This is a genomic window from Mesorhizobium sp. M7A.F.Ce.TU.012.03.2.1, from assembly GCF_004006095.1.
Taxonomy (GTDB): Bacteria; Pseudomonadota; Alphaproteobacteria; order Rhizobiales; family Rhizobiaceae; genus Mesorhizobium.
On record NZ_CP034779.1, the window covers coordinates 2565882 to 2681224 of the forward strand.

The window sequence follows — 115343 nt, forward strand, 5'->3', positions numbered from 1 at the left end:
TCGGCCAGCAGGGCCTTGGCCTTTCCGACGTCTCGGGCAATGACTGGCAGCGATTTGTCGAAGAAATCGAGCGTCGGGCTCATGATGGAACTGGCCGGCGTGCCGAGACCCAGCGTCACCGCGGCATTGATGGCCGTTCGGTCGATGCCATAGCTGACGGCCTGGCGGAATTTGAGGTCGTTGAAGGGTTCTGCCGAATGGTTGATCAGCATGTCATAAGTGGTGCTCGAAGGTTCAGGGTCGGCGCGGAAGCCGGCGGCCTTCAACTCGGCCATGCGCGGGGCCGGAACTCCCAGGCAGACATCGAGCTCGCCCGCCTGCAACATCGAGACCCTGGTGTTGTCGTCCGGGACATAGCGGAATTCGACGCCGTCGATCTTGGGCTCGCCTTGGCGGTAATAGTGCTCGTTGCGGCCAAGGACCACGCGGTCTCCCGGCTTCAATTCGACGAATTTGAACGGCCCTGATGTGACCGGCGCCTTGGCGAAAGCGTCGTCGCCCATTTTCTCGACCGCTGCCTTCGGCACAATGCCGGTATTCCAGATTTCGGTCAGCGTCAGGAAGGGCGTGAATTTGCGATCGAGCGTCATCACCACTGTCCTGGCGTCCTTTGCCTCGATCTTGGTCAGGGGCTGGAACGGCGCCGCATAGGCGGAATCCTTCTGGAAGCGCATGCGGTTCCAGCTGAACGCCACGTCCTCGGCCGTGATCGGCGACCCATCGGAAAATTTGGCCTCGCGCAGGTGGAAGGTATAGGTCTTGCCGTCATCCGCGATGTCCCAGCTCTCGGCAAGGCCCGGGCCGACTTCAGTGCGATCGGCATTGGCATGCAGCAGGCGTGCATACATCATGCCCTGGATGAGGATATCGGCTCCGTAAGTGGTTTTGATCGGGTCCAGGGTGAGAACCTCGGCTCCATAGGCCATACGCAGTATCTTGCTGCCGTCAGCATTGGCTCGAAGCAATGTGGCCGGCAACGTCGCGATGCTGAAGCCGGCAAACGCCGCACTTTTGAGGAATACTCTGCGGTCCATGACAATCTCCCATTTTCGTTGATGATGTTCCCGGGGCGGTTCCATGCTTGTTGGTTCAAGCAGTCCTTGTTGGTTCAAGCAGTCTTGGTGATGTGGGTAGGTGGTTTGCGCTGGTGCCAGGCGTAGTCGGCTTCAAGCACCGCACCCAACCGCAGCAGCAGATCGTCGCGTCCGAACGCGGCGACAAACTGCACTCCGATCGGCAGGCCGTTTTGCGTCCAGCCGAGCGGCAGGGATATCGCCGGCGATCCGGTGCCGTTGAAGAGCGCGCTGAACGTCTCCTTCGGCGCCAGATCGGCGAACACCGTGTCGATGTCGCGGCCAGGACGATCCGGGTTGTGCGTGCCGAGCAACTCCGGCGAGATCGCGCAAGTCGGCGTCACCAGCACGTCATGGACGGCCAGGAATTCGCCAACCGTCCGCGTGATCCGGTCATACACCGCGAGAGCCGCGATCAGGCTTGCCGCATCGAGCGTTCGGCCATGGCGGTAGACGGCAAGTGTCGTCTGCTGCAGGCTGGCTTCATCGATCGGCCGCCGCAGCAGGCCCGCCAACTCGTCGAGCGACTGCGCCGTAGAAGCTGCCCAGATCACTTTCTGTGCCGCCAGATAGCGCTCATAATCGAACACAGGCCCGGCTTCGACGACCTTGTGGCCCAGTTGCTCCAGCCTCTTGCCCACTTCGAGAACTGCCGTCTTCACCTCGGCGTCGAGCGGATAGCCGGACCAGGACGTTGTGCACAGGGCAATGCGCAAAGCCTTGGGTGGCGTCTTGATCGCCTGGGCATAGCTGGTGGTCGGAGGGACGATCTCATAGCTGTCGCCGGGAAGCGCACCAGACCCCAGATCAAGCAAAGCCGCCGTGTCGCGGATCGAGCGTGTCAGCATGAATGAAATGGCGAGACCCAGCATTGGCGCATTCGATTCCGGCGCGCCGCTGATCCGGCCACGGGACGGCTTCAGGCCGACGACCCCGCAAAAGGCGGCGGGGGTGCGAATGGAGCCGCCACCGTCGGCGCCTTGCGCGAAGGGAACGATGCCGGCGGCAACGGCCGCGGCTGCGCCGCCGCTCGATCCCGAAACACCCCTGCTGGTATCCCAGGGATTGCGTGTCGCACCATAGAGAGAGGATTCGGTTGCCGCAGCTATACCGAATTCCGACGTGGTGGTACGCCCGATATTGGCAAGGCCGCCGGATCGCATTTTCACCCAGAAGGCGTGATCGTCGCCGCAAATGAAACCCTTGGCGAGAACGCTGCCGAACTCTCCCGGCCGGCCGGCTTCGATAGGGAAATCCTTGGTCAATGTCGGCATGCCGTGGAAAGGTGCGGGTCCGGGAACATCGCCCAGCCCCTCGATCGCATCGGCATAGGTTTCGATCACGGCATTGAGCTGCGGATTGACCGCGGCGATCCCTGAAAGGATGCAGTTACCCAGTTCGCGTGGCGTGATTTCCCGATTGCGCAGGAGCTCGGCCAGACCGACGCCGTCATAGGCGGCGTATTCCGTCAACTTCATGCGCCTGCCCTGACTGTCCACGGTTTCAGCAACGGGTGATGCATCGTCATTCTTCGCCCTCTTCCTCTTTGATGTGCCGTGCGACGCGCCGTGGCGGTTTGTGAAAGGTCCGCAGGATTCCGGCGATATCCTCCAGCTCATTCATCCGCGTCTCAGCCGATTTGCCGAGTTTCTCGGCAACGGAATGCGTGAGGAGGTTCAGAACCGAACTTATCGCGGCCGTCGAATCCCAGTACAGGTCGACGCGCGTCGATACTTCGAGCGCCAGTTTTGTGTATTCAGATGCCCAATGGCTGTATTTGTCGGTAACGATGATCAGAGGAATCTTTCGGCGCTTGATCTGGGCGCACAGCCGAAAGCTCATCGCTGCGTATTCCGCCGTGTCGATCAGCAGGACGCAAGAATTTTCGCCGCTATCGGTGAGGATTTCTGAGAACGTGCCGCCCAAACCTTCGGCAAAGCGGACACCGCTCCGCACCCAGCGCAGACGTGTCGCGAAATCGAGCCCCAGTCCCTTCACCGCCTGGAAGCTGACGCAGTTCACGCGGTCGCAGGTGCTCAGCAGATGAACGATTTCGGACCACATCTCGCCCTGGGCAAGGCCATAGGCCGCGGCCAAGGCCTGCTGCTCCATCTCCAGGCTGCGAGCCAACCGCTCCTGCTTCTCGCCGCCGATGCGAAAACGCAACTCAGCACTGTCCAGGCCTGGGCTTGTGACTTTCGGCGCGGAGCGCAGGCCACGCTTCATTTCCTTGAGGTCGGTGTAGCCGAGACGCCGCACGAAACGGGTAACGCTTGCCTCGCTTACGCCGGCGCCGGCGGCAATGGTGGCGCCAGTTTCAAAGGGGATGTCATGGATGTTGGCGAGCAGGTATCGCGCGATTGCCTGCTCGGTCCGGGCGAACTCCAGCCAGCCCTCACGCAACCTGGCTTCCAGCGCGCTGGCCACCTCGGTCTCACCGGAAACAGTCTTCTCGCCAGGCGTTTTCATCTTCATCGGCCGCAACGTCCCTTGGCAGACCTATTTGGAACAGACCGGAAAAGGCCACCCCAGGAAGCGCACTTCATTCCAGTTCATGACGCGACGCTAGCACGCGAGGACACGCTGTGAAAGATAAATTTTACAATCTAATATTTCGGTACTTTTATTTCACGACCGGCCGTAATCGCAAAAAAGCGTGCCGCGCTGGCTGCGCGCCTGCGAGCGAACCTGTCTTCGCGCGTCGCGCGGTTCCCGGCTTCGTTTCGTCCATGGTTCGGGTTGCGGGGAAGTGGTTTTAAGCACGAGAATCTGGACATTAGTCTTGACAGAAATACAGATGTTCAATACCCGTCAGGCAATCGAACAAGCCTGCATTATGGGAGGAACGAGCGGTATGGCTTCCAATGTTTCGTTGACGGGCCTTGCCCGCGATCTCGAGGAACGCGCCAAGTCGGGCAAGCCTATCCGCATCGGCCTGATCGGCTCGGGCGAGATGGGAACCGACATCGTCACTCGTGTCGCCCATATGTCGGGCATCGAGATCGGCGCCATTTCCGAACTGAACCTGCCTGCCGCCAGCAAGGCCGTCGATATCGCCTTCCAGGAAACCGGGCATGCGCGCGAGGTGTCGAACGCGTCGGCGATGACGGCGGCGATGGAAGCCGGCAAGGTGGCGGTCACCAACGATGCCAGCCTTGTCATCAACAATGATCTGATCGACGTCGTCATCGACGCCACCGGGGTTCCCGCCGTCGGCGCCGAGATCGGGCTGCGCGCCATGGAACATGGCAAGCATCTGGTGATGATGAATGTCGAGGCCGACGTCACCATCGGCGCCTATCTGAAGAGCGAGGCCGACCGGCTCGGCGTCACCTATTCGCTGGGCGCCGGCGATGAGCCGTCCTCCTGCATGGAGCTGATCGAGTTCGTTTCGGCCATGGGGCATCCGATCGTTGCCGCCGGCAAGGGCAAGAACAACCCGCTCAACATCGACGCCATTCCCCCAGACTATGAGGAGGAAGCCAAGCGCCGGCACATGAATGTGCGGATGCTGGTCGAATTCGTCGACGGCTCCAAGACCATGGTCGAGATGGCGGCGATCGCCAATGCCACCGGCCTGGTTCCAGACAAGGCCGGCATGCATGGCCCGGCGGCGACGCTTGGCGAACTGTCCAAGGTGCTGGTGCCGCAGAAGGATGGCGGCGTGCTGTCGAGGGTCGGCGTCGTCGACTATTCGATCGGCAAGGGTGTCGCGCCCGGCGTCTTCGTCGTTGCCGATATGTCGCATCCGCGCATCTCCGAGCGTATGGAAGATTTGAAGATGGGCAAAGGCCCGTATTTCACTTTCCATCGTCCCTATCACCTGACCTCGCTCGAAGTGCCGCTGACCTGCGCGCGCGTCGTGCTCTACGGCAAGGCCGACATGGTGCCGCTGGCCAAACCGGTGGCCGAAGTCGCCGCCGTGGCCAAGAAGGACATGAAGCCCGGCGAGAAGCTCGATGCGATCGGCGAATATTGCTATCGTGCCTGGATCATGACGACGCCTGAGGCGCGCGCCGCCAAGGCCATTCCCTGCGGCCTGCTGCAGGGCGGCTCGGTCACCGCGCCGATCAAGAAGGGCGAGCTCATAACCTACGCGAATGCAGCGCCCGCGGCGGGCTCCAAGATCGCCGAACTGCGCGCCCGCCAGGACAAGCTCGTCTATGGGTCCGTGGGAGCGTGATCATGGCCACAGCCAGCAAAGCCGTCACTGACAGTCGCGCCAATCTGCCCTTCGTCTACCGCCACTACAGCGCCGAGCAGCTCAGGGAGGTGCTCCACAAGATGTACCTGATCCGCCGCTTCGAAGAGGGCGCGGAGGAGTGCTACACGCGCGGTCTCATCCACGGCACCATGCATTTGTCGATCGGCCAGGAAGCCAGCGCCATGGGCATCTGCATGCCGCTTGCCGAGGATGACCAGATCACCTCGACGCATCGCGGTCATGGCCACTGCATTGCCAAGGGTGCCGAGGTCAAGCGCATGTTCGCCGAGTTCTTCGGCAAGACCACAGGCTATTGCAAGGGCCGTGGCGGCTCGATGCACATCGCCGATGTCGGCAAGGGCAATCTCGGCGCCAATGGCATCGTCGGCGGCGGCATCCCGATCGCCGTCGGGGCGGCATTGTCCTCCAAGATGATGAAGACCGGCAAGGTCGTGGTCTCGTTCTTCGGCGATGGCGCCAACAATGAAGGCGCTTTCCACGAGGCGCTCAACATGGCGGCGGTCTGGAAGCTGCCCGTCATTTTCGTCTGCGAGAACAATGGCTACGGCATGTCCACATCGACAGCCCGCTCGACCGCGGTCAAGAACATCGCCGAGCGCGCCGCCGCCTATTCGATGCCGGGCGTCATCGTCAACGGCAACATCTTCTCCGAGGTCGCCGAGGCGTCTCATCAGGCTATCGCCCGAGCCCGCGCCGGCGAGGGGCCGACGCTGATCGAGTCCAAGACCTACCGCCATCGCGGCCATTCCAAGAGCGACCGCAACCGCTATCGCACCAAGGAAGAGATCGAGGACTGGATGTCGAACCGCGATCCGATCACCCTGTTCGAAAGCGAGCTCAGGGAATTCGGCTTCATCGACGACAAGGGCATCGAGGCCATTCGCGATGCCGTGGCGCAAGAGATCGCCGAGGGCATCGAGTTCGCCAAGGCGAGCCCATCGCCCGATATCAGCGAGACCGGAAATTACGTGTATACGGAGCAGGCGTGATGGACGCGATGGTGCGTGAACTGAGCTACGCCCAGGCGATCCAGGAAGCCATGGCGATCGCCATGGACATGGACGAACGCGTTTTCCTGATGGGCGAGGATATCGGTGTCTATGGCGGCGCCTTCCAGGTCACCGGCGACCTGGTCGAACGTTACGGCGCTGACCGCGTCATCGACACGCCGATTTCGGAATTGGGCGGCGCGGGCGTCGCGGTGGGCGCTGCCCTCACGGGCATGCGGCCGATCTTCGAGTTCCAGTTTTCCGACTTCGCCACGCTTGCCATGGAGCAGATCGTCAACCAGGCGGCCAAGATGCGCTTCATGTTGGGCGGCGAGGTTTCGGTTCCCGTGGTGATGCGCTTTCCCGCCGGTTCCGGCACCGGTGCGGCGGCTCAGCACAGCCAGAGCCTGGAAGCCTGGCTCGGCCATGTGCCGGGTCTGAAAGTCATCCAGCCGGCGACCCCCTATGATGCCAAGGGTATGCTGTTGGCGGCGGTCGCCGATCCCGATCCGGTCATGATCTTCGAGCATAAGCTGCTCTACAAGATGAAGGGACCGGTGCCCGAAGGCTATTACACCGTGCCGATCGGCAAGGCCGATATCCGCCGCGAGGGCCGGGATCTCACCATCGTCGCCACCTCGATCATGGTGCAGAAGGCGCTCGACGCGGCTGCCGCACTGGAGAGCGAAGGCATCGACGTCGAAGTCGTCGATCTCCGCACCATCCGGCCGATGGACAAGCAGACCGTCATCGACAGCGTCAAGAAGACGTCGCGGCTGCTATGCGTCTACGAAGCGGTCAAGACGCTGGGCATCGGCGCCGAGGTCAGCGCCATGATCGCCGAGAGCGAGGCGTTCGATTATCTCGATGCGCCGATCGTGCGGCTGGGCGGCGCCGAAACGCCGATCCCCTATAATCCGGAGCTCGAGAAGGCGACGGTGCCGCAAATTCCCGACATCATCACCGCTGCGCGCGACCTCGTGAAAGGGGTTCGCTGAGAAATGCCGACCGAAGTCATTCTTCCCAAGGTCGACATGGACATGGCGACCGGACAGATCTCGCGTTGGTTCGCCGAGGAAGGCGCGCACGTCAAGAAGGGCGATGTGCTGTTCGAGATCGAGACCGACAAGGCGGCGATGGAGATCGACGCGCCGGCCAGCGGCGTGTTGCGCGACGTCACCGGCAAGGAAGGTGTCGATATTGCGGTCGGTGCAGCTGTTGCATGGATTTATGCCGACGATGAAAGCTATGCGCCAATCTCCCCCCTCGAGGGGGAGATGTCGACGAAGTCGAGAGAGGGGGTTGCCTCAGGAGGCACCCCTGTACCGTCGAGCCCAGTCGAACCGACCCCACCCGACCGGCCTGCGGCCGGCCACCCTCCCCTCGAGGGGGAGGGGAAAGCCCGCGCGACACCTTTGGCCCGACGCCTGGCCCGCGAGGCTGGCCTGAACCTCTCAACCGTATCCGGCACAGGCCCATACGGCCGTGTTGTAAAAGCCGATATCGACGCCGCACTTTCCTCTCTCCTCGAGGGGGAGGTGTCCGCGAAGCGGACGGAGGGGGTCGCCTCAGGAGGCGCCGCCCAATTCAGCACCGCCCTGGCGCCGACACCGGTCGAAGCGACCCCACCCGACCGGCCTGTGGCCGGCCACCCTCCCCTCAAGGGGGAGGGGGATGTGCTGCGTCTGTTCGAACAGGGCTCCTACGACCTCGTCCCGCATGACAATATGCGCAAGACCATTGCGCGGCGGCTGGTCGAGGCCAAGACCACCATCCCGCATTTCTACCTGACGCTCGACTGCGAGCTCGATGCGCTGCTGGCGCTGCGCACGCAGATCAATGCGGCTGCCCCGGTGAAGAAGACCGATAGGGGCGAGGCGCCGGCCTACAAGCTGTCGGTCAACGACATGGTGATCAAGGCGATGGCCATGGCGCTGAAGGCGGTGCCGGATGCCAATGCCTCATGGACCGAAAGCGCCATGGTCAAGCACAAGCATGCCGATGTCGGCGTTGCCGTGTCGATCCCCGGTGGCCTGATCACGCCGATTATCCGCAAGGCCGACGAAAAGACGCTGTCCACCATTTCCAACGAGATGAAGGACCTGGCCAGCCGGGCGCGCAGCCGCAAGCCTGTCTCTTATACACNAAGCACAAGCATGCCGATGTCGGCGTTGCCGTGTCGATCCCCGGTGGCCTGATCACGCCGATTATCCGCAAGGCCGACGAAAAGACGCTGTCCACCATTTCCAACGAGATGAAGGACCTGGCCAGCCGGGCGCGCAGCCGCAAGCTGAAGCCGGAAGAGTATCAGGGCGGCACCACGGCGGTGTCCAACCTCGGCATGTTCGGCATCAAGGATTTTGCTGCCGTCATCAACCCGCCGCATGCGACCATCCTGGCGGTCGGCGCCGGCGAGGAGCGGGCGGTGGTCAAGAACGGCGAGATCAAGATCGCCACGGTGATGTCGGTGACGCTGTCGACCGATCACCGCGCCGTCGACGGCGCGCTTGGGGCTGAACTGCTGGTCGCCTTCAAGAACCTCCTTGAAAATCCGATGGGCCTGCTGGTCTGATCCATCAAGCAGAAGCCGGCGCCGAATGATGCGCCGGCTTACGACAGAAACGACTTGTCAGGCGCCGACCCTTGACCCATGTTCTATCTGGATTGCGATCCAGGGAGGCCAAAATATGCCTGCATTCGACCCGTCTGACGTCAAAACCCTGTTCGGCAAGGTCATGGGCGCGTCGCCATCCGACATCAAGCTGGTGGCGCAGCGACTGCACGACCACGCCTTCGAGCCGCGCATGTCGGCGGACGAGACCAGGCAGCTCGTCGCCAGCCTCGGCTATGACAGCCTGGACGCGTTCTGCGCCGACATCGGCTTGCCCACGCACATCGCCGAGCGGTGGAGCCGTTTCGGCGTTTCCGGCGAGATGAAGCAGGTGTTCACGCTGTTGGCGGCGCAGCGCAAGCGGGTGGCCGAGGCGGTCGCCGAATTCGAATCCATGACCCATGTCGGTGTCGAGGATTTTTTGCGCGAGCGCGGGCTCATTTAGCGGGAAACACGGGAGCCAGTCGGATCGGCTCAGCCGCCCTTGGCAAGCAGCGCCGTGGCGGTATCGCTGTCGGTGATCAGCACGTTGGTGTCTACGGCTTTCAGCGCGGCGAGGATCGCCGCGACCTTGCGCTTGCCGCCCGCGGCGAGGACGACATTAGGCACGTTGCTGACCACATCGAGATCGATGGCCATGACGCGGCTGTTGACCTCGTGGTCGACCAGCCCGCCGGCGGCATCGACGAAATAGCACAGCATGTTGGCGACCGCGCCCTTCGCTTTCAGCGGAGCGATCAGCGATGACGGCACGATGCCATGCCGGAAGATGGTGGCGTCCGGCGACATGTCGCCGACGGTGAGCAGCGCGATGTCGGCGGCGGCCGCGCGTTGGCGCACATCCTGCAGGGTCGGCTGCGCCCAGAGGAGATCGCGCAGCGAGGAATTGTCGACCGTCACCGGCGCGGTGATCTGGTAGCTGTCGACCTCGAAGACGTCTGCGACCTTGGCTGCGACAATCGATGGATTGATCCATTGCGAGTGCGGCAGGCTGCCGACGAGCGCCACCACGCAGGCACGCTTCAGCTGCCGGCGGGCAAGGAAGCCGAGGCTGGCATGCAGGGTCGCGCCGCCACCGATCGCCAGCGTCATGCCGTCCTGCATCTGCTCGCCGAGATAGGCCGCGACGGCATGGCCGATGGCCTTCTCCAGATGGTCATGCCCCGACGGCGTCGGGATGACGACGGCGGCGTTCAGACCCCAGCGCTTTTCCAGTTCCCGCTCGAGCGCCACCTGTCCGGCGGTCGGCGCGTTGATCATGGTGACGACAATGCCCTCGGCGGTGCAGGAGGCCAGCGTACGCATGACCTTCACCCTGGAGACATCGAGCTTTTCGGCGATCTGTTCCTGGGTGAAACCTTCGACATAGTAGAGCCATGCCGTCTTGACGTTAAGGTCCGACGAGACCATCGGCAGGCGAGCCTGTCTGGGTTTTTCTGTGGTCATCGGTTCCTGTCCCTCATGAGCCGTGGCCTGCCCGGTGCTCATCAAGGAAACACCGGCCGGATGTCAACTGATGCCGGATCTTCGGCGTGTCGATTGTCGCACATTTCTGTTCATTTGTAATTGACATCGTACATATGAACATATTTTGTGGGTTTCACGCGCTGTGTCATCCACCAGTCATATGCGCCGTGCAGGGAGGAAGAGACGGGGAGCCGGCCAGAGCCGGACCGGTCATGCACAGACAAGACAGGAGGTCTCATTGAAGACGCACTTCATCAAGCTGCTGGCCAGCCAGCTGGCACTCGCGGCAACTTTGTTTGCCGGCGTGGCAAACGCCGAAACACTGACGCTCTACACGTCCCAGCCGGAAGCCGACGCGGCCAAGACCGTGGATGCCTTCAAGAAGGCACAGCCGGGTATCGATGTGAATATCTATCGCTCGGGAACGAGCGATATCCTGACTAAGATGGCGGCCGAGTTTGCCGCCGGCAGCCCGCAGCCCGACGTGCTTCTGATCGCCGATGCGGTCTCGATGGAGCTGTTGAAGAAGGACGACCGGCTGCTGCCCTATCCCGAGGCAAAGCTCGAAGGCATCGAAGCGGATGCCTATGATGCCGGCAAGACCTATTTCGGCAGCAAGCTGATCACCACCGGCATCGTCTACAACACCGCGGCGACCGAGAAGCCGCAGCATTGGGCAGATCTCGCCAAGCCGGCCTATGCAGATGGCCTGGTCATGCCGAGCCCGCTCTATTCGGGTGCGGCCGCCTACCTGCTTTCGGGCTTCGTCGGCGATACCAATTATGGCTGGGATTTCTTCCAGAAGCTGAAGACCAACAACACCGTCAGCGTGCGCGGCAATGGTGCGGTGCTGAAGTCGGTGGCATCGGGCGAGAAGCCCTATGGCATCCTCGTCGACTTCATGGCGATGAACGCCAAGAAGAAGGGTTCCCCGGTCGAGTTCGTGTTCCCCTCGGAAGGTGTGCCGGCAGTGACCGAACCGGTCGCCATCATGAAGACCGCCAGGAATGTCGATGGCGCCAAGAAGTTCGTCGACTTCATTCTTTCCGATGACGGCCAGAAGCTTGCGCTTTCGATGGGCTATCTGCCGGCGCGCGCCTCGGTCGGCCGCCCCGAATGGCTGCCGGAAGGCGTCAAGGTCAAGGTGATGTCGTTCGACACCAAGGCAATCGTCGCCAAGACCGACGCCGACAAGGCGAAGTTCTCGGAACTGTTCGGCGGCTGAGCCGGCAATCCAGTCGGCATGCCCCCCTAGCGGCATGCCGACTGCGAAACCCGAGCGCATCGGCTGATCGATCCCAGGAAAAGCAATCATGTCAACACGGATCAGGGAAAGCCGGGGCCAGGAAATGGTCCTGACGGCGGCGGTGGCCATCGTCATCGTCCTGCTTTCGCTGCTGCCGATGCTGCGCCTGATCAAGGAGATCGTGGCACCCGGCGGCACGCTGTCGGCCGTCGCGATAAAGGCGGGGCTCGCCAGTCCGGCGACCTGGGTCGCCACCTGGCACACACTGGTCGTCGGTATCGGCGGCACCCTGCTTGCGGTGCTGTCGGGAACGCTGGTGGCCGTCCTCGTCACTCTGACCGATATCCGCGCTCGCAGCGCCATGGTGCTCTGTTACGTCATGCCCTTGATGATCGCGCCGCAGGTGACGGCGCTGGCCTGGCTGCAATTGTTCGGCCCGGCAAGCCCGTTCCTCAAGCTGTTCGGGGCGGCACCGCCGCTCGGTACCAGGAATCCGCTCTATTCGACATCGGGCATCATCCTGCTGCTCGGCGTGCAGTATGGGCCGCTGGTTTTCCTGCTGGTGCGCGCCGGCCTGCGCAAGCTGCCGCGCGAACTGATCGAAGCGGCGCGAGCGGGCGGTGCCGGCTGGTTCACCGTGCTGGTCACCATCGTGCTGCCGTTGATGACGCCCTCGATCATGGCCGCCGCCGCACTTGCCTTCGTCTCCTGCGTCGGCAATTTCGGCATTCCGGCCTTTCTGGGCATTCCCGCCAACTATCTCGTGCTGCCGACCCTGATCTATCAGAAGCTGGCCGGCGGCGGTCCTGCCGTGCTCGGCGAAACCGCGTTCCTGTCGGTGCTGATCGGCATCATCGCCATGGCCGGTATCCTTGCCCAGGAGATCATGAGCCGCCGCCGCGACTATCGCATCAGCTCCACATCGCTTTCGGCCGAGCCCTACGAACTCGGCCGCTGGCGGCCCGCCGTGCAGGCCGGCATGTGGCTGCTGATCATCGTGGTGCTGTTCCTGCCGCTGTTCGGGCTGGTTCTGACATCGCTGGTGCCGGGTTACGGCATCGCGCTCACCGCCAAGACGGCAACCTTCGACAATTATCGCTTCGTGCTGTTCGAGCACGACGCGGCCGGCCGCGCCTTCTTCAACAGCTTCTGGCTGTCGATCGCGGCGGCCTTCTTCGCGGTCCTGGTTGCCGTGCCGATTGGCTATCTGATCGCCTGGGGCAAGCAGCGCTGGGTGCGGCTGCTCAATCTGTCGGTCGAGCTCCCCTACGCTTTGCCCGGCGTGGTGCTGGCGATCGCCTCGCTGCTCATGTTCCTGCGGCCGATCCCGCTCACCGGCATCCAGCTCTACAACACCGTCTGGATCATCCTCTACGCCTATCTTGCCCGCTTCCTGGTGCTGGCGCTGCGGCCAACCATCAGCGGCTACCACCAGATCGACCGGGCGCTGGAGGAGGCTGCGCAAGTGGCCGGCGCCGGGCTGTTCACGCGCATGCGCACGATCATCTTTCCCTTGGTGGCACCGGCGGCGATCGCCGGCGGCCTGCTGATCTTCATGACGGCGCTGAGCGAACTCACCGTTTCGGCGCTGCTGTGGTCGTCGGGCTCGGAAACCATCGGCGTGGTGATGTTCTCCTTCGAGCAGGGCGGCGATTCCAACTATGCGGCGGCGATGTCCGTCATCACCGTGGCGGTCACCTTCGTGCTGATGCTGGTCACCAATCTGCTTGCCCCCTACCTTCCGACCGGAGTGCTGCCATGGCGCGATTGAGCCTGGACAATGTGACCAAGAGCTTTGCCAATTTCGATGCCGTCAAGGACGTGTCGATCGACGTCGCCGACGGCGAGTTCCTGGCAGTGCTCGGCCCTTCCGGCTGCGGCAAGACGACGTTGCTGAGGCTGGTGGCCGGATTCGAGAAAGTGACTTCGGGCGAAATCCGCATCGGCAGCGAGGTCGTGTCGGGCAAGGGCGGCAGCGTCGCGCCGGAAAAGCGGCGCGTCGGCATCGTCTTCCAGAACTATGCGCTGTGGCCGCATATGACGGTGGCCGAGAACATCGGCTATTCGCTGAAGGTGGCGAAGCTCGACAAGGCCGTCGCCCGCCGGAAGGTTGAAGACGCACTGGCCCTGGTCAATCTGCAAGGGCTGGGCGATCGCCGGCCGGCCAATCTTTCCGGCGGCCAGCGCCAGCGCGTGGCGCTGGCGCGCTGCCTTGTCGCCGCGCCCTCGCTAGTGCTGTTCGATGAGCCGCTGGCCAATCTCGACGTGCATCTGAGGGCATCGATGGAGGACGAGTTCGCATCCTTCCACAAGCGCACCGGCACCACCATCGTCTACATCACCCATGATCAGGCCGAGGCGATGGCATTGGCCGACCGCATCGCGGTGATGGATGGCGGGTGCCTTGCCCAGCTGGCGACGCCGCGCGAGCTCTATCATGAGCCGGCAAATGAGATGGTCGCATCCTTCATTTCGCAAGGCATTTTGCTGCCCGCGGATGTGTTGAGCGCGGAAGAAAGAGGCCACTGCAAGGTCCGGGTTCTCGGCGCTGAACTGGTTGTCCGCTGCCGGCCAGGCCAGCGGCCGCGCGCTGGCGCCAAGATCTGCTGCCGGTCGGCCGATCTCGACGTGTCGCCGGATGGCCCCGGCTTTGATGGCCTGATCAAGCGGGTGATCTACCAGGGTGGCTCGGCGCGCATCGAATTTACACCTTCGACCTGCCCCGATCTCACCTTGCATTTCGAACAGCCCGACCCGGTTGTGCTGGAGAGCGGAGCCCAGGCGCGTCTGCGGATACGGTCCGGCTGGCTGATCCCGGCGGCGGGGGCGGCATCGTGATGATGCTCGACCTGCTCGGCGGCTTTGGCGAAAAGGGCCGTACCAGCCTTGCTGTCAGCAGCGGCAAGGATCGCATCCTGCTCGACGTCGGCATCAAGGTCGGCGCCTCGGGCGCGGACTACTATCCGGTGCTGGACGGGTCGGTCGCCGACATCGACGCGCTGTTCGTCTCGCATGCCCATGAGGATCATGTCGGCGCACTGAGCTGGCTGCTGTCGCGCGGCTATGCCGGCCGGATTTTCATGACAGCCGAGACCCGCAATGAGGCGCCCGCCACGCTCGCGGGCTATGCTGAGCCCGAGGATTTCAGGCGGTTCCCTTTTCCCGAAGACCGCATCGAATTGTTCGAACCCGGCGATACGCTGAAGAGCGGAAATCTCACGATCCGGACGGGACGTTCCGGGCATGTCGTGGGCGGCGTCTGGTTTGCCGTCGACGATGGCGAGAGCCGCGTCGCCTATTCGGCCGATGTGGTGCCGGACAGCAATGTCTTCGTCATGGACACGATCCCGCACTGCGACCTGCTTGTTCTCGATGCGTCCTACGGCGCCGATCCGGTGCCGGGGACGGCGCGTGCGCGCGAAATCTCGCAGTGGGTTGCGAGGCATTGGGACGGGTGTCTTTTGCCGACGCCGCTCTCGGGTCGGTCGCTGGAGCTGATCGCGGCCTTGCCTGGGCCGTTCGCCATCCATGCCGGCATGCGTTCGTCCCTGGAAGCGCAGATCGGCGCCACGGCAGCCTTGTTGCCGGGCGTTTCAGCGTTGCTGCGCCGCCGCTTGCAGGAAGCAGCCGACTGGACCGATGCTGATCCCCTGCCGTCCACGCCGTTGCTGGCGGATGACGGTATGGGTGAAGCCGGCCCGTCATCGCGCCTCTTGCCGCGTGCCGACCATTCCGGTTTTCCGGTGCTGCTTACCGGCCATCTGCCGTCAGGCTCGCCGGGCGATCTGTTGCACAAGGCCGGCCGAGCGGACTGGGTGCGCATGCCGACCCATCCGACGCTGTCGGGCAATGTCGACATCTGGGAGAAGGCCGGGCGTCCCGCAGCACTCGGTCATTCCTGCACGCCGGACCTTCTCGGCGATCTGCAAACCCACATCCCGTCGTTGCGCACGCAATGCCGCACCGGCCAGCGCATAGTGGTGTCGGAGGCGAAAAAACGATGAGAATTCTGATCTGCAACGACGACGGCATCGAAGCGCCGGGGCTTGCCCGTCTGGTCAATGCGGCCGGCGGGTTGAGCGACGATGTCTGGGTGGTCGCGCCCGACGGCAAGCGCACCGCTGCCGGCTCGTCATTGACGATTGCCAGGCCGTTGACCATGCGGCGCGTCAAACCGAACTGGTACTCCTGTTCCGGAACCCCGGCCGATTGTGTGGTAAGCGCTATGACCTGGCTGTTTGCCGATTCCGAGAAACCGGGCCTTGTGCTGTCCGGCGTCAACGATGGCCGCAACGTTGCCGAGGATCTTGCCTATTCCGGCACGCTCGGCATTGCGCGGGAGGCGACTTTCTGGGGCGTTCCAGCCATCGGCTTCTCACGCGTGAAGAATCCTGATTTCACCGATGGCGACGACCAACGGCTTGGCGCGCTGATCGCTTCATTGTGGCAATCGCGCGCCGACTGGGCCGCTGAGGGGCATTGGCTGAGCATCAACCTGCCGACCTCGCTGCCGGCCGAAATCCGGCAGCCGCGCATCGGCCGCGACAAGATCGCCCGCAAGGCCGAGATCATGGAAAGCGACGGCGAACGCACGGTCATCACCGTGCCGCGCGGGCGCGCTCATGCAAGTGAGCCGGGTGACGAAAACGAGGCGATCGATGCCGGCTTCATCAGCATCAACCGGCTGAACTGGTTTGGCGAGACACGGCTGGACGAACGGTTTCTGGACGGGATCCCGCGCCAGCGGCAAACTGGCTGACCTGGGGTCTGCGCGTCGTCATCCGATCACCAACCTGTCAGCGGTTAAATCAAGCCAATCCACCACCTATGCTTGAAGCCGCCGCTATTTCATTCCACATCGGTGAGGATGAAGGGCGAGACAGGAGAACGGCGGCGGCATCTGCTGTGGGCTTTGCCCGCATCGCTGATCCTGCATGCGCTCATCGCGGCGTTTCTGGTCTATGGCCTGCCGAGACCCGAGCAGCAGCCGGTTCAGCAGGAACAGCCCGTCAATGTCGCGATCGTGCCGCCACCCGAGAAGCCCAAGCCGAAACCTGCTCCAAAGCCACCGGAACCAACACCTGAAAAGAAGGCTGAAAAGCCGCCTGAACAAAAGCCGCCTCCGGAACCGCCGAAACCGCCAGACGACCAGGTTCTGAAGCGCGTTTTCCAGTACGGCCAGAAAGATACCGGGCCGGAGAAATCGCTCGACGGAAGCAGCGCCAAGCCCAACACGCCGTCGCCGGCCAAGGATGAGGCGGCGAAGCCGCCTGTAGCACCGACACCCACGCCGACCCAGCCCGCCCCGGCTGCAACGCCACAGCAGAAGGCGGAGCCCAGCAAGCCTGACGAGAAGCCGGCCACCGCTGCGCCGGACGAAAAGCCCGCGCAAAGCGAGGAGAAGCAGGCGACCGAGGAAACCGACAAACAGCAGCCGGACAAACAGGAACCCGCACCGCAACCCGCCGAAAAGCAAGCCGTCGTGACGCCAAAGCCATTGGCGGCTGAGATCGGCGACAAGCCGGCGCCTCCAGCCTCGACTGGAAAGGCAAAGCCCAAAGCCAAACCTGCCAAGACAATGACGTTCAAGCCCGCAAGAGCTTTCAAAGCGCCGATCGGGAATGCTGGAAGGTCAAATCCCACCAACGACGACGTTGCAGGATCACCGATCTATTCCGGCCTTCCGGGCGTCAGAAAGCTTTACTCGCAAGGGGCAACCGGCAATGCGTTCGCTACAAGCTCCATGGAGAATGTTCCGCGCGGTCAACGCGTGGCCACCCTTTGCGGCAACGTTCTGAGCCGGGAACTGCAAACTGCCGACTATACGGTCAAATGGGTGCCAACCATTACGCTGGACAAAGGCAATGTTCTCAATCCTCCGCAGGCCGCCTTCAGCACCAGAAACGCCTGGTACAACCTAAATTTCCGATGCGAAGTCGACGCCGATGCGACGAGGGTCCTGTCCTTCAACTTCCGTGTGGGCTCATTGGTACCGCCTGGCGAATGGCCCAGCCGTGGATTCACAAAGTATCGTCTAAACTAGGCCGGCACACCAAACCTAGCCAATTGCCGGCTAACTTCTTGCCAGTCGGCGCAGACGAAATCGGCACCGGCAGCTGTCAGCCGCGCGGCGTGCTCGGCATAGGCATGGCCGCCACCGGTGTAGCCGATCGCCGTCATGCCTGCGGCGACCGCGCCCTGAATGCCGAAGGGCGAGTCCTCGATGACGATGCAGTCGGCCGCATTGGCGTCCATCCTGGTGGCGGCGAACTGGCTGATCCCAGGTCATGATGGGCCGGATCGTGGGCCGCCGCTTGTTGCGTCGCCCAGCACCTTGGTCGGGCTACCGCAGGGTATAATGATCCAAATCGACAAGCTGTCAGAGGCTAGATTGCGCAAATCCAATGCCTATGCTTGAAGCCGCCGCTATTTCATTCCACATCGGTCAGGATGAAGAGCGAGACAGGAGAACGGCGGCATCTGTTGTGGGCTTTGCCCGCATCGCTGATCCTGCATGCGCTCATCGCTGCGTTCCTGGTCTACAAATTCCCGGCGCCTCCCCAACAGCAGCAGCAGGAACAGGCGGTAAACGTCGCACTCGTGCCTGCGCCCGATCAGCCAAAGCCGAGACCCGCGCCGGCGCCGCCCCCAAAGGAGCCCAAGGCCGAAAAGCCGCAGGAAACGAAGGTTGAAAAACCGCCCGAGCAGAAAGTCGAAAAACCACGTCCGCCGGAAAAGCGACCTCAGAAGCCCTCGCCAGTTGAGGTTTTGAAGCCGGTTTTTCAGTTCGGCGACAAGGATACCGGCCCCAGGAAATCCCTGGATGGGGGCAGCGCTCTAGACAACTCGCCGTCACCGGCCAAGGATGATTCGAAGCCGCCTGTCGTGCCGAAGCAGGCGGAGAACCAATCCGCCACTCCGGTAGACTCCGAGGGCCGGCCAGATTCAACCAAGGCCGACGAGAAGCCGGCAACCGCGGCGAAGGACGCCGAGCCCACACAGGAGACGCAGGCAGCTTCAACCGAGGAGATAGATAAATCACAAGCAGCCAAACAGGAGGCGGAGAAGCAGGCGGCGCTCGATGCCGCCAAGCAACGGGGCGCGGCACCAGCGCCTTTGGCTGCCGATGGCGGCGGCAGCGAGATCGACCTTCCCACATCAGCCGATGCGCCGAAGCCCAAACCCACAAACGCGCCGAAGCCCAGCCCCTCAAAGCCCTCGAAGTCTGCATCTCGGAACGCTTCGGGCCTCCCAGGCGTCCGCAAGCTCTATTCACAGGGCGCTACCGGCGATGCGGTGGCCACGACCTCGAAGGGCGGCGTGCCTCGCGGCCAGCGTGCCGCCAAACTTTGCGCCAGCGCGTTGCAGCAGCAACTGCTGGACGCCTCGTATTTCCCCGAGTTGATCCCAAGTGTTCCGCTGAAGGTCGGTAATATCCTCGACGCCCCGGATGTCGCCTTCCGCACGACAACCACATGGTACCATCTGGGCTTCCGGTGCGAGGTCGACACCGGTGCGACGAGGGTCTTGTCCTTCAATTTCCGTGTCGGGCCAGTGATCCCGGCCGACGAATCGGTCCGCCTTGGACTGCCTGTTCGCTGACAGATTAGGCCGGCACACCGAGCCCGGCCAATTGCCGGCTAACTTCTTGCCAGTCGGCGCAGACGAAATCGGCACCGGCAGCTGTCAGCCGCGCGGCGTGCTCGGCATAGGTATGGCCGCCGCCGGTGTAGCCGATCGCCGTCATGCCGGCGGCGACAGCGCCCTGGATGCCGAAGGGCGAGTCCTCGATGACGATGCAGTCGGCCGCATTGGCGCCGATCTTATCCGCTGCGAAGAGGAAGATGTCCGGCGCGGGCTTGCCGTTCTTGACCATCGAGGAACTGTAGATCGCATCGCCGAAGAAACGCGCCAGCCCGGTCACGGCAAGGCTGTGGTTTATGCGCTCGACGGAGGAGGACGAGGCAACGCAGCGGTCGCCCGCAAGCGTCTCGAGGAACGCAGCGATTCCCGGTGTCGGCTTCAATTCCTGCGAGAACAGCACCTTGGTCTCGGCCCAGATGTCGCCGTCCGCCGCCGCCGGAAACTGGTGGCCGGTCAAATCCCTGATCCTGGCGATGATATCGGACTGCTTCATGCCGATGCATTGGGCGATGATGCTGGTGTTGACACCGGGCATGCCGTGCTTTTCGTAGACGCGCTCATAAGCGCGGGCGGCCAGCGGCTCGCTGTCAACAAGGACGCCGTCGCAATCGAAAATAATAGGCCTTGGTGGCGCCACGCGTTTCCCTCTCGAGTCAATTTTCGCACATCGCTATCGCCAAAAAGTCAAATGTTCAATAGCGCGTGCGTTTTTGGGGGCGCGAAGAGCGGCTCAAAGCTGGCGCAACGCATCGCTCGCACGGGAAGACCCGAGCGCCCGTTGCATGGCTTGCCGGGACTGTGCGCGATCCGGGGTGATCCAGTTCGGTTCGGCGCCGAGAAAGCGGTCGAGGAAAGCCACCGCATAGGCCGGCATCTCGGTCACATTCTCGCGATAGGACCACCATGTGCGCAAATCGTCGGCGCATTTGTCGATGCCGGGTGCGGTGCCGAATTCCTGCTCGTGGATCGCCGAAATCACCGAGACGCAGTAGTTGGTGTAGAGGAAACCCTCCGGCCAGAAGCGGACGATTTCCAGCGTGCCGGCGTTCGTTTCCGTCTCGATCAGCTGCGTGAGGCTGGAGATTTCCCTGGCCGGCGCCTGTTTTATCAACTCGCGCAGCACGAGGCCGGCGGCAAAGACGATGAAGTCGGCGCGGTCGATCGCGGCGAAGCGCTTCTGCGGCTCCATGATCTCGACCCAGTCGAGAAAGGCCCTGGTGAGCTTTGCCTCGTCGATCTCGAAGCGCACGCCGAACGTGTCCGAGACCACCTTCGCGCTGCCGCGAAAAGTGGCGCGGAACCAGCGCAGCTGCCGCAGCCGATGGCGAAGATCGGGCATCAAGGCCAGTTCGTCCCTGAAGGGCAGATCCATATTCCTCGTATCCTGTTTCCCAGTCAGCCTAGCACAACGGTGGCACGGCCGAAATCGGTCAGCGCCCTTGTGGATGACCGCAGCCGAGGCCAATATCATACATATTGACATTCTCGGAAACAAATGTTCTCACTTTGCTGTTGTCACGCGCCGGTCCAAGGTGCGGTTCAACTGAGGCTTCGGGAGGAGAACCGAATGGCGATTTGGCAGTGGGGACTGCTTCTGCTGGTTATTGTGTGGGCGCTGCAGTCGCTCGGCGTCTGGCTGCAGATGCGGCACTATTCGGATGTCTTCAGGGGCGTCACCGACCAGTACAAGGAGGGCTTCGTCGGAGCCGGCAATTTTCGCGGCCGGTTGGCCAAGGGCACCATCGCGCTCGTCGTGGTGACGCCCGATCTGATCGTGCGCCGCCTGATGGTGATGAGCGGCCGTTCCGTCTTCACCAAGTTCAAGAGACATGAAGAATTCGAGGGTGTTCCCCTCGATAGACTCCGGTCCAACCCTGCAATCATGGGGGAGGGGGAACCCGGTGTGGCCGAGGCCGTGAAACGGGCGATCGAACAGATCGACAAGACACGGTCGGAGCCGGGGAAGAAGCCGGGCCTGTCCGGCTTGAACATAGCAAGGGCTTAGGGCCGGAGAATTTCGGGCTCTAAATCAAAGGGATAGAGGACGCCGCGCACCGACTGGGATCAACCGGCGGGTGGCATAAGGAGGAGAAATGTCTGTATTTTCGTTGTTGGCGCAGCATGCCGACATGGCCGTGCACAATCTGCATGTCGCAGGTGCCATGGTCTCGGATGCCGCATTGCATGGCAAGCTCGCCGTCGAGCATGCCTCCGACCATCTCGTTGTCCTCGCACAAGCGGACAGCGGACCGATCACCGTCGATCAGTTCAAGGAAAAGCTGAAGGACGTCCAGCAGGAAGAGCAGCTCGGCTGGCTGACCGCCATCGGCAAGTACTTCATCGGCATCTTCCAGAAGGGCGGCGAGGTCTTCGCCGGCTTCGTCACCGGCATCATTCCGACGCTGGTGGTGCTGATGACGGCCTTCTACGCCGTCACCGAACTGGTCGGTGAAGAGCGCGTGCATGGTCTGGCGCGCGGCGCCGGCCGGATCGCGCTGACGCGCTACACGCTGTTGCCGCTGCTGGCGGTGTTCTTCCTCACCAATCCGATGGCCTATACGTTCGGATCGTTCCTGGAAGAAAAGCACAAGCCGGCCTTCTATGACGCGGCAGTATCCTATGTGCACCCGCCGCTCGGCCTGTTCCCGCACATCAATCCCGGCGAGTATTTCGTCTGGGGCGGCATTCTCGTCGCGCTGCTGGAGCTGGAAAAGAAGGGCGTCGTCGTCGCCGGCTACCACGTCAAGGTGGCGATCTGGTACGCCATCGTCGGCCTCGTCGTCATCCTGCTCAAGGGCATGCTGACCGAACGCATCACCGCCATCATGGCACGCCGCCAGGGCGTCGAGCTGTAAGGGCAGGGAGGACATCATGGCCAAGACATACAAAGCCGTAAGGATCACCCAGGGCAAAACCGGCTGGGGTGGCCCGCTCGTGATCGAGCCGACCGAACAGCGCAGCAAGATCGTTTCCGTCACCGGTGGTGGCATTCACCCGGTGGCGCAGCTTATCGCCGACATGACCGGTGGCGAGGCCGTCGACGGCTTCAGGGCGCCACCGATCGAAAGCGAGATGGCGGTGGTCGTCGTCGACTGCGGCGGCACCGCACGATGCGGCGTCTATCCGCGCAAGCGCATCCCGACCGTCAATCTGACGCCGGTCGGTCAATCCGGGCCGCTGGCCCAGTTCATCACCGAGGACATCTACGTTTCGGGCGTGAAGCCGGCCAACATCACAATGGCGGACGGATCCGAAACGATCACGACTGCAGGGGGAGCAGCAGCGATGAGTTCAAGCAACAATGCGGCCGCGGCACCACAGCCGCTGCCGAGCGAAGGTGGGCTGATCGGCCTCATCAGCACGATCGGCCGCGTCATGGGACGTATCGTCGGCATCTTCTTCAATGCCGGCCGTCGCACCATCGATCAGGTCATTCGCAACGTGCTGCCGTTCATGGCGTTCGTGACCATGCTCATCGGTCTGATCCTGTATACCGGCATCGGTGATGTGCTGGCGCAGCCGATGGGTCCGCTGGCCAACAACATCGTCGGCCTGCTGATCATCTCGGCGATCTGCGGCCTGCCGTTCCTGTCGCCCATCCTCGGGCCAGGCGCTGTCATCGCGCAGGTCATCGGCGTTGCCATCATCGGCCCGCAGATCGCCAACGGCACGATCTCGCCGGCGATGGCACTGCCGGCGCTGTTTGCCTACAATACCCAGGTGGGCTGCGACTTCGTCCCTGTCGGCCTGGCGCTCGGTGAGGCCAAGCCGAAGACGATCGAAATCGGCGTTCCGGCGGTGCTCATCAGCCGCCAGATCATGGGGCCGGTTTCGGTGCTGATCGCCTGGGTCGTCAGCCTGATCGTGTTCTAAGGCAATTCCGGGAAAAGCGCACAATGCTTTCCCGTGGAAATTGCGTCAAAACAAAGAGATAGAGCGGTTCACCGCTCTAGGGAAAGTTGAGAAAATGAGGTTCGCCATATGACGGTTCTGCTGAGAACACGGGTCACTGCCATCGGCCCAGAAGTGGCGGACCTTGCCGAAGGGGGCGTGGTCATCCTGTTTGCGGATGGCTCGCCGCCGGAGCTTGCCGAGGTTTCGGTGCTCCACAAGGCGGAGCAGGGACCAAGTGACGGAGCGCCCGCCAAGGGCGCTTCGATCACCCTCGGCCCGGTTGCCGCTGTTATTACAGCGGTCGGCTCCAGCGCGTGGAGCAAGGTGCTGGAAATGGGCCATGTCGTCATCTCGTTCAACGGCGCTACCGAGGCCGAGAGGCCGGGCGAGATCTGTGTGTCGCAAGTCGATCCGCTAGCGCTCGTGGCCGCCCTGAAGACCGGCGCGATCATCACCATCGCCGCCTGACAGCATTCGCGCCGCGGCCTATGTTGGGAGCGGCGCCCAAAACCAGAGTATTTGCCATGGAACGCTCGACCATCGTCAGAGTGCATGAAGGTTTGCACGCCCGTCCCGCGACGCGGTTCGTGAAGCTCGCCAAGGGTTTCGAATCCGACGTCGAACTGGTCAAGGACGGCAAGGCGGTCAGTGCCAAGAGTTCGGTCAAGCTGATGCTGCTGGCGGTCAAGGAGAACCAAGAAGTCACGGTGCGGGCGAATGGCGCCGATGCCATCGAGGCGCTCGAGGCGCTGATCGGCTATCTTGAGAATCCGCGGGCCGGCCTCGACGATGAAGCGGAAGCGCAGAGCCCGGCGAACGATGCCGGGCAGGAAGCGGAAGCGGCACCCGCGCGCGGATCCGTGCCGGCGGCACCTGACGGGGCAAACCGCCTGCGCGGCGTGGCCGCCAGCGAAGGTTTCGCCATCGGCCCGGCCTTTGCGCATTTCCCAGCCGATATCGCTGGCCAGGGCCGCATGTTGCAGGCCGAGGAGATACAAGGCGAGATCGACAGGTTCCGCACGGCCGTCGGCGCGGTCCAGGCCCGCATGGATCATGCGTTGGCGCAGGATAGCCTGTCGGCTGGAGACCGCGGCATCGTCGCAGCGCTGCGCGATATCGCCGCCGACGACAGCCTGACCGGCGAGGCCGAGGGCCTGATCAAGGGCGGCAATGACGCGGTCTCCGCCGTCATCACCGCCGCATCCAACATTGCCGCCGAATTCAGCGCGGTCGACGATCACTATCTCAACGCGCGGGCGGACGACGTTCATGCGGTCGGGCGGCAGATCTGCCTCGTGTTGCTGGGGCAGGACGATATCAGCCTCGAAAACATCCCCGAAGGCGCTATCCTGATCGCCGACGACATCGGTGCCTGGGATCTGGCACGCGCGCCGCTGAAGCGTATCGGCGGCGTGGTGTGCGGCCATGGCGGCGCCACCTCGCACATCGCCATCATCGCGCGCTCGCACGGCATTCCGGCAGTGCTCGGCCTCGGCGGCCAAGTCAATGCCTTGCGCACCGCGCGAGAGGTCGCGCTCGATGGCAATGCCGGCCATGTGATCATCGACCCCGACGAGGCGACCCGCGCCGATTTCGCCGGCCGCGTCGAAGCGGCGGCAAAGGAGCGCGCCGGACTGACCATCTTCAAGACGGTGACGCCGAAGCTTGCCGACGGCAGGATCATCGAGGTCGCGGCCAATATCGGCTCACTTGAGGAAATCGAAGCGGCGCAAGAGGCTGGTGCCATGGGCATCGGCCTGTTCCGCACCGAGCTTTTGTTCATGCGCCATATGCATCTGCCCTCGGAAGACATGCAGGCCGAGACCTATGCGGCGCTGGCCAAGGCTTTTGCGCCTTATCCGGTCATTGTGCGCACGCTCGACATCGGCGGTGACAAGCCGATTGCCGGCATCGAATTTCCCGACGAGGAAAACCCCTTCCTCGGCTGGCGCGGCATCCGCATGTGTCTCGACCGGCCCGACATCTTCAAGCGCCAACTGCGGGCGCTGCTGCGCGCCGCCGTGCACGGCAACATCAAGGTGATGCTGCCGATGGTGTCCGACATCTCAGAGGTCAGGCAGACGCGCGTGCTGGTTGACGAATGCACGGCCGAGCTGAAGGCCGAAGGCGTGCCGCACGCGTCATTCGATCTCGGCGTCATGATCGAAACCCCGGCCGCCGTGCTGATCGCCCCGACGTTGGCCAAGGAGGTTGCTTTCTTCTCGATCGGCACCAACGATCTGACCCAGTACATCATGGCCGCCGACCGGCTCAATCCGACCGTCGCCAGGCTCAACGATGTCACCAATCCAGCCGTCATGTCGGCGATCGAAATAACGGCAAAAGCCGGCGTCGCCGCCGGTATCATGGTCGGCATGTGCGGTGAGGCGGCCGGCCGTCCCGATCTCATTGCGACCTTCGTGAAGATGGGACTGACCGAACTCTCGATGAGCCCGGCTTCCATCCAGCGCGCCAAGAAAGCGATCATGGCCATGGCCGCTGAAGGCTAGCCCAGACCGGCTAATTACGGCAGATGGGCAAGCAAGGTGGCGAACACCGGTGTCAGTTCAGCGATCGGGTTTGCCTTGGCGCAGGCCTGAACGATGCGGTCGTGGCGAATATCCGCCGCCAGGATCGCGATCTCCAGCATATCCGGCTCCGGCGCACCGTCGCTGCCGGTGGTCGCCAGGCCGCAGGCCAAAGCGAGCGGCGCCAGGCAGCTTATGTCGAGCGCCCGGCCGGCAATCGCGGCCGGCGTTTCCGGCACGGTCTCGGCAAAGCGAACCGGACGCTGGCTGAGGCACTCGACCAGCAGCGCCGAACAGGTCGCAGCGATTGCCTGCAGTCCGGCGCCTGGCGCGGCCAAGGCGGCCAGGAGGTCGCCATGCCGCTTGCGCATCGTGGCATGGACGGCCGCGAAATCGGCTTCGTGGATGCGGGCATTGTCGATGTTCAGGCCGGCAAGCACCGCCTTGGTCAGATAATACATATCGCGCCGGAACAGGCGCTCGGCGCTCAGCTGGCGGTCCTCATTGCCGATCGGGAAATAGGTGCCGAGGCCCTTTACCGTCGTGCCGTCCACCTTGATCGGGCGCTCATGCGGGACGAAAGCTTCAGCGATCGACAGCGCCTCGTCGACGGCACTCGCGGCATGGCTGAGCAGGCCTTCGATGCCCTTGCCCGGAAACGGCGGCAGATGGCTGGTTGCTTCGCGCAGGATGCTGGCATCGCCGCTGCCGTCATGGCGGCTCTGGCGGATGATTTCGCGGACTTCCCGCAGCCGGTCCTTCAGATTGACGCGGACATCTTCGGAGATTTGTCGGAGCATCGCGGATCGCCTTGAAATTTGCTGCGGATAGCCGCCAAGCGGGGCAGCCGCCACTCTCTACATTGTTCCTATCGATTGGTAGATCAATAGGCGATACTAGACCAGCATGCAGAATCGGCGGCAGCGCGCTCGTCCGTCGCCGCAGGGGAGAGACAGACTTGGGCAGACGACGACAGGGCGAAAGCGAAGACGGTCGAGGCGAGGCAACCGAGCAGGTCGCCAGCGAAAGCCGAACGGATCGCCTCAGGATTCGCGCCGCCTGGATGTATTTCGTCGAACAGATGACGCAGAACGAGATCGCCGACGTGCTCGGCGTCGGTCGCGTCACCATCGTGCGCATGCTGGCGGATGCCCGGGCGCGCAACGAAGTGAAGATCACCATCGAGAGCGAATTGTCGGAAATTGTGCGGCTTGAGCGCGCGCTGGAGAAGACGTTCGGGCTGCAGCAGGCGCTGGTGGCGCCGCTTTCGGCACCCGATGCCGATCCGATACCGGCGATCAGCGCCAAGACCGGCAGTTTCCTGTCGGACACGATGAAGTCCGGCATGCGGGTCGGCGTCGGCTGGGGGCAGACGCTGTTCTCAAGCCTGCCCTTCATCAGCGCCAAGTCGCTCACCGACTTCAAGGTGATTTCGCTGCTTGGCGGTGTCGGCGTCGTGCGCCGGGTCAACCCAGCCGAGTTCGCCTGGCGCTTCGCTCAGATATTCCAGGGCGACGGCTATCTGATGCCGACACCGGCCGTCGTCGACAGCGTCGAGACCAAGATCGCACTGATCGAGCGCTGCGGCCTGCAGGAGATTTTCGAAATGGCCGACGTGCTCGATGCCGTTCTGCTGAGCGTCGGCGGGATTGCCTCGGCCACCACCTTCTCTCGTGGCGGCTTCCTCAAGGAGGCGGATCGGGAGGCCCTGCTTGCGCGTGGCGCCGTGGGTGACCTCCTGTTCCATTTCTTCGACCGCAACGGCGATCTGGTCGACCATCCCGTCAACAGCCACGTGATGTCCGTGGATGTCGACCGTCTGCGCAAGGCGCCGATCCGTATCCTCACCTCCGGTGGCGAGGAGAAAACCGAAGCGCTGCTCGGCGCCATGACCCTCATCGCCCCAACCATCCTGATCACCGACGAGGAGAGCGCGCGGCGCATGCTGGAAGCGGTCAGCGGAAGCTGAAGCTGTCCGTGATGTAGTCCGGCCAGGCCTGTTGTTCGTCGAAAACAGCGGCGAGATCCGGTGTGTCCGCCAGTATTCCGCTCAGCACCAGCGCGGTGGCGATGCCGGTGCTGTTCCCCCCCGATATATCGTGTTCGACGCTGTCGCCGACGCAGACCACGGTGCCACGGTCCGGCTTGCCGGCCAGCGCCAGCGCGGCTTCGAAAATCGCCTTGTCGGGCTTGCCGATACGGGTAACGCTGCCGCCCAGGCTTTCATAGAGATCGGCCAGACGGCCGGCGCCGAAGCGAGGGCCAACGGCCGTCAGCATGACGATGTCGGGATTGGTGCAGAAACACGGCACCCGCCGCTCTGCAGCCGGCGCGAACAGCCTGCGATAATGGTCGAGGTCAAAGCGGTCACCCTCGCTGGCCGCGATCAGCACCAGTTCGGCCTCATCGCCGGACCCGGTCAGCACAAAAGGCAGGCCCTCGATCGCGGAGCGGTCAGCTTCACGGCTGATCAGCAGACATTTTGTCCCTGGGCGCAGCTTCCCCGAAATCGCCATCTGCCTGAAGGATCGCCACGCCACCTCGCCGGAAGAAACGAAATGATCCCAGCTTCCCGCTTCGAAGCCGAGTTTCATGAGCCGGCTTTCATTGGGTCGTGCCCGCCTGCCGGAGTTCGAAACCAGCACCACGGTCTTGCCGGCGCGCTTCAGCGCCGACAGCGCTGCCACCGCGCCTGGATAGGGCCGTGTGCCGTCATGCAGCACGCCGAACTGGTCGAGCAGGAACACATTATAGCGCTCCGCCAGCGGCCCGATGCCGTCGAGACGTTCGATCGTTTTGGCGCTCATAGGAGTCCTGCCCGGCTTGCACCCATCAGCGCCAGCCGCGCCGTGCCGGCGGCGGCCTCGTCGGAAAGCGCGGGCAGGAAATCGACGCCGAGCCTGCGCCGCCGGATTGCCGTCCAGGCCGGGTTCGCCGCCCCGCCTCCGACGCTCCTGACCGATATCAGCGCGGGCGCGCCGAGTTCGGCAAGCCTGTCATAGCCGAGCGCTTCGATCGCGGCGATGCCTTCGAACATCGCTTTCAGATAATCGGCGTCATCCGCCGGCCGGGGCGCAAGGCGAGGCGGCAGCGCCGGATCGGCGATCGGAAATCGTTCGCCCGTGGCGGGAAGCGGATAGTAATCGAGGCCGGTGTCGGTCTCCGGGTCGATTGTCGCGCTGAGTTCGATGATACGGGCGAGCGGAAAATGCTGAGCCAGCACCTTGCCGCCGGAATTCGACGCACCGCCTGCCAGCCAGGCGTTGCCGAGCCGGTGGCTGTAGATGCCGAAGCGCGACGCCGAAATCGGCCGGTCGGACAGGATCTTGATGGTCAGCGAGGATCCCAGCGCAGTGACGCCGTCGCCGATCGCGGCAGCACCGGTCGCCAGGAACGAGGCGCAGCCATCCGTGGTGCCGGCGACGACGGCCACATCGCGCGGCAAGCCGAACAGTTCTCCGGCTTCCGCGGTGAGGGCGCCGGTGACTTCGCCCGGTTCGGCCACGCGCGGCAGCAACTCCACGCGCATTCCGGTCGCCGCGATCCATTCCGGCCAGCGCCGGGCCTCGACATCATAGCCTGTCTTCAGGGCATTGTTCTCGTCGCTGACGTCGAAGCGGCCGGAGAAGTTTCCGGCAATCCAGTCGGCCTGATGCAGCACCGCCGCAATGTCCGGCAGATGCTGGAAGCGCAGGGCCTTGGCGAGGCCGGATGTCGCTCCGTGCGCTGCACTTGCAGCCGGCGCGGTGCGGGCGATAGCGGCCAGGATGTCGTCGTCATCGACCTTGTCGTTGTACATCAGCGGTTCGGCCAGCGGCCGCCCGGCGGCGTCGACCGGCAGCAGCGTGCCGGAGGTGCCGTCAACGGCGATGGCGCGGACCGCCGTGCGGTCGATGCCGGAAAGCAGCTCCGTCAGCACCGTCTTGACCGCTTGCCACCACGCCGTGGGAGCTCGCCCATCGCTGCCAAACCTGTCGAGTGGGACGGCCGCGTGCCCGGCTATGGAAAAATCCGGGCGCATGGCGACGGCGCGCGCACCCGATGTGCCGATGTCGATGCCGATGACAAGTGGCATCATGCCCATGCTAGCCGCCAGCCGCGTTGAGCTTCTGGCGATATTGCTCGGCGTCCCAGTTGACCAGTTCGTCATTCTCGGAAGCGGTGAGATAGTTCAGCCGCGCGGCGACATCGATGCGCGCCGTCACGTCGGCGAGGCAGCGTTGCATGGCATCGGCGCCGGCACTGGCGTCGCCGCGCATCAGCACGCCTGCGCCGGGAAACAGGATCGCCGCAGGCGACGTGCCCAGTCGTGCAATGACATCGGCCACGGCCTCGCCTGGTTTCGCCACGACGGAGCCCTGGCCGAGGAAGATGACGTGGTCCGGATAGAGGCTGCCGGCCTGCGCCATGCGGCGGCTCTCAGGGTCGAGCGCAACCGCATGCGCTTCGACAGCGGCCGGTAATCTGTAGCCGCTGCCGCCGGCAAGCGCCGCCAAGGCGTCGAGGTCTGGTGCGGCGGTCGCGCGCGCCGGCCGGGCCAGCAATGACCTGATACGGCGCAGCAGAAGCTCCGCCCCGGCGACGGTCTCGGCGGCGACGACCAGGCCGTGATTGCCAAGGATCAGCACGTCGACACCAGGCCGCAGTTTCTCGGCGATGCCGCGTGCAAGCGGCAGGCCGGGCCGGAAATAGGGCACATAGGCCCATTCGATGCCATCGAGCCGCCTGGCGACCTCGGCCTCGCCATCGGCCTGCACGGCAAGCGAGATGGTGTCGACGCAATGGACATGCAGAACAACGCGCTGCGGCATCAGGGCGTGCACCGTGGTCTCGATCGACGGCCGCAGGCCGCGCGGGTTGAGCGCTGCAATGGTAAAACCCTGCGGCAGGTCGGCGGCGCGATCGCGCTGCTCGACGGCTTTCAGCAGCGGCGCCATCGCCACCGGCACCATGATGTCATCGACGAGCGCGTCCTTCAGCCAGGTGCCGGACGCCTTGATCCACAGTGTGTCGCCGGCTTTCAGCGAGGTGTTGCCGCCTGCCGCCTGGGTCAGGTGCGGGCTCTGCCCGATGCTGGCCGAAAGCGCCCGCAAGGCCGCCAGTTCCTGCGCATCAGCTTGGGTCGCCATGGCGCTTTTCCTCCAACGGCTCGGCCGTGTCCTGCGCGAAATCCCGTTGCCGGGGTCGAATAGGCGCTGATATCGCAGATACGAGTGATCTGCGTCAATAGTGATATACTATCATCAAAACGCGCTTGCAATCTGGCTAATGTTGAGTAAGTTGCACCAACTGCCATGGAAAATGGCATCCGGGAGGAAAGAATTGAGCGACTCCGGCCGCCAGCGTCAGATCGTCGAACTGCTGCGGGACCGTCCGTTCGCTTCGGTGCGCGAGCTGCAGGAACGGCTTGGCGTTTCGGCCGCGACGGTCAGGCGCGATATCGACAGGATCGATGAAGCCGGCGAAGCACGGAAAGTCTATGGCGGCATCTCGGCGCTCGACGGCGCTTCCCAGGCCGGGGTCGCCTACGCCCGGCCCTACGACGAGAACCGTGACCTTGCGGTCGAGGCCAAGCGGCAGATCGCCGCGCTGGCGGCGACCATGGTGCGCGACGGCGACGCCGTCATCGTGCATGGCGGCTCGACCTGCTTCCATCTCGGGGTCAAGCTCGCCGAGCGCAACATCCGCCTCTACACCAACTCGATGCCGCTGGCGGCCTATCTCAGCGATCACGGCCATTGCAGCCTGACGGTTGCCGGCGGTGACCTGCATCGCGAGCCCGGCATCATCCATTCGCTCACCCAGGCCGTGCCTTTCTACGCCTCCAAATTCTTTCTCGGCGCGCAAGGCCTTGGCCAGGAAGGCGTGATGGAATCGCACCCGCTGCTGGTACGCTCGATCGTCGATCTCAGCCTCTGCGCCGACCAGATCGTGGTGCTGGCCGACAGCCGCAAACTGTCGATCCACGCGCGCAATGTCGCGCTGCCGCTTTCCCGCATCGGCACGCTGGTCACCGACGACGGCCTCTCCGACGCCGATGCGCGCATGCTGGAAGACGCCGGCGTCATGGTGCGGATAGCCTCGGGAGCCATCCAGTGAAGGTGGCTGTCCTCGATTTCGGCAAGACCAATTCGAAGCTGTTCGTCTTCGGCCAGGACGGGCGGATCATCGACGAGCGCCGGACACAGCCGAAATGGGTGCGCCAAGACGGTTTCAGCGTGCTCGACGAGGCGGCGCTCCACCGTTGGGCGCTCAGCGCCGTTGCCGATGCGGTCGACGGTCATGGAGTGGAAGGGGTCATGGTGTCGGGCCATGGCTGCACCTTTGCCTTGGTCGACGAAGCGGCGCTGACGCATCCGATCCTCGATTACGAGCAAGAGCCGCCGGCCGAGATTGCCGCGCGGATCGATCGCCGCATTCCGGACTTTTCCGAGACGTTTTCGCCGCGGCTGCCGCTCGGCTTCAACTACGGCCGCCACATGCTGTGGCTGCAGGAGGTCGATCCGGACGCGTTCGCTGCGTCGAAATCGATCCTCGGCTATCCGCAATACTGGAGCTGGCGCCTTGGCGGGCGGGCGGTCTCGGAAGTGTCCTATCTCGGCTGCCATTCGCATCTGTGGGCGCCGCGCAGCCAAGACTTTTCCTCGCTGGTCGACGCGCAGGGCTGGCGTGACCGGATGCCTGCCTTCGAGCGCGCCGGCACGGTTATCGGCGAGCAGCGCCTCGGCGCTGCGGTGATCGCCATCCACAACGGCGTCCATGACTCGAATGCGGCGCTGCATGCCTATCGCCGGCAGGAGCTTGGCCCGGTCACCGTCGTTTCGACCGGCACCTGGGTCATCGTGCTCAATCCGGACTGCCCGCTCGACGCACTCGACCGGGATCGCGACATGCTGGTCAACGTCGATGTCGGCGGCGGCCCAGTGCCGACCATCCGCTTCATGGGCGGGCGCGAATTCGCAACAATCAGCGCCGGCTGGCAAGGCGAGATCGCCGGCCCAGTGGTGCAGCGGGTGATCGACGCCGGCATCATGGCGCTGCCGAGCTTTGCGCCAGGCGGGCCGATGTCGGGGCATTCCGGCCGACTGGTCGGGCGCGCGCCCAATGCCGAGGAACGCGCGGCCGCGGCGCTGCTCTACGTCGCGCTGATGGTCGATCTCTGCCTCGACCTCATCCATTCGAACAACACGGTGATCGTCGACGGCGGGCTGAACACGGGCGGCCTGCTCGCCGCGCTGCTGGCGCAGTTGCGTCCCGGCCAGGCCTTCCTGCAGGGCGCCACGCTGGAGGGCAGCGCCACGGGTGCCGCGGCGCTCGCCTTCGAGAGCGTCGGGCGCGAATTCGCCGCCGAAGTTCCGGAGCCGGTGCGCGCATCGCGTTTCACCGGGTTGGCAGGCTATCGCAGCAATTGGCGCGACGCCACCATGGACCGCGGCGTCGCTGATGCGGCAGTGGGAGGCGCGCGATGAGTGCGATTGCCAGGGCCGAGACCGCGCGCCAGCCGGTGCTGGAGATGCGGCACATCTCCAAGACGTTCGGCACCATCCGTGCCTTGCACGATGTCTCGCTCAGCGTCCACGCCGGCGAGCTGCACGCCTTGATGGGCGAAAACGGCGCCGGCAAGTCGACATTGATGAAAGTGCTTTCAGGCGCCTATCGGCCGGATGCCGGCGGCGAGATCCTGATCGACGGCATGCCGGCCGCGACCGGCGATCCGATCAAGGCGCGCGCCAGCGGCGTCGCGGTGATCTATCAGGAGCTGTCGCTGGCGCCCAATCTGACGGTGGCGCAAAACATCTTCCTCGGCAACGAGCCGCGACGCTTCGGTATCGTCGACCGCGACCAGTGCACCCGGCGCGCCAGGGAGATCATCGCGCGTCTGGGCGTCTCCTTTTCGGCCCGCGACATGGTCTCCAGCCTGTCGCTCGGCGAGCGCCAATTGGTCGAGATCGCCCGCGCGCTGTCGACCAATGCGCGCATCATCGTCATGGACGAGCCGACCACGTCGCTGACCTCGCGCGAGACCGACCGGCTGTTCGAGGTCATCGCGACGCTGAAATCGCAAGGCATCGCAATCATCTACATCAGTCACCGCATGGAAGAGGTCTACCAGCTTGCCGATCGCGTCAGTGTGCTGCGCGACAGCGGCTATGTCGGTACGCTCGAGCGTGCCGACCTCAGCGCCTCGCGCCTGGTGTCGATGATGGTCGGCCGCGATCTGTCGGCTTTCTACAAGAAGGATCATCGGCCGCCGGACGAAAAGCGCGCGGTGGCGCTCTCGGTGCGTGGCATGTCCGACGGCCGTCTCCTGAAAAACTGTTCGTTCGACCTGCACAAGGGCGAGGTGCTGGCGCTGGCGGGTCTGGTCGGCTCCGGCCGTACCGAGCTTGCGCGGCTGATCTTCGGCGCCGACAGGCGCGTGTCAGGCACGCTGGAACTCGACGGCAAACCTGTAACCATCGGCTCGCCGCGCGAGGCGCTCGATGCCGGCATCGCCTATCTGACCGAGGATCGCAAGGAACTCGGCCTGTTCCTCGACATGTCGATTTCCGACAACATCAGCATGGGCGTGCTGGCGCGGGATTCGCATGCCGGCGGCTTGCGCGACTTCGCGGCCGCCGAAAGGCGCGCTTCCAGGGCCGTTGCCGATCTCTCCATCCGCACCAGTTCGGTGCAGGCCAATGCCGGCTCGCTGTCCGGCGGCAACCAGCAGAAGGTGCTGCTCGCCCGCCTGCTCGAAACCGAGCCGAAGGTGGTCATCCTCGATGAGCCGACCCGCGGCGTCGATGTCGGAGCGAAATCGGAAATCTACCGGCTGATCGACAATCTCGCCAAACAGGGCATCGCCATCCTGATGATCTCCAGCGAACTGCCCGAGGTGATCGGCGTCGCCGACCGCGTGCTGGTGATGCGCGACGGTACGATATCGGGCGAGGTGACGGCATCGCAAGGCGAGCCGCTGAGCCAGGAGAAAATCATGGAACTTGCAACGGGAGCGGCTCAGCAATGACCGACAAGGCGACCGAGATCAGCGCAGGCGGCCAGGCCACCGGCACAAGCCGACGGTTGCGCACGGCTTTCGCTGCCCTCGGCATGCTGCCGGTGCTGATCCTGCTGGCGGCCGGCTTCCAGTTCCTGAACCCCCGCTTCCTGACCGAGACCAACCTCTTGATCGTCACCCAGCAGTCGTCGATCAACATCGTGCTGGCGGCCGGCATGACCTTCGTCATCCTGACCGGCGGTATCGACCTGTCCGTCGGCGCCATCCTCGCCGCATCGGCGATGGTGGCGGTGATGGTGTCGCTGGCGCCGGACTGGGGTTTGCTCGGCGTGCCGGCGGCCATTCTGGTCGGCCTCGGCTTCGGCCTCATCAACGGGCTGCTCATCGCCTACATCAAGTTGCCGCCCTTCATCGTCACGCTGGGTTCGCTGACCGCGGTGCGCGGCGTCGCCCGCCTGCTCGGCCAGGACACCACGGTGTTCAACTCGGACCTGCCGTTCGATTTCATCGGCAACGGTTCGCTGTTCGGCATTCCGTGGCTGGTCATCATCGCGCTGTCGGTGGTTGTGCTGTCCTGGCTGGTGCTCAAGCGCACCGTGCTCGGCACCTGGATCTATGCCGTCGGCGGCAATGCCGAAGCGGCGCGGCTGACCGGCATCAAGGTGCCGCTGGTGCTGCTCTTCGTCTATGGCGTTTCCGGCCTGCTGGCCGGTCTTGGCGGCGCCATGTCGGCGGCCCGGCTCTACGCAGCCAACGGCTTGCAGCTCGGGCAATCCTACGAACTCGACGCCATTGCCGCGGTCATCCTCGGCGGCACCAGCTTCGTCGGCGGCGTCGGCTCGATCTGGGGTACGCTGATCGGCGGCCTGATCATCGCGGTGCTCTCCAATGGGCTCATCTTGGCCGGTGTCTCCGACATCTGGCAGTACATCATCAAGGGATTGGTCATCATCGTGGCGGTCGCCCTCGACCGCTACAGGCTCCAGGCAGGAGCAAGAACGTGATTGACCTTAGTCGCCGGCGTCAACGACCGGTTTGTGTAACGCACCGTGAGAGGCGCGGGGCAATCGGAGGAAAGCAATGAAGACCATCGCCAAACTGCTCTGCGGCGTCGCACTCGCGTCGCTCGCCATCGCGCCTGCTTCGGCCAAGGACCTCAACAAGGTCGGTATCTCGGTCGGCCTGCTCGGCAATCCCTTCTTCGTCGCCACCATCAAGGGCATCGAGGACGCGGCCAAGAAGATCAACCCGAAGGTCGAGGTGACCTCGGTGTCGGCCGACTATGACCTCAACAAGCAGGTCTCGCAGGTCGATTCGTTCATCGCCGCCGGCGTCGACGTGATCATGCTCAATGCCGTCGACGCCAAGGCGATCGCGCCGGCGGTGAAGAAGGCACAGGCTGCGGGTATCGTCGTTGCCGCCTTCGACGTTTCGGCGCCGGGCGCCGACGTCACCGTGATGACCAACAACGTCAAGGCCGGCGAAGAGGCCTGCCAGTACCTGGTCGACCACACCGGCGGCAAGGGCGACTACGTCATCCTCAACGGACCGGCATCGTCCTCGATCCTGGAGCGGGTGAAGGGCTGCAAGAACGTGCTGGCGCAGCATCCCGACATCAAGATCCTCTCCGACGACCAGAATGCCGAAGGCTCGCGCGACGGCGGCCTGAAGGTGTTCCAGTCGCTGCTCACCCGCTTCGACAAGATCGATGCGGTGTTTGCCATCAATGACCCGACGGCGATCGGCGCCCAGCTTGCGGCCAAGCAGCTCAACCGTTCGGAATTCATCTTCACCGCCGTCGACGGCGCGCCCGATATCGAGAAGGAGCTCTCCTCCGGCACCTCGATGATCAAGGCTTCGGCCTCGCAGGATCCTTACGTGATGGCCGGCCAGTCACTGACGATGGCGGCCGAACTGCTGGCCGGCAAGAAGCCGGCGGAGCCGACCGTGCTGCTCGACCCGAAGCTGATCACGGCCGAGAACCTGAAGGACTACAAGGGCTGGACCGCGGCCCGCTAAACGTCCCTCAGCAGCGTGCGGCCGGGATCACCCGGCCGCACGTCTTGTCCAGGCATCGGTTCCCCATGGGGCCGATGCGCAGAAGCCGGAGACGATGATGTCGCGTATTGGAATCCATTCTTTTGTCTGGTCGGCGGGCTCGGCTCAGGCCGATCTCGAGCGCACGCTGGCCAACACCAGGGAGGCCGGCTTCGACCTCATCGAATTCTCCTATCTCGACCCCGCCAATGTCGACATCGGCGGGCTCGCCAGGCGCATTGCCGATCTTGGCCTCGGCGTGGCGATCAGCATCGGATTGCCTGTTGATGGCGACATTTCGAGCGCCGACAAGGCGATTGCCGCGCGCGGCGTCGAAATCCTCAACGACACCATCGCGCTGACGCGCGATCTCGGCGGCCGGAAGGTCGCCGGCATTCTCTCGACCAGCCACGGATTGCAGGTCGAGGCGCCGACGCGCGATCAATGGCAGCGCAGTGCCGGCACGCTGGCCAAGGTTGCCGAGACAGCCAAGGCGGCCGGCGTCACGCTCAACCTCGAGATCGTCAACCGCTTCGAAAGCAATCTGCTCAACACCGCCGCGCAAGGGCTGGCCTTCATCGAGGACACAGGCTCGGACAACATCTTCCTGCATCTCGACACCTTCCACATGAACATCGAGGAGGCCGATGTCGGGCTGGCCATCCGTCATGCCGCGGATAAGATCGGCTATGTCCATATCGGCGAAAGCCATCGCGGCTTCCTCGGCACCGGCAATATCGACTTCGCCGCGATCTTCGATGCGCTGACCGCTATCGGCTACAGCGACGACCTCAGCTTCGAATCCTTCTCTTCGGAAATCGTCGATGAGAACCTGTCGAAGAAGACCGCGATCTGGCGCAATCTGTGGACGGACAACATGGCGCTGGCCAAGCATGCGCGTGCTTTCATCGGTCTGGGAATAGAGACGGCAAGGCGCAAGGCGGAACTCGTCTCGGCGCGGCACAAACCCTGACCCGCCCGTCGAGGGCCGAAGGACGCGGCGTGCGCCACAGGGCAGGGTGCCGAACTCAGATTAACAACAGGCCTCGAGGCAGCCGGTATTGGCGGCTTTTGTGCCGCCATTTTTCCGAGATAGGAATTTTTTCTTGACGCGGTGACCTCAGCTATGGTACATATTTGCCTATGGTGCTGACTTGCGCCAGTGACCCGCCGCACAGGCGGGTTTTTTGTTTGATGCACCGTCAGCCAAGGTGCCGGCCGTATGGCGCCGGCATTGCTCGCGGCAGGTGCATCGGTTATCTGACCGGCCAGGCAAACAACGCCACGCAATCCACCAAACGGAGCCCAGCACATGACCCGCGAGACAATCCTCAAATTCGGCACCGTCGAACACGCGGACGCCGGCGATCTGGCTGGCTGGATCGTCGTCGAGGGCAAGCCGACCATGCAAACCGCCGTCCAGCACACGACCGAGGACGGCAAGGTGTTGTCGGGCACCTGGCGCGCGACGCCCGGCACCTATCACGCCACCTATACCGACTACGAGTTCGTGCACATGATCGCCGGCCGCATCATCATCACGCCGGACGGCGGCACACCGGTCGAGGTCGGCCCCGGCGATGCCTTCGTGGTGGAAGCCGATTTCAAGGGAACCTGGAAGATCATCGAGCCGGTGACGAAGCATTTTGTCGTGCGGGTCGGCTGAGGCGGGGTGATCCGTCTGGCCCGCCATGGTTCGCATGGCGGGCGAGTGCTCAAGCGAACGCTTTTTCGTGCCTGCGCGGGGCCTTTTGGAGGCCATCCCACCCGACATCGCGTGGCTGTCGCCGATGACTCGGAGGAGGTGCGCTGACCTGAAGCGCGGTAAGCCTATTCGCTGATCTCTGCATTCGCCGGGGCCTCGGCCAGGCCAATCGCCGGACTCCGGCCATTGGATCACGAAGGCGTCTGCGGCGTCATCCACGGTCGGCATCGACTGAGTGATACGGCACTCGCCAGCCAAGCGATCTCTCACCGGTGCTTACCAGCCAAGTATCCTTGATACACCGGATTGATCCCCTAGTTCTTTCGGGGGCGCGGCAATCGCGAGGTTGCCGCGGGGGCAGCGGCGGTTCGCGCCGTTCTGACTGCAAGCCGCGGAAAGACGGTTGGACCGACGCATCCATGGAGGTTGTCGTGCGTCAATCGTGTGGATTCACCTGTGCGTATTTCGTCTTAGCTTGCTCGATCGCGGTAGTTTGCGCAGGAGCTGCAACCGGTGGTCAGCAGGGCGGAGGGCATGGCAACGGCGGCCATGGTTCTGGTGGCCATGGTGGCGGCGGAGGTCATGACGCCGGCGGCAACCACGGCGGCTCGCAGAAAGGGACTAGCGATGACCCCGGCGGCTCCAGTTCGTCGGCGGACGACGGCGAGACCAGCACAAGCGGCACTGCGACAGTCCCTGGGACGGTAGGTCCGGCCGCCGCTACTGCTGTTGCGTCCGCAAGGGGCGGACAGTCGCTCGACCTGCCGGCCGCTCTCCAGCCTCCCAGCGACAGCAACACTCAATCAACAGTCAGCCGAACCGAGGCGCTGCCGGGCGTCCCGGATAAAGTCGTTCGGGCCTGCCATGATGCCATCGAGTCGGCCGCCGCTCCGTTTGGGGCGACCAGCGTGCGCGTCGCCAGCGCGGGCGTCGTACATCAGTTGAGTCGGGCGACGATCTCGGCCCCTATCGAGGTCAGCATCGACTATGTGCGGCAAGGCAACGTGGAAACACGGCAGGCGGCGGTCCAATGCGAATTGGACGCGACAGGCAGCGTGATCGGCCTGCCATAGCGAACCGCGCAGAACACCTCGCTGATGAAGCAGGGTGAATTCGAGAGGCCATTCATCTTTGGCCGAAATGGCAGCAGGCCTCGGGTGTGTTACCAAGGGTGCGGGGCATCAAAGATGGCCTTCCACGGAAGGGACCGCGCAGTCGGAATCACTGTGGTGTCGCGTGTCTTGGCAAGAGCGAGTAAGGAAGTGTGATCGAACGCACCCGGGTCATCCGCGAAGGGTTGCGAACCTTGCCAGTCTTCTTGCTGACGGCCGTCACCTGGCTGGCTGCCGCGCGGCCAGAACGCGGCTTCAGGGGCGGTTCGATCTGCGCGCTGCGGCGCTCAGTCCTGAGCCTGTCGTTGTCCCCGCGCGCCGCAGCCAAGTCGCGGGCAAGAGAAACAGTGGCCTCGCGTTGCTCGTCCAGAGCCTCCTGAAGCTTAGCGACACGCACCAAAAGAGCTTGGGCGGCGGCTTCGCGCTCGATGCGGGCTCTGTCGAGATCCTTACGATTCATGACGGCTGTAGTACGTTCCCGTGCCAGAGCCTGTGCCGTCTCGGTTGCGGCCTGCTCGGCACGCTCTTTCGCTGAGACTGCTTTGGCTCGCTCCAGTTCAGCCGCCTGGCGCTCGACGCGAGCTTCTTTCAGCTCCTCAACGGCCGCTGCTGCTACAGCGCGTTCTCGTGCGAGCGTTCGCTCCGTGTCAGCTGCGGTCCGCTCCACTTGTTGTCTCGCTGTGACCGCGTCGGTCCGTTCCTGCTCAGCCGCGGCCGTACGCTTCATGAGTGCGGCATTGGCCAGTTTCGCTTCGGCGAGATCGCCACGAAGCAGCTCCGCCTTCCGGCGTTCGTCGTCGAGCATGCCGCTCGCCTGCCCCAGTGAAGCCTTGGCCGTGGCGCGATCCTCGGCGGCCTGGGTCTCAAGCTGTTCAATTTGGACGCGCGCTTGCGATAAACCGCGCGCCTGCCTTTGGGCCTGCTCCTGCTCGAGATGAGCAGCGGGCATCTCCTCAAGGACATAGCTGGTGGCCTCGCTCAGCATCGTGCGGGCATCTCCCGCAATGCGCCGCAACGCGTCAAGAGTGCGGGCCGCCGCGAGTTCATTGCGCAACCGCTCCTCGCGCGCGTCATCGGCAGCTGCCATGCTTGCCCTCAGCGTGTGGATCTGCTTGCTCGCCTCGAGGAGCGCTCCCTGCAGAGCGGCGCTCCTGGCACGCTCGCCTTCCGCCGCCCGGTGTTCCTGGTCGGCCAATTGTCTCGCAGCGGCAGACTGAGCACGATCCGTCCCGTCTTGCGCCTGGTTAGCCGTGAGATCCGGGCCAAGCAATTCGGCACTCGCCTGAAGTTTCAACGGGCGCGAAAGGTCTCGATGGGCCTGGTCTTGGGTTTGCGAGATGGCTGAAGCGCTTTCGACCCAGATTTGTCTCGTCATCGCATAGCCAATCGGCGCGGCCAGACAAATGGCGGCGAGACCCAAACGCGATACAAGAACGATCGGCCTGCGAACGACAGGGTTTGAGGCAGGCGCCATGGCCGGGTCGGGATCTCCCATCTGAGCTGTGAAATTCAAACCGCGATCCGCAGCATAGGCCAACGGAGCAATTTTTGGCGGTGAAGCTCTATGGCGCAATTGGTCCCATGCCGACCCGCAAATCCGCTTCCCATATTCCGCGATCGCGCTGATGGATGCTGCAAGCCGGCCAGACTGCACACTGTTCGGTGCAGGAGCACCGGTCACCAACGAGCTCCCGCTGGGTTCGGATGTCGCGGCGAAATGCTCGATTCGCACTCCGAACCGAGAGTAGTTGGTATTTTGAGCCCGAACATCCAGGCCGACCGCATGCAAGGGGTTGGCAGCCTTGGAAGAAGCAGGTCCGGCGACAAGTCCGGCCGGGCTTTCCCATTCCCAAGAAGCCTCGTCGGCGATACCGGATCTGCCTTCGTCAAACGCTGCAAGGCGGCTCCGTCGCACCGCGGCAAGGATACGCCGGAGCACAAGATAGGCGCCTACCGATGCAAGCGTCACTACCGCGCTCAGAATGGTCAAATTTACGTCGTTTGCATACATTTCGGCAAGATAATTTGGCATTGCCGTGCCCGTGCGTTCTGGGGTGTATCGTCAAGTTCGTAAAGCGATGTCTGGTCATCCGCCTTGGTATTGGCCAAGGCCTTACCGCCCTCGAAACGTCGCTTTCATCGGGATCCTTCTGGTACTTGCGAATTGTTGCGGATGGGGCGCCGGTCGCGTGCTGATAGATCGCCGCGGTTTATATTCGTTGGCGGGCAATGGCCGACCAAGGACACATGCGGGGCCCTGAGACGCCGATTTGCGCCTCTGCATATCAACCTCGCGAGAGTTCGCCGGTGCGGACAATTCGCCACTTCCCGGCTCTTGACTGTCCATCATGAACTTTAAGCTAGGTCACAGCGCACCACGGTCAACCATCACCTCGCAATGATCCTGCCGGCAGCCTTCGGCCAGACAAAAGGGCCATTGTAGTGCCCGCTCTTCGGAGCGAAGCTGGATCGTTCGGCGATGCATTCCCGGCGAAATTAGAATTCGTCGTACTGTTTCGCGAAAAGTACGACGTCAGTTTGCTAAGCTGGTGAAAAGCGTGGTGATCCCGACAGGAATCGAACCTGTGACCTACAGATTAGGAATTTGTCAGACGGCCTTTTCTGTTGTTTCTCGTTGCACGCCGCCGTACGATTGATGCCCCCTAAGGCGTTAAGGCTGTTGCGTTTTTCGTGCTGCGCGCCTATCGTAGCGTAGGCATACCAACAGATCGAACGTAGCGCAATCGCCGTACTAATACCGTACTAATTGTCATGACCGACCTTCGTCTCTCCCTCAACGACCGTGCCGTCGCAATGCTTCAGACCGCGGCCTCAGGGCAGTATTTTGCCCGCGATACCGATCTGCCGGGTTTCATGGTGCTTGTCGGCAAACGGCGAAAAACATTCGTTGTCCAGGGTGAGCGGAGGAAGGCGGGAAAGCGCCTTTCCGTCCGCATGAAGGTAGCTGAAGTTGGAGAGCTCACGACACGAGCGGCGCGGGCGAAGGCAAAGGTCATTCTCGGGAAGATCGCCAACGGCGTGGATCCCCGCCCATCGAGGCTAAAGCTGGAGGCTGATGCCGCCGCCGCCGATTTGCCGTCGATAGGGAACCCCACGCTGCGCATTGCCTGGGCGCGCTACCGTGACGGGCATATGAAGAAGAAGGACAGGAGCGAAGGGACGATCAACAACTACCGCGATCATGTCGAGCGGCTGTTGGCTGACTGGCTTGACGAACCTCTGTCCAAGTTCGGCTACGATCCTGCCTTGGTAACGACACGGCACGAGAAACTAACCAAGCAAAACGGCGCATACATCGCCAATGGCTGCATGCGAACGTTGCGCGCCGTCTACAATCATGCGCGAAAGGCCGCCCGCTCTTTGCCTGCCGACAACCCGGTATCAGCCATAGACTGGAATGCCGAACACCGGCGCAACTCCGCGCTTGGCCTGTCGGATCTGAACGGGTGGTTCAGCCAACTCGCTGCTTTAAAGAACCCCGTCCGACGTGAGTTCCATCTGTTCATGCTGCTTTCGGGCCATCGACCTGAGGCAATCAGAAAGGCAAGGGTCGAGCATGTCGATTTCCGCGCGCGAGTCCTGCACATACCAAGGCCAAAGGGTGGTGAGGTCAAGGCCTTCGACATACCGCTTTCGAGAGCCATGATCCGCTGTCTGGTTCGGGTGATGCGGCTTGGCCGGGCTCTCTACAGCGAGCAATCGCGTGACTGGCTCTTCCCGGCCGACAGCGGAAGCGGTCACATGGCCGAGCACAAGGAGAAGCGCGATGATTTGTCGAAGTGGGGCAATGACCTGCGGCAGACTTTCCGCACAATCGCGCAGGCCGCAGGCGTTGCGGAACTGGATGTTCACCTTCTGATGAATCACTCGATCCCCGGTGTCAACGCAGGGTACATAACGCGCAACAAGCTGCTGAGCGATCATCTGCGCCAGCAGCAGGAAGCGATTTCGAGTCGGATACTAGAGGCCGGTCGTTGGCGGCAAAATCAATCGCAGCGCCGCACTTCTGCCTGGCCCGAGCTCCCGGCCAGGCGCATCCTTGATGGACTGATGAGCGGCAAGTGAGGAGCGGCAATTGGCTGTTCGCAACGTCTGGCTTGATGCGGCCACGACCTTTCACGCCGAGACTTGTTCCGCGACAACGCGAACACTCCCATCGTTGGCGCAGGGCGCCTGTGCAGAATAATTTTCTGGATGACGGAGCTTTTGCCCTGGCGACAAGTTACCTCGTTCGCAGCGAAGGGAGGCTGTCAGCATGCAAAAGAACAATCCGTTGTTGGCCCCTCTAAGCCCCGGCTACTCGGCGCCTTGGGACCTGGCCTGATCACGGGCGCGTCGGACGACGATCCCAGCGGCATTGCCACGTATTCCCAGGCGGGCGCGCAGTTCGGCTTCGGCCTGACTTGGACGTTACTTTTCAGCTATCCGCTTATGTCCGTGGTGCAGGAAATCAGCGCCGGGATTGGCCGCACCACCGGCCAAGGGATTGCCGGAAACATGCGCCGGTATTACCCGAACTGGCTGCTCCAGTCGGCCGTCATTTTACTCCTCATCGCCAACATCATCAACATCGGCGCTGACCTCGGCGCCATGGGCGACGCCCTAAATTGATCATTGGCCGGCCACATCTCGCCTACATCACATGTTCGCCGCGATATCCGTCGTCCTGCAAGTGTTCCTTAGATACAGCCGCTACGTCTCGGTGCAGAAATGGCTGACGCTGTCTTTGCGTACTTTGGAACCGTGCTCGTTGTGCATGGGCCATGGAGTGAAGTCGCTCGCGGCCTGTTCATACTGCTCAATGAGTATGTTCAGGCGCCGATATGATTGCAACACCATCGTATAGTGCAAATGGCTGCAGCGAATGGCTACCTTTTGGTGGTCCGAGTGATGATGACCTTCTCCCAGTTGCGTCATTGACGGACGGATCCCCTGAGGACCCAGGAGTATTTGAAATGAACAGGATCACTCTAATTGCCGCCGCCATTCTTCTTGCCACCGTTACTGCCTTTGCCGGCAGCGACCACTACGGCTCGGAGAATGTCAACAAACTGCGGTCGCCTTTCGGTATCGACCACGGCGTTACCGCCTCAATCCACAAGCCCGCCACGGGCAAGCATGTACACAAGCCCGCCACGGGCAAGCATGTGATTGTCGATCCTAATACGACGACTGTGCCTTCGACCAATGAATCCTGGCCAGATTTCAATCGGGGAATCTGGGGCAACAACTAAATCTATACCACTTTTTGCAGAGCCGAAGCGGCGGACAAGGGCGTCGACACCAGCGGCGATTGCCGTCTCGCCTTCGGTGAGCGACGTCACTGTACGATGCCCGCCCCCGGTAAACCAAAGTGAAGCTGACGACTGCCGGACGCGCGTCCTCTAGCGCAATCGGCAACGAAGCTGGTGTAGATCTCGGCTAGCTGGGAGTGGGACAGGTCCCGTAGCGCGCGAATTCGGACGCCAAGGCCTGCAGCCAGGCGACATTGCGAGCCGGCTCGGCTCGGGCCGGGCGGTGGCAGAAGACATTCACGTTTAAGGGACCGGCGATGGCGTCCCGTGTCCCAGTGATCATCCTTCGGGCCAGGGCGGCGCTCACAGCCCCTATGGCGATCGAACCGAGCCCTCCCGAGTTCGTAAACCCCCGCCGCTAACCTAGGCGTGAAGTTCCCGCCATCGGCGCTTGAATGATCGGCAACGCAAGGCCGAGGCGGCGGCGAAGGTCTAGCACGCCGCTCGCGCCTCCGCTGGGGCTCGTAGGCGTGCAAGGCATCCGCGCTCAGTGAACCACCATTCGATCGAGCCGCCCAAGTCGTTGGCCAAGGCGCGCGCTACCGAGACTCCGCGTCCCGGCGCGACGTTCTCGTCGCAGCGGCCGTCGTCGCCGACGGCGCAGATCACGTCATCGCCCGCCTGCGCCACCCTGACGGCAATACTGCCGGCCCGGCCGCGCAGCCCGTGCCGCGCCGCGTTGCGGATCAGCTCGGCAACAGTCAGCCCTATCCGCCACGCTCGGTCTGCCGACAGCCAGATATCGTCGGAATCCACTGATAGGTGAACGCCGCAATCAGCAAGGGTCGCCCTTGTAAAGGTGACGCAGACGCGTCCGAGATATTCGGCCAGGTTTACCTGGCCTTCGACAGGGGGTAGCAGCGCCCGATGCGCCTCGGCGTGTGCGCGGAGCCGGTCAGCGGCCTGCTTCAGCACCCTCCGCACGTCTGACCGTCCGTCGGCGGCTATCGCCAGCGCGAGGCCTGCAATCGCTTCTGCGTACTCGTTCGTGACCCGGTGGCCGATTTCCTCCACCAAATGCAGCGGTAGCTTGGGGTGCGCTGTAGGCGTGAAGTGGAATTGCAGTGTCATGGCTAAGGGCTCCGGCGCCTCGGGCGATGATCGCCCGAGGGCTGCAGGAACGAGACCCGATGCGCAGTAGCGGCGCTATTGAACCAAGGTATCAGCAGGCTTTGGGAGGGTGGCCGTCGGATGCAGTCGCAGGCGCTCTCATCCGCACTTGGTCGGCCAGAGACATCACGCGGCCGCGGTGCGCCTTCACCGTGATCTCGCTGATGCCTCCCAAATCGCCGCCCACCTGCTTGTTGAGCAGGCCGGTGACAACAAGTCGATGACCTCGCGTTAGGGATGGCTGATGATCGCCGACGAATGTCTGGAGATGCCGATCATTTTCATCAGCGGCTTCGGCGCTCTCCCGATGACCGTCCGCGCGTTGAAGGCGGGGGCCATAGATGAGGCCTTCTAGGGACTCGCGAACAGAGATGTCATCGTCGACGGCATGGACCGTTCAACCGGTGTCAGGCCGGGGATACTCCTTTGGCGGAGGGCGGGTGAGGGGCCTTCGTCGCGTTGAACGGCTTTTGCATGCAGAACCCTCATCGCCTTCCTAGCGCAGCTTCCACGGCCTTTACGATCGCCGCCTCCGTAAAAGGTTTGAGCAGAAAAGCCACCGCGCCGCGCTCGAGCACTTGCGCTTCCAACATTGCATCGGCGTAGGCCGATATGAAAACAATGCCTACGTCGATCTGCCGGTTCAGAAGCTGAATCTGCAATTCGGGACCTGTCATCCCCGGCATCGAGACGTCAAGAACCAGACAACCAGTCGACGTCAGTCCTTCGCAAGCGAGAAAAGCTTCCGCCGACTCGAAGGGGCGCGTGACGAACCCGTAGGAATTCAGGAGGTCAGGAAGGGACTCACGAACGGATTCGTCGTCGTCCACCACGCAGACCAGATTACTGTGCATCATTACGCTTGCCTTGAATTGAGACCTGCAACCTCTACGGCATTGCACGGCACGGAGAATGTGAACGTCGCTCCAGGCTCGTTCCGGTTGGGTACCGCCGTGAGGCTGCCCCCGTGGGCCTGGATGATCGAGCGACTGATAGACAGCCCTATGCCCATGCCATCGGGCTTGGTCGTCTGGAACGCCTGGAACAGCTTTTCGGTCTCCTGTGGGTTGATGCCGTGTCCGGAATCGCGGACTTCAAGCGAAATATTGCCATCGGGTTCGCACCGGGTCGCGATCCGAAGCATTCGGACCCGGTCCGTGACCTCGCTCATGGCCTCAGCGGCATTCAGGACGAGGTTCAGAATAACCTGTTGGATCTGGACTCGGTCCGCGGCCGCGTGGGGCAGGTCTCCTGCAAAGGTCGTTCGCACGATCACACGGCGACGCTGTAGTTCGCTTGCGAGGAGGGCAAGAACTTCGCGGGCAATCTCCTGCAGGTCGATTGGTTCAAGGGTCGGGGCGCGACGAGCGTAGAGCGAGCGCAGGCGCTTGATCACTTCCGATGCGCGGTTGCCGTCACGGAGAGTGCGCTGGGTAATCGTCAAGGCTCCCGCCACGTCAGGCGGCTCGGTCGCGAGCAGGCGCAGGCAGGTGCTTGAATTGGTGATGATACCAGCCAGTGGTTGGCTGACCTCGTGGGCTATGGATGCGGTGAGCGTGCTGAGCGCCGTCACGCGCGCAACATGAGCCAAGTCCTCACGCGCCCGATTGAGGTCGTCTTCGGCAAGCTTTCTGGCGGTGATATCCTGCAGCGCGCCCATGAACACCGGGCGATCGGGAATCTGGTCGATCCGATGGCCGACCACTTGAGCGTGGCGGATACCCCCATCGGTGTTGATCACACGGAATTCGAGCTCGAAGTTTTCGCCTATTTGCGCGCCGCCGATCAGGGCCTCGACCTGAGCCAGGTCGTCCGGATGAATTGCCCTCATCATCATGTCCATCGTGACCTTGCAACCAGGCTCGAACCCAAACACTTTGTAAATGACCTCAGACCAATTGTGCTCATCAGCGTGGACGTCCCAGGTAAAGCTCCCGGTTTGGCTCAAACGTTGGGCCGCGGTAAGGTAAGTGTTGGTCCGTGCCAGTTCGTCTTCCGCCAGTTTGCTGACGGTGACGTCTTGCGTGCTGCCCAGGTAGAGGATGCGATCGGTAATTTCCGGGATGCGCTTACTGACGGTATGAACATACTTGGTCTCGCCGGCTGGCGTGACGATCCGATAAAAGACGTCGAAGTCGGCCCCGAGACGCTTACCGTCGGCAATGACTTGCGCAACCCGGGGCAGGTCCTCGGGATGAATGCCGTTGAAAATCGTGTCTATCGTCGGAGGCTGCTCCGGATCAACGCCCCAGATCCGATAGTTTTCGTCTGACCAGTCTATGTCATCGGATTCCAGATCCCACGTGAAGCTACCGATCTGGCTGAGCGACTGAGCGGTCTTCAGGTAGCGGTTGGCCCTCGCGAGCTTGGCCTCACTCGCCTTGAGGGCGGCTTCAGCGAGCCGGTCTTTCGTTACGTCTTGGTTGCTGCCGATATAAACGAGACGATCGGTGATCTCCGGAATCCGGGTGCTAACCGTGTGGATATGCTTGACGCCTGCCGGCGTGACGATGCGGTAGGTAACATCGAAGTTCTCGCCAGACCCGCGGGCATCATCGATGGTCTTCACGACCAAATCTAGATCATCGGGATGGATCGCGTTCAGGATGATGTCTACTGTCGGCGTGGCGGCCCGGTCAACTTCCCAGATCCGATAGTTCTCGTCTGACCAGTCAAGCTCGTTGGAATCGACATCCCAGGTGTAACTGCCCACCTGACTGAGGGTCTGCGCGGCCTTGAGGTAGCGGTTGGCTCTCCGCAGACCGGCCTCACTCGCCTTAAGCGCCTCTTCGGAAACTTTGGCTTCGGTGATGTCCTGAAGTGCACCGAAATAGGCCGGCCCATCCGTGGTTTCCGGCATGCGTGTGGCAACTGAGCGAATATGCTTGACTACACCCGCAGGGGTTACAATGCGGTGCACCATCTCGAAGTTGGCGCCTGCCTGCACCGCCTCGCTCATGCCCGCCGTGACCCGTTCCCGATCATCGGGGTGGATCCCGTTGAAGACCATCGACATTGCCGGAGGGAGCGATGGGTCGATGCCCCAGATTCGGTAAGACTCGGCTGACCAGTCGAGGTGGCCCGTTTCAACACCCCAGGTAAAGCTGCCCGTCTTGCTGAGCCTTTGCGCCGCGGTCAAATACAGGTTGACCTGCTTGAGATCCGCTTCGCCCGCCTTCAAAGCAGCCTCGGCCAGCTTGCTCTCAGTGATATCCTGCGAGGTGCCGAGATAAACCACCCGGTCGGAGATCTCGGAAATGATCTCCATCACAGTATGCAGGTGCTTCACGCCCCCCACGGGCGTGACGATTCGATAGACGACATCTAACCCTTCCTTCGCCTGCGTGGCAGCGGCGAAGACCTCCAGCATCTGCTCGCGATCCTCTGGGTGGATGGCGGCGGCCACCATCTCCATGGTCGGGGGCACGGCCGGGTCGAACTCCCAGATGCGATAATTCTCCTCCGACCACACCTGCTGGTGGGAATCAGTATCCAGCGAAAAACTGCCGGTCTTGCTAAGCCGCTGCCCCCCTACAAGGAAGTGATTGGCCCGGCGGAGGTTAGCCTCGCTGGCCTTCAGGGCGAGGTCGGATCTGGCGCGTTCGATGGCGATGCCGGCTATGCGCGCGAAGCGGTCCACCAGTTCCTCATCCTGGTAGGTAGGGCCTTGCGACACATGCTTGTAGATCGCGAAAATCCCCAGCACGTTTCTATGACTGTCGAAGATCGGGGCAGACCAGCACGATGCCAAGCCGAAACCCGTGACGAGTTGCGGCCATGGCGACGCTGCCCAACGAGGATCTCTCGGCGGGTCGGCGGCGATAATGGTCGCGCGAGATACTACCGCCAGCGAGCAGGGGCCGTACTCCGGGTCGATCTTCAAGCCTTCTAGCGCGGCGTTGTAGTCTGCCGGAAGGTTTGGGCCCGCCGCAACCTGGAATCGCTGCCTGTCGTGGTCGACGTAGAGGATACTGCACACGGAGCCAGACGAGAGATCCTCAACGAGAAGACAAAGCTCGTTAAGCACGATAGGAAGCGGCAGACCACGTGCGACGAGCTCAAGCAGGCGCTTTTCCGCCGCCAACTGCGCCTCGGCCCGCGTGCGGTCCTCGATATCGGTGTTCACGCCGCACCAACCGATCAGGTTTCCCGCCATGTCTCTGAGCGGACGGGTCTGCAGGTTGAATCGCCTATAGACGCCATCGTGTCGGCGGAGCCGAGCCGTCACGTTGATTTCCTCAGGCGCCGTGACGCTAAGGGTTTCTTTCCACGCCGCCTCAACGACTACCAAGTCATCCGGATGGAAGAGCGAGATCCAGCCGGAAGCGTTCGCCAGCTCGAGCGTAGTTCCCGTGTACTCGCGCCAAAGTCGGTTGACGAAGTCACAGGATCCGTCTGGCGTGGCAGTCCATATCATCCCTGGCAGTGCGTCCAGCAGGCGAGTCTGATCCGTCTCCATCCTTGACTTTCGTGCTGTCCCCGGTTGACGAGAATGCAGAGCCCGACCCGCCCGCGTCCATAGGACTATGGTGTCGGTCTTCGCGATTCCTGGAGCCGCTCTCGTTGGGGGCCTGTCAGAGGCGCCCGGAGACCGCCACGCAGTAGGTGGCCGGTTGCCCTACGAAGCGCGACAAGACGTTTGCCTTCAGGAAGACGTGCTCCAGTGATAGGCGTCGGTGACATTGCGGCCAGATCGACGCCCCGCGCCTTCCATCTGCGCTTTCGGGGCCGCGCGAAGGTCCGCCGAGGTGTAGGCGCCGAAGCGCATCGGCTGTGGCGCGCCGATGCCAGCATAGGTCCGCCGCGGGCAGGAAGCATGGGAACTCCTGCGAAACGTAGAACTTGCCCTTGACGCCCCTGGATCGGCTGGAAGCGTCGATATTCACGATGAAGAATGAGGAAAAAGCAGAGGATTGCGATTGCCCCCCTCTGTTTTCGGTTCCGTGACCTTGCTTAAGGTTGTGGTGATCATCGACTCAAAGACCGCGTCGAATGTCCGGCCGATTTCGGGAAGCTACAAGCAGATCGGCGAGCACATTCGGGCTGGCCGCGCCAGCACGCACAATCTGTGGTGCCTCATCGTCAGGCGGGAAGACGCTGTTTCGTAGACCAACACAAAAGTATTGCCGACACTATCGTGCAATGGATTTGCGGTTGCTGTCAGTCGATACTAGCGCATTCAACACAGGAGATGTGTCATGCGCGATCAACGGCTGAGCAATTCACGCGTCGCAGCAATCGTCAAAACAAAGAACGAAATCAGCGTCAACCAAGCGCGGTGGATCCTGGTTCCGCTGTTCGGATTGTGGATCTTGGTTTCCGCCGCAGGCATGATCCTCGGATGAAGAAATGGCCCCGGCCGTGTGCGCATCCGCCAAACATTAGCCCGGTGCTGTGGCCCGATTTCCTGTCAGCTCCTTGGCCTTCGCCGATCTGCATCGGATGATTGCGAGGTTGTCATCATCCGCTGCTGATGGCCTTCGCTTTATGGATGGGCATTTGCATCTATGCATGCGGCCTGCTTGACGGCTATCGCGCCTACGCTGCGGTGTTATCGATATACTGTCGCGTTCAACGCCATCTTCCCCGATCGGTCCGGCCAAGCGAACATCGTCCCAAGGTGCTGTTGCCGCTTGTGGTGTTGGCGTCCGCAAACGGCGCGTTCCAATTTCGAAGCGCACTAGCCAAGGCACATCAGACATAAGAAATCAGCAGAAGGCTCGGCTTGGCTAGGAGACAAGTTGCTGACCGCCGTCGATGTCGTATGTCGCACCCTCAGCGCGGTGTTGCTCATGATGTGAACGGCAAGTGCGGCGACATCGACCGGGCCGACGACACGCCGGATCGGCAGGGTCGCCCTAAGCTCTTCGCGACGCATGTCAAGGTCTTCGCCGAGCAGGGACGCCGAGAGTGGCGTATCGACGAAGCCGGCGGCGATCAGGTTGATGCGGACGGGTGCAAGCTCGAGCGCCAGATTGGCGATGAGGGCGGGAAAAGCGACCGTCACTGCTGCGACAATCGCCAGGCCTGGCCGCGGGCGACGCGCGCCAGTGCCGCCCATGAATATCAGCGATCCGGCCTGCCTGACCTTGCCGGCGGCGCAGCGGGCGACGTTGATCGCGAGCAGCAGGTGCTCGGTGAGATCATGCCGCGCCTCATCGGGCGCAAGTTCGAGCGGTGAGCGGTAGTGGGGAGCGCCGGCCGTCGCCATGACATGGTCGACTGGCCCGGGCAAATCCCGGAAGAACGCCTCCAGCGCGGAAGGATCGTTGGCATCGAAGGCTGCGATTTCATCTGCGCCAGTCTCACGTGCTGCCACATCCAGGCGATCTCTGTCGCGTGCCGTGAGGATGACCCTGGCACCCTCAGCGCGAGCGCGCCGGGCGGTCTCCAGCCCGATGCCGGAGCTGCCGCCGATGACGACGACGGTTTGGTCGCGCAGATCCGGTTCACGCGGAATGGTTTCGGTAGCCATGACTTCTCCTCATCGCTTTGGATGCGCCATCACATGCCTGGGTCCGACGAAATTGCCGGCAGCGCGCCGCCGCCCTGCTAAAGCGGCAGCTCTTTGCCTGATGCCTCGGCGACCATGTATGAGGCGTACCAGTCCGGCCAGTTCTCGTCGTGCCGGCCACCGTCGCGCTTCTCATGCTCGCCATGCGCCGCCGCAGCGCGGCCGAGTGCGGCGGCCAAATCCGACACGGAGGCGAAGCTCGTCGCTGCGGCCTCGATCCGTCCGGGGAACCGGTTTGTGATCTCCTGCAGCAGCCAGCTGTTGCCATCGGGATCGCTGAACGTCGCGAACGAGACGTAGCTACGTCCTTCGGGATCGCGCCCCTGGATAGGTGGTTGGCCTGGCCCGGCGCGGTGGAACACCTCACTGACTTCAGCCCCCTTTGCTAAAAGCTCGGCGCGGGCGGTCTCAATGTCAGAAACGACGAGATAGGTTGTACTTGCGGCGCCGGGTTCGGCAGATGTGAGCCCTTCGCCGAAGTGCACCGAAGCCGGAGAGCCCGGGGGCGTGAATTGCACAACGCGGAAGGACTCGCCAACCGCGAAATCGGCGTCGAGCCGCCAGCCGAGTCGGGCATAGAAGCGCTTGGCGCGGTCTACATCCGAAACGGGAATCACGACAACTTCAAGTTTCATATCGCTGGTCGCGGTCAGTGCGGCTTTGCCGTCGACAACTTGGGCAATGGTCATAGGATTTTCCTTTGTATGATTCCGAAGGCGCGCGCAGGGCATCCCAGCCGTGCTGCTATGCATTGACGGCAACCCTGTAACGGGACGCCGGCATTTTCCGGGACAGGTTCGGGATCAGCTTCTGGCGTGCCGCTTCGTAGCTATCCCAGTCCGACCGGTCCGGGAGCGACGGGATGGTGATGAGCTCTCCCTGGTCAAAGCCGGCCAGTGCAGCGTCGACCAGGTCTTCTGCCTGCATCACCCGTTCGTCCGGGTAGTTGGAAAGATCACCACCTGCAACATCCCAGAAGTTGGTCTCCACCGCCCCTGGGAGCACCGCCTGGACGGCGATATTCTTGTCCGCGAGCTCTTTGTGCAGCGAAAGGGTAAAGGCGGTGACATAGGCCTTCGTTGCGCCGTAGACACCGTTGAGCAACTCCGGCCAGAGGGCCATGGCCGAACTGATGTTGATGATTGCGCCGCCTCCACGTGCCACAAAAGCCGGCGCCGCCGCGTAGGTCAGACGGGTAAGCGCTGTAACATTCAGTTCTATCATCTCATCCATGGCGTCCACGTCGGTCTCCAGTATGGAGCTGACGGCTCCAAGGCCGGCATTGTTGACCAGCATGGAGATCCCGCTTTCAACGCGAAGCAGTGTCTCAACTTTGCCGCGGTCAGCCTTGTCGTTTAAGTCGGCCGCAATCGTTTTTACGGTGCGTCCAGTGACGCCAGCTATGTGCCGCGCAACGCCGTCAAGCTTTTTGTCGTTGCGGGCCACGAGAACGAGATCGTAGCCTCGGCGTGCAAGCCGGTCGGCATAGACGGCCCCAATGCCCGCAGACGCGCCTGTGACGAGCGCAGTTCCTTTTGTCGACATGTTCACGGTGTTCTCCATTCAAGTCCCAGTGACATTGGCGCGGCCGGGCGGGGGGAGGGACCCGGCCGCGCACTCGCGAGAAGGCGGGGGAGGCGCCTGTGCTCGCGTTAGATGGATTCGCGTAGCGTTTTGAATGCGGCCCGAAGCTCGGCGCTAAAGGTCGCCGGCTGTTCCCAGGCGGCGAAATGACCGCCTTTAGGAAGCCGGTTATAGTGAATGAGCTTCGGATAAGCCTTCTCGGCCCAGCTCTGCGGAGCCTGGTAAATCTCGTCGGGAAACGCGCTGACTGCGACGGGAATCTGGATGCCCCGAGGATCGAAAAATCCTCCTGCAGGGAAATGTGCGTTATCCCAGTAGAGACGCGCCGACGAAATCGCGGTGTTGGTCAGCCAATAGAGTGTGACGTTGTCCAGGATGTCGTCACGTGTCAGGCCTTCGGTCTGTCCGTCGAAGACACGCGCTATCAGTTCATAGCTGCGAATGTCGTGATCGAGCATCCATGCCGCGAGGCCCACCGGCGAGTCAGCAATGCCATAGAGCGTCTGCGGACGATTGTTCATCTCAATCGCGTAGCCAAGCCCGTTTTTGTAGAAGTCGTCGAGCTGGTCCCATGCCCGCCTTTCGTCAGCAGACAAACTTGCCGGGGGAGGGGTCCCAGCGGCAAGCGCCTTCGAAATTTCGGCTGGAACCGTTGCTGCCATGTTGGTGTGAATACCCAACAGTCCGGGGGGCTGCTGAAGGGCCATCGTTTCAGTAACCGCATTGCCCCAATCGCCGCCCTGCGCCACGTATTTCGTGTACCCTAGCCGTTGCATAAGCTCCGCCCAGGCCTTCGCGATGCGGGTCGGCGTCCAGCCCGGTGCCGTTGGTTTGCCGGAGAAGCCGTAGCCCGGTAGCGACGGAATGACCAGGTGGAAGGCGTCCGAAGCGCTGCCTCCATAAGCTGTTGGATCCGTCAGTGGCCCGATGATCTTCAACTGCTCGATGATCGAACCCGGCCAGCCATGCGTGACAATCAGGGGCAGGGCATCCTTGTGCTTGGACCGGACATGGATGAAGTGAATGTCCAACCCATCTATGGCCGTAATGAAGTGTGGCAGTGAGTCGAGCCGCGCCTGCATTGGGCTCCAGTCGTAGTCTGACGCCCAGTAAGCTGCCAATTTCTGGATTGTGGCCAACTGAACGCCCTGCGTGTCGCCAGCGACGGTTTCCTTGTCAGGCCAACGGGTCGCTCGGACCCTGTTGCGCAGATCGTGAAGCTGGTGTTGCGGGAAATTGGGGGAAAATTTGCGGATTGAAGTGTCTGCCGCGGCCGCCTTCAAAGCACTCGGAAGGACGGAAACCGCTCCCAAGGCAACTGTGGTGGCAATGACTTCGCGTCGGTTGGGCATTGTCGATTTTGCTGGCATTGCGGTCTCCTCTGTTTCCCATTCAAGCCGATGGGGGAACATTTCGCTCGTCGGAAGCCGGAATGCGATTGCACCAACGTATTGGCGATACCTTTGTATTGCCTGCGGCTGGGGGCGCGAATCCCGTGGCAAAACCAACACCAAGGCATGATGGACGTCAGAGCCCGCCTGGCGCAGAATCGGGCCCGCGCGACTTTCGCGAAGGGACGGCAATGAAGATGGACCTAGGCCGCGTTCTGTATGCACTGCCCGGACTGGTCTGGACTGCATTGCGAGACGGCCGTATCGATTTCGTCAACCGACAATGGGCCGAATACACCGGTCTCGGCCTCGACGAGGCTCACGGCAGTGAATGGAAGTCGATCGTCCACCCTGACGATCTGCCCTCGCTGCTCGAACGGTGGCAATCGATGTCTGAGGCGGCAGACCTGGCCGAACTGGAGGTTCGCCTGCGCCGCTTCGACGGTGTCTACCGCAGGTTCCTGGTCAGGTGCAGTCCGATATTTGATGCTGAGGGGCAAGTCGAAAGATGGTGCGGCGTTGGTACGGAGCTGGAGACACGGCAGGCCGTGGCAGAAGGCCCCGTGGAGCAGTCGACTACTTTTCAGCACATCGTGGACAGCATCCCGATCCCAGTCGCCGTGACGTCGCCGACAGGCGCTGTCGAATGGCTGAACCAGCCAACCCTCGACTATTTCGGGAAGACTTTGGAAGATTTAAGGGGCTGGAAAGCGTCGGACGTGGTGCATCCAGACGACCTAGAGAGAACGATCGCCGCGCAGACCGACGCTCACCTTCGGGGGAACAGCTACGATGTTGAGAGCCGCCACCTACGCGCCGACGGTGTCTATCGGTGGTACAACGTTCTAGGATTGCCATTACGAAATCCTCGCGGGGATATCCTGCGCTGGTTTCATCTGCTCATCGACATCGACGACCGAAAGCGGGCCGAGGAGTCATTGAGGAAAAGCGAAAACAACCTGCAGACTATTATCGATACGATACCCGCCCTTGTCTGGTCAGCTAAGACTGACGGGGCGGCCGAATTTTTCAACCGACACTACCTGGAGTACGTCGGTCTTGGCCTTGAGCAGGTCCGAGACAGTGGATGGATAGCTACCGTCCATCCGAATGATGTCGACGCTTTGAGGTCTGCCTGGGCGGCGACTCTGGCTGCCGCGCGACGCGGTGAATGCGAAGCGCGGCTACTGCGCTTCGACGGGTCTTACAGGTGGTTTCTGTGCCGCATGGAGCCGTTGTTCGACGATGCGGGAAACATTGTTAAATGGTACGGGGTCAACACTGACATCGAGGCCCAAAAGCGCGCGGAGGCGGCATCGCGAGCGAATGAAGTCGATGTTCGCAACATAATAGATTCGATTCCAGCCCTTGCATGGTCAGCCCAACCAGACGGTTGGGTGGACTTTGTGAATGAACATTACCTGAACTTCACGGGCATGCCGATGGAAGAGCTTCTCGGCTGGCGCTGGCTGGCCGCCGTTCATCCGGACGACATCGAAGGACTGGCCAAGATTTGGCGAGACGGCATCGATACAGGGCTCCCTCAGGAAGCGGAGGGCCGCCTACGCCGCCATGACGGAACGTATCGATGGTTTCTGTTTCGCTCCAGTTCTGTTCGCGACAAAAACTGGAACGTGATCAAATTTTACGGTTTCATAACCGATATCGAGGACCGGAAACGTATTGAGCAGGCTCTTGCCGCAAGCGAGGCCGAGGCGCGCCTCGCCATGGATAGCATCGACGGTATGATATGCCTCTTTACACCGGAGGGCGTCCTAAACGGCGGTAACAGGAAACTTCTAGAGTACTTCAACCTTCCCCTCGAAGAAGTAATGAAATGGGCGACAAACGGGATCACCCACCCCGACGACCTGCAGCATTGTATCGAGAGTTTCATGGCATCTGTCGCTTCGGGGGAACCGTACGACTTCGAAACGCGCTTTCGTCGTTTTGACGGCGTCTTTCGCTGGTTTCAGATTCGCGGACTCCCCCTCTTCAATTCTCAGGGAGAGATCATTCGCTGGTACGGCCTCCTCACCGACATTGACGATCGCAAACGTGCAGAGGAGAAGTTAAAGCACAGCCAGATGTTATTGGCCGAGGGCCAGCGAATGAGCCTCTCAGGTACCTTCTCATGGCTGGTGGATTCGGACGAATTGACCTTCTCCGAAGAACTTCACCGTATCTTCGGGTTTGACGCGGGCGCGCAAATCACATTCGAGGCGATTCAAAGCCGTGTTCATCCGGATGATCTCCCGCTTCTTGCGGGAAAAATGGCGGTGGTGCGCAATGGTGGCGACAATCCCGAGTATGACATTAGACTACGGATGCCCGATGGCGCCATCAAGTATCTCAGGGTGATAGGTCGCCTGATAAAGAGCGACAACGGTCGATCCGAATGTATAGGAGCAGTACAAGACGTTACACAGAAGCGGCTGGCCGAACAGGCCCGCGATGAGCTGCGGTCGGAACTTGCGCATGTCACCAGGGTGACAAGCCTTGGCGCGATGGCCGCCTCAATCGCGCATGAGGTCAACCAGCCGCTCTCAGGCATCGTCACCAACGCCAGCACGTCGCTCAGGATGCTGGCTGCCAATCCTCCCAACCTGGAGGGTGCCCGGGAAACCGCCCGCCGCACAATCCGCGACGGGAACCGAGCGGCAGACGTGATCACGCGTTTGCGCGCCTTGTTCGGCAAGCGTGTTTTCCAAGTCGAGCAGGTTGACCTCAACGAAGCGGTGCGAGAAGTCGTCGCGATCTGCTGGAGCGATCTGCTACGAGCCCGGGCCAGTCTAAAGACTGAACTGGCCGAAGGGCTTCCGCCCGTTTCAGGTGACCGTGTCCAACTACAGCAAGTGGTCATGAACCTACTGCGCAATTCTGCTGACGCGGTGGCAGGTGTCGACAATGCGCCACGACACGTCGTCCTGACCACCACAGCTGGCGGAGAGGGCGCGGTTCGCCTTTCGGTATCCGACTCGGGCGTTGGATTTCGCACCGTCGATCCGGATCGAGTCTTCGATGCTTTCTATTCTACCAAAAGTGACGGTATGGGCATCGGACTGTCGGTCAGCCGGACTATTGTCGAGAGCCATGGCGGGAAACTTTGGGCTGAAGCAAACGAGGGGCCGGGCGCGACGTTCACACTTTCCATCCCGGCCGTGGCCGGCGATTTTTGCGATGCCGCTCAATGCCGAACGGCCACCTAGCAGTGTACCACGGTGAGGTTTTGATGAACGAAAAGGGTCCACTCGTGTCGATCGTCGATGACGACGAATCCGTACGCGAGTCCTTGCCTGACCTTCTGAGGGAGTTTGGCTATCGTGTCGAGGCGTTCTCGTCGGCCGAACGCTTTCTAGCGTCAGGCGACGAGGTCGGGACGAGTTGCTTGATACTGGATATTGCGATGCCGGGCATGACTGGAACCGAGCTGCTGCGCAACTTACGCGACAGGGGGCAACCGGTGCCGATCATTTTCATCACCGCACATCGCGATGAGTTCGTCAGGCAGGGCCTAATGGCCGATGGCGCCGTGGACTGCCTTTACAAGCCATTCAGCGATGCCGCCCTGCAAACGGCTCTGGCCAAGGCGATTCCATCCGTTTGAACAACACGACCGACTACGAGATTTGTCGACTGGAGATACGCAATGCTTAGGGATTTGGGTTACGCGCCGAACCATGCCGGATCATCACCAATGACGAATGAGACGCCTGTCGTGTTCGTGGTTGACGACGACATTTCAGTTCGCGAATCCCTTGAATTGCTCATTGGTTCCGCCGGCTGGCAGCCGGAGATATTCGCATCTCCCATCGAGTTTCTTGCTCGACCTCGCTTGGCAGTGCCTAACTGTCTTATCCTTGACGTTAATCTGCCCGAGTTGAATGGGCTTGCCCTGCAGCAGCTCATTGCTGCCGAGCGAATCGAGACCCCCATAATCTTTGTCACTGGCTACGGCGACATACCCACCAGCGTTAAGGCGATGAAGGCCGGCGCCGCTGAATTCCTGACCAAGCCGTTCGGTGAAGATGTTATGCTGGCGTCCATTGAGCAGGCACTGGAGCGCAGTAGGGCCGCGCTCTCATCGCAATCGAATCTAGAGGTGCTGCGGCAGCGACACGCTTCACTCAGCCGGCGTGAGCAGCAGGTTCTGTCATTCGTTGTATCCGGTCTGATGAATAAGCAGATCGCTTTCGAACTCGGCATCAGCGAAATCACGGTCAAAGCGCATCGGGGACAGATGACGCGCAAGATGCACGCCAAGTCGCTACCGGATCTCGTCAACATGGCCGCTACACTTGGTATCAACGATTGACCATGCATGCCTGGACCGATCCAATTGTATTGATGACACCTTGGGACAATAGGTCAAGGTCACCTCTGCGCTACCCTGATCGCGGCATCGCAGCAGTAGCGGGTTAGGGAAGTCCGCGACCCTGATGAGGGGCCGCTCCATGCGACTGCAGCATTCCCATACGACCACATCGAGTGAGGTTTTCCATATCCATAGCATTTAAGGCCCCGTCTCGATCATTCTTCCGAGCGCCGAGTCGCCGGCTATGCCCGTTCATTATATTGACCCTTCAAGGCCGTTCAGCCGTTCCGAAAGTCCGAAGGTTCATTGACTTCGCCGTTCCGCGTCTTCGATCAGAAATTGGACGCATCACAGCGGGACCCGGTGGCCCTGGGTGATTTGCAAAATTGTGGGCGGTGGCAATTCCAAGACCAGCGGACGCGTTTAACTACTCCCTGACCAACATGGCGAGTTTGTTTTCGGCTTTGCGCCTGACGTGAATGGCGGACACAAGCGCTGTCGCAGGTAGCCAGTGGGGAACGCGCCGGTCCGATCGGGTCTGCGCTTTCACGCGCCGCACAGGCGGGGAGGGCGCCTGCGGCGCAGGCCTACGGAGGCGCTGTAACCGTCCTTTCCGGAGACGTCGGCATCGAGGCCGCCAGCGCAAGCCCGTGTAGAAGGACTTGGCGCGATGGACGTCGGACCTGCGAATGACGGCGTTGAACGTCCTGTCGATGTGGTCGGCGTGCACGGACGTCGGGTGAGCTTGGTTCTTGGATAGCGTTCCGTCGCACGAGGCGGTTACACCAGATCCGAGAACGATGTGCCGTTTCCTCGGTCGGCGTCATGGTTCGAAGGTGTCGACCCGCCACTCACCCCGGCAACCGGTGCTTAGGTATTGCCGATACCTAAGCACAATATCATCGGCAGCCCTGCTGCCAGACGATCCTTGGACCCATCACAACCACTTCGATCCAGACGGAGGACGTCATGTCAGCAGAAGTCGAAACCAAGACCGTACTGTGGCCGACGAGGCGCGAACTACTCGTCGCCACAGCCGCAACCGCCGCGCTCAGCACTCTCCCCAGACCTGCCCGCGCGGCGGCGGGAGGCTACGCAGTGCGTCAGTTCAAGTGCGAGATTCCGCAGAAGGACGTCGATGAGCTCCGTCGCCGCGTTCGCGCCACCCGCTGGCCCGGCAAGGAGACGGTCTCCGACCGCACGCAAGGCGTTCAGCTTCAAAAGTTGAAGCCGCTCATCGAATACTGGGGGACAGATTACGACTGGCGGCAGTGCGAAAAGAAACTGAACACGCATGCGCAGTTCATGACCAGGATCGACGGCCTGGACATCCACTTCATTCACGTCAAGTCCAGGCATGAGAAAGCGCTGCCGCTGATTATGACGCATGGCTGGCCGGGGTCTGTCCTTGAACTTGTCAAGACGATCGGACCGCTCACCGATCCGACCGCGCACGGCGGTACCGCCGTTGATGCCTTCCATGTGGTCATACCTTCGATGCCCGGATACGGCTTCTCAGAGGTTCCGACCGAGACTGGGTGGGGACCGGACCGCATCGCACGTGCTTGGCATGTGCTCATGAAGCGGCTGGGCTATGACCGCTATGTCTCGCAGGGCGGCGACTGGGGCGCAGTCGTTTCCGACAAGATGGCGGCCCAGGCGCCGGAAGGACTGCTCGGCATTCATACGAACATGCCTGCCACCGTTCCTCCGGACATTGCGAAGGCTCTCGCCGACGGCGAACCCGCGCCGGCCGGTCTTTCCGACGACGAGAAGGCCGCCTACGAGCAGATGAACGCGCTCTACACGAAGGGCGCCGGCTACGCCCTGATGATGGTCACCCGGCCGCAGACGCTGGGCTATGCCTTGACGGATTCGCCCGTCGGTCTTGCCGCCTGGTACTACGACAAGTTCGCCGACTGGACCTACAGCAGCGGCGATCCGGAGAAGTCGCTGACTAAGGACGAGATGCTCGACGACATCTCCCTCTACTGGTTCACAGGGACCGCCACGTCGGGCGCGCGGCTCTACTGGGAGAACAACGCCAACAACTTCAACGCCGTCAACATCAAGATACCGGCCGCGATCACGGTCTTTCCCGGCGAGATCTACCAGGCTCCGAAGAGCTGGGCCGAGAAGGCGTACCACAACCTCATCTACTACAACAAAGTCGACAAGGGCGGCCATTTCGCCGCCTGGGAGCAACCGGAGCTTTTCGCATCGGAGCTGCGGGCGGCGTTCAGAACGCTTCGCTGACAGCCCACGTCTTTTCACTCTGAAGGCGAAAGACGCCGGCAATCCCGCACTGACCGGTCTCAGCATGGGCGAGCTTACCACTCTTCCCTCGGTTCGCGACATCGCCGACTAGAACTCATGTGAGGCGGCACGGCAGAAACTGATGCCAAACCTGTCTCGCGACATTTCCGGCCGCTCGGTACAGGACGCCGGCTCTGGCGTCCCGACAAGCAGCACGACAACACTCACAGACGAGACCAGAAATGTCCGACAGCGATCTTTTGGATCAGTTCCCCCGCGTACGCTTGATAAGCCGGCCGACGCCGATCCAGCGGCTGGATCGTCTGGAGCAGGTGCTGCTCGGCCAGAAGCGAAGAGGCGTCTCGATCTGGGCAAAGAGGGACGATCTCATGGAGCTCGGCGGCGGGGGCAACAAGCTCCGCAAGCTTGAGTTCCTGATCGGGCAGGCCCGGTCTGAAGGCTACGACACCCTTGTCGTAACCGGAGGAGTACAGTCGAACTTCGCCCGTCTGGCCGCGGCCGCCTGCGCCAGAACCGGACTGGCATGCGAGGTCGTTCTAGCTCAAATGGTGCCCCGCCAGACCGAGATCTATCAGGCCAACGGCAACGTTTTGTTGGACCGGCTCTTCGGCGCCCGCGTCCACATCCTCGGCACCGGCGACGACGCGGGCGCGACCGCCAGGGCCCGCGCGTCAGAGATCGCCGCGGCCGGAGGCAAGGCTTTCGTGGGCACGCTTGGCGGTTCGACGCCGGTCGGAGCTCTTGGCTTCGTCGACTGCGCATTCGAAATTAAGACGCAATCGACTGAGATCGGCGTCGCGTTCGACCACGTCGTCATCCCAAATGGTAGCGGCGGCATGCATGCCGGCCTGGCCGTAGGAGCCGCCTTGGCCGGAAGAGATCCTTCCATGATCAGAGCATACACGGTTCTTTCGCCCGCGGAGACATGCGTCGCGGCGACGGCGGAGAAGATCAACTCGGTCTTCGACCTCCTCGGGAAGAAAGACCGAATTCGAGCCGAAGAGCTTGCGATAGACGGAGCGCAGCTTGGCGGCGGCTACGGCATGCCGACGCCCGAAATGGTCGAAGCGGTCAGGCTCCTCGGCCGCACTGAAGGCCTGCTTCTTGATCCCGTCTACGGAGGGAAGGCCTTTGCCGGCCTGCTGTCCGATATCGAAAACGAAGTCATCTCGCCTGGATCGAACGTCCTGTTCGTCATGACGGGAGGTTCTCCCGGGCTTTATGCCTACGCAGACGCCCTGAGTAGCGACTGATCCTCTCCCCGGAGGGTCATCAACATCAACCCGACATAAAACGAGGAATGCCATGCCCACGAACCCAAAGATCGCCATCATCATCGGCTCCACCCGGCCGACCCGTTTCGCCGACAAGCCCGCACAGTGGATACTGAAGCAGGCTCAGGCCCGCGACGACATCGACGTCGAAATCGTCGATCTGCGCGACCATCCGCTGCCGTTCTTCGACGAGGTCGCGTCGAACGCCTACGCACCAAGCCAGAGTGCGGAAGCCGTTCGTTGGCAGCAGACCGTGGCCCGATATGACGGGTACATCTTCGTCGTCGCGGAATACAATCGCTCGATCACCGGCGTGCTGAAGAACGCCCTTGATCAGTCATACGTGGAATGGGCGCGCAAGCCGTTCACCGCGATTGCGTATGGCACCGCTGGCGGGTCGCGCGCACTCGAGCATCTGCGTGGAATCGGCGTCGAGCTGCAGATGGTTTCCACGCATGCCGCCGTTCATATTGGCGGCACAGACTTCTTCACCGTCTTCTCGATGGGCGGCAACAAGCCGATCGAAGAGATCGAAGCCAACCTGCTGCCGTCGGCGAAGACTGCGCTGGACGAGCTGGTCTGGTGGGCGAAGGCTACGATGGCTGCCAAAGCCGCCGGGAACTGAGCACGGGAATGTCATCCCCTGGGGTGAACCATCCCACGGCATTTCTTTCTTGACCGTTCACTACCGCGTCAGGATTTCTTGAGCGGCGCCGGCAGCAGGTCGACCGGGAAGTCCTGATAGGAGACCGGCCGCAGGAAACGATAGATGGCCAATGTGCCGACCGAAGTCGATCTTCCGTCCGACGTCGCTGGATAGGGGCCGCCGTGCACCATTGCCGGCGAAACCTCGACGCCGGCTCCGAAGCCGTTGACGAGGAGCCGGCCGGCGAGAAGTTCCAACTGCGGGATCATCTGGGAGGCGGCGGCGACGTCCTCGGTATCCACGTGCAGCGCGATGGTCAACTGACCTTCCAAGGATTCGACGACCCTGCGCAGATCGTCGTGGTCACTACAGCGAACGATCAATCCCGCCGCGCCGAAGACTTCTTCCTGAAGCTCCGGATTGGAGAGAAAGGCCGCCGCCGTCGTCTGGAAAAGCGCGGCCGAGGCCTGATGAGCCGTTCCGCTCTTCCCGGCAGAGACCTGCGATACGGACGGTGAGCACGAAAGCCTTGCAACGCCTTTTCGATACGCCTCGCAGATGCCGCGTGTGAGCATGGTCTGAGCCGGCGCCTCCACCAACGCTGCCGCCGCGCTCTCGACGAAGGCGTCAAGCCCCGCGCCTTCGATGGCGATAATCAGACCAGGATTCGTGCAGAATTGGCCGGCGCCGAGGGTCAGCGAAGCCGCGAACGATCTCCCGATTTCCGCGCCCCGGCCCAGCAGTGCGTTTGAGTAGAGTATGACGGGGTTGATGCTGCTCATTTCGGCGTAGACGGGTATCGGCTGCTTCCGCTCTGACGCGATCTTCATCAGCGCGGTGCCCCCACGACGAGAGCCGGTGAAGCCGACGGCGCGCACCCGGTGGTCGGCGACCAGTGTCTGGCCGACCTCGAATCCTGCGTCGAACAAAAGCGCGAAAGTCCCCGACGGAAGCCCACATGCCGCGACGGCGTCGACCACGGCCTTGCCAACCAATGCGGAGGTTCCGGGATGGGCGGAGTGCGCCTTGACGATCACCGGACAGCCGGCGGCGAGGGCCGAGGCAGTGTCGCCACCAGCGACAGAAAAGGCGAGGGGAAAATTCGACGCTCCGAACACCGCGACCGGACCGAGAGCGATGTTGCGGAGCCGAAGATCGGGCTTCGCAACCGGCTTGCGGTCGGTTTCGGCTGGATCGAAGCGCAATTCCTGGAAAGCACCGTCTCGGACCTCCTTCGCGAAGAGCCTAAGCTGTCGGACCGTCCGGGCACGCTCTCCTTCGATGCGGTCGCGCGGCAGTCCCGTCTCGTCGATCACTCGCAGGACGAGTTCGTCGCCAAGGGCGAGAACTCCTTCCGCGATCGCTTCCAGGAAGCGGGCTCGATCTTTGAGCGATGTCTCCTTGTAGACCGGGAAGGCGTCCCACGCCAAGGCTGCGGCCTGCTCGACCTGCTCCTTCGTCGCGCCTGCGAAGTTCGGCTCCAGGGTGTTGCCGTTGGCAGGATTGGTCGCGGAGAAAGCTGAGGCCGCGCCGCGCACGTTCGCGCCGCCGATAAGAAGGTCGCCGGAGAGTGTCATCGTGGATCCTTTCGAATGACGAGCAGGCCGCCTTCCATGAAAATGGGAGGCGTCGGCGGCTAGCTGTGGAATTCAAATAAGGTTCTGCGAAGCACCTCCCAACCCCCGAAGCGAAAATAGTATTCCTGTTCGAACTGAGGAATCCGGCGTGCGGTAGGACGCGCGCCGGATGGCTGTGGCAACGGGGTCGAGCTTACGCCGTCTGGGTGAGAGCGATCGCGGCGACGGTTTCCTTGGTGCTCACGATGGCGCTCGCGTAGCTCGGAAGATTGACCTCGAGCGCCGCATGCATCATTTCCGGCGAGTAGTCGGCGACCGCGTCCCTCACGACGGTGACGTCGTATCCAAGTTCGGCCGCGTATCGCACGGTGGCTTCGATGCATGTATGGGCTACCAGGCCAATCACGATGACACGCTGGATGCCGTGCCGTTTCAGCTCAAGATCGAGATCGGTGTTGGCGAAGCCGCTCGAGCACCAATGTTCGGATGCGACGACCTCACCAGCCTCGGGAACGAATTCGGCACGGAACTCGCCGCCCCACGTGCCGAATTCGAAGCTCTTGCGGTGCCAGGCCGCACGCTGGATCGGCGCCACGTACTTCCAGTTCTCGTAGTCTCCGGCCCGGTAGCGATGATGCATCGCGAAGAACACCCGGATCTTGGCTTCACGGGCGGTTGTCAGCACTTCGAGCATGTGCGGTACGCAGTTGTTCGCCTCGGCGACCTCCTTGATCCGCGGCCAGATCTTGCCACCCTCGGAAATGAAGTCGTTGTACGGATCGACCACCAGCAGTCCGGTATTGCTTCTATCGAAGGATAGTTCAGTCATGATGTTCTCCTTCGCCGATTCAGGCCGCCTTCGTCGCGGAGTTCTTCAGGGCCGCGCGTTCGATGCTCGCAGCGAACAGCGGCGTTTCGCCCTTGTTGTGGGCGATGGACATCGGCTGCCGCTGGGTGCGGAAGAGTTCGAACGGGATTCCCTGGCGATCGAGGAAGGCGATCATCTCGTCCGTTGCAAAGGATTGGACGCGGTTGGTGAATTCGCAGCGGTTCGCATCCACCTTCTTCACACTCAGTTCCCAGGTGACGTGTATGGTGACCCGGCCGTTTGGAGTGAAGACGTCTGAATCGGAGTCGAGGATGAGATGATGCTTTTCGCCGAGTGTCTCATGGTAATGCTGGACCATCAGGCTGCCGCCGATCGTCTCGACGTTGATCGACATCCGCGTGCCGTCGGCCGCGGTGGTGAAGCCTGCCGCGATGTGGGCCGGCGAGCAGCCTTGATATTCCTTTTCGGGAAGATTGAAGCACCACGTCGGGATGTCGATCTTCTCGATCGGCGCATTGATGATGGCCGAAAAGCTTGAATCGACGATCTGGTGTTCGAGACTGTGCATGGGATATCTCCATTGTCGTTGAATGCGTTGAAGGATGTCCGATGCCCGCGCGCGACCTGCCGCTCTCCGCGCGAGCACCGTCTCGGCCTACTTATCGGCCAGAGTTTGCGTGTAGTGTCCGAGCCTGGCCTCGATGTCCGGATCCTTCTGCAGGCCCATTTCCATCAGGCGTCCGATTTTCTTCTGCGCCGCCGGACGCTGGACCGACGTGATGAAGGCGTCCCAGCCGGCGGCGATCTCGGGATCGCTCGGAAGGCTCGCGAAATCGACCAGGCGCTTGGTGTCGGCGATCGCCTGCCGATCGAAGCCAGAGATCCGCATCGCGAGGGCGTCGACGAACGGGTCGAGCTTGTCGTCGTCGAAGGAGCGGTTGACGTAGCCATACTCCTCGGCGAGATCGCCGTTGATGTCATCGGATCCGAGAAGGACTTCGAGCGCTCGGCCGCGCCCCATCAGCCGCGGCAGCCTTGCCATCGGGCCGCCTCCGGGAACGAGCGCCGCGCCCACCTCCCATTGGGAGAGAATTGCCTTCTGACGGCTTGCGAAGCGCATGTCGCTGGCGAGGGCAAGCTCGCTTCCGACGCCCGTCGCGCGGCCGCGGATGAGCGCGATGGAGACGACCGGCGACTTGCTGATCCGGACCAGCATGTCGGGCAGCGGGTGCAAGCCGGTCGGGCCTGAGGGGAGGCCGGTGGATTCGGCGAGGGGCGGCGTAAAGTTGTAGTGGGTGAGGAAGAACCCAGGCACGTCGCTGTCGAACACGACGACCCTAAGATTGGGGTCGCTTTCGATTGCGGCCACCACTTTTTCCATCTGAGGGATCGTCTCCGGTCCGAAGATGTTGAAGGGCGGATTGTCGAAGGTTATACGCCAGTAGGCGGGCGTCCGCTTGTCCACCTTGATCTGCGCATGTTCCTGACCTGGGTCGGCTTTGACCTCTGCACCACTTTCCACCTTTTCGGCGACCTTCGTCTGACCGGATAGGGCGAGCGCCGGAAGCAGCAATAGCGCCGCGGTGGTAAGGACTTTCGACGACATCGCGATGGCGCTTGTCCTGGTTGGTCGTCTAGCGTTCATGGCTGGCTCCGTTCTTGGGGGATGCAAACGCTGGTCCGATCTCGAAGACCAGTTCGATCTCGACGGGCATTCCAAGCGGTATGCTGGAAACGCCGAGGACGACCCGGGGAGGGATCCGGGCGGGGCCGAACACGTCGAGCAACAGCTCCGAAGCTCCATCGGCGACCTTGGGGTGTTCATGGAAATCGGAGGGGCAGGCGATATAGACGCCCAGCTTGGCGACCGATCGGATCCTGTCCAACGTCCCTAGCTGCGCCTGCGCCGCGGCTAGACCGCTCAAGCAAGCAGCTCTCGCCGCGTCGTAGCCTTCGGCCACCGACAGCTCGCGGCCGACGAGCCCAATATAAAGTGGCACATGTCCGGCGACCGGCAGCATGCCACTTAGGAAGAGCAGCGAGCCGGATTGGAACGCTTCGACGTACGCGCCGAATGGCGTGGGCGCCTTCGGGAGGCATATCGCCAATTCCTTGATGCGCGCCTCCGCGCTCGCGACTACCATTTGCCGAGATGTGCGCCGTTGTCTACGTGCAGCACCTCCCCGGTGATGTTGGAGGATTCCGTCAGATAAACGACGCCGTCGACGATCTCCTGAACCGCCGTGATAGTCCCCATCGGCGACAAGGATTCGAGGAAGGTCCGCGGGTTCTTCGCGTGGAGAGGGGTGTCGACGACGCCTGGCGAGAGCGCGTTCACGCGGATGTTATCCTTGGCGAACTCCAGCGCAAGGCTCTTCGTGATCGCGTTGAGGCCGCCCTTGGTGATCATTGGGAGCGACGCCCTCACGCCCGCGATCGGATGGTCCGTCAAGGACGACGTGATCGTCACGATACTCCCGCCAGACTTCTGACGCAGCATCTGGCCGATGGCGTGCTTCGTAAAATGAATGAACCCTTCGACGTTCGTCGCGCACAGGCGTCGGAAGTCTTCGATGGTGTATTCGAGGAACGGCTTGGTGAAGAAGACCCCGGCATTGTTGACGAGCGCATCGATCGAGCCGAATTGCTCCACCGCCGCTGTCGCCACCCGCTCGGCCGTTTCGGAATCCGCGACGTCGCCGCCGATCAGCTCCAGTCGACCTGCGCGGTCGAACAGCGTGCTCTCGCTGATGTTCCGGGAGGTTCCGACCACGTTCCAGCCCTTGTCCAGAAACGTCTTGACCAGTCCCGCCCCGATCCCTTGCGACGCGCCGGTGATGATAACAGTCTTGTGCACGCTCATGCCTGCCTCCGTCTGGCGACGAGGATCCCTTCGGCCGCCGGGTGGCGGTCGTCGCTTTGTTACTAGTGTGATGCGTTGATCCAGCCACGGGCCGGGAGCTGCCCGGCGGTCGCGCCGTCGCCGCTCTGCCACGACCATCGCGCCGAAACTCGGGACCCGATATTGTACCAAGGTGTTCCCGATACCTTCGGATTGGGTCGCTCATCAGCACACCAAGGTCCAATAGACGTGGATGGTGGCCGCGGTATCAGCATTGCAAAGTCACGCACGACAAGGAGTCCACATGACCCGCTGGCCCGATCGCCGAATTCTCGACCTGTTTGGAATCGAGCTTCCCATCATCCAGGCGCCGATGGCCGGCGCGACTACGGTCGAAATGGTCGTCGCCGCGGCCAAGGCCGGCGGTCTGGGATCTCTCCCAAGCGCTCTGTTGAACGTCGAGGGGTTGCGCCAGGCCCTCCATGAGATTCGCGCCGCTACCCACGCGCCTGTGAACGTGAACTTCTTCTCACATGTTTCCCCCGCCGAAGATCTGGCAGCGCAGATGCGATGGAGAGCTCTGCTCGCGCCCTACTTCGTGGACGCAGGACTCGACCATGCCGCGCCGATCGCCGCAGCGGGCCGTGCACCATTCGACTCTACGTTCTGCGAGGTGGTCGAGGAGTTGAAGCCGGAAGTCGTGAGCTTTCATTTCGGGCTGCCTGAAAAGTCGCTGGTGCAGCGTGTGAAGGCGACAGGAGCGAAGATCATGTCTTCCGCGACGACCGTGGCCGAGGCCGTCTGGCTCGAAGAAAACGGCGTCGACGCAGTCATCGCCATGGGTTTCGAGGCGGGCGGCCATCGTGGGAACTTTTTGAGCCAGGACATGACGACACAGGTTGGAATCATGGCGCTCCTGCCGCAGGTGGTCGACGCGGTGCGGGTGCCAGTTATCGCCGCCGGCGGAATCGCCGACGGGCGGGGCGTCGCCGCTGCCCTTATGCTGGGAGCTTCCGCAGTCCAGGTCGGAACGGCATACCTGTTCTGCCCCGAGGCGAGGATTCCCGCAGTTCAGGCGGAGGCGCTGGCTTCCGCCCGAGATGACAGCACCGCGATAACTAACGTTTTTACCGGCCGTCCGGCGAGAGGCGTCGTAAACCGCCTGATGCGCGATCTGGGTCCGATCTCAGATGCCGTGCCTGCATTTCCAACTGCCGGAGGAGCTCTCGTTCCCATCAGAGCAAAAGCCGAGGCGGAGTCGAGGAACGACTTTACGAACCTCTGGTCGGGTCAGGCCTCCCGTCTTGCTTTGAAAGTTGGTGCCGAGGAATTGACGCAAGAGCTCTATCATTCCGCGTTGGACGTCATCGCACGCCGCAGTCCTGCCTGACAGCATCCCGCAGATCCTTCCGGATCGCGGCAGACAGCTGCAGCAAACCGACGGTTCACGCAGACCTCGACCGATCTAACTGAAGGGGAGCCGTCGCGCTAGCTCGTGGCGACGGTCTCCAATCGAACGAAGGACAGCCTCATGTCTAAACACAGCCCCAGCCCATATGTGGTCGTGTTCGCTGGATCGGCGTCCCTCGCCATCGCCATGGGCGTCGGTCGGTTCGCATTCACTCCAATCCTGCCGATGATGCTGCACGACGGCGTCCTTGATCTTTCGCGAGCCGGGGGCCTCGCCACCGCAAACTACGTCGGCTACCTGGTCGGTGCATTGGCGGCGATGGCAGTACCCAGAACGTGGGATCATACCTCCCTCATACGCCCGACACTGGTGTCCACGGTCCTCCTTACGGCTCTGATGTCTGCGCCCTATGCCGAGGCTTGGGTCGCTCTTCGGTTCTTGGCGGGCGTTGCGTCGGCGATCGGATTCGTCTTCACCTCCGGTTGGTGTCTGGCCCAGCTCTCGGGAACCGGCAGCTCGATCGGAAGCGCCATATTCACCGGTCCGGGGGCGGGCATCGCAGCGTCCGGGTTGGCCGCGAGCGGAATGACCTTGCTCGGGCTGTCGGGCAGCACAGCCTGGCTTGTGTTTGCCGCCCTCTCGGCGACCATCAGCGCCATCATCTGGAGAACCTTCGGGAACAATTCGAAGCCGTCCGACACCTACTCGGTCGGGACTCCGACCCGGGCGTCCGGCAAGGTGCCGAAATCGGAAATGCCTCTCTTTGCGATCGCCTACGGGCTGGCCGGCTTCGGCTACATCGTCACGGCGACCTATCTTCCCGTGATCGCGAAGAACAGCGTTCCCGGTTCGCCGTTGCTCACCGTCTTCTGGCCGCTGTTCGGTGTCGCGGCAGTCGTCGGATCGCTGCTGGCGGCGCGCGTGAAGCATAGCGCCGACGTGAGGCTCCATCTGGTTGCCGCATACCTCGTGCAGGCGGTCGGAGTGGGGCTGTCGGTTATCTGGCAGGACGCTTTCGGCCTTGCCCTCAGCAGCGTTCTCGTAGGCCTGCCGTTCACCGCGATCAGCTTCTTCGCGATGAACGAGGTCAGGCGGATCAGATCGAGCCACCACGCGCGTTACATGGGACTGCTTACGGCGGTGTTCGCGATCGGACAGATCATGGGGCCGCCTGCCGTGGGAGTAATCGTGAGGCACGTGCCGGACGTAGACGCCGCGTTCGATCTAGCGCTTACCGTCGCCAGCATCGCGCTCATCGTCGGCGCCGCGATCTACGTTGCGATGATCCTGCTCTATCCTGGCGAGCGTGCCGCCAAGAGATCCGGACGTAAGGTTCGTCAGAACTGAACGTCATGGGCCGGATGGCCGTCGATACGAAGGCACGATGCTATGAGCGGGCGCCCAGCTTTTCCATGAGACGTCCGCGATGGGCTTCACCGTGATCTAGCTGATCCCCAGGTCGTGGGCGATCTGCTTGTTGAGGAGGCCCTTTGTCATGCCCACTATGATTTCGCATTCCCTCGGCGTCAGTGTGTCGTAAAGCCGCTGCAATCGCGCTTGAGCATCGTCCTCCCGCCTCAGTTCTTCACTGCGAGCAAGTGCCGACCAGATCGGCCCGAACAGCTCCTCCGAATTGATCGGCTTCGTTAGGAAGTCCGAGTAGCCCGAGATGAAAATGAAAGGCATCCGGTTGAAGCTCACCGTGATCATGCCCTGCAGATCGAGACCGTTCAAATCCGGCATGTTCACGTATAGCAGTAGACAGCTCGGCGTCGAGGTCGGAGGAGCATTCAAAAAAGCATCAGCAGATCCGAAAACCGCTGGTCGCCAGCCCGCGGCAATCAGCATTTCGAGCGATTCTCTGAGGGAGAGATCGTCGTCACCACAAACACGACAGGTGGGACTGCGGTCCTGGCTGATGAGGGCGTCGCGTCAGTCATTGCCGTTCTCTAAGACGTGTGACTTGGTAGGCACGGGCACGTTCTTCCCTTTTCCGGTCGATCATATCATGTTTCAGTCATCGACAGCATAAAGCAGGTTTGTCTCCCGCAAGGTGTTGCTTGCTAAGCCGGCACTGCAGCATCGCGCGCCGATTTCCATTGGACGATAGTATCGCGATCTAACTCCGAAGTAGGGGTACAACACCATCGTACAATAGCACGCGCGGTCGCGTCTGAGCATGCTGCCGGACGTGGGCAAGGCCATCTAAACGGCATGCTCACGCAGAGACAGAACTCTACGCAGCTTGCGAGGACGACATCGATGAACAGGCATCTCTCAGAAGTGGACGGCGACGAGACGAAATGGGGCGACGGCAGTCCCCTCGATTCCTTGATCGCATTCTACCATGCCTTCAACGCTGGCGATCTGGCCGGTCTGGAAGACGTCTGGGTCGCAGGGTCGGAGCCGAGCATGGACAACCCCATCGGTGGGATCCGCCGCGGCTGGGGGCAGATCGCCGAAGGCTACTCGAAGCTGTTCGAAGGCGATGCGACGGTCCATGTCACTTTCCACGACTTCACCAGCCAGGGTGGGGAAGACTGGCATCTGTTCGTCGGTCGTGAACGTGGAGTCTGCAGGACGGCGACTGAGACGCTCGACGTCGCCTTCCGGACAACCCGATGGTTCGTACGCAAGCAAGACGGTTGGCGACAGCTTCATCATCACGGGTCCGTCGAGGACCCGCAGATGCTGGCTGCCTATCAGAAATTGATTTTCGGCTGAAGAGATGCGCGCTGAAGTACGTCGGCGCTCTACGCGACGCACCTGCTAGGCGCCAAGCTGCCCCCGTATCAAAGGCGCGACGTCAGTTCCCAGCAGCGCGATCGAACGACGCATCGCTTCAGGGTCGAGCCCGGCGGTGCTCATCTGAAAGGTGATGCGAGCAATTCCTCCCAACGTTCTGTTAACATGAGCTATCTTGGTGGCCACCGCCTGCGGACCGCCGACTAGGAACGCGCCACCTGGCCCGCACATGTGTTCGAATTGGGCCTTCGTCGGCGGCGGCCACCCGCGCTCCCTTCCAGCGTCCGTGAACATTTGAAACCAGCCGGGAAAGAAGGCTTTCCGCGCAGCCTCGTCGGTCTCCCCGACAAAGCCGAGAGCGTGGACGCCCACCCTCTGGTTCTCCGAGGGATGCCCCGCGGCGAGCCATGCGCGACGATAGAGTTCGACCAAGGGCAGAAAGCGCTCGAAGCTTCCGCCGATGATGGCAACCATGAGCGGGAGGCCCAGTGTCCCGGCGCGGACGAAAGACTCGGGCGTGCCGCCGACGCCAAGCCAGATGGGCAATGTGGGCTGATGCGGGCGAGGGAAGACGCCCTCTCCATCGATGGCAGGACGAAACCGGCCCTGCCATTTGATGTTGGGCTGCTCCCTGATCTTGAGCAGCAGGTCGAGCTTCTCCGCGAACAGCGCGTCGTAGTCCCTCAGGTCGAAGCCGAACAGAGGATAGGCCTCCACGGAAGAGCCACGACCAACCACGATCTCCGCCCGTCCTCGGGATATCAGATCCAACGTTGCGAACTCCTGGAAAAGTCGCACGGGATCGGAGGCGCTGAGGACGGCGACGGCGCTCGTAAGCCTTATCGACCTGGTGCGCGCCGCCGCTGCGGCAAGTATCACGGCGGGCGCGGAATCGAGCGCGTTTTCCCGGTGGTGTTCGCCCATTCCGAAGACGTCCAGACCGACCTGGTCCGCCAGCTCCACCTCGGCAAGCACGCTCTCCATGCGATCGACTGCCGACTGCAAACGCCCGGTGTCAGGTTCCGGCAGTAGCATCGCAAAACTATCGATACCGATTTCCAAAGTTGAATCCTTTCATCGCACCCGCAGCCACTGCACTGTGACGCCTTCCCGGCGGAAGCCCTTCCCATCTCACGACCAGGCGAGGCCGCGCCAGTCCGGTTTTTCGGATGGAGATCATCAATTTTTTCGATGATGAGCGCATCGGGACCCCCGGTTGTTCACGCCCAGGAATCGACGTCTCTTACAGCCTTGGCGAACGCCTCGGGCGCCTCCTGGGGCAAATTGTGGCCGATCCCGCCGGCTGCGAGACGATGTTCGTATTTCGCCCTGAACTTTGCGGCGTAGGCCTTTGGATCAGGGTGAGGCGCTCCGTTGGCGTCGCCCTCCATCGTGATCGTCGGCACATGGATCTCTGGACCGGCCGCTAGCCTGGTCTCGAATTCGTCGAACCGTTTCTCACCTTGCGTGAGGCCAAGACGCCAACGGTAGTTATGAACGACGATCGAGACGTGGTCGGGATTGGCAAATGCCTCTGCGCTACGTTCGAAGGTCGAGTCGTCGAACTTCCACTGTGGCGAGGCGAGACGCCAGATCAACTTGGCGAAGTCGTTCGTGTATTTCTCGTAGCCGTCTCGACCGCGGTCCGTGGCGAAGTAGAACTGATACCACCATTGAAGTTCGGCGGCCGGGGGCAAGGCCGCCTTTCCGGCAGCCTGGTTTCCTATAAGATAGCCGCTGACGGACACCATGCCCCTGCATCGTTCCGGCCAGAGCGCGGCGACGATGTCGGCGGTCCGCGCGCCCCAGTCGAACCCGGCGACCGTCGCCTTTTCGATCTTCAAGGCGTCCATCAGCTTGATGGCGTCGACAGCAAGCGCCGACTGCTGGCCGTTGCGCATTGTGTCCTCGGACAGGAACCTAGTGCTGCCGTATCCACGTAGATGCGGCACGATCACACGATGACCCCGCTCCGCGAGCAAAGGCGCTACCTCGGCGAAGGCGTTGATGTCGTAGGGCCAGCCGTGGAAAAGAATGACCGCCGGTCCACCTTCAGGGCCGAGCTCGGCGTATCCGACGCTCAGGTCTCCTGCGTCGATGCGCTTGTCGGCGGCGAGACCCCGGCTATTCGAACGGTCTGCCTTGCGGTTGTCGGCTGCGGCGGCTCTCTCCGCAAGGATTCCCGCAGCCGTCAGGCCGAGAGCGACGCCGCCGAAGGATCGACGTGTGAGGTTCCCAGCTCTAAGATTGCGCATGACTGCTTCTCCAATGTGGACGATGGATTGCCGCCGTTCGAGATGCTCGAGAGTGGCGTGTTGACCGACGAAGTTTGAGGCCGGCGACCCGGAGCCGCTAGTGGACGAAGGTGTCGCCCATACCAAAGTATCGCGGATAGCTACGTGCAAAAGGCCAAGACAGATGAAGCGACAGTTCGACACATGTGCCCTGTGGTCGGCGGACGTGGCAGTGATACGCCGGTCATCAGGGAGCATTGCGGGAGTCCGCGATGCGAGATACAGGGCGCCGTGGCAGAGGATCCGGCAAGACAGCTTCTCTGGTGGTTCCAGAGCGGGGTGACCGACACCGACGACCTCCGTAGCGTTCTCGGGCCAGCATAACGTCGCCTGGTGCGGTAGCCACGGCGATCGACGAGCGGTCGGATTGTCTGTGTATTGACGCCTCTGCTCAGGAGGACGTGGCCGCTATTCGAACCGGAATAGCCTTGTAGGATGGCGTGCCGGACTGTCGATCGTAGTGATGCAGCGACATGACCACGTTCATTTCTGGATAGTAGCCGGCGATGGAACCGCGCGGAATGTCATAGGCTACCGCGGTGTACCCGCGAGCGATATGCCTGTCGTCCGGCGCGCCGATCAGCCCCAGGACGTCGATCCTGTCGCCGTCCCGGAGCCCTCTGAGCGCCAGATCCTCGGCGTTCATGAAGACGATGTCGCGGCGCCCGAACACGCCTCGGTACCGATCGTCGAGACCGTAGATAGTCGTGTTATACTGGCCGTGGCTGCGGATTGTGGTCAACGTCAGGACGCCTCCATCGGCGGACCAATCCTCGGACAGCCCCGGAGAGGTTAGGAAGTTCGCCTTGCCGTCCGGCGTGTTCCACCGCCGAGATGAGGCGGCGACGTCGAGCCTGAAGCCGCCGGGTTTGCGCACGCGCATGTTAAACCCGGAAAAGTCAGGGAAGACCTCCTCGATCTTGTCCCGTATCCGGTCGTAGTTCGCGATCATGCCGTCCCAGTCGATGCCATGGCGGTCGCCTAGAGTCGCCTTGGCGATCCCTGCGATGATCGCCGGCTCGGATCGAACGGCCTTGCCTGGAGGATTCAGAAACCCTCGCGACGCGTGGACCATGGACATCGAATCTTCGACAGTGACCGACTGAGGGCCGGATGCTTGCACGTCGAGGTCGGTGCGTCCCAGACATGGCAGGACGAGCGTCGTCGTCGCCGTAAGCAGATGGGAACGGTTGAGCTTCGTCGCGATATGGACTGACAGATCAAGACTACGCATGCCTGCGAACGTGGCCCGTGAATCGGACATCGCCACGGCAAGATTGCCGCCGAGACAGATCAGTGCCCTTGCACGTCCGTCGATGGCGGCTTCCACCGCCTCGACCGCATTATGGCCTTTTTCGCTTGGCGGACGAAAGCCGAAGGCGCGTTCGATGCCGTCGAGGAGCGCACTGTTCGGGACTTCGGTGATGCCTACCGTGCGGTCGCCCTGAACGTTCGAGTGACCGCGAATGGGCGCCATTCCAGCGCCCTCGCGGCCGATGTTTCCCCTAACCATGAGCAGGTTTGCGATCTGCTGGACGTTCGAGGTTCCTCGCGCGTGTTGCGTGATCCCCATGCCGTAGCAGACGATCACTCTCTCGGCTCGTACGTAGACGCCCGCAGCGCTCTCGATCGCCTGCTTCGTCAAGCCGCTGGCGGCGACGATCTCGTCCCAACTGGTCGCTTCCAAATCGAGGCGAAGTTCGCCGAAACCCGACGTATGCTCGTCGATGAAAGGCCGGTCAAGCACTCCGCCGCTGCCTGCGGCAAGGCTCGCCGCGTCAAGTTCGAGCACTGCCTTCATCAGTCCCTTGAGGGCGGCCAGATCGCCGCCGACGCGAACTTGGTGATAGGCCGAGGCGATGGGGGTCGCGGACATCGTGACCATTTCGATCGGATCCTGCGGCGCGGCGAATCGCTCGAGCGCGCGCTCCTTCAAGGGATTGAAGACGATGATGGGAACGCCGCGACGGGCCGCTTCATGGAGGGTCGTCATCATCCGCGGGTGGTTGGTGCCCGGATTGTGCCCGAAGCTGAAGATCGCATCGGCATGATCGAAATCTTCAAGCGTCACGGTGCCCTTGCCGACGCCGATGGATTTCGGAAGACCGACGCTCGTGGCCTCATGACACATGTTCGAGCAGTCGGGAAAATTGTTGGTGCCGAAGGCGCGCACGAAAAGCTGATAGAGAAAAGCAGCTTCATTCGACGCTCGTCCCGAGGTGTAGAATTCCGCTTGGTCCGGGGATCCGAGCTTGTTCAGTCCGCTGGCAACCAAACCGAAGGCCTCATCCCAGTCGATCGGTTCATAACGGTCGACTACAGGGTTGTATCGCAGCGGGAGCGTCAGGCGCCCGGCGTCTTCAAGCTCGTGGTCGGTCCACTCCCAGAGTGCCGATACTGTGTGGTTCGAAAAGAAGCTTGCATCGGCCCTTTTTGCTGTGGATTCCCACGTGATCGCCTTGGCGCCGTTTTCGCAGAACTCGAAGGAGGAGGTGTGTTTGGGATCGGGCCACGCGCATCCGGGACAGTCGAATCCTTCGGGCTGGTTCGCCTTCAGCAAAGTCCGGCTGCCCTGCGCGACTATCCGCTGATGCGCCAGCGTCTTGGCGACAGCCTTTAGCGCATCCCAGCCACCAGCCGGATGGTCGTAGGGCCGGATGCCGGGGGGACGAGTTTTCTTCATTTCAGCCTTCTTGAGCGTGCGTGGGCTTCAGTAGTGTCGAGACTGTCTCGCGAGGCGTCGCGGTCACTGCACGCCTGCGTGTGGTTTTTTTGAAAGGGGCCGTCTCCTGGCGGAAGGAGACGGCCCAAGGCGGATCTTGGTACGACCCGCGCGCTCCGGAGGAGGGGAGGACGCAGGAGCGCTTCGCTGCTTTCAGCGTGTCGCCTTGTGGGAGACGAAGGCGACGCATGGAGGCTAGACCCGACGCCGCCCCTGCATAAGTAGACTTTGGTATCGGACGATTCTCTGACGGCAGACCTACCGCACGCCAGGGCCGCCCTCTGATCTGCCCGCCGAAGCCTCGATGGCAGGATTTAAGCTGCGCGCTGCATCAGCCGATCTCGTTCGGTGCGGCCCACCAGGAAGACCCACAATATGCTTAGCGGCATCATCGCGATGATATAGTGCACGGGTGCTGTGAAGCTCCCGCTGTGATCCTTGAGGGACCCTATGACGAGCGGCCCCAGAGCCGTAGCAGGTGAAGCATGTCCTGCTTACTGACGCTCTACGAGCCTCTAGAGGATTGTCTTCGAAACTATCTATCCCCATGTGTGCGGAATCAGCCGTCAACGAGCGGCCGACAAATCACAAAACGAAAGCAATATACGAATGACCGATGACCAAAGCATCGTAATGATCAACGTCTTTACCGTCAGCCCGGACGATCAAGATAGGCTTGTGGACCTTTTGACATCCGCAACGAGCGGCGTGGTGGATCAAGCGCCTGGTTTCATTTCAGCAGCACTGCACAAAAGTGTCGACGGCACCAAAGTCGCCATGTATGCGAGGTGGAGAAGCGCGGCCGACTACGAGGCCATGCGTGCCGATCCTAGGCCGTTGCCCTACCTCAAGGAAGCGCTGGGTTTCTCCACGTTTCAGCCCGGTATGTACCGTGTCGAGCGTGCGTTCTCTGCTCCCGTATAGCAGTCCTATCTTTTCACACGATGGAACCATTATCTGACGGCAGCGCCATTGGGCGCCCAGCCGGCTCGTTTGGTCAGCCGCGTGTTGGTCGAGGTCTCGTCGATGAAGACGAGCCGCGTCAGGACCTGGTCGAAGAAGGTCTTGCGCCGCGTCGTCCAATGCTGGCGGGCCTGCTGGATGTCGGGGCGTTCCTGTTCGCTGGCCCGGAGCGTCTTTTTTTGTGACTGAGGCCCTGCCGGTGAAGCAGTGGCGCCACGCTGGAACGGTGCACGCCAACACCGCGCCCCTCCAGTTCCACGCACAGTTCGTCGAGTGTCAGGTCACCGAACTGTTGTATCGTCGTATCCCGTCAGCACGTTCCTTATTCAGCGCAATCTCTCGGAGACGTGTCCCCAGCACAGAGCGGTTGGGAAAAATGACGGACCCGTCGCGTACAGATCTACCCAGTTCAGACGGATTGGCGCATGAACTGGGCTGAGAGCTTGGCAAGGAGTTAAGGGGATCAGTCGACCTGTCTGCCCCAGACGGCCTCTTGAAGCTGCGCAGTAAAACTGGTGCCGTGTCGTTGTCCGGGAAGGCGCGCGGTGATTTCCTGCAAGGTCCACTGATTACCATCGGGGTCCTGGAAGGTGGCGAACGATGCATAGCTCTTTCTTTCGGGACTAGGGCCATCAGTAATCCCGATACCGTTGGAGTGGTGGAAAATCCCGCCAACGTCGTGGAACGGGTCGCTGACTTCCACACCACGCCGGAGCAAGTCGTCACGCGCCGCAACGATATCGGAGACGACGAGATGCATTCCTCGCGCCGAACCGGGCACAGCGGTAGTGATGTTCTTCCCAAACATTATCGAGCATCCGGAGCCAACCGGGCTGAACTGCACTATGCGAAAATCGTTTCCTGTTGAATGGTCGATGTCCAACTTCCAGCCTAGGCTTTCGTAGAATGCTTTGGCGCGGCCGGCGTCGGAGACTGGGATGACGAGAAGTTCAAGGGTCATTCTCATCGGCTTGACATCCGCCTCCTCCGGCGAAGGCCTGTCTTGCAATATAGCATCGGTCATGGCGTCCTCGTGTGTTAATTGGAGCTGTTCTGCATTTCGGCAGGGGCCCGATGTTGCCAGGGAGCACTTGCGGTTCGCACCACCGGTGCCGGTCCCCGGCTTTAAGGGTTGAGCCCCTGCGTTAGGCCGCTTTAAAACCCGCGGTCTTCAATTCGTTGAGCAACTTAAGCAGGTGCTGCGCACCTGCGGTCGACGATGCCGGATTTTGTCCCGTGATCAGTCTCCCGTCGGTAATTGCAAAGCTCTCCCAGTTCGGTTTCTGCTCGTAGAGGCCCCCGAGGCGTTTGAGTTCGTCCTCAACAAGGAACGGCACGACTTTCGTCAGTTGAACTTCTTCCTCCTCGCTGTTAGCAAATCCGGTTACCCGCTTACCCTTGACGATCGGAGCGCCTTGATACGTCACGCGATGCAATACAGCTGGAGCATGGCAGACTGCCGCTACTGGCTTTCCGGAATCGTAGAATGACTCGATCAGTTTTATTGAGTCGGGGTTATCCACCAGATCCCACATGGGACCATGCCCACCAGGGTAGAAGATCGCGTCGAAATCTTCGGAACGGACTTCGCTAAGTTTGTTGGTGGTTGCAAACACCTTTCGCGCTGCCTCGTCTTCCTTGAACCTTGTCATGGCGGGCGTCTGGTTCTCCGGCAGATCGCTTTTCGGGTCGACTGGCGGTTGGCCGCCTTTCGGTGACACGAGTGTCAAATCGACCCCGGCGTCTCGGAAGACGTAGTAGGGTGCGGCGCCTTCCTCAAGCCAGAAGCCCGTCTTGCGCCCGGTACTTCCGAGGATATCGTGCGAAGTGAATACCATTAGAATCTTCATCGTTCGGCTCCTTCCAAATCTCTACAGCGCGGGTGCTGCGCGATGGGAAGTATGTCGAGGATCCTATCTGGTTACATTGCACGTTGGTATCGCCGACACCTTGGTGTCGGCCCGCGCGCAGCTTTTTGAACAACTGACGCGACCCACAGGATGATAACGCCCCACGGTCGCTTACGCCCAGCCCTCAACAACACCAACCGAGCGGAGAATCAGGCCTTTCGACCGTGGCCGAGAGACCACCGTTCAGTGACCTATCCGTTGCGCATTGGATCTCGGCATGCCGGGCCGCTGACCCAGAGGCGTCTCAATTGCAAATGCGTGGACGGTAGCTTTGCGCCTCAAAGGGCGGGTTAGTTGCTGTCAATAGTGCCGCGGGTGAGATCATAACGGCAGGTTGGCCAAAGGACGCAGTCGGCATCGCACCTGCCGGCCTCATGGCAGCGCGGCGCGAATAAGCCGGCCCGGAGCCGCGCAGGTAGTGGAGTTCTGGTCGGGCGATGCGCCAGGAGTTCTTGGACGCCTAGCTCCGGGTGCGTGATGAGCGACCAAGGGATCATGTTTATGTTCCGCCGCGTTTGTCGGTTGCATCAATGAATGTGAAAAACCTTATTGAAGGGCCGACGCCGGCAGGAACCGCAGTCCTGGGGAGGGCGGGAGNGGGCGGGAGGGCTCTCCGCCGGCATCGGTCGCCGCCAGTTCGCTATGCTGCCTGACGGAAAACTTGTTTGCATCCGGGCCATGGCGCGGAGGAGAACCAAGCTACTGCCACAGTCTCGTTGGCATAGGGCAGACGCGCTGGCTTCGGAAGATGATGGCGAGGTGTGCTGGCCATCATCTTCGGCGAAGCCCGATGGCAGGCTTCACCCGATTGCGAGCATCGAGACCTCTAGTTCATCCCGCCGAGCCAGATCAAACCGTCGCACAATTTCGTGCGGCCCTCGACCTTCTCCTGGCATTCTTTTACCATCATACCGCGCGTGGCCTTCGGGGTGGCCATGAAGGCAGCCCTGAATTCTGGCATTGGCCTCAGCTCTTTCATCGTGCTGTCGGTGTAGAATGGCGCGATGTTGTCGGCCACATCGAGCGCGCCGGCAAATGCGGGAGCGCCGGCAGCGGACAAGGCGAGTGCGGTAACGCAAATAGCTTTGACATTCATAGCGAGTTCCTTCACTGAAGTTTGAGAAGTCGTTCGGTTGAAGACGCAGAAGTGATTGCTTGATTACTTTGGGGCCGAATTGATTCCGGCCTGATCAGCATCCGGCAGAAGATAGGGTAAATATATTGCACGATGGTATCGGCGATACGTTGGTATAAGTGCCTTAGCAGACGGGGAGTCGCCGCCCTGATGCTCGTCTCCGCGATCTGACGCCATTAGCAGCGCGGTATGGTGGGCATAGCGGTGAGCTTGCTGGCGGCCGTCGCCCCCGACACGCAAATCTAAAATCTCCGGAGAACTACGTCGGCTACAAACGTACCCAAGGCTTTGTATCCCCCGGGCGGCGCAATTCGCAACAAGCCGCATCTCTATGAAGCGCCGGCACAGTTGCACCTGAACGATGGGCGTTGTCGGGTGACTGGACGATGGGAAGCGATGGCGTCTCTGTGAAAAAGGCTCATGGCCGCATCACATATCGATTCCACGCCCGCGATGCTCATCCTGTCATGGGGCCGGCATCGCCAGTAACATCCGTGAGATTCCGCGTCCTCGTCATCCGCCTTCCTCACCTGGCTCGGTGATGCACGCCTCTATCGGATGCTGCGGCTCGCTTTCTCGAGGCGGCACCGGACCGTAAGCATCTGAAAATTCGGTTTGGGCGTTCTAGCCGGCGCCGAGGTGCTTGCAACCTTGCACCCAGGGAGGAACGCTGCGTTTCGCAACATTGACGTGCCAGGGGCTCTGCCGTGATGGTATTGCCAACAAGTGGTCGAAAACATGTGACATTTGATGGCCTCGGTCAGGTGCGCATAGGCGCCTGTGACGAATTCGACCAAATTTGGATAAAACGAAAAATACAAGATCATGCCAAAATCATATGATCATACCCACTGCTTGATCCATCTAGCTGAAAGCTCGATGGAATAGATGCAGCGACCTCGATGAACTAGATTTGCGGGCTCAGAGTGGTGAGGGACCTGGGTTTTCGGGCTTCGCCGCAGCCGAGGGAGAGAGATACGTGTCACTTCTGGAAGTCCATAGAGTGTCGAAGAGTTTCGGGGCGATCCGTGCCTTGACCGATGTGAGCTTGACCGTGGAGCCGGGCGAGGTCGTTGGTCTGATGGGCGACAACGGCGCCGGCAAATCGACAATGGTCAAGCTGATCGCCGGCAATTTTCCGCCCGATGACGGCCGGGTGGTCCTCGACGACCAGGTCTGCCATTTCCAAAAGCCCATTGAAGCGCGGGCTCAGGGGATAGAGGTGGTTTACCAGGATCTTGCACTCGCTGACAATCTGACGGCCGCGCAGAACGTGTTCCTCGGGCGGGAGATCAAGAAGGGCTTCTGGCCATTCCGGATCCTCAACAAGCAGGCGATGATCGACCGATCGGCGGCGCTGTTTGCCGAACTGAAGTCGGAAACCCGTCCGCGCGATCTGGTCCGCAAGATGTCAGGCGGACAGCGCCAGGCGGTTGCGATCGCGCGGACGCGTCTCTCCAAGGCCAAACTTGTGCTGATGGACGAACCCACCGCAGCCATTTCGGTGCGCCAAGTCGTCGAGGTGCTCGGCCTGATCCAGCGCCTCAAAACCCAAGGCGTATCGGTGATGCTGATCAGCCACCGTATGCCTGACGTGTTTGCCGTATGCGACCGCATCATCGTCATGCGCCGCGGCACCAAGGTGGCGGACAAGGCAACAGCGTCAACGTCGCCGGAAGAGATCACCGGATTGATTACGGGAGCGATACGTGCAGCCTGATCTTGCCTCCGTGGTGTCTGAACCTGCCGTCACGGACCATGCCGTCTTTGACCACGTGGCCGTCGCGCGCGAGAAGACGCCGTTGCAGAAGCTGTTGGCGGCACAGTCCTTCTGGGTGGCGGTAGCGCTCTTCGCCCTGATGCTCGTCATGTCCGCACTGGAGCCGACATTTAGCACGGCGGAGAACTTCACCAACATTTCGCGCAATTTTGCCCCGATCGGCATCATGGCGCTCGGCATGACGCTGGTGCTGATCACCGGCGGGATCGACCTTTCGGTTGGCTCGGTGATGGCACTCGTCGCGATCGTAGCCGGCCTGTTCCTGACATGGCATTATCCCTGGTACGTGGCCTTTTCAATGGGGATGGCCACAGGGCTCGCCTGCGGCGCCTTCAATGGCTTCTTCGTCGCCTACGTGGGGATGCCATCCTTTGTGGTGACGCTTGGCATGCTGTCGATCGCGCGGTCGCTGGCTGTGGTATTTTCCGGCAACCAGATGCTCTACCAGTTCGGGCCGGATGCGCCCATCGTCAAGGCGATCGGCCAGGCGAAGTGGCCGCTGCATCCGCCCGCAGGCTGGGCGCCGGCCTGGCTGCCGGAGTTCTCCTCGCATTTCTGGACGATGATCGTTCTGGCGCTAGTGGTTGGATGGATTTTCAACTTCACCGCTTGGGCTCGCCATCTGTTCGCCATCGGCGGAAACGAGCACGCGGCACGGCTGACCGGCGTGCCCGTCGACCGGATCAAGTTTCAAGTCTACGTCTTTTCCGCCTTCACGGCGTCCGTCGCCGCCTTGCTGCTGCTGGGCTACAATGGCTCGGCGCTCAATGCGCTTGGAACAGGCTATGAGCTCCGGGTGATCGCTGCCACGGTGATCGGCGGAGCGAGTCTCATCGGCGGCTACGGCACAGCCTTTGGCGCGCTGATAGGCTCGGCTTTCCTGGAAGTTATCCGCAACGCCCTGCTGATGGCGGGCATCGACTCAAACTGGCAGGGCGCGTTGGTCGGCGCGTTCATCATCCTTGCGGTGCTGCTCGGCATGCAGACCAGCGGCAGGTCGCTGCGCATGCTCTGGCAGCATTGGGTGCCCATCCAGCGCCGTTAGGAAATCTGCGGAAGGAAACCCTGCAACAACGAAGTCAACGTGGTGTGTAAGACCCGTAGGTCCGGGCGGCTGGAGGTCAAATCCTCTAGGCGAGCAGGAATCCGAGTGGTTGACGAAAAAATGGTCAACGGCGCTGTCGAACACGACGACCCTCACCTATTGGCGGAGTGCAATCAGGGTCATCCCGCCGCTTCTTAGCTCGCCGACGCTAGTCAGACTGGGGCGCGATCGGGAGAGAAAAGTAGAAATCTGCGCCACGCGACCGTTTGGTGGCCGCCCAGAGGTGGCCTCCATGTTCTTCAACGATCGAGCGGCTTATCGACAGGCCTATGCCAATACTGTTCGGCTTTGTACTGAAGAAGGCTTTGAAGATCTGATCCGGCGGGACCTGCGGCAGGCCAACGCCAGTGTCGCTCACGGACACGGTGACCTGGCTATCTCCTTCCCATTGCGATCTTATGAGGAGGTCGCGCGCGCCGTCCTTTTCCCTCATCGCGTCAAATGCATTGATCATAAGATGCATCAGCACCTGCTGCAGTTGCGCGCGATCCCCTGTCACCGGACACGACTTTTCCATCGGCTCTGTACGGATCGAGACCCCATACCTTGCAGCCTCGCTACCCAAGAGCACCGCCATCTCGCGGATCACCTCATCGACGTCTACAGCTTCGCGCAATGGTGCCTTCTGGTCGAAAAGCTGCCTTATGCGGCCCACCGTTTTCGAGGCACGACTACCATCTTCCACGATCCGGTCCGCGATCGCGCGGGCCCTCTCCACATTCGGAACCTTGTCCGAAAGCCAGCGTAGGCAGGTCTCGGCATTGATCATGATCGCGCCGATCGGGTGATTGACCTCGTCCGCGAGTGAACTGGTTAGCTCTCCCATCGAACTCATCCTGCTGACGCGCCCCAATTCTGCTTGAGCGCGGCGCAGATCCTCTTCGGTTCGCTGGCGATTGGCGATTTCCCCCTGCAGTGCTTCGTTCGTTTGCAGCAACTCCGTAGCGCGTTCCCTCAAACGGCTCACAGCTACCGCAAGGCGCCGATAAAGGCGCCAGTTCTCAAGCACCAGCACTGCAAGAACGAGGCTTGCCGCCAACGCGCCATAAATCCGGCCGGCGTAGAAACCGAAATCATACCGCCCTCCGTTCAGGTACGAGCTAAGTGTGATGTCGCAGAACCAATAAACCATCACGGCCATTAGCCACAGGTTTAGAAGTGTGCGCGGCGAACGCAAGGACAACAGGATAAACGCGGCAACGACAAGCAGAATGTCGGCTAAATTGACTACCCTCTGCCATGGCGTAAATGCACCGGCATCGAGAAGCGGTGGCAAAAAGCCTGTGCTACCGGTACCCCACGTGGCCCCAAACCAGAACGCCAAGACCGCGACGATCGACCCAATCACGGCCGCAGTTATCGCGAAAAGCGGTGCCGTCGAGATCTTACGGCTGTTCGGGTGAAACAGAGCATAAATCAGCACAACGAGCGGAAAGCCACCATGCCAGAAGATACACAACCACAACGCGGTCTGCGGCCCAGCCCCTAGCAAGCCTGAAGGAGCAAATGCCCCGGGGAAGGTCAAGAGTTGGACGATGCTGATCAGTGAGGCGAAGAGGTAACCGCTGGCCAGCAGCAACAATGCTCGTGTGCGCAGAAGATGGAAGTGCCCGAAAAGGATAATGGATGTCGTGAGGTCATTGCACGTCGATATCGCGTTGTACGCCACAACGAAAGCAGGCGACTCCGGCAACGAGACGCGGACGAAAGGTACGCACGCGAGAAACACCATGGCTGAGAGACCGATTATCGCGAAACAAAGATGTCGATCGCGAGGGCCAGCTCTGATTGTCGATAGATATGGGCCGCCAACATCCGGGAGCGTATGTGTAGAAGACGCGCTCACTCCAACTCTCAGGCGGAAATTTCGCCTCATCTCCCGCCTTTCCCGATAGTCCATTGCCCAGCGTCAAACAGAGCCCCACCACTCTGCAGCCGATACCCCCAGGATCGACCCTGCCCATTGCAAACTTCTCTTCGCGGCTGCATCTTTCGTTGTCCCTTCAAGCGCCACAATTCAACTGTCGGAAAGCACTCTTAACACCAACGTATGATGGTGAATTCGGCATGGTTGAATAGAGCTACAGGATAGTGCGTACGACCCGCCGTGCCTGGAAAGGCCATTGCCTGGCGAGACAGTGGCTCACAATTGTGTGCCCGGGAGGCCACACGCTTGAACGTGTCAGCAAATTACGGAATGGCTTTGCTTGTCGCATGTTCCGGCTGTTGGCACACTGCCAAATGAACTCGTGCGTCGGGGCGCACAGTGATGCTAGTTTTGGCGATCCGATGCCGCGCGCCAATGCGGGAGTTTTAGGTGGAACTGTCTTTTCGGGCGGGCATGAGCAGAGTCAGCGAGCTCCGGGTCCTGTGGGAGGACGGTGGCCTCGCTTTTTGCAGAGGATGGTTTGACAACGTCGAGGGAGAACAAACCAGCGTGCTGGTCGCACTTCCTGCTTCTGAGCACCCGACAAAATCCGTTCTCGACCGGCTTGCCCATGAATATTCCCTGAGGGACGTGCTTGATGGCGAGCGAACTGTGCGTCCGCTGGAACTGGTGCGCGATCAGGACCGAACAATGCTTGTTTTCAAGGACCCGGGCGGCGAATCATTCGGCCCAAGCCTCGGCACTCAGATGGAAATCGCAAGATTTCTCCGAGTCGCCATTGCGATCGTTGAGGCAATCGGAAGTGTGCACAAAGCCGGTCTTATTCATAAAGACATCAAGCCCACCAACTTCTTGTTCGACTCCGCCACCGGGGCAGTCCGATTAACGGGTTTCGGGATCGCATCCCGCCTGCCACGCGAGCGCCAAGCGGCTCCTCCGGAGGTTATTGCAGGCACGCTAGCTTACATGGCACCTGAGCAGACTGGCAGGATGAATCGCTCGATCGATTCGCGCAGCGATCTCTACTCGTGCGGCGTCTCCTTCTATCAGATGCTTACAGGAAAACTGCCGTTCTCGGCGACTGAGCCGGCTGAATGGATTCATTGTCACATTGCACGCCAGCCTGTAGCACCTAGCGCGGTTTTGAATACGATACCGCCGCAGCTCTCCGCAATAGTCATGAGGCTGCTCGCAAAAACCGCCGACGAGCGCTACCAGACAGCCCTCGGCCTTTTGGCAGACCTGCGGCGGTGCGAAGCGGAATGGACGTCTACGGGCACGATCACGCCTTTCGCTTTGGGCACACGAGATATCCCCGATCGACTGATCATTCCGGAACGGTTGTACGGTCGTGAGCCGGAAACTCGTCAATTGCTCGCCGCATTCGATCGGGTGGTTGCGATGGGCACCGCCGAACTTGTTCTACTGTCCGGCTATTCCGGAATTGGCAAGTCTTCGCTTGTGAACGAACTACAGAAAGCGATGGTTCTGCGGCACGGCATGTTCACGTCCGGCAAATTCGACCAGAACAAGCGCAACATCCCATATGCAACCCTTGCCCAGGCATTTCAGAGTCTCGTTCGACCGCTGCTCGGCAAACCCAAGGTCGAACTTGACCAATGGTGTGAAGCTCTGAGTGAAGCTCTTGGTCAGAATGCTCAACTGATCTTGCAGTTGGTTCCCGACCTCAAATTCGTCATTGGCGAGCAGCCACCCGTGCCTGACCTCCCGCCCCGCGAGGCAAGGACGCGATTTCAGGCTGTCATTCAACGATTCATCGCTGTGTTCGCCAGCGACAAACACCCGCTAACATTGTTTCTGGACGATCTGCAATGGATGGACGCAGCGTCGCTCGACCTTCTTGAACACCTTGCCGCGGACTCCGGAACGCGGCACCTCCTGTTGATAGGCGCATATCGTGACAACGAACTTGGTCCCTCCCATCCGCTTAAACGCATGCTCACCACTCTACGGAGCGCTGGCAAAGCCATCGAGGAGATCCAGCTTGCTCCGCTCGCTCGCAACGATGTCGGTCGTCTGATTGCGGATGCACTCGACTGCGACTTCGCCCGCGCCCAAACGCTGGCCCGCTTGGTTCACAAGAAGACAGGAGGTAATCCGTTTTTCGTGATTCAGTTTCTGTCCGCACTGGCCGACGACGGGTTGCTAGAGTTCGATCGCAACGCGGCGACTTGGCTTTGGAACCTCGACCAAGTTCATGCCCGCAAGTACTCTGACAACATAATAGACCTGATGGTCGAGAAGTTGAGCCGGCTGCCCGTTGATACTCAGACAGCGCTGCAACAACTTGCGTGTTTCGGCGATCGCGCTGAGACCGCAATGCTTTCAATCGCACTCGAAAAATCCGATGAGGATGTTCGCCACCATCTCTGGGACGCCATAAGGTTGGAATTGGTCGAGCACGTCAACGGCGCATACAAATTCGTCCATGACCGCATCCAGGAGGCCGCCTATTCGCTGGTATCGGTGAAGTCGCGCGCAGCTACTCACTTGCGGATTGGGAGATTACTCGTAGCCAATACGCCGGTGGAAACACGCGAACAGGCGATCTTTGATATCGTCAATCAGTTTAATCGCGGTGTCGATCTGGTGTCGTCGTCAGCGGAGCGCGAGCAATTGGCCGAATACAACCTGCTTGCTGGGCGCCGCGCCAAGGCCACGACGGCTTATGCTTCGGCGCTCGGGTATTTGACGGCAGGGGCCGCCTTGTTGCCCGCCGATTGCTGGGACCGGCTGCATGAACTCGCATTCGCTCTGGAAATTAACCGGGCGGAATGCGAGTTTCTGACCGGTCAGACGACGGCCTCCGACATGCGCTTGTCGACACTGGCGTCGAAGGCTGCGAACACGGTCGAAAGAGCAATTGTCGAGTGTTTGCGAATTGACCTCTACACGGTTCTCGACCAAACGGATCGCGTCGTGTCGGTATGTCTCGATTACCTGCTACATCTCGGGATCGAATGGTCGCCTCATCCGACCGATGAAGATGTACGACGTGAGTACGATCGAATATGGTCGCTGCTGGGGGATCGCAAGGTCGAGGATCTCATCGACTTGCCATTGATGAGCGATCCCGAGGCTCTATCCACACTCGACGTTCTGACAAAGAGCTTCCCAACAGTCACACTTATCGACGCGAACTTTCTCGCAATGGCCGTTTGTCGCGTCATCAATCTGAGCCTCGAGCGGGGACACAGCGACGCGTCATGCGTCGCTTATGTCCATTTCGGAACCGTCGGGGGACCACGCTTCGGTAACTATCAAGCGGCCTTCCAATTCGGGCAACTCGCCTACGACCTCGTTGAGCAGCGCGGCCTCACGCGGTTCCAAGCACGCACGTTTCACTGGCTGGCACAGTTCGTTTTACCGTGGGCTCGTCACCCGACAGCTTGTCGAAAGCTAACGCACCGGGCATTCGACGCAGCCATCGCTACCGGCGATCTGAGCGTCGCGGTATACAGTTTTGACATCCTGAATGCGAACCTTATAGCTGCGGGCGAACCGCTCGCGGATGCACAGGTGCAGGCCGAAGTCGGGCTTGAATTCTCCCGGAAGACGCATTTCGCACACCAAATCAGTGTGCAGGAAACGGAACTCGCCTTGGTAAAGACCCTGCGTGGCTTGACTAAAAAGTTCGGTTGTCTTGACGGCGAACACTACAGTGAAGCTTTCATGGAGCAGCAACACACACCCCATCCGGCAGTATACTGGATTCGAAAACTCCAAGCCCGCTTTTTTGCTGGAGACTATAGATCCGCCCTTGATGCCGCGATGAACGCACAGACAAAGCTGTGGACGGTGGCAGGGTTTTTCGAAGAGGCCGAGTATCACTTCTATGTTGCGCTGTCGCTTGCGGCAAGCGCGACCGCAGTTCCGGCCGGGGATGCCGTTTCGCCAACGTTGGGGCGGCCTGTGGCCTCCTCGGCGTACTCTCCACATCTACTTGAGACACTGGAGTTTCACCATCGGAAGCTCGAAGCGTGGGTGGCGAACTGCCGCGAGACCTTCGAAAATCGTGCCGCATTGATAAGCGCGGAGATTGCCCGGTTAAAAGGTTTAGACCTGGATGCTCAACGCCTATACGAGCAATCGATCCACTCGTCGCGCGCAAATGGCTTTCTTCATAACGAGGCGATCGCCTATGAACAGGCTGCGAAATTCTATGCCGACCGTGGCCTTGAGGAGATATCCGATCTCTACCTGAGGAATGCTCGCTATTGCTATCTGCGATGGGGAGCCGACGGCAAGGTTCGGCAACTCGAAGATAAGTTTCCAAAACTGGTCCAAGGAGAGTCACCTGTAAACTCTACGAGCACGATGAGAGCTGCCATCCAGCATCTTGATCTCGCTACGATCGTCAAGCTCTCCGAGGCCGTCTCAAGTGAGATCGTCCCCGAGAAGCTCATTGGCACGCTCATGCGCACTGCAATCGAGCACGCCGGCGCAGTGCGCGGTGTTCTGATTCTCCTGCGAGGAGAAGAGTCAAGAGTTGAGGCAGACGCAACGACCTCCGGCAATGAAATCGCGGTGCGAATGTCGGCGACGGACCTGGTCGGGATCGCGTTGCCTGACACAATAGTCCAATATGTCATACGCACTCGCAATAGCATCATTCTTGATGACGCATCTTCCGAGGACCAATTCTCCTTCGATCAATATGTTCTGCGCCATCGTTCGCGATCGATACTCTGTCTGCCTCTGATCAAGCAGGGCAAGCTAATCGGCGTTCTCTATTTGGAAAACAACCTGTCGCCGCGCGTTTTCACGCCGAGCCGCGTTGCCATCCTCGAATTGTTGGCCTCGCAGGCCGCGATATCTCTCGAGAATATGCAGCTGTACGTCGAAATCGAGGAACGCGAAGCCAAAATTCGACGCTTGGTCGACGCAAACATCGTGGGAATCTTCATCTGGAATTCAGAAGGCAGGATCATTGAAGCAAATGAGGCCTTCCTGCAGATGGTCGGTTATCGCAAGGCAGATCTTCGTCCGGACGGGCTATCTTGGGCGGACTTGACTTTGCGAGAATGGCACGAACACGACGAGCGCGCAGCAGAGGCCTTGCGTACGACCGGAATTGTGCACGCCTACGAGCGGGAATTCCGCACAAATAACGGCAGCCGAGTGCCGGTGCTAATAGGTGAGGCCGCCTTCGGTGGACAAAGAGACGAGGGCGTTGCCTTCGTCGTCGACCTGACCGAGCGCAAACGTGCTGAGGCAGAAGCGCGCGAAAGCGAGCGAAGACGCCGGGAGGCGCAGTACGAGCTAGAGCACGCAAATCGCGTAGCAGCTATAGGGCAATTGTCTGCCTCCATCGCGCACGAGGTCAACCAGCCAGTTGCAGCATCAATTACCAATGCAGAAACGGCTCTACGGTGGCTTGGTGCTGAAAATCCAAATCTTCAAAAAGCCCGCGAAGCACTAGGCCGCATCGCCGACGATGGCCGGCGCGCCGCAGACGTTATCGGCAGAATTCGGGCTCTCATCAAAAAAGAACCACCGAGCATGGTGGGCGTGGAGATCAACGAAACGATACGGGAGGTCATCGTTCTGACTCAGGGCGAAATGACTAAAAACGGAGTCACCTTGCTGACGCGGCTCGCAGATGGTCTGCCTCTTGTCCAAGGAGACAAGGTTCAGCTTCAGCAGGTAATTCTTAACCTGATAATCAATGCAGCTGAAGCGATGGCGAGTTCGGACGAGGAGCCGCGTGAACTGCATATCGCGACGAACAGCACGGATTCACAAAGTGTGCTCGTCCTCGTCGCCGATACAGGACCGGGTTTAGCATCAACCAATTACGAGAGGCTCTTCGACGCTTTCTATACCACAAAGCCGACCGGCTTGGGGATGGGCCTCCCAATTTGCCGCACAATTATCGAAGCACACGGGGGGCAGCTATGGGCGTCAGCAAACCTACCCAGAGGCGCAGTCTTTCAGTTCACGGTCCCACTCCTGCCTGCGGAGTAACTGCTGTTCGGCTGCTACTTTGAGATGCACGTATCCACATTGGCAGGCGTACACACGTCCAAGCTCGTATAGGTCGGATCGGCGGGGGGCGCTTTGCCGTCCTTGATCGTCTTGAGCGCGTACATTGTCTTGTAGCCCATCTCAAAAGGTCGCTGGCCGACCTGCGCTAAGGACAGGCCTTCTTTCATTTGCTCGATTTGGACCGGCAGAGTGTCGACAACCACCAGCGCGAACTCATTCCGAGCGATCCTATCTTTGTAGGGCGCAACTGCCGCACGATTAGCGTCCGGCAGCGATTCTGCAAACCCCGCCGTCGGTAAAAACGCGTCCAGGGCAGGATGCCTCGCCATCACGTCCTGGAATTGCTGGACCGACAATGGGAAGTCATCGTTTGTATAGAGTGGGCAGCCGTCGATCTCTTTCCAGCCGCCCTGGCCCGTTAATCTATCCCCCGGCGGTTGGGCGGAGACTTTGCCGGCCAGCGTGTCACGGATACCCTTCATGCGGTCGTTGTGATTGGCAGCCGCCGCGCCGCCCGATTGAATACACAGCGTTCCACCATCAGGTTTAACAGTCTTGACGATCCGAGCGACAGCGACGCCAATCTCGTAATTGTTCGTGCCGATGTAGGCTAGGCGCAGAGCCTTGTCTTCGGGAAGGACGTCAGAGTCCCAGGTAAGCACCGGAATGCCAGCATTTTTTGCGGCTTGTAGGGCGACAGCCATCGCAGCTGCATTGGCAGGCGCCACGGCAATGCCGTCCACTTTCCTAGCGATAAGGTCCTGCACAATCTGGACCTGTTCATCCCCACCGCCATGCTCGCTTGGTCCAACGTACATGCATTCAAAGGCGCCCTTGGAGTCCGCTTCCGCATTCTTGCAACCGTCCCTCGCCTGATCATAAAATGGGTTGTTCATGCTCTTGGGAACGAGCGCAAAGATTTGCTTCTGTTGAGCGAAAGCCTCTCCGGCCGCCAGCATCCAAAGGGCGGTCACTGCAATTGTTGACAGACCTGTTTTCATGGGATCACCTCATTTTCACCCGGCATTTGCCGCGTTCGAAGCCTGCGTTCTCACCAAATCACCTGCGAAGCGTTGCACGAGCAGAGGATAACTCGCGGCACTTCGAAAAAGCATGGCAACGATAATGAAAAGAACAGCCCGCTGCCCTGAGCTTGTGCAGTAGGCTGCTCATCGAGCGCCATTCCGCTCGTTGGGGGGGCATCTTTCTAACTGACACCACGCTCATCAATCTTTCCGCGCACTAAAGAACACATCGGCCCTACCGCGTTTCCCACAACGCCCGACCATCCGAAGCGATACGAAAGCCACTTTTATCGAGCAAGGCGGCCGCCACCTCCAGCGAATAATCCCACACCAGGCAGCGCGAGCGCAAGTCCGTGCCGCATCGTGAAAATCGAAAGGCATACAGCGCATTGGCGCATTTTGGCCCGGCCGATCCTCGGGCGCGATCGGACCTGGCGTAAAGCTAATTGGTCGATCCTCGCACAGCAGTTTCAATGCAGTTGACCAAGTCGCTAGTCCTGAACGGCTTTCTGAGCAAGCACACGGCCCCAACCGTGGACGCCCTCGCGGCCAGATATGCTTCCGAACGAGCTGTAATCAATATCACTGGCGTGACCAAGCCGAGCACGCCGAGGCGCTGTGCCAGATCAAACCCGCTCATACCCTGCATGTGGATATCGGTCACAATGCAGTCGAACACCTTTTCTCCAACTGAACTTAGGTAGTCTTCTGCCGAACTGTAGCCCCCACAGCGATAGCCGAGAGAAGCCAACGATTCCACGAGTGCAACTCGGAAAGACGGGTCGTCGTCGATAACTGCGATTTCAATGTCCTTGGGCACACTGCATCCTACCCGAATGAAGGCCGAAACGGGAACCCTGTTTTGCATCGGTCCGGCGCGCCTTGAAATCATACAACAGTGTTATAGAAGCGAACCACTGCACGTTGGGAACGCAGTACTAGCTTCGTCCGATCCAGCTTCCATATACGTTCCCGTCTCTAGCGAGGCCCGATCCAATAGCAAGCCGACGGAACACGGCGGCTATGTCTGTCGGCGGCTAACGTTACCAGAGGCAGCAGAGGGCACAGGGAGATGAAGGTTGCAGTCCATCAACGCCCGCTAAGCAGTCAAACGGCTTAGCCCGCTGAGCTATTGCAGAGACCGTGGCAGGCGGATCCTGTTGTCCGATACCTAAGTGCAATCAGCACCCGGTTGTGATCCGTGTTACATATTAGGCACCCTGAGGCGCATAAGCACATCAATGCGAGTCGAGACCCTGCAAAACCCGGTCGTGCACATCGTCGACGACGATATTTCTATGCGCGAAGCGTTGGTCGGTCTGTTCGAATCCGTGGGACTGCAGTCGGAAACGTATTCTACGGCGAACGACTTCCTCTCTGCGAAGCTGACTAGCCGGCCCGGCTGCATCGTACTCGACGTCAGGCTCCCGGATATGAATGGGATCGAATTTCAGAATCACCTCACCCAGATTGGGATAGGCATGCCGGTGGTAATGATGACTGGATTCGGCGACATCACGATGTCCGTAAAAGCGATGAAACTCGGTGCTGTTGACTTCCTTCCGAAGCCGTTCCGCGATCAGGACATGCTTGACGCCGTTATGGCCGCGATCGAACGCGACAAGCAAAAACGAGCCCTCGACGACAATGTGTCGCAAATCCGAAAGCGGTTTGAGACTCTCACCCGACGCGAACGGGAGGTCATGTCTCACGTGGTTGCCGGCAGGATGAACAAACAGGTGGCCGGCGATCTCGGTATCAGCGAAATCACCGTCAAAATCCATCGTGGTGCGGCAATGCACAAGATGGGCGCCCGTACTTACGCGGAGCTGGTTCGAATGGCTGACGCGCTCAATCTAGACCGCGACAAGATCGGCGGGTAGGCGCGTCGCGCGGATCCTCAGCGGAATGCTCTCAATTCGAGAAATGATCATGCCCGCTGACATCCTTTCACGCGCGGCTAGGGGGCGTTCGATGCCCAACACGGTCGATGGTGACGTTGACGTGCAGATGACGCGGGTCATCCTGCAGATCGTGATATTCGAGGCCAAGCGGGCCGATAGCTGTGACCTGCGTGACATATTCTCCTGACTTAGCCCAATGGAAATGCCAGGTGTCGCCCGGGAGAACAATTACGCTTCCTGGCGGATAAGCGTTTACCTTGTCCCCATTGAAGGTATAGCCGAGACCAATGTAAAATACACCGGACAACACGGTGTAGATACGGTCTTCCGGATGCTTGTGCGGCATTAGCTTTGTACCGCCGGACACTTTGACCCTGATGACGTAAGGGCCGGCTTGTGTAGGATGGCCGACAACAACGGCAAGACGAGCTCCGGTTGGAAACGCGGGGAACGGCTCCCACGCGATCTCTTCGGGCAGGATCACCCTGAATTCGGACTGGTCGGGTTGATGAGCCATAGGATTGAACCTTCTATCAAGGCAGTCATGCGAGCAATTTCGCGTCCAGCTTGATGTTGGCGTTGAGAGCCTTCGATTCCGGGCATTCTTCTCGGCTTCGCTGGCGAATCGAGGAACCGATTCGTCCCGGTTTGGTCCTTTGGCTTTCAAAGCCAGAGCCGAACTGCTTATCTTTAACCCCTTGCCTGCTAGTCGAGGGTGACTGCGGCTTCCGTGACAGGCTCGGCGAGCCCATCCACACCGTGATAGGGAACCGAGGCAACCGGCTGAACCAGGATCGGCTGGGACTCACGTCAACGTTTCATTTTGATATCCCACGAGCGGCATTCTCAATCAGCCGTGCTACGGGTTCGGGGTTCGATACCATCACAACGTGCGAAGCGTCCTTGATTGCGACCGTTTCGCGGGCGTGAGCCCGGTTCGCCATGTAAGCAGATGCTTTCGGCGGGATGTTCTTGTCCGCGCCGCCATAGATGAACCAGCTTGGGATGCTCTTCCAGGCAGCCTTGGCCTGCGCTTCGTTGAGGGCGGCTTCGGCGATCGGCCGCTGCGTTGCGGCCATCAGTTTGGCTTGCGTGACGGGGACGTCGGCGGCGAATTGATCGTGGAACTTGTCCTGCTGGATGTAGAGATCCTTTCCACCGCCTGACAAAGTGACAGGAGCCGCGAGTGTCGCGCCCAGCGTGCTGCCTGGAAACTTTCCTGCAAGTTGCGCAGCGGTTTCAGCCACCTCCGGCGCAAATGCGGCGACATAGACCAGCGCCTTCACATTGGCATGGCCATGGGCCGCATCGCTGATCACCGATCCGCCATAGGAATGGCCGACGAGGACCACTGGCGTTGCAATCGAGGAAAGCACGCCGGCGACATAGTCTCCGTCACTCCTGACGCCTCGCAGCGGATTGGCTGCCGCCACGACGGAAAAGCCATCCTTCTCAAGAATCTCGATGACACCGTTCCAACTCGAAGAGTCGGCGAAGGCGCCGTGAACCAGGACGATGGTGGGTTTGTCGGACTGCGCCAGGGCGCTGCCGAACGTGGCCGCAATGATTGCCAGGCTTGCGAGCAAGATTTTCATCTGAACATCCTTTCGTTGTCGGGTGGTGGTCTTCATGGCACCGAGCGCAGGGTGAGCAGCGGGTTACCACAGACTGGATTTGTGGCCACCCGGCGGTTTGATCTTCCTTCTTCTGGGAGGTTCATGGAGCTGCTTGGTTGGGTAGCTCGCCGAGGTGGAATCCGAGTCGGTTTTCGACATCTCCCGGCCTTTGGAAGCCCTTCTCGGTCAACGCCTTGATGCCGGTCTGAGCCGCGGGACGCCCCAGCGAGGCGATACACGCCTCCCATCCGGAGCCGAGCTCGACGTCGGGCGGCAAGCTGGTGTTTACCAGGCGCTTGGTTTGGGCAATGGCCCACTTGTCGAACCTGGAGATGCGAGTCGCGAGCGCACCCACGTAGGCGTCGAGCTCTGCGTCGGGGAGAGCGCGATTGATGTAGCCGTAAGCTTCGGCCTGGTCGGCGGTGATGTCGTGCGAGCTCAGCAACACCTCCATGGCGCGATTTCGGCCGATAAGGTTAGGCAGACGGGCCATCGGGCCACCGCCGGCGACCATGCCCACACCAACTTCCCACTGCGAGATGACCGTATTCGCCTTGCTGGCGAAAGCCATGTCGCAGGCGAGCAGCAGCTCGCTGCCGTTACCCGTCGCGCGGCCGCGGATGAGCGCAATTGATGCAACGGGTGCGCGGGTCAGCCGAACGAGGAAATCCGGCCATGGCGGCAAACCCGTAGGACCGGGCGGCATCGAGGTCAGATCCTCGAGGCGCGCCATGAAGTCGGAATGATTGAGGAAGAAACCGTCAACGGCGCTATCGAAAACGACCACTCTGAGATTTTCATCGGCCTCGATGCTATCTATCAGGTCCTGGAACTGACGGACCATCTCAGGCCCCATAACGTTGAGGGGAGAATTGTTGATGGCAACGCGCCAGTAGGTTGGGGACTGGCGGGTCAGGCGGATTTGCGTAGCTGTGGTCTTCGCGTCCATTTGGAGCCTCCTTTGGAGGGGTATGCGGAATGCCTCCAACGTGCCGCCAGGGCTCCGAGGACTCCAGTAGACGATGGTATCGGCGATACCATGGTATGCCCGCCGAACATGGTTCATGGATCCCCTGATTAAGTGGGGGTTCGGACGCTAGTGTGCTGTCGCAGTTGCCAGATAGCGAGAGGGCGGCTGCGACGGTCTGTTGCAGCCGTTTTGCCAGCGCGACACCGTCGCCCAATCGCAACCGGCGGCCGCTGGGCCAAGTCGGGCGAATATGTGACTCATCATCGCGATCGGCCCGTCAGGACTGGACTACGTTGATCCCTCGGACGACCGTGCGCTCACTATCAAAGAGGCCCCTGCGCCTCTACGCGGCGTTCGACAGGTGCCTGTCGGGCTTGAGGAGGGCAGGGCGCAGAACGGCCGCGCTCTGAGGCCGCAGCATTCTGGCAAGAAACTCATAGTCTGGAGCTCGTAGTGCAAATCCACCCCCGCAATCAATAAATCCCCAACTCAATGAGTTGGCGGCTTTATTGAATCTTGAAGCGTCCTGGTTTCCTACTGCGGCTTCCGCCGCAGCCGCTGAAAGTGGCTCGGAAGCCCCTTCCGAAGAGAAAGCGATCCAAATCCTGTCCATTGCCCCCGCTGTGAATGTTGGACGGCACTGAGGCCTATCTGCACGTCCGAGGGTTGGAGGCTGCCGGAAGCCGCGCTGTTTTTGGAGAAGGCCAACTGTGGGTTTAGCTTTGGCAGAACGGGCCGATGCTGTTACTTGAGGACCGCGATGATCGTTCATGTAGTAGACGGCACATACGAACTGTTTCGCCACTTCTATGGCCAACGCAGGTTCAACAACGGGCAAGACAAGCCGTTTGGCGCAGTCGTGGGCGTGCTCAACACAGTGCTGGAGATGATCGAGAATGGCGCCACACACATTGGGGTGGCTACCGACCATGTAATTGAATCGTTCAGAAATCAGCTCTGGCCCGGTTACAAGACCGGGGATGGCATCGAGCCGGCATTGCTGGCGCAGTTTCACCCCCTTGAGGAGGCGCTGGCGGCAATGGGAGTGGCGGTATGGCCGATGATCGAGCTGGAAGCCGACGACGCGCTGGCCTCCGCGGCACACAGCGCGGCAGCCGATGAGCGCGTGCAGAAGGTTTGCATCTGGACGCCGGACAAAGATCTTGCGCAGTGTGTGCGCGGTGACCATGTGGTCCAGGTAGACCGCAGGACCCAGAAAATTCGCGATGCGGCCGGCGTACGCGAGAAGTTCGGAGTTGAGCCGGCCCTGATTCCCGATTTCCTCGCGCTCGTTGGCGATACCGCCGATGGCTACCCTGGCCTCCAAGGCATCGGCCAGGTCTCGGCCGCCCGGCTGCTTGGCCGCTACGGCCCTCTTGAAAGCTTTCCGCCCGAAGCCCTCGGCAAGCGTAGAGAGCTCGCGCTTTTGTTCAAAAATCTCGCGACGCTGCGCATCGACGCTCAGCTGTTCGACAACGTCGAAGAGCTGCGCTGGCACGGCTCGACCGATGCGTTCGGGACCTACGTGTCCCAGCTAACTGATACCCGGCTCCTCAAATCAAATAGTTATAAGAGCCCGTGTACAATAACTGCACACGAAAGTTCTCCTTCTCTTCCATCTCCGTTTTTGCGATGGGGTGGCCGAGAGGCCTCCTAGACCTGCGACCGTCCGGCACAACGCTAAAGAAGACCTGCACAGCAGCGCGGTCCAGACGGACCTCGCTGCTGTGACGGCGCCGCCGGAGTGATCAGAAGAAGCCGAGTTTCTTCGGGCTGTAGCTGACCAGCATATTCTTGGTCTGCTGATAGTGGTCGAGCATCATCTTGTGGGTCTCGCGGCCAATGCCGGACTGCTTGTAACCGCCGAACGCGGCGTGCGCCGGATAGGCATGATAGCAGTTGGTCCAGACGCGGCCCGCCTGGATGGCGCGGCCGAAGCGGTAGCAGCGATTTGCGTCGCGGCTCCAGATGCCGGCGCCGAGGCCGTAGAGGGTGTCGTTGGCGATCGACAGCGCCTCTTCGTCATCCTTGAAGGTGGTGACCGAGACCACCGGTCCAAAGATTTCCTCCTGGAACACGCGCATCTTGTTGTGGCCCTTGAACACGGTCGGCTGGACGTAATAGCCGCCGGCAAGGTCGCCCGGAAGTTCGGCGCGGCCGCCGCCGGTCAGCACCTCGGCGCCTTCCTGACGGCCGATGTCGAAGTAGCTCAGGATCTTATCGAGCTGCTCCGAGGACGCCTGCGCGCCGAGCATGGTGGCCGGATCGAGCGGATCACCCTGCACAATCGCCTGCACGCGCTTCAGCGCCGTCTCCATGAAGCGGTCATAGATCGACTCGTGGATCAGTGCACGGCTCGGGCAGGTGCAGACCTCACCCTGGTTGAACGCGAACATGACGAAACCCTCGACCGCCTTGTCGAAGAAGTCGTCATCTTCCGCGAGCACATCCTGGAAGAAGATGTTGGGTGACTTGCCGCCGAGTTCGAGGGTTACCGGAATAAGGTTCTGGCCGGCATATTGCATGATCAGCCGGCCGGTACTCGTCTCACCAGTGAAGGCAATCTTGGCGATGCGCGGTGACGACGCCAGCGGCTTGCCGGCTTCAAGGCCGAAGCCGTTGACGATGTTCAAGACCCCTGGCGGCAGAAGATCGCCGATCAGATCGGCCCAGAGCAGGATCGAGGCCGGCGTCTGCTCGGCCGGCTTCAGCACGACGCAGTTGCCGGCGGCAATCGCGGGCGCCAGCTTCCAGCACGCCATCAGCAGCGGGAAGTTCCAGGGAATGATCTGGCCAACCACGCCAAGAGGCTCGTGAAAGTGATAGGCAACGGTGTCGTCGTCGATCTGGGAGAGGCTGCCCTCCTGGCTGCGCAGTGCGCCGGCGAAATAGCGGAAATGATCGACGGCGAGCGGCACGTCAGCGGCGGTCGTTTCGCGGATCGGCTTGCCATTGTCCCAAGTCTCGGCGAGGGCGAGGAGGTCCAGATTGTCCTCCATGCGGTCGGCGATGCGGTTGAGGATCAGCGCACGTTCGGCAACGCTGGTGCGGCCCCAGGCGTCCTTGGCGGCATGCGCGGCATCGAGCGCGGCTTCGACATCGGCCGCGTCGGAACGAGCGACCTCGCACAACAGCTGGCCGTTCACCGGCGAATGATTGTCAAAGTACCGGCCGGCGCGAGGCTCGGCCCATTTGCCGCCGATGAAGTTGCCATAGCGCTTGGCAAAGGGGACCTTGACCGCGCGCGAAAATTCTACCTTGTTCATGTCTTCCTCCCGAAGGCGACGCCGCTGGATGCGGACGTTCCGGTTGAAAGCGTTGCGGGATGGATGCCGCAATGTCAGCCCCGTCCGGGCGCCGGACCAGGCCGACCTGTCGCAAAACTGCGACAGGTCGGGGCGCGAACATCAATGTGGGCGGCGGATGCCGAACCGGGCGAGTTTGCGATGCAGTGTGGCGCGAGAGATGCCGAGGTTTTGCGCGGCTGCGGAAACGTTGCCTTCTGACCGGGCAAGCGCGCGCTGGATCGCGGAACGCTCGGCTTCCGTCAAGTCTTCCGATGCCGCCGGCGCGTCGCCCAGGAGGTCGGCGGCGGGCAATGGCTTGGCCAGGCAATCCTGCGTGATGCCAAGCGCCAGCCGCGCTGCGCGGGTCGCCCCGACCACAAGGTCGTCGGCATCGACCGCCACCAACGCGCCCGTGCTCCTGTCGGCGACCGGTGCCAGCAGGATGCGCGCTTTCGGAAACGCCATACGGAAATTGTTGGCTTCGATACGTCGGGCGGCCTCATTGACAGCCATGGCGATGAGATTGACGAAGCCCTCTGTCAGGTCGGCCCGGCAGGACGACACGTCGAGCGCGGCGCAAAGGTTGCCTAAATGATCGTAGACTGGTGCCGTGGTGCAACTGAGCAGCGTGTTGCGGGTGAAGAAATGCTGATCACGGTGGATGGTGAGTGCGCGCTGCTCAACCAGGCACGTTCCGATGCCGTTGGTGCCCTCGCTGTGTTCACTCCACACCGAGCCGGTCCACAGGCCCCAGGAATGAAAGGTCTCGTCGTCGACCGGTGCGCCACGGCGATCGACCGGGACACCATCGCGATCAGCCAGCAACACGCAGCAGCCGACACCGCCGACGGCAAGATAGAGCCTGTCGAGACTGGACTGGGCGGCAGCGAGCAGAGGCTCGACCTTCTGCCGGGCGACGCTCAATTCGATGTCCGTCAACCGCCGGGGTGACTTCTGGCCTGCAGGATCAAGCCTGTGCAACGAGGCCGAGCGCCGCCACGAAGCGACCAGCGCCGATTTTGCAGCGGTATCCGATGCGATCGATGCTTGAACACGGCTCGCATGCAATGTGGCCATGTGCCGGTCCATCCTTCCTCCCGAAGCCTGAACGCCGATAGACTTGCCCGCTGTTTCCTCAGTCTTCCAGCGGCAAAAAATATTGTCCTCCGCGCTGCTATCTTGCTCTTGGTGCCCCGCTGTCAATTGGTCTGAAGTGCTAGAACCATCCAGGAGTCGGAGCGCAGCTCATTCGCTCATCGCATGAAGCGCATCATGCCTGACGATTTCGATGCTGCGCAGGCTGAGCAGGCGGATGACGCCCTTGTCCTTCAGCCGGGTGAAGATCCGCGATACCGTCTCGATGGTGAGGCCGAGATAATCGCCGATGTCCATGCGCGACATTGGTAGTTCCACCTGCCGCAATCCGCCCTGGCGCTCCGCTATGTCGACGAGGAACGCGGCGACGCGTTCTATGGCGCTCTGGCGACCGAGCACCAGAAGGTGTTCCTGCGCTCTGGTCAACCCCTTGAGCGCCAGGGGCAGCAACTGATGGGACATATCCGCTCCAGCCGTCAGGCGGAAGACGCGGACCCCGGTGGAATTGATCGCCTCAGCAAAGAAATGGTGCGTCGTGTCGGCCTCGAAGCCGAACGTCTCTCCGGCGAGGTGAAAGGCACTGATCTGCCGGCGCCCGTCAGCAAGCAGGCGGTAGACGCGGACGGCGCCGAACTCCACCTGGTAGAAGGCTCCGGCCTTCTCGCCCTGGGCGTAGATTTCCGCGCCTGCGGGATAGAAGCTGAGTGGTTGCAGCAGTGCGGGCTCGAAAGCCTCCGGCAGGTTGGGCTGGGCAGTCCGTGACGGCAGCGAAATTCTGGAGGCGGTGTAGGCGTGCATGGCTGTTTTCCCGGTTGATCCGTGACACAGCAATCGCGCGAATCCGCGGGTCGCGAAATTCGGTTATGTCCCTACGGGAAACTACCTAGATGCCCGCCCCAGGTGGCACTGGAGCGTTGATCGCGAAGGTGCGCGCCCGGTTACGCCCTCTGCTATTTCCACTTGTCTGCGTCGATTCGGCCGTCGCCGGTCAATGGAGCGGGCGCGTCATAGCCCTCTTTGCGGTTACCTTCCGGGTGGTCTTTCTCGCGAGCAAGCAACAGCCGGACATTGCGGAATTTCGGGGTAATATCCTTCAGATCTGCCATGGCGAACTCCTTTGATGGAGTGTCATAAAGCGCCGGCAGGACTTGGCCTTGGATTGGCATCGAAGAAGGCACGAGGGTCTGTCTCAGAGGCTCGGGCTCGGCAGCAGCAGCATCGCGCAAGCACCGGCGGTCGCGGCGATCAGGGTTGCGCCGGCCAGCGGCAACCAGAACCTGACCGGGCCGGCAAATACTGCCAGCGACAGGCGGCCGACCGCGTTTGCTGCCAGCGCCGCGAGCACCGCCTGGCCCACTGTCTCGACAGGGACCGAATGCTTGACCAGGCGCAAAGCACTGAGCACCGAAACATCGACATCGAATGTGCCTGCGAGCGCCGAGCTCGCGAGCAAGCCGCGTTCGCCGAATTGAGCAGCCAACGCGGCGCTCGAGGTCGCGACAATCGCAAAGAGCACAGCGAAGAGCAGCAACGGGCCTAGTTCGAATGGATTGCGCGCGATCGCCCCGCCCTCGCGGTCTCCGCTATCCCGGGCCATGAGCAATGCTCCGAAAACAGCAAAGGAGAGTGCTGCGGCGATCGCCGGAATGCCGACCGAAACGAACACGCTCGGCTCGATGATCAGAACCACGGCGCAGACGCGTAGCAACGAAACCATCGCCGCCAGCGAAGCTGCGCCTGCAAGCGGCGATGGATTGCTTGCCGGCGCGGCGTTGCGGGCCAGCGCCACGGTTACGGCGGTTGAAGAGACGATGGCGCCGGTGAGCGAGCTGACGAGCAACCCACGCGTGGTCCCAAGTACGCGAATGGCGACATAGCCAGCGAACGATATCGACGCCATCAGCACCGTGAGGAACCAGACCTCCCACGGGTTGAAGCCACCCCACGGGTCGAGCGTCCGGTTTGGCAGCAGGGGTAAAACGATTGCGGTCATCACCGCCAGGATCAGCGCCGAACGAAGCTCGATCCAGGTCAGGCTCTTCAAGAGGCCGTGCAGGATTTCGCGACTGGCAAGGACCGCCGCCAATGCTGCTCCTCCGGCAGAAGCGGCCCGGAAGTCACCAGCGACCGCAAGCGCGCCGAGTGCGAACACGCCAAGGGCCGCTATGACTCCCGTAACGCTGAAAATCCTTGTCATGGGCAGCCTCACGCGCCTTGTACCAGGCAAAGATTGCGGCGAAGGCGACGAGGCCACCTACCAGCACGGAAACCGCGCCGAGCGCCTCGGCCAGTGCCGCGAGAATGCCACCGAGCAGGCCGGATATGCCGAAAGTTCGAATTCCGGCCGTCCGGCTGCGATCCGGCGCATCGCGCTCCCGCCAGCCGCGCTCCAATCCGACGAGCAGGCCTATTGCCAGTGCAAGTCCGAGCCGTGCGATCAGCGAATCCATGGTTTGCTACTTTCAGGCGGTGGCAATCGGCAGGTGGTCGCGAACCCATCTGACGATCTGCCCCGCTGTCATGGCGCCGGATGTGCGCGCGACCTCACGTCCGCCATGGAAGAGGATCATGGTCGGGATGCTGCGGATGCCGAGCCTGGCTGAAACGGCCTGCTCATTGTCGGAATTGAGCTTAATCAGGCGAACATCCGGCTCCAGTTCGTTCGTTGCCGCCTCATATGCCGGCGCCATCATCTTGCACGGGCCGCACCATGGTGCCCAGATATCGACGACAACGGGGATGCTGCTACGCGTGATCTGGTGATCGAAAACCCGACCGTTGACGTCTTCAGGGTGACCTGAGAACAGCCGTTTCCCGCACTTTCCGCATTTCGCGCCCCCGGCATTGCGCCCCGGCGGCAGTCGGTTAACCCCGCCGCACGTGCTGCAAACCACCAGGTTTTCCTGCGCCATGGCCCTTGATAACATCTTATCTGCGCGGGGATCTTCCTCGCCAAGTGCCTCGCACCTCCAATCTTGGCGCGACAGGCAACACGGTTAGGACAGCTCAGCCTGCTGGAGGTCCGTGCTTTGCGAAACCGAGCGAGTGGAAGAGTTCACTCGCTTGCCTTCCGACCTGACACCTGCGTGATCAGGATCCGGAAGAACACGTGCGGCGTGCTTTCCGCAACCGGAGGCACCACCGGCTTGAGGGCACCGGGCTCCCACCAATCAGAATGCTTGCTCAACACCGACCATGCATGGTCGCGCTCGAGCTTGTGGCCGATCCGGTCCGGCAGTTCCTCAAACCGCCCGTCGACAACAACACTTCTCCATCCCCGTCCTTCACCGTGTTCGTCGACCTGGACGGACACCAGCGGATTGGCACGCATCCAGTCGATCTTCTTGCCGGGCATGGAAAACGCGTAGAGATGATTGTCGGCGTGCGCATAGTGCACCGGCACCACGTAGGGCTGCCCATCCTTCGCGCATGCCAGATGACCGACACGATTGGCGGTCAGCAATTTCGTGCATTCCAGAGCGGATAATGTGCGGATCAGCATGTGTGATCTCCTGAGTCTATTGATCGTCCCACAGACTGTTGGCCCAGCCGCCGGGGATGTCATTGATCGCGATCAAGGCAGGCTTGCCGCTCGCCCGCTGCGGCATAAGCGGCAATTTCGGAAAATGATTTAAATCAAGGCGCTGCTTGCCGCTTCCCCCAATCATGGGGAGATGTGGAAGCCGATCCTCAGCGCTCCGTTTGGTCGCGAACTCGAACTCGCCGTCTTCGACGAGGACGGCGAACATGCGCTCGTATTTCCCTGTATAAAAGGCCGGCAGGGTTGGAAGCACGCAGGGACTGGCGTGCGCGTCGATATCCGCCCGACCCATTGGCGGCACTGGCTGTCGAAGACAGTGCCGACAGACGACGGCAAGTCTCTCGGGGACGCTTGCTAGGGTTTGGATTCCACGATCAACGCCATGCGCACGAGATGCGACAGGCTGCCCGCGGCCATCTTGCTCATGACATTGGCACGATGAATCTCGACGGTGCGCGGACTGATACCCAGGTCATAGGCGATCGTCTTATTCGGCAGACCCGACACGAGCCCATCCAGAACCTGGCGCTCCCGCTCCGAAAGTGAGGCCAGGCGCCCGTGGATTTCAACGGATTGCGGATGCGTTGTATTCGCCTGGTTGCGGTTGGCCAACGCGGAGCGGATCGCGTCGATCAAGACCTGGTCGTCGAACGGTTTTTCAATGAAATCGGAAGCGCCTTCCTTCATTGCCTGAACGGCCAGAGCCACATCCGCGTGGCCCGTCATGACGATCACCGGGAGCTTATGGGAGCGCATTCTGAGTTGGCGCAGGAACTCGATGCCGTCTATTCCCGGCATGCGCACGTCGGTGACGATGCAGCCGTCGAGGTCGACCTTTGCCGTCGAGAGAAAAGCTGTGGCCGATTCGTGCAGGCGTACTGCAAAATCTGCGGTCGCCAGAAGAAAACCGAGCGACTTGCGCACGTCCATGTCGTCGTCAACCACGTGCACCAGATCACTGCCGGCCATTTGTGACCTCTTCCTTCTCCACAATGCGCAAGGTGAATCGGAAGGCGGTCCCGCCGCTCGGCATCGCCTCGGCCCATATGTGACCACCGTGCGATTCCACGATGGTGCGGCAAATAGAGAGACCGACACCCATGCCTTGCTTCTTGGTGGTTACAAACGGCTGGAAGAGTTGAGCCGAGACTTCCGGCGCGAGACCCGGGCCGGTATCGATCACGCTTACCTCGGCCATCCCATCATCCCGGGCAATTGTTGTGACTTTCAATTCGCGGCGCGGCGAGTCCTGCATAGCCTCCACCGCATTGCGCATCAGGTTGAGCAAAACCTGCTGAATCTGGATGCGGTCGGTCAAGACCAGTTCGGCGACTGGGTCAAGCTTGTAGCTGACGAGGAGATTTATCTCTCTTGCACCAACCAAGGCTAGGGATGCGGCTTCTTCGATCAGCATTGGCAGTCGTTCGACTTGGCGCTCGCTTTCGCCCCTGGCTACAAAATCCCTCAGGTGACGGATCACGTCGCCTGCCCGCAAGGCCTGCTCAGCTGCCTTTTCCACGGCATCCCGAAGCATGGGCGCATTCTCGTCGCGGCTCTTCTCAAGCAGCCGACGACTGCCTTTGAGGTAATTCGTGATGGCGGTGAGCGGCTGGTTGATCTCATGAGCAAGCGTCGAGGCCATCTCGCCGAGTGCGGTGAACCGCGCCATGTGCAGCAGCTCCTGCTGCTGCTCCTGGATTCTTGCTTCTGCGCGGTGGCGTTCCGTCAAGTCGCGGCAGAAGCCGGTAAAAAAACGTCCGGTCCCCGGATGCATCTCGCCAACGGAAAGCTCCATCGGGAAAGTCGTGCCATCCTTGCGTGCCCCGGTCACGGTGCGGCCGAGCCCGATGATCCGGCGCTCTCCCGTTGTTAGGTAGCGAAGGAGATAGGCGTCATGCTCGTCGCGGTAGGGCGAGGGCATCAGCATTTTCACGTTTTGACCGATGACTTCGCCTGACTGGTAGCCGAACAGCGTTTCGGCAGCGGTGCTGAAGGATTGGATCCGGCCTTGTTCGTCGATGACGACCATTGCATCCGGCACAGTCGCCAGGATCGATCGCAAATGATCTTCGCGCAATTGAAGAGCGGCGTTTGCGAAGGAAAGCTCGCTGACGTCGGTGCCTTCGACAAAGATAGCTGTGATGCGGCCGTCATCGGCCTTGATGGGCTGATAGACGAAATCGAGAATGCGCTCTTCGGCAGGTTCGTCGCCCTTGCGAAGCGCGACTTTCACGGCCCGTCCCCTGTACGGTTCACCCGTTTCATAGACCTGGTCCAGTAGTTCGTAGAAGCCTTGGCCTTCGAGTTCGGGAAGGGCGTCGCGCACCGACTTTCCAATCACTTGCCTGTCGCCGATAAGCCGTTGGTAGGCAGTATTGGTCAGTTCGAAGACATGATTTGGCTCACTCATGAGAGCCATGAAGCTCGGAGCCTGTCCGAACATTTGCGACAAGACTGTCTTAAGCGTCATCCCGCCGGCCGACAAAATAGGCGCTTCGTCTTGGCTCACCTGAGATCCCTGGATTCGATACGCCTACAAGAGAGGCTAACTATCACTTCTCTCCGTACACGCAAAACGGATCGAGGCCGACGTTTTCGCCTCCGGATGCAATTGGCGGGTTCCTTGACGTGCATCAAGGCCTCGTGAGCTGTCGAATGCAATTCATCACGCATTCGACGGTTCCAGCGAAAGGCGCCTGCAATGTCCTACAAGTCGATTATCGTGAACCTCGCGGTAGATGCTTCCCCCATGCCCATAGTGAAGGTGGGGATCGAGCTCGCGGAACGGTTTGGCGCCCGTCTCATCGGTCTGGCGGCTGCAGATGTCCCACCATTGGTCGCGACTGGCGACGGTATGGTCTACGAAGGCGAGATCATGCAGATCCAGCGCACGGAAATCGAAAAGCGGCTTGCCGAACTGCGAGCCGAATTCGAGAGGCTGGTTCCTGCTTCGATCTTTAGCGAATGGGGGCAAGCTGTTTGCAGTCCAACCCGCTTCCTGAGCATTTCGGCTCGATCCGCCGATCTTATTGTCACCGGCAGCGAGAAAGGGGAAAATGTCTTTCGTGCAATGGACGTCGGCAGCCTGGTACTTGGTATTGGCCGGCCGGTCCTGGTCGCTGCGAGCAATGTCGAACATGTCATGGCGAAAACCGTGCTGGTTGCCTGGAAAGACACGAGGGAAGCACGGCGGGCGATAGCAGATGCGTTGCCCCTTCTGGCCAAGGCCAACGAAGTCGTCGTTGCCACAATCGATACGGACCGCGACGAGAGCATCCGCGACAGTCTCGCCGATATCGCGGTTTTTCTGGAACATCACGGCATCATGGCACGAACCGAACTGATTGCCGGCGAGGCTGACGGCGATCAGTTGCTGATATTTGCGCGGTCGATCCATGCGGACCTGATCGTCTCGGGTGCCTATGGGCACAGCCGTCTGCGGGAATGGGCGTTCGGCGGGGTCACGCGCTCGCTGATTGAGGAAAGCGGCATCAACCGCTTCATGTCGTATTGATGGGTCGACGTCTCAGCAGTCGAGTACGCGGCGGTGGGTCCAGGAACTTCACTCTACCCCTTTCGCCGCCTTGGCCTGGCGACGGCTCCGTCTGTTGATCGAGATCAAGTCGTCGGCTGCCTGCATGGCTATGAGTCTCAGAAGGCAGGAGTGACCAAGATGAGCTTTCTCGATTACCTGATTTCAGTCGACGCCAGGGTCGCGTTGATGGGTCGCATGATGCGCAAGCTTGGTGTCGACAGGCAGTTGAAAGTGGTGGCGGACCATGCAGCAGTCACCGATCGTGCGGCGAACCGCTGCCGATCCTGCGGCCATCAGGACGAGTGCTCGACTTGGCTCGATCAACACGAGCAAGCCGATGCTCCGCCAGATTATTGTCGCAACCGCGACCTGATCGCACGACTGCAGCATGCGGCCGGCCAGCGTTAGTCGTCGAGCGGCTACGCACGCAGTTCGCCTTGGGAAAATGGTGGTGGTAGCCCTTGGCTACGAGACCAGGATAACGGACAACGGCTCGGCGCAAAATAGATTGTCCTCAACGCCTTTGACGCCGGCGACGTTTTCGGCCGCGACGATGGCTGCCCGGCGCTCGCGTTCGTCGAAGATGGCGCCGCTCAGTTTTACGATCCCTTTGTCGACACTGACATTGATCAGATCATTTCCAGCCCACTTCTGCGCTGCAAGCTGCGCGACGATGCTCTGGCGTATCCCTTCGTCGTCAATGGCCGTCGGGGTCGAGGCTGGCTGCGTGTGAAGCAGCGCACGAAGAAGATCGGAGCGGGCAATCATTCCAACAATTTTGTCGCCGTCGACGATCGGGACGCGTTTGATGCAGTGATGCGACATCAACTCGACGACCTCGGCAAGCGATGCATTGGGGGATGCCGTGACAACGCTGTCGGTCATCACGTCCTCGACCCGCCGTCCGTTGGCCAGGACATATTCTTCGGCAACTCTTCCCGGGCTGACAAGAACCTCCAGCCAGCGTGGGCGCTTGCGCTGAGTGCCCAGCTCTCCGCGCCGCAGGAAATCACCCTCGCTGATAATGCCCACCAGCGCGCCGTCGCTGCGAATGACGGGAAGCCCGCTGATCTTGCTGGAGAGCATCAATCCGGCCGCTTCGACGATCGAGGCAGACGGATCTATTGCAACGACCGGTGTGGTCATTATGGCTTTGGCTTGCATGCCAACCTCCTCAAATACTTTATCCCGTTGCTTATCGAGATCGCGCACGCCGCGTCTTGATCTGAATCATTTCAGATTGCGAAAGCGCAACGAGAGCGGTCCGAACGCGATTTATGAAGAGGCTTCGCAAAACGCGGAGACCTGATCATGGAACAGCGCAGTTCGATCGACCCAGACATGGTCGTTGACGAAATCATGAGGAAATGGCCGGCAACGGTGGCTGTGGTGCTGAGATACAAGATGCTGTGCGTCGGCTGTCCGATCGGCACATTCCATACCGTGGCTGAAGCCTGCCGGGAACATCGGATCGATGAGGGCGACTTTCTGGGCGAACTCGAAGCGGCCGTTCGAGGAGAACGGTGAGGATCAGCGCTTGTCCCGGTTCTCCGCGAGAACCACAAGGCGATGCGCATCCTTGACCGTGACTTTCTGGCGTCCGCTGACAATTATTCCATCGTCTTCCCACCGGCTCAGCAGCCGGCTGACCGTGTGCAGCGTCGTCCCGGTCATCTCGGCGATGTCCTGTCTCGAGATCGGAAAGTCGATTTCGACGCCGCTATCGGTCTTTCGGCCGGTCTGGTTTGCCAATCGCAGCAGCGCATGCGCAACCCGCTGCTCCACCTGTTCCGTCGACATCTCCACCACGCGCGTCTGGGTCTCCTGCAGCCTGCTTCCAACCGTCCTGTAGGTGGTTGCTCCAAACACCGGGAACCGACGCGCCAACTCCGGCCAAAGAGCGTTGGGCCAGGCCAGCACCACGCAATCCACCGCCGCGACAGCACTGGCGGGGTAGGCCGTCCGGCCAAGTGCCGCGGCGACGCCAAAGATCTCGCCTTCGCTGATGTATCTGGCGATGACCTGCTGTCCATCCGGCGTGGTGCGGACCACCCGGATGTGACCGGCGATCAACACGAAGAAGGAATGGGCCTCGGCCTCCTGCTCGAAGATCGTTGCGTCCTTGGCATAGCGTGACGATCGAGCGCTTGTGAGAATCTCGCTTTGCTCTTCAGGCGCCAGCCCTTGGAAGAGCGGCAGCCGCGATATCAGCGATCGGTCCAGCGCAACCAAGCGAATTTCCTCACAGCCCTTCCGCACCAATCTGCGGGACACCTTTCTTACCCTGAGTTTGCGCCAGCGCAAATTGTCGCCGGCCGCATCAGGCTAAATGGCATGGAACGGCGCAATGCCGCGAAGCCGAAACAAAGGACAAATCGATGAAACTCTCCATCCTCGCCGCCGCAATCTCCATCCTCGCGCTCGCCGGCGGTGCAAGCGCGGAAGAGCATGTGGTGCAGATGCTAAACAAGGGTGAAAAAGGCGCCATGGTTTTCCAGCCGGCCTTCGTCAAGGCAGCCCCTGGCGACACCGTCAAGTTCGTGCCGACCGACAAGAGCCATGACGCGGAGTCGGTCAAGGGCATGCTTCCGGACGGCGCTGAAGCTTTCAAGGGAAAACCCAACGAGGAGATCACTGTCACACTGACCCAGGAAGGTGTGTACGGCGTCAAATGCGCGCCTCACTACGGCATGGGCATGGTCGCCCTGATCGTTGTCGGAAAGCCGGTCAACCTCGACGCAGCCAAGACGGTCAAACATGCAGGGAAGGCAAAGACGGTGTTCGAGGACCTGTTCAGCCAGGTCCCGGCCAACTGACCGGCAATCGATACAGCCATGCCTGCCGCATGAAGGGCAGGCGAGGGCCGGACGGACCGAGGGCGGCGGTTCATCCGGCCCTGTTCATTTTGGAGACGCAAATCATGGGGATTCCACGCCTGCGGGCTTATACCGGGCCCGCATTTCTTTCCTACGGATTCAGGCCCTTCTTCTTCCTCGGGTCGCTGTATGCCGCGCTCTCCATTCTGCTTTGGCTGCCGATGTATGCCGGCGGGCTCGATGCCCACAGTGCGTTCGTTGCCGTCGACTGGCACATTCACGAGATGCTGTTCGGCTATCTGCCGGCGATCGTTACCGGGTTCCTGCTGACCGCCATCCCGAACTGGACCGGCCGGCTGCCCGTGCAAGGCTTGCCGCTGCTGGCGCTGGTGGTCCTGTGGCTTGCCGGGCGCGCGGCTGTTTTCTTCTCGGCGGATATTGGCTGGGAGGCGGCGGCCATGATCGACGGCTTCTTTCTGCTTGCTGTCGCTGCCGCGGCGGCCCGCGAGATCGTCGCGGGACGCAACTGGCGCAATCTCAAGGTGCTGTTGCCGCTTGCCATTCTGGCGTGCGCCAACGGCGCGTTCCATATCGAGGCGCACCTTCAAGGCACATCCGACATCAGCCGCAGGCTCGGTATGGCTGCGGCGATCGTGCTCATCTCGCTGATCGGTGGGCGCATCATTCCGAGTTTCACGCGCAACTGGCTCGTCCGCGAAAATCCTGGCAGGCTGCCTGCGCCGTCCGACCGTTTTGACACCGCATCGATAGCCATCTCAGCCATCGCGCTGGGAGCATGGACGTTCGTCCCCGACAACAGCATCTCAGGCATGCTTATGGCCGTCGCCGCTATCTGCCAGGCGTGGCGTCTGTCGCGCTGGGCTGGCGAGCGCACACTGCGGGATCCGCTGGTACTCATCCTCCATCTTGCATATGCCTTTGTGCCTCTAGGTCTTGCCTTTGTTTCGGCGTCGATCTTCTTTCCTGCCGCCGTGCCAGTCGCTGCAGGGCTCCATACGCTCGGAACGGGTGCGGTCGGTGCCATGACGCTTGCCGTGATGACCCGCGCAACGCTCGGGCACACCGGGCGAGAACTCAAGGCTGGCAGAGGCACCTCTTTTATCTTCGTGGCCGTCCTGCTCGCGGGAGCATTGAGAATCCTGGCCGCCTTCGTGTCCTCAGGCGCGGTGATCGATATGGCCGGCGCCGCATGGATGGCGGCATTCGCCGGCTTCCTCCTGATCCACGGAGCCGCGTTGACGACACCCAAGGCACGGTGAGGCGAGGGAAGGGCGGTGGGCTCGCGACGGTCGAGAAGACGTGGCCCGTCACTCCTGGTTTTCAGATGATGCCAAGCCGGCCAAGGATCCGGCTTGCCCATCCCGGATGGTCCCGGACCAGCCTGAAGCCCAGATTGTCGGGAGGCGTGCCAACGGCACAGCCTCCGCTTTTTCCGTCGCTGACGAAGTTCGACATGTAGGCTCGGTGAAGCCCTTCAAGGACGTGGACGCCGCAATTGTCGACCGAGCTCGCAACACCGCTTCCATTCGCGGCCAACGTGGTGCGGACATAGCAGGTCGAAGTCCACTCCCAGACGTTGCCGGAAAAGTCGGCGAGGCCCAGGGAATTGATACCAAACGAGCCACGGCTCCTCGGCATCGGGTCCGGTTTGCGATTGAGGTCCACCTCGGCCTTGTAGCTGGTGAGCCAACGTCTGGCGGGGTTGCTGGCGTCGTTTTCGACACCCTCGAATTCCCCTGCGAACCGCTCCGCAGCGGCAAAGGCCCACTCTTCGTCGGATGGCAGCCGCCATTGGTCGCCGGTCACTTGCGAATACCACCGGGCGTAGGCATTCGCATCGAGATAGCTTACCCCGGTGACGGGAGCATTGCTCGGGATCGCGCGCGTCTCCTGTGCCGGCTGACAGGCGCCAGCCAACACGCAGTCCGCATAGTCGGCCGCACCAACCTGGTAGGCCATGATTTCGAGAGGTCTGTCGAGTTGCCGCTCGAGGCGGGGATTGCCTTGCGGGCGTCCCTCTTTCAGGAACTCGCCCGGAGTCGGATAGGTGATCGAACCGGAAAGCAAGACAACCGTCATAGCGACGGGGTGGGGTTGTCGATCCCCGAAGACCGCCTGTAGCGAGAGCCCTACCGGAACAGCAGCGGCTGCCAGGGCGACCGGCAGAACCTTCAGGATGAAAAGAGACATGGCTTTTGTCCATGCCCGGACAGCGTCGTTATCCGGGCAAATTGGAATGCCGTCAGTTGGTGGCTATGGGTTTGGGCGCCTCGACCTGCGTCATCAGGTCGTCATCCCACTCGCCTTCGACCATGAAGTGAGCGGTCGCTCCGAGTTCCACAGCCTCAATCAGATTGTGACTGAC

The 115343-nt window shown here is 61.4% G+C and carries 100 protein-coding genes and 4 pseudogenes (2 of these 104 cut by a window edge); 50 read left to right on the forward strand and 54 right to left on the reverse strand.

Annotation, left to right across the window (positions count from 1 at the left end; translation table 11 throughout):
* The 3 genes from EJ079_RS12400 to EJ079_RS12410 form a co-directional block, all read right to left on the reverse strand.
* Window positions 1-1034 carry the 5' portion of an ABC transporter substrate-binding protein gene (locus tag EJ079_RS12400; protein ID WP_164873777.1) on the reverse strand. 499 nt of this gene lie to the left of the window's left edge, so only the first 1034 of its 1533 coding nucleotides appear in the window; its start codon is at window positions 1032-1034; its stop codon lies off the left edge, out of view.
* Window positions 1035-1108: 74 nt separating this feature from the next.
* A complete protein-coding gene (locus EJ079_RS12405; RefSeq protein WP_127809100.1) occupies window positions 1109-2551 on the reverse strand; it encodes an amidase in 1443 nt (480 codons plus the stop codon).
* Between the two features lie 46 nt (window positions 2552-2597).
* Complete coding sequence (locus EJ079_RS12410; protein ID WP_128362570.1) at window positions 2598-3548, reverse strand: MurR/RpiR family transcriptional regulator; 951 nt, start codon at window positions 3546-3548, stop codon at window positions 2598-2600.
* A gap of 379 nt (window positions 3549-3927) precedes the next feature.
* Between EJ079_RS12410 and EJ079_RS12415 the strand changes: the two genes are divergently transcribed.
* The 6 genes from EJ079_RS12415 to EJ079_RS12440 all read left to right on the forward strand — a co-directional run bounded on the left by EJ079_RS12415 (window position 3928) and on the right by EJ079_RS12440 (window position 9343).
* Window positions 3928-5256: an NAD(P)H-dependent oxidoreductase gene (locus EJ079_RS12415; RefSeq protein WP_127267166.1), complete on the forward strand. Its 1329-nt coding sequence runs from the start codon at window positions 3928-3930 to the stop codon at window positions 5254-5256.
* Window positions 5257-5258: 2 nt separating this feature from the next.
* On the forward strand, window positions 5259-6287 hold the full coding sequence (locus EJ079_RS12420; RefSeq protein ID WP_127261511.1) for a thiamine pyrophosphate-dependent dehydrogenase E1 component subunit alpha: 1029 nt from the start codon (window positions 5259-5261) through the stop codon (window positions 6285-6287).
* Window positions 6287-7285 (forward strand): alpha-ketoacid dehydrogenase subunit beta, encoded by a 999-nt coding sequence (locus EJ079_RS12425; RefSeq protein WP_127267172.1) that lies wholly within the window; start codon window positions 6287-6289, stop codon window positions 7283-7285. Before EJ079_RS12420 ends, EJ079_RS12425 begins: the two co-directional genes overlap by 1 nt.
* 3 nt (window positions 7286-7288) lie before the next feature.
* Entirely contained in the window at window positions 7289-8485 is a 1197-nt protein-coding gene (locus EJ079_RS12430; RefSeq protein WP_245481861.1) for a dihydrolipoamide acetyltransferase family protein, read from the forward strand.
* Window positions 8464-8859: a 2-oxo acid dehydrogenase subunit E2 gene (locus EJ079_RS12435; protein WP_245481862.1), complete on the forward strand. Its 396-nt coding sequence runs from the start codon at window positions 8464-8466 to the stop codon at window positions 8857-8859. The genes EJ079_RS12430 and EJ079_RS12435 overlap by 22 nt, the downstream gene beginning before the upstream one ends.
* 115 nt (window positions 8860-8974) lie before the next feature.
* The gene (locus EJ079_RS12440) at window positions 8975-9343 is read left to right on the forward strand and encodes a hypothetical protein (RefSeq protein WP_127271283.1); all 369 of its coding nucleotides are present in this window, start codon (window positions 8975-8977) and stop codon (window positions 9341-9343) included.
* A 29-nt stretch (window positions 9344-9372) separates the two neighbouring features.
* Here the strand turns inward: EJ079_RS12440 and EJ079_RS12445 are convergent, their stop codons facing one another.
* On the reverse strand, window positions 9373-10344 hold the full coding sequence (locus EJ079_RS12445; protein ID WP_127271282.1) for a sugar-binding domain-containing protein: 972 nt from the start codon (window positions 10342-10344) through the stop codon (window positions 9373-9375).
* A gap of 259 nt (window positions 10345-10603) precedes the next feature.
* On the opposite strand from EJ079_RS12445, the gene EJ079_RS12450 reads away from it, so the two are divergent.
* From EJ079_RS12450 to EJ079_RS12475, 6 genes are all read left to right on the forward strand, one after another.
* Complete coding sequence (locus EJ079_RS12450; RefSeq protein WP_127272592.1) at window positions 10604-11590, forward strand: ABC transporter substrate-binding protein; 987 nt, start codon at window positions 10604-10606, stop codon at window positions 11588-11590.
* Window positions 11591-11678: 88 nt separating this feature from the next.
* Window positions 11679-13382, forward strand: coding sequence for an iron ABC transporter permease (locus tag EJ079_RS12455; protein ID WP_127809102.1), 1704 nt, complete (start codon window positions 11679-11681; stop codon window positions 13380-13382).
* A complete protein-coding gene (locus EJ079_RS12460) occupies window positions 13370-14449 on the forward strand; it encodes an ABC transporter ATP-binding protein (RefSeq protein ID WP_127809103.1) in 1080 nt (359 codons plus the stop codon). Before EJ079_RS12455 ends, EJ079_RS12460 begins: the two co-directional genes overlap by 13 nt.
* Entirely contained in the window at window positions 14449-15615 is a 1167-nt protein-coding gene (locus EJ079_RS12465; RefSeq protein ID WP_127811328.1) for an MBL fold metallo-hydrolase, read from the forward strand. The genes EJ079_RS12460 and EJ079_RS12465 overlap by 1 nt, the downstream gene beginning before the upstream one ends.
* Window positions 15612-16370, forward strand: coding sequence for a 5'/3'-nucleotidase SurE (locus EJ079_RS12470; RefSeq protein ID WP_127809104.1), 759 nt, complete (start codon window positions 15612-15614; stop codon window positions 16368-16370). Before EJ079_RS12465 ends, EJ079_RS12470 begins: the two co-directional genes overlap by 4 nt.
* A gap of 108 nt (window positions 16371-16478) precedes the next feature.
* Window positions 16479-17654, forward strand: a complete 1176-nt coding sequence (locus tag EJ079_RS12475; protein WP_127809105.1) for a DUF930 domain-containing protein — start codon at window positions 16479-16481, stop codon at window positions 17652-17654.
* Here the strand turns inward: EJ079_RS12475 and EJ079_RS12480 are convergent.
* Window positions 17651-17881 (reverse strand): annotated as a pseudogene (locus tag EJ079_RS12480) (HAD family phosphatase); the annotation flags it as partial. The gene EJ079_RS12475 and the pseudogene EJ079_RS12480 overlap by 4 nt on opposite strands.
* A 180-nt stretch (window positions 17882-18061) precedes the next feature.
* On the opposite strand from EJ079_RS12480, the gene EJ079_RS12485 reads away from it, so the two are divergent.
* Window positions 18062-19213, forward strand: coding sequence for a DUF930 domain-containing protein (locus EJ079_RS12485; RefSeq protein ID WP_127809106.1), 1152 nt, complete (start codon window positions 18062-18064; stop codon window positions 19211-19213).
* A 4-nt stretch (window positions 19214-19217) separates the two neighbouring features.
* Here EJ079_RS12485 and EJ079_RS12490 read toward each other — a convergent pair whose 3' ends face one another.
* Window positions 19218-19892: an HAD family phosphatase gene (locus tag EJ079_RS12490; protein WP_127809107.1), complete on the reverse strand. Its 675-nt coding sequence runs from the start codon at window positions 19890-19892 to the stop codon at window positions 19218-19220.
* Between the two features lie 93 nt (window positions 19893-19985).
* Entirely contained in the window at window positions 19986-20627 is a 642-nt protein-coding gene (locus tag EJ079_RS12495) for a hypothetical protein (RefSeq protein ID WP_127397280.1), read from the reverse strand.
* A 195-nt stretch (window positions 20628-20822) separates the two neighbouring features.
* Between EJ079_RS12495 and EJ079_RS12500 the strand changes: the two genes are divergently transcribed.
* The 5 genes from EJ079_RS12500 to ptsP all read left to right on the forward strand — a co-directional run bounded on the left by EJ079_RS12500 (window position 20823) and on the right by ptsP (window position 25659).
* Window positions 20823-21260, forward strand: a complete 438-nt coding sequence (locus EJ079_RS12500) for a transcriptional regulator GutM (protein WP_127809108.1) — start codon at window positions 20823-20825, stop codon at window positions 21258-21260.
* Between the two features lie 88 nt (window positions 21261-21348).
* Window positions 21349-22110 carry a PTS glucitol/sorbitol transporter subunit IIC gene (locus EJ079_RS12505; protein ID WP_013529328.1) on the forward strand — a complete coding sequence of 254 codons (762 nt, stop codon included), beginning with the start codon at window positions 21349-21351 and terminating at the stop codon, window positions 22108-22110.
* A 16-nt stretch (window positions 22111-22126) separates the two neighbouring features.
* Window positions 22127-23128: a PTS glucitol/sorbitol transporter subunit IIB gene (locus tag EJ079_RS12510; protein ID WP_127397282.1), complete on the forward strand. Its 1002-nt coding sequence runs from the start codon at window positions 22127-22129 to the stop codon at window positions 23126-23128.
* A 108-nt stretch (window positions 23129-23236) separates the two neighbouring features.
* The gene (locus tag EJ079_RS12515; RefSeq protein ID WP_127809109.1) at window positions 23237-23617 is read left to right on the forward strand and encodes a PTS glucitol/sorbitol transporter subunit IIA; all 381 of its coding nucleotides are present in this window, start codon (window positions 23237-23239) and stop codon (window positions 23615-23617) included.
* A gap of 56 nt (window positions 23618-23673) precedes the next feature.
* Entirely contained in the window at window positions 23674-25659 is a 1986-nt protein-coding gene (gene ptsP, locus EJ079_RS12520) for a phosphoenolpyruvate--protein phosphotransferase (protein WP_127809110.1), read from the forward strand.
* A gap of 14 nt (window positions 25660-25673) precedes the next feature.
* Here ptsP and EJ079_RS12525 read toward each other — a convergent pair whose 3' ends face one another.
* Window positions 25674-26477 carry a hypothetical protein gene (locus tag EJ079_RS12525; protein ID WP_127397272.1) on the reverse strand — a complete coding sequence of 268 codons (804 nt, stop codon included), beginning with the start codon at window positions 26475-26477 and terminating at the stop codon, window positions 25674-25676.
* 158 nt (window positions 26478-26635) lie between these two features.
* On the opposite strand from EJ079_RS12525, the gene EJ079_RS12530 reads away from it, so the two are divergent.
* On the forward strand, window positions 26636-27646 hold the full coding sequence (locus EJ079_RS12530) for a sugar-binding transcriptional regulator (RefSeq protein ID WP_023811047.1): 1011 nt from the start codon (window positions 26636-26638) through the stop codon (window positions 27644-27646).
* Here the strand turns inward: EJ079_RS12530 and EJ079_RS12535 are convergent.
* From EJ079_RS12535 to EJ079_RS12545, 3 genes are read right to left on the reverse strand one after another with little or no spacing between them, the layout of a single operon-like run.
* Window positions 27633-28484: a TIGR01459 family HAD-type hydrolase gene (locus EJ079_RS12535; RefSeq protein ID WP_127809111.1), complete on the reverse strand. Its 852-nt coding sequence runs from the start codon at window positions 28482-28484 to the stop codon at window positions 27633-27635. The two genes, EJ079_RS12530 and EJ079_RS12535, sit on opposite strands and share 14 nt — an antisense overlap.
* On the reverse strand, window positions 28481-29755 hold the full coding sequence (locus EJ079_RS12540) for an FGGY-family carbohydrate kinase (protein ID WP_164873941.1): 1275 nt from the start codon (window positions 29753-29755) through the stop codon (window positions 28481-28483). The genes EJ079_RS12535 and EJ079_RS12540 overlap by 4 nt, the downstream gene beginning before the upstream one ends.
* A gap of 7 nt (window positions 29756-29762) precedes the next feature.
* On the reverse strand, window positions 29763-30806 hold the full coding sequence (locus EJ079_RS12545; protein WP_127809113.1) for a class II aldolase/adducin family protein: 1044 nt from the start codon (window positions 30804-30806) through the stop codon (window positions 29763-29765).
* 193 nt (window positions 30807-30999) lie between these two features.
* Between EJ079_RS12545 and EJ079_RS12550 the strand changes: the two genes are divergently transcribed.
* The 7 genes from EJ079_RS12550 to EJ079_RS12580 all read left to right on the forward strand — a co-directional run bounded on the left by EJ079_RS12550 (window position 31000) and on the right by EJ079_RS12580 (window position 38381).
* On the forward strand, window positions 31000-31776 hold the full coding sequence (locus EJ079_RS12550; protein ID WP_127266683.1) for a DeoR/GlpR family DNA-binding transcription regulator: 777 nt from the start codon (window positions 31000-31002) through the stop codon (window positions 31774-31776).
* Window positions 31773-33146, forward strand: a complete 1374-nt coding sequence (locus tag EJ079_RS12555; RefSeq protein WP_127809114.1) for a carbohydrate kinase — start codon at window positions 31773-31775, stop codon at window positions 33144-33146. The genes EJ079_RS12550 and EJ079_RS12555 overlap by 4 nt, the downstream gene beginning before the upstream one ends.
* Window positions 33143-34687, forward strand: a complete 1545-nt coding sequence (locus EJ079_RS12560) for a sugar ABC transporter ATP-binding protein (RefSeq protein ID WP_127809115.1) — start codon at window positions 33143-33145, stop codon at window positions 34685-34687. The genes EJ079_RS12555 and EJ079_RS12560 overlap by 4 nt, the downstream gene beginning before the upstream one ends.
* Window positions 34684-35682: a ribose ABC transporter permease gene (locus EJ079_RS12565; RefSeq protein WP_127809116.1), complete on the forward strand. Its 999-nt coding sequence runs from the start codon at window positions 34684-34686 to the stop codon at window positions 35680-35682. The genes EJ079_RS12560 and EJ079_RS12565 overlap by 4 nt, the downstream gene beginning before the upstream one ends.
* A gap of 76 nt (window positions 35683-35758) precedes the next feature.
* Window positions 35759-36697: an ABC transporter substrate-binding protein gene (locus tag EJ079_RS12570; protein WP_027038073.1), complete on the forward strand. Its 939-nt coding sequence runs from the start codon at window positions 35759-35761 to the stop codon at window positions 36695-36697.
* 97 nt (window positions 36698-36794) lie between these two features.
* Entirely contained in the window at window positions 36795-37688 is an 894-nt protein-coding gene (locus EJ079_RS12575) for a sugar phosphate isomerase/epimerase (RefSeq protein WP_127809117.1), read from the forward strand.
* A gap of 339 nt (window positions 37689-38027) precedes the next feature.
* Window positions 38028-38381: a cupin domain-containing protein gene (locus tag EJ079_RS12580; RefSeq protein ID WP_127266678.1), complete on the forward strand. Its 354-nt coding sequence runs from the start codon at window positions 38028-38030 to the stop codon at window positions 38379-38381.
* A gap of 1260 nt (window positions 38382-39641) precedes the next feature.
* On the opposite strand, the gene EJ079_RS33875 is transcribed toward EJ079_RS12580, so the two are convergent.
* Window positions 39642-41564, reverse strand: a complete 1923-nt coding sequence (locus tag EJ079_RS33875) for a hypothetical protein (RefSeq protein ID WP_245481863.1) — start codon at window positions 41562-41564, stop codon at window positions 39642-39644.
* 740 nt (window positions 41565-42304) lie between these two features.
* Here EJ079_RS33875 and EJ079_RS12595 point away from each other — a divergent pair.
* From EJ079_RS12595 to EJ079_RS12605, 3 genes and pseudogenes are all read left to right on the forward strand, one after another.
* Entirely contained in the window at window positions 42305-43618 is a 1314-nt protein-coding gene (locus EJ079_RS12595; protein WP_127809118.1) for an integrase arm-type DNA-binding domain-containing protein, read from the forward strand.
* Window positions 43619-43825: 207 nt separating this feature from the next.
* Window positions 43826-44276 (forward strand): annotated as a pseudogene (locus EJ079_RS12600) (divalent metal cation transporter); the annotation flags it as partial.
* Between the two features lie 232 nt (window positions 44277-44508).
* On the forward strand, window positions 44509-44787 hold the full coding sequence (locus EJ079_RS12605) for a DUF680 domain-containing protein (protein ID WP_127809119.1): 279 nt from the start codon (window positions 44509-44511) through the stop codon (window positions 44785-44787).
* Window positions 44788-45279: 492 nt separating this feature from the next.
* Here EJ079_RS12605 and EJ079_RS12610 read toward each other — a convergent pair whose 3' ends face one another.
* From EJ079_RS12610 to EJ079_RS12630, 4 genes and pseudogenes are all read right to left on the reverse strand, one after another.
* On the reverse strand, window positions 45280-45918 hold the full coding sequence (locus EJ079_RS12610; protein ID WP_127809120.1) for an ATP-binding protein: 639 nt from the start codon (window positions 45916-45918) through the stop codon (window positions 45280-45282).
* Between the two features lie 91 nt (window positions 45919-46009).
* Window positions 46010-46174 (reverse strand): annotated as a pseudogene (locus EJ079_RS33880) (LuxR C-terminal-related transcriptional regulator); the annotation flags it as partial.
* Between the two features lie 268 nt (window positions 46175-46442).
* Entirely contained in the window at window positions 46443-46814 is a 372-nt protein-coding gene (locus EJ079_RS12625; RefSeq protein ID WP_127809121.1) for a response regulator, read from the reverse strand.
* Window positions 46814-50416 (reverse strand): PAS domain-containing protein, encoded by a 3603-nt coding sequence (locus EJ079_RS12630; RefSeq protein ID WP_127809122.1) that lies wholly within the window; start codon window positions 50414-50416, stop codon window positions 46814-46816. The genes EJ079_RS12625 and EJ079_RS12630 overlap by 1 nt, the downstream gene beginning before the upstream one ends.
* Before the next feature lie 739 nt (window positions 50417-51155).
* Between EJ079_RS12630 and EJ079_RS33280 the strand changes: the two genes are divergently transcribed.
* Window positions 51156-51302 (forward strand): hypothetical protein, encoded by a 147-nt coding sequence (locus tag EJ079_RS33280; protein WP_023812705.1) that lies wholly within the window; start codon window positions 51156-51158, stop codon window positions 51300-51302.
* 335 nt (window positions 51303-51637) lie between these two features.
* Here EJ079_RS33280 and EJ079_RS12635 read toward each other — a convergent pair whose 3' ends face one another.
* From EJ079_RS12635 to EJ079_RS12650, 4 genes are all read right to left on the reverse strand, one after another.
* Window positions 51638-52432: an SDR family oxidoreductase gene (locus tag EJ079_RS12635; protein WP_210214662.1), complete on the reverse strand. Its 795-nt coding sequence runs from the start codon at window positions 52430-52432 to the stop codon at window positions 51638-51640.
* A 77-nt stretch (window positions 52433-52509) separates the two neighbouring features.
* Window positions 52510-53160 carry a VOC family protein gene (locus EJ079_RS12640; protein WP_245481864.1) on the reverse strand — a complete coding sequence of 217 codons (651 nt, stop codon included), beginning with the start codon at window positions 53158-53160 and terminating at the stop codon, window positions 52510-52512.
* A gap of 55 nt (window positions 53161-53215) precedes the next feature.
* Window positions 53216-54022 (reverse strand): SDR family oxidoreductase, encoded by an 807-nt coding sequence (locus EJ079_RS12645; protein WP_127809123.1) that lies wholly within the window; start codon window positions 54020-54022, stop codon window positions 53216-53218.
* Window positions 54023-54123: 101 nt separating this feature from the next.
* A complete protein-coding gene (locus EJ079_RS12650; protein WP_164873780.1) occupies window positions 54124-55425 on the reverse strand; it encodes an epoxide hydrolase family protein in 1302 nt (433 codons plus the stop codon).
* Window positions 55426-55637: 212 nt separating this feature from the next.
* On the opposite strand from EJ079_RS12650, the gene EJ079_RS12655 reads away from it, so the two are divergent.
* From EJ079_RS12655 to EJ079_RS12690, 6 genes are all read left to right on the forward strand, one after another.
* Window positions 55638-58655, forward strand: a complete 3018-nt coding sequence (locus EJ079_RS12655; RefSeq protein ID WP_127809124.1) for a PAS domain-containing protein — start codon at window positions 55638-55640, stop codon at window positions 58653-58655.
* A 23-nt stretch (window positions 58656-58678) separates the two neighbouring features.
* Entirely contained in the window at window positions 58679-59053 is a 375-nt protein-coding gene (locus EJ079_RS12660; RefSeq protein WP_127809125.1) for a response regulator, read from the forward strand.
* 90 nt (window positions 59054-59143) lie between these two features.
* A complete protein-coding gene (locus tag EJ079_RS12665) occupies window positions 59144-59761 on the forward strand; it encodes a response regulator (protein ID WP_127809126.1) in 618 nt (205 codons plus the stop codon).
* Between the two features lie 969 nt (window positions 59762-60730).
* Window positions 60731-62017, forward strand: a complete 1287-nt coding sequence (locus EJ079_RS12675) for an epoxide hydrolase family protein (RefSeq protein ID WP_127809127.1) — start codon at window positions 60731-60733, stop codon at window positions 62015-62017.
* 242 nt (window positions 62018-62259) lie between these two features.
* Window positions 62260-63291, forward strand: a complete 1032-nt coding sequence (locus EJ079_RS12685) for a D-cysteine desulfhydrase family protein (protein WP_127809128.1) — start codon at window positions 62260-62262, stop codon at window positions 63289-63291.
* 52 nt (window positions 63292-63343) lie between these two features.
* Entirely contained in the window at window positions 63344-63937 is a 594-nt protein-coding gene (locus tag EJ079_RS12690; RefSeq protein ID WP_127809129.1) for an NADPH-dependent FMN reductase, read from the forward strand.
* 68 nt (window positions 63938-64005) lie between these two features.
* On the opposite strand, the gene EJ079_RS12695 is transcribed toward EJ079_RS12690, so the two are convergent.
* From EJ079_RS12695 to EJ079_RS12720, 6 genes are all read right to left on the reverse strand, one after another.
* Window positions 64006-65535 carry an aldehyde dehydrogenase (NADP(+)) gene (locus tag EJ079_RS12695; protein ID WP_127809130.1) on the reverse strand — a complete coding sequence of 510 codons (1530 nt, stop codon included), beginning with the start codon at window positions 65533-65535 and terminating at the stop codon, window positions 64006-64008.
* A gap of 193 nt (window positions 65536-65728) precedes the next feature.
* Window positions 65729-66364, reverse strand: coding sequence for an isochorismatase family cysteine hydrolase (locus tag EJ079_RS12700; RefSeq protein WP_127809131.1), 636 nt, complete (start codon window positions 66362-66364; stop codon window positions 65729-65731).
* A gap of 19 nt (window positions 66365-66383) precedes the next feature.
* Entirely contained in the window at window positions 66384-66932 is a 549-nt protein-coding gene (locus EJ079_RS12705) for a hypothetical protein (RefSeq protein ID WP_127809132.1), read from the reverse strand.
* An 87-nt stretch (window positions 66933-67019) separates the two neighbouring features.
* On the reverse strand, window positions 67020-68009 hold the full coding sequence (locus EJ079_RS12710) for an enoyl-CoA hydratase/isomerase family protein (protein WP_164873781.1): 990 nt from the start codon (window positions 68007-68009) through the stop codon (window positions 67020-67022).
* Complete coding sequence (locus EJ079_RS12715; protein ID WP_127809133.1) at window positions 67999-68508, reverse strand: RidA family protein; 510 nt, start codon at window positions 68506-68508, stop codon at window positions 67999-68001. Before EJ079_RS12715 ends, EJ079_RS12710 begins: the two co-directional genes overlap by 11 nt.
* On the reverse strand, window positions 68502-69227 hold the full coding sequence (locus EJ079_RS12720; RefSeq protein WP_127809134.1) for an SDR family oxidoreductase: 726 nt from the start codon (window positions 69225-69227) through the stop codon (window positions 68502-68504). The genes EJ079_RS12715 and EJ079_RS12720 overlap by 7 nt, the downstream gene beginning before the upstream one ends.
* Before the next feature lie 283 nt (window positions 69228-69510).
* Here EJ079_RS12720 and EJ079_RS12725 point away from each other — a divergent pair, with 283 nt between their 5' ends.
* Complete coding sequence (locus tag EJ079_RS12725; RefSeq protein WP_127809135.1) at window positions 69511-70596, forward strand: nitronate monooxygenase; 1086 nt, start codon at window positions 69511-69513, stop codon at window positions 70594-70596.
* 141 nt (window positions 70597-70737) lie between these two features.
* Window positions 70738-71964, forward strand: a complete 1227-nt coding sequence (locus EJ079_RS12730) for a YbfB/YjiJ family MFS transporter (protein WP_127809136.1) — start codon at window positions 70738-70740, stop codon at window positions 71962-71964.
* A gap of 96 nt (window positions 71965-72060) precedes the next feature.
* On the opposite strand, the gene EJ079_RS12735 is transcribed toward EJ079_RS12730, so the two are convergent.
* Window positions 72061-72465, reverse strand: coding sequence for a LuxR C-terminal-related transcriptional regulator (locus tag EJ079_RS12735; protein WP_164873782.1), 405 nt, complete (start codon window positions 72463-72465; stop codon window positions 72061-72063).
* 414 nt (window positions 72466-72879) lie between these two features.
* Here EJ079_RS12735 and EJ079_RS12740 point away from each other — a divergent pair, with 414 nt between their 5' ends.
* Window positions 72880-73341 carry a nuclear transport factor 2 family protein gene (locus tag EJ079_RS12740; RefSeq protein ID WP_127809137.1) on the forward strand — a complete coding sequence of 154 codons (462 nt, stop codon included), beginning with the start codon at window positions 72880-72882 and terminating at the stop codon, window positions 73339-73341.
* Window positions 73342-73386: 45 nt separating this feature from the next.
* On the opposite strand, the gene EJ079_RS12745 is transcribed toward EJ079_RS12740, so the two are convergent.
* From EJ079_RS12745 to EJ079_RS12755, 3 genes are all read right to left on the reverse strand, one after another.
* Window positions 73387-74424, reverse strand: coding sequence for an LLM class flavin-dependent oxidoreductase (locus EJ079_RS12745; protein ID WP_127809138.1), 1038 nt, complete (start codon window positions 74422-74424; stop codon window positions 73387-73389).
* Window positions 74425-74582: 158 nt separating this feature from the next.
* A complete protein-coding gene (locus EJ079_RS12750) occupies window positions 74583-75617 on the reverse strand; it encodes an alpha/beta hydrolase (protein WP_127811333.1) in 1035 nt (344 codons plus the stop codon).
* A 430-nt stretch (window positions 75618-76047) separates the two neighbouring features.
* Entirely contained in the window at window positions 76048-78339 is a 2292-nt protein-coding gene (locus EJ079_RS12755) for an FdhF/YdeP family oxidoreductase (RefSeq protein WP_127809139.1), read from the reverse strand.
* A gap of 648 nt (window positions 78340-78987) precedes the next feature.
* Here EJ079_RS12755 and EJ079_RS12760 point away from each other — a divergent pair.
* Complete coding sequence (locus EJ079_RS12760; RefSeq protein WP_127809140.1) at window positions 78988-79302, forward strand: antibiotic biosynthesis monooxygenase family protein; 315 nt, start codon at window positions 78988-78990, stop codon at window positions 79300-79302.
* 29 nt (window positions 79303-79331) lie between these two features.
* Here the strand turns inward: EJ079_RS12760 and EJ079_RS12765 are convergent, their stop codons facing one another.
* From EJ079_RS12765 to EJ079_RS12780, 4 genes are all read right to left on the reverse strand, one after another.
* Window positions 79332-79604 (reverse strand): hypothetical protein, encoded by a 273-nt coding sequence (locus EJ079_RS12765; protein WP_127809141.1) that lies wholly within the window; start codon window positions 79602-79604, stop codon window positions 79332-79334.
* A 200-nt stretch (window positions 79605-79804) separates the two neighbouring features.
* Complete coding sequence (locus EJ079_RS12770; RefSeq protein WP_127809142.1) at window positions 79805-80365, reverse strand: VOC family protein; 561 nt, start codon at window positions 80363-80365, stop codon at window positions 79805-79807.
* Between the two features lie 121 nt (window positions 80366-80486).
* Window positions 80487-81191: a type 1 glutamine amidotransferase domain-containing protein gene (locus EJ079_RS12775; protein WP_127809143.1), complete on the reverse strand. Its 705-nt coding sequence runs from the start codon at window positions 81189-81191 to the stop codon at window positions 80487-80489.
* A gap of 886 nt (window positions 81192-82077) precedes the next feature.
* On the reverse strand, window positions 82078-82347 hold the full coding sequence (locus EJ079_RS12780) for a hypothetical protein (RefSeq protein WP_127809144.1): 270 nt from the start codon (window positions 82345-82347) through the stop codon (window positions 82078-82080).
* 1018 nt (window positions 82348-83365) lie between these two features.
* On the opposite strand from EJ079_RS12780, the gene EJ079_RS12785 reads away from it, so the two are divergent.
* Both EJ079_RS12785 and EJ079_RS12790 read left to right on the forward strand, forming a co-directional pair.
* Window positions 83366-84106, forward strand: coding sequence for an ATP-binding cassette domain-containing protein (locus tag EJ079_RS12785; protein WP_127809145.1), 741 nt, complete (start codon window positions 83366-83368; stop codon window positions 84104-84106).
* A 55-nt stretch (window positions 84107-84161) separates the two neighbouring features.
* Window positions 84162-85211, forward strand: a complete 1050-nt coding sequence (locus EJ079_RS12790) for an ABC transporter permease (protein WP_245481895.1) — start codon at window positions 84162-84164, stop codon at window positions 85209-85211.
* 208 nt (window positions 85212-85419) lie between these two features.
* Here the strand turns inward: EJ079_RS12790 and EJ079_RS12795 are convergent, their stop codons facing one another.
* The gene (locus tag EJ079_RS12795) at window positions 85420-87003 is read right to left on the reverse strand and encodes an MASE4 domain-containing protein (RefSeq protein WP_164873784.1); all 1584 of its coding nucleotides are present in this window, start codon (window positions 87001-87003) and stop codon (window positions 85420-85422) included.
* A gap of 585 nt (window positions 87004-87588) precedes the next feature.
* Here EJ079_RS12795 and EJ079_RS12800 point away from each other — a divergent pair.
* A complete protein-coding gene (locus EJ079_RS12800; protein WP_348629735.1) occupies window positions 87589-93147 on the forward strand; it encodes an AAA family ATPase in 5559 nt (1852 codons plus the stop codon).
* A gap of 14 nt (window positions 93148-93161) precedes the next feature.
* On the opposite strand, the gene EJ079_RS12805 is transcribed toward EJ079_RS12800, so the two are convergent.
* Together EJ079_RS12805 and EJ079_RS12810 are read right to left on the reverse strand one after the other, a co-directional pair.
* On the reverse strand, window positions 93162-94169 hold the full coding sequence (locus EJ079_RS12805) for a substrate-binding domain-containing protein (RefSeq protein WP_127809147.1): 1008 nt from the start codon (window positions 94167-94169) through the stop codon (window positions 93162-93164).
* 466 nt (window positions 94170-94635) lie between these two features.
* Complete coding sequence (locus EJ079_RS12810) at window positions 94636-95013, reverse strand: response regulator (protein WP_210214663.1); 378 nt, start codon at window positions 95011-95013, stop codon at window positions 94636-94638.
* 421 nt (window positions 95014-95434) lie between these two features.
* Between EJ079_RS12810 and EJ079_RS12815 the strand changes: the two genes are divergently transcribed.
* Window positions 95435-96076, forward strand: a complete 642-nt coding sequence (locus EJ079_RS12815; RefSeq protein ID WP_127809149.1) for a response regulator transcription factor — start codon at window positions 95435-95437, stop codon at window positions 96074-96076.
* 67 nt (window positions 96077-96143) lie between these two features.
* On the opposite strand, the gene EJ079_RS12820 is transcribed toward EJ079_RS12815, so the two are convergent.
* The 3 genes from EJ079_RS12820 to EJ079_RS12830 form a co-directional block, all read right to left on the reverse strand.
* Window positions 96144-96614 carry a cupin domain-containing protein gene (locus EJ079_RS12820; protein WP_127809150.1) on the reverse strand — a complete coding sequence of 157 codons (471 nt, stop codon included), beginning with the start codon at window positions 96612-96614 and terminating at the stop codon, window positions 96144-96146.
* 301 nt (window positions 96615-96915) lie between these two features.
* Window positions 96916-97692: an alpha/beta hydrolase gene (locus tag EJ079_RS12825; RefSeq protein WP_127809151.1), complete on the reverse strand. Its 777-nt coding sequence runs from the start codon at window positions 97690-97692 to the stop codon at window positions 96916-96918.
* Window positions 97693-97813: 121 nt separating this feature from the next.
* Complete coding sequence (locus EJ079_RS12830; RefSeq protein WP_127809152.1) at window positions 97814-98662, reverse strand: enoyl-CoA hydratase/isomerase family protein; 849 nt, start codon at window positions 98660-98662, stop codon at window positions 97814-97816.
* A 781-nt stretch (window positions 98663-99443) separates the two neighbouring features.
* Here EJ079_RS12830 and EJ079_RS12835 point away from each other — a divergent pair.
* Window positions 99444-100340: a 5'-3' exonuclease H3TH domain-containing protein gene (locus tag EJ079_RS12835; protein WP_127809153.1), complete on the forward strand. Its 897-nt coding sequence runs from the start codon at window positions 99444-99446 to the stop codon at window positions 100338-100340.
* A 91-nt stretch (window positions 100341-100431) separates the two neighbouring features.
* Here EJ079_RS12835 and adh read toward each other — a convergent pair whose 3' ends face one another.
* The 10 genes and pseudogenes from adh to EJ079_RS12880 all read right to left on the reverse strand — a co-directional run bounded on the left by adh (window position 100432) and on the right by EJ079_RS12880 (window position 109076).
* On the reverse strand, window positions 100432-101949 hold the full coding sequence (gene adh, locus EJ079_RS12840; RefSeq protein WP_127809154.1) for an aldehyde dehydrogenase: 1518 nt from the start codon (window positions 101947-101949) through the stop codon (window positions 100432-100434).
* Window positions 101950-102090: 141 nt separating this feature from the next.
* A complete protein-coding gene (locus tag EJ079_RS12845) occupies window positions 102091-103059 on the reverse strand; it encodes a helix-turn-helix domain-containing protein (protein WP_127809155.1) in 969 nt (322 codons plus the stop codon).
* Between the two features lie 156 nt (window positions 103060-103215).
* A complete protein-coding gene (locus tag EJ079_RS12850; protein ID WP_127809156.1) occupies window positions 103216-103863 on the reverse strand; it encodes a helix-turn-helix domain-containing protein in 648 nt (215 codons plus the stop codon).
* Between the two features lie 152 nt (window positions 103864-104015).
* On the reverse strand, window positions 104016-104171 hold the full coding sequence (locus tag EJ079_RS33290) for a hypothetical protein (RefSeq protein ID WP_164873688.1): 156 nt from the start codon (window positions 104169-104171) through the stop codon (window positions 104016-104018).
* Between the two features lie 83 nt (window positions 104172-104254).
* Window positions 104255-105515, reverse strand: a pseudogene (locus EJ079_RS12855) (MgtC/SapB family protein).
* Window positions 105516-105527: 12 nt separating this feature from the next.
* Window positions 105528-105977: a thioredoxin TrxC gene (gene trxC / locus EJ079_RS12860; protein ID WP_127809157.1), complete on the reverse strand. Its 450-nt coding sequence runs from the start codon at window positions 105975-105977 to the stop codon at window positions 105528-105530.
* A 143-nt stretch (window positions 105978-106120) separates the two neighbouring features.
* Complete coding sequence (locus EJ079_RS12865) at window positions 106121-106567, reverse strand: pyridoxamine 5'-phosphate oxidase family protein (protein ID WP_127397235.1); 447 nt, start codon at window positions 106565-106567, stop codon at window positions 106121-106123.
* A 16-nt stretch (window positions 106568-106583) separates the two neighbouring features.
* The gene (locus EJ079_RS33295) at window positions 106584-106814 is read right to left on the reverse strand and encodes a hypothetical protein (protein ID WP_164873785.1); all 231 of its coding nucleotides are present in this window, start codon (window positions 106812-106814) and stop codon (window positions 106584-106586) included.
* 146 nt (window positions 106815-106960) lie between these two features.
* Window positions 106961-107575 carry a response regulator FixJ gene (gene fixJ / locus EJ079_RS12875; RefSeq protein ID WP_127809158.1) on the reverse strand — a complete coding sequence of 205 codons (615 nt, stop codon included), beginning with the start codon at window positions 107573-107575 and terminating at the stop codon, window positions 106961-106963.
* Window positions 107562-109076 (reverse strand): PAS domain-containing sensor histidine kinase, encoded by a 1515-nt coding sequence (locus EJ079_RS12880; protein WP_245481896.1) that lies wholly within the window; start codon window positions 109074-109076, stop codon window positions 107562-107564. Before EJ079_RS12880 ends, fixJ begins: the two co-directional genes overlap by 14 nt.
* Before the next feature lie 231 nt (window positions 109077-109307).
* On the opposite strand from EJ079_RS12880, the gene EJ079_RS12885 reads away from it, so the two are divergent.
* Window positions 109308-110120: a universal stress protein gene (locus tag EJ079_RS12885; protein WP_127809160.1), complete on the forward strand. Its 813-nt coding sequence runs from the start codon at window positions 109308-109310 to the stop codon at window positions 110118-110120.
* A 159-nt stretch (window positions 110121-110279) separates the two neighbouring features.
* A complete protein-coding gene (locus EJ079_RS12890) occupies window positions 110280-110549 on the forward strand; it encodes a DUF6455 family protein (protein WP_127809161.1) in 270 nt (89 codons plus the stop codon).
* A 57-nt stretch (window positions 110550-110606) separates the two neighbouring features.
* On the opposite strand, the gene EJ079_RS12895 is transcribed toward EJ079_RS12890, so the two are convergent.
* Window positions 110607-111305: a CBS domain-containing protein gene (locus EJ079_RS12895; protein WP_127809162.1), complete on the reverse strand. Its 699-nt coding sequence runs from the start codon at window positions 111303-111305 to the stop codon at window positions 110607-110609.
* A gap of 147 nt (window positions 111306-111452) precedes the next feature.
* Here EJ079_RS12895 and EJ079_RS12900 point away from each other — a divergent pair, with 147 nt between their 5' ends.
* Entirely contained in the window at window positions 111453-111668 is a 216-nt protein-coding gene (locus EJ079_RS12900) for a DUF1858 domain-containing protein (RefSeq protein ID WP_127398770.1), read from the forward strand.
* A 3-nt stretch (window positions 111669-111671) separates the two neighbouring features.
* Here EJ079_RS12900 and EJ079_RS12905 read toward each other — a convergent pair whose 3' ends face one another.
* Window positions 111672-112373 carry a Crp/Fnr family transcriptional regulator gene (locus tag EJ079_RS12905; protein WP_127809163.1) on the reverse strand — a complete coding sequence of 234 codons (702 nt, stop codon included), beginning with the start codon at window positions 112371-112373 and terminating at the stop codon, window positions 111672-111674.
* A 146-nt stretch (window positions 112374-112519) separates the two neighbouring features.
* Here EJ079_RS12905 and EJ079_RS12910 point away from each other — a divergent pair, with 146 nt between their 5' ends.
* Both EJ079_RS12910 and EJ079_RS12915 read left to right on the forward strand, forming a co-directional pair.
* Window positions 112520-112957: a pseudoazurin gene (locus EJ079_RS12910; protein ID WP_127809164.1), complete on the forward strand. Its 438-nt coding sequence runs from the start codon at window positions 112520-112522 to the stop codon at window positions 112955-112957.
* A gap of 104 nt (window positions 112958-113061) precedes the next feature.
* Window positions 113062-114237, forward strand: a complete 1176-nt coding sequence (locus EJ079_RS12915; RefSeq protein WP_127809165.1) for an NnrS family protein — start codon at window positions 113062-113064, stop codon at window positions 114235-114237.
* Between the two features lie 61 nt (window positions 114238-114298).
* Here EJ079_RS12915 and EJ079_RS12920 read toward each other — a convergent pair whose 3' ends face one another.
* Window positions 114299-115168: an SUMF1/EgtB/PvdO family nonheme iron enzyme gene (locus EJ079_RS12920; protein ID WP_127809166.1), complete on the reverse strand. Its 870-nt coding sequence runs from the start codon at window positions 115166-115168 to the stop codon at window positions 114299-114301.
* A 52-nt stretch (window positions 115169-115220) separates the two neighbouring features.
* A protein-coding gene (nirK, locus tag EJ079_RS12925; RefSeq protein ID WP_127809167.1) for a copper-containing nitrite reductase crosses the window boundary here: on the reverse strand, window positions 115221-115343 show its 3' portion. 984 nt of this gene lie beyond the right edge of the window; the window shows 123 of its 1107 coding nt (coding positions 985-1107); its start codon lies off the right edge, out of view; the stop codon is at window positions 115221-115223.

What these genes read in the sequence shown, in the direction of transcription:
- EJ079_RS12795 (WP_164873784.1), bottom strand. Translation starts at nt 87,003, where the DNA reads ATGGTGTTTCTCGCGTGCGTACCTTTCGTCCGCGTCTCGTTGCCGGAG.
- EJ079_RS12425 (WP_127267172.1), top strand. Translation starts at nt 6,287, where the DNA reads ATGGACGCGATGGTGCGTGAACTGAGCTACGCCCAGGCGATCCAGGAA.
- EJ079_RS12485 (WP_127809106.1), top strand. Translation starts at nt 18,062, where the DNA reads ATGAAGAGCGAGACAGGAGAACGGCGGCATCTGTTGTGGGCTTTGCCC.
- EJ079_RS12815 (WP_127809149.1), top strand. Translation starts at nt 95,435, where the DNA reads ATGCGAGTCGAGACCCTGCAAAACCCGGTCGTGCACATCGTCGACGAC.
- EJ079_RS12465 (WP_127811328.1), top strand. Translation starts at nt 14,449, where the DNA reads ATGATGCTCGACCTGCTCGGCGGCTTTGGCGAAAAGGGCCGTACCAGC.
- EJ079_RS12455 (WP_127809102.1), top strand. Translation starts at nt 11,679, where the DNA reads ATGTCAACACGGATCAGGGAAAGCCGGGGCCAGGAAATGGTCCTGACG.
- trxC (WP_127809157.1), bottom strand. Translation starts at nt 105,977, where the DNA reads ATGGCGCAGGAAAACCTGGTGGTTTGCAGCACGTGCGGCGGGGTTAAC.
- EJ079_RS12410 (WP_128362570.1), bottom strand. Translation starts at nt 3,548, where the DNA reads ATGAAGATGAAAACGCCTGGCGAGAAGACTGTTTCCGGTGAGACCGAG.
- EJ079_RS33295 (WP_164873785.1), bottom strand. Translation starts at nt 106,814, where the DNA reads ATGTTCGCCGTCCTCGTCGAAGACGGCGAGTTCGAGTTCGCGACCAAA.
- EJ079_RS12690 (WP_127809129.1), top strand. Translation starts at nt 63,344, where the DNA reads ATGCCCACGAACCCAAAGATCGCCATCATCATCGGCTCCACCCGGCCG.
- EJ079_RS12675 (WP_127809127.1), top strand. Translation starts at nt 60,731, where the DNA reads ATGTCAGCAGAAGTCGAAACCAAGACCGTACTGTGGCCGACGAGGCGC.
- EJ079_RS12885 (WP_127809160.1), top strand. Translation starts at nt 109,308, where the DNA reads ATGTCCTACAAGTCGATTATCGTGAACCTCGCGGTAGATGCTTCCCCC.
- EJ079_RS12505 (WP_013529328.1), top strand. Translation starts at nt 21,349, where the DNA reads ATGTCTGTATTTTCGTTGTTGGCGCAGCATGCCGACATGGCCGTGCAC.
- EJ079_RS33290 (WP_164873688.1), bottom strand. Translation starts at nt 104,171, where the DNA reads ATGGCAGATCTGAAGGATATTACCCCGAAATTCCGCAATGTCCGGCTG.
- EJ079_RS12890 (WP_127809161.1), top strand. Translation starts at nt 110,280, where the DNA reads ATGAGCTTTCTCGATTACCTGATTTCAGTCGACGCCAGGGTCGCGTTG.
- EJ079_RS12525 (WP_127397272.1), bottom strand. Translation starts at nt 26,477, where the DNA reads ATGCTCCGACAAATCTCCGAAGATGTCCGCGTCAATCTGAAGGACCGG.
- EJ079_RS12460 (WP_127809103.1), top strand. Translation starts at nt 13,370, where the DNA reads ATGGCGCGATTGAGCCTGGACAATGTGACCAAGAGCTTTGCCAATTTC.
- EJ079_RS12775 (WP_127809143.1), bottom strand. Translation starts at nt 81,191, where the DNA reads ATGAAGATTCTAATGGTATTCACTTCGCACGATATCCTCGGAAGTACC.
- EJ079_RS12415 (WP_127267166.1), top strand. Translation starts at nt 3,928, where the DNA reads ATGGCTTCCAATGTTTCGTTGACGGGCCTTGCCCGCGATCTCGAGGAA.
- EJ079_RS12770 (WP_127809142.1), bottom strand. Translation starts at nt 80,365, where the DNA reads ATGACCGATGCTATATTGCAAGACAGGCCTTCGCCGGAGGAGGCGGAT.
- EJ079_RS12720 (WP_127809134.1), bottom strand. Translation starts at nt 69,227, where the DNA reads ATGAGCGTGCACAAGACTGTTATCATCACCGGCGCGTCGCAAGGGATC.
- EJ079_RS12650 (WP_164873780.1), bottom strand. Translation starts at nt 55,425, where the DNA reads ATGCCAGCAAAATCGACAATGCCCAACCGACGCGAAGTCATTGCCACC.
- EJ079_RS12710 (WP_164873781.1), bottom strand. Translation starts at nt 68,009, where the DNA reads ATGAACGCTAGACGACCAACCAGGACAAGCGCCATCGCGATGTCGTCG.
- fixJ (WP_127809158.1), bottom strand. Translation starts at nt 107,575, where the DNA reads ATGGCCGGCAGTGATCTGGTGCACGTGGTTGACGACGACATGGACGTG.
- EJ079_RS12440 (WP_127271283.1), top strand. Translation starts at nt 8,975, where the DNA reads ATGCCTGCATTCGACCCGTCTGACGTCAAAACCCTGTTCGGCAAGGTC.
- EJ079_RS12685 (WP_127809128.1), top strand. Translation starts at nt 62,260, where the DNA reads ATGTCCGACAGCGATCTTTTGGATCAGTTCCCCCGCGTACGCTTGATA.
- EJ079_RS12560 (WP_127809115.1), top strand. Translation starts at nt 33,143, where the DNA reads ATGAGTGCGATTGCCAGGGCCGAGACCGCGCGCCAGCCGGTGCTGGAG.
- EJ079_RS12730 (WP_127809136.1), top strand. Translation starts at nt 70,738, where the DNA reads ATGTCTAAACACAGCCCCAGCCCATATGTGGTCGTGTTCGCTGGATCG.
- EJ079_RS12740 (WP_127809137.1), top strand. Translation starts at nt 72,880, where the DNA reads ATGAACAGGCATCTCTCAGAAGTGGACGGCGACGAGACGAAATGGGGC.
- EJ079_RS12755 (WP_127809139.1), bottom strand. Translation starts at nt 78,339, where the DNA reads ATGAAGAAAACTCGTCCCCCCGGCATCCGGCCCTACGACCATCCGGCT.
- EJ079_RS12470 (WP_127809104.1), top strand. Translation starts at nt 15,612, where the DNA reads ATGAGAATTCTGATCTGCAACGACGACGGCATCGAAGCGCCGGGGCTT.
- EJ079_RS12780 (WP_127809144.1), bottom strand. Translation starts at nt 82,347, where the DNA reads ATGAATGTCAAAGCTATTTGCGTTACCGCACTCGCCTTGTCCGCTGCC.
- EJ079_RS12565 (WP_127809116.1), top strand. Translation starts at nt 34,684, where the DNA reads ATGACCGACAAGGCGACCGAGATCAGCGCAGGCGGCCAGGCCACCGGC.
- EJ079_RS33875 (WP_245481863.1), bottom strand. Translation starts at nt 41,564, where the DNA reads ATGCCAAATTATCTTGCCGAAATGTATGCAAACGACGTAAATTTGACC.
- adh (WP_127809154.1), bottom strand. Translation starts at nt 101,949, where the DNA reads ATGAACAAGGTAGAATTTTCGCGCGCGGTCAAGGTCCCCTTTGCCAAG.
- EJ079_RS12910 (WP_127809164.1), top strand. Translation starts at nt 112,520, where the DNA reads ATGAAACTCTCCATCCTCGCCGCCGCAATCTCCATCCTCGCGCTCGCC.
- EJ079_RS12845 (WP_127809155.1), bottom strand. Translation starts at nt 103,059, where the DNA reads ATGGACCGGCACATGGCCACATTGCATGCGAGCCGTGTTCAAGCATCG.
- EJ079_RS12580 (WP_127266678.1), top strand. Translation starts at nt 38,028, where the DNA reads ATGACCCGCGAGACAATCCTCAAATTCGGCACCGTCGAACACGCGGAC.
- EJ079_RS12715 (WP_127809133.1), bottom strand. Translation starts at nt 68,508, where the DNA reads ATGGTAGTCGCGAGCGCGGAGGCGCGCATCAAGGAATTGGCGATATGC.
- EJ079_RS12540 (WP_164873941.1), bottom strand. Translation starts at nt 29,755, where the DNA reads ATGATGCCACTTGTCATCGGCATCGACATCGGCACATCGGGTGCGCGC.
- EJ079_RS33280 (WP_023812705.1), top strand. Translation starts at nt 51,156, where the DNA reads ATGCGCGATCAACGGCTGAGCAATTCACGCGTCGCAGCAATCGTCAAA.
- EJ079_RS12825 (WP_127809151.1), bottom strand. Translation starts at nt 97,692, where the DNA reads ATGAAAATCTTGCTCGCAAGCCTGGCAATCATTGCGGCCACGTTCGGC.
- EJ079_RS12920 (WP_127809166.1), bottom strand. Translation starts at nt 115,168, where the DNA reads ATGTCTCTTTTCATCCTGAAGGTTCTGCCGGTCGCCCTGGCAGCCGCT.
- EJ079_RS12805 (WP_127809147.1), bottom strand. Translation starts at nt 94,169, where the DNA reads ATGAAAACAGGTCTGTCAACAATTGCAGTGACCGCCCTTTGGATGCTG.
- EJ079_RS12725 (WP_127809135.1), top strand. Translation starts at nt 69,511, where the DNA reads ATGACCCGCTGGCCCGATCGCCGAATTCTCGACCTGTTTGGAATCGAG.
- EJ079_RS12445 (WP_127271282.1), bottom strand. Translation starts at nt 10,344, where the DNA reads ATGACCACAGAAAAACCCAGACAGGCTCGCCTGCCGATGGTCTCGTCG.
- ptsP (WP_127809110.1), top strand. Translation starts at nt 23,674, where the DNA reads ATGGAACGCTCGACCATCGTCAGAGTGCATGAAGGTTTGCACGCCCGT.
- EJ079_RS12900 (WP_127398770.1), top strand. Translation starts at nt 111,453, where the DNA reads ATGGAACAGCGCAGTTCGATCGACCCAGACATGGTCGTTGACGAAATC.
- EJ079_RS12820 (WP_127809150.1), bottom strand. Translation starts at nt 96,614, where the DNA reads ATGGCTCATCAACCCGACCAGTCCGAATTCAGGGTGATCCTGCCCGAA.
- EJ079_RS12915 (WP_127809165.1), top strand. Translation starts at nt 113,062, where the DNA reads ATGGGGATTCCACGCCTGCGGGCTTATACCGGGCCCGCATTTCTTTCC.
- EJ079_RS12835 (WP_127809153.1), top strand. Translation starts at nt 99,444, where the DNA reads ATGATCGTTCATGTAGTAGACGGCACATACGAACTGTTTCGCCACTTC.
- EJ079_RS12535 (WP_127809111.1), bottom strand. Translation starts at nt 28,484, where the DNA reads ATGAGCGCCAAAACGATCGAACGTCTCGACGGCATCGGGCCGCTGGCG.
- EJ079_RS12880 (WP_245481896.1), bottom strand. Translation starts at nt 109,076, where the DNA reads ATGACGCTTAAGACAGTCTTGTCGCAAATGTTCGGACAGGCTCCGAGC.
- EJ079_RS12750 (WP_127811333.1), bottom strand. Translation starts at nt 75,617, where the DNA reads ATGCGCAATCTTAGAGCTGGGAACCTCACACGTCGATCCTTCGGCGGC.
- EJ079_RS12575 (WP_127809117.1), top strand. Translation starts at nt 36,795, where the DNA reads ATGTCGCGTATTGGAATCCATTCTTTTGTCTGGTCGGCGGGCTCGGCT.
- EJ079_RS12495 (WP_127397280.1), bottom strand. Translation starts at nt 20,627, where the DNA reads ATGGATCTGCCCTTCAGGGACGAACTGGCCTTGATGCCCGATCTTCGC.
- EJ079_RS12500 (WP_127809108.1), top strand. Translation starts at nt 20,823, where the DNA reads ATGGCGATTTGGCAGTGGGGACTGCTTCTGCTGGTTATTGTGTGGGCG.
- EJ079_RS12665 (WP_127809126.1), top strand. Translation starts at nt 59,144, where the DNA reads ATGACGAATGAGACGCCTGTCGTGTTCGTGGTTGACGACGACATTTCA.
- EJ079_RS12700 (WP_127809131.1), bottom strand. Translation starts at nt 66,364, where the DNA reads ATGACTGAACTATCCTTCGATAGAAGCAATACCGGACTGCTGGTGGTC.
- EJ079_RS12545 (WP_127809113.1), bottom strand. Translation starts at nt 30,806, where the DNA reads ATGGCGACCCAAGCTGATGCGCAGGAACTGGCGGCCTTGCGGGCGCTT.
- EJ079_RS12475 (WP_127809105.1), top strand. Translation starts at nt 16,479, where the DNA reads ATGAAGGGCGAGACAGGAGAACGGCGGCGGCATCTGCTGTGGGCTTTG.
- EJ079_RS12695 (WP_127809130.1), bottom strand. Translation starts at nt 65,535, where the DNA reads ATGACACTCTCCGGCGACCTTCTTATCGGCGGCGCGAACGTGCGCGGC.
- EJ079_RS12655 (WP_127809124.1), top strand. Translation starts at nt 55,638, where the DNA reads ATGAAGATGGACCTAGGCCGCGTTCTGTATGCACTGCCCGGACTGGTC.
- EJ079_RS12865 (WP_127397235.1), bottom strand. Translation starts at nt 106,567, where the DNA reads ATGCTGATCCGCACATTATCCGCTCTGGAATGCACGAAATTGCTGACC.
- EJ079_RS12405 (WP_127809100.1), bottom strand. Translation starts at nt 2,551, where the DNA reads ATGAAGTTGACGGAATACGCCGCCTATGACGGCGTCGGTCTGGCCGAG.
- EJ079_RS12610 (WP_127809120.1), bottom strand. Translation starts at nt 45,918, where the DNA reads ATGACACTGCAATTCCACTTCACGCCTACAGCGCACCCCAAGCTACCG.
- EJ079_RS12595 (WP_127809118.1), top strand. Translation starts at nt 42,305, where the DNA reads ATGACCGACCTTCGTCTCTCCCTCAACGACCGTGCCGTCGCAATGCTT.
- EJ079_RS12895 (WP_127809162.1), bottom strand. Translation starts at nt 111,305, where the DNA reads ATGCAAGCCAAAGCCATAATGACCACACCGGTCGTTGCAATAGATCCG.
- EJ079_RS12515 (WP_127809109.1), top strand. Translation starts at nt 23,237, where the DNA reads ATGACGGTTCTGCTGAGAACACGGGTCACTGCCATCGGCCCAGAAGTG.
- EJ079_RS12605 (WP_127809119.1), top strand. Translation starts at nt 44,509, where the DNA reads ATGAACAGGATCACTCTAATTGCCGCCGCCATTCTTCTTGCCACCGTT.
- EJ079_RS12705 (WP_127809132.1), bottom strand. Translation starts at nt 66,932, where the DNA reads ATGCACAGTCTCGAACACCAGATCGTCGATTCAAGCTTTTCGGCCATC.
- EJ079_RS12830 (WP_127809152.1), bottom strand. Translation starts at nt 98,662, where the DNA reads ATGGACGCGAAGACCACAGCTACGCAAATCCGCCTGACCCGCCAGTCC.
- EJ079_RS12510 (WP_127397282.1), top strand. Translation starts at nt 22,127, where the DNA reads ATGGCCAAGACATACAAAGCCGTAAGGATCACCCAGGGCAAAACCGGC.
- EJ079_RS12640 (WP_245481864.1), bottom strand. Translation starts at nt 53,160, where the DNA reads ATGACCATTGCCCAAGTTGTCGACGGCAAAGCCGCACTGACCGCGACC.
- EJ079_RS12630 (WP_127809122.1), bottom strand. Translation starts at nt 50,416, where the DNA reads ATGGAGACGGATCAGACTCGCCTGCTGGACGCACTGCCAGGGATGATA.
- EJ079_RS12570 (WP_027038073.1), top strand. Translation starts at nt 35,759, where the DNA reads ATGAAGACCATCGCCAAACTGCTCTGCGGCGTCGCACTCGCGTCGCTC.
- EJ079_RS12735 (WP_164873782.1), bottom strand. Translation starts at nt 72,465, where the DNA reads ATGCTGATTGCCGCGGGCTGGCGACCAGCGGTTTTCGGATCTGCTGAT.
- EJ079_RS12420 (WP_127261511.1), top strand. Translation starts at nt 5,259, where the DNA reads ATGGCCACAGCCAGCAAAGCCGTCACTGACAGTCGCGCCAATCTGCCC.
- EJ079_RS12660 (WP_127809125.1), top strand. Translation starts at nt 58,679, where the DNA reads ATGAACGAAAAGGGTCCACTCGTGTCGATCGTCGATGACGACGAATCC.
- EJ079_RS12850 (WP_127809156.1), bottom strand. Translation starts at nt 103,863, where the DNA reads ATGCACGCCTACACCGCCTCCAGAATTTCGCTGCCGTCACGGACTGCC.
- EJ079_RS12635 (WP_210214662.1), bottom strand. Translation starts at nt 52,432, where the DNA reads ATGGCTACCGAAACCATTCCGCGTGAACCGGATCTGCGCGACCAAACC.
- EJ079_RS12760 (WP_127809140.1), top strand. Translation starts at nt 78,988, where the DNA reads ATGACCGATGACCAAAGCATCGTAATGATCAACGTCTTTACCGTCAGC.
- EJ079_RS12625 (WP_127809121.1), bottom strand. Translation starts at nt 46,814, where the DNA reads ATGATGCACAGTAATCTGGTCTGCGTGGTGGACGACGACGAATCCGTT.